The sequence below is a fragment of the Vibrio rarus genome (genome assembly GCF_024347075.1).
Taxonomy (GTDB): domain Bacteria; phylum Pseudomonadota; class Gammaproteobacteria; order Enterobacterales; family Vibrionaceae; genus Vibrio; species Vibrio rarus.
Genome location: NZ_AP024900.1, coordinates 2,075,061 through 2,190,403 on the forward strand (window position 1 = coordinate 2,075,061; position 115,343 = coordinate 2,190,403).

Sequence of the window (115,343 nt, forward strand, 5' to 3'; positions counted from 1 at the left end):
CTAACGTCACACTCCCCAAAAGAGCAGGCAGTTCGCTCTTTTCACCTAAGCGCAATGAGGTTTGCCAATTAAGGGGTAACTGTTGTGGCTCCACCAAATAAATTCGCTGCTGGTAGCGACGCACGCTCACCTTGCCAATGATCAACTTAGGGTTTGCATCCTGTCCCGCTTTAAGCACTTCTTGATACACCAACTTAAGCTGTTTCTGACTGGGCATGGAATAACCACTGCTGGCAAACCAACGTCTGAGTAATCGATGACGAATGGCAGCAGACACCTCACACAGTTTTTGTGCGCATAAACTGTTATCGGCATTTAATGCCTGCTGATAATGCGGTTCGAGCAGCTCATCTAATAACTGCTCTTGTTCAAAACAGAGCTGTGCACTGCGCAGTGCATTGCGCTGTATTTCAGGCCAGCGCGCCGACAAGACAGGTATCACATCATGTCGTAAAAAGTTTCTATCAAACTGCGTGTCTTGGTTGCTTTCATCTTCCACCCACTGCAGTTCATATTGCTGGGCATAGTCCCCTAATTGCTGACGGCGTAAAGATAAAAATGGGCGTACTAGCCAGCCATCAAAAAAGGCCGAACACGCCCCCATAGCGGCCAACCCTTTGGGTCCACTGCCTCGTTTTAATGCTAGTAATAAGGTTTCTAATTGATCGTCAGCATGTTGCGCGGTGAGTAGTAGATCATTTTTGCTTACATGCTTAGCAAGCAATTGATAGCGCGCCTCTCTTGCTTGCGCTTCAAGGCTTTGTTTACTGGTTAAATCTAAGCTGGCGTATTCTACAAAAAATGGAATATCTGTCAGCTCACACCAATATTGGCAACGCTCTGCCCATTGCTGGGCATGTTCACTTAAGCCGTGATGGACATGCACAGCACGTACGTCAATTTGCGGGTTTTGCACCTTAAAGCGCCCTAAGCAATGCAACATCACCCGTGAGTCTAAACCGCCACTTAGCGCAACCACTAACTTTGCATCACTATTTAAGTGGGCATTAACCTCTTGTGTAAAAGTATCAATGACAGGATTCATTGTATTCCTCTGCATACTATTTATACCAATAACGGTTTAATCACTGTGATTGGTACCATCAAAAAAGGCGAGCCTAAGCCCGCCTTTTATCATTTATCTGTTGCCTAGCAAGGGGCTATTAACCGTTAGCAATAACCGTAGCTCATAAGGCGTTGGTAACGACGCTCTAATAGCTCATCGCAGCTCTTACCTTCTAAGGTTTTAAGTTGCGCGATTAGAGTGGCTTTCATGTTTTCGGCTGTTTTTACAGGGTCACTATGTGCGCCACCAAGAGGCTCTGAAACGATTTCATCTATCAAACCCAGCTCTTTTAAGCGTGGCGCGACTAGGCCCATCGCTTCCGCAGCTTGTGGCGCTTTATCTGAATCACGCCATAAAATTGACGCACAACCTTCTGGTGAGATAACAGAATAAGTAGAGTATTCAAGCATATTGACGTAATCACCTACACCAATAGCCAGTGCGCCACCAGAGCCGCCTTCGCCAACCACGTTACAAATAACAGGAACCGTTAAACCCGCCATGGCTTTAAGGTTAGTCGCTATCGCCTCTGATTGACCGCGCTCTTCTGCTCCTACACCTGGGTACGCACCAGCGGTATCAATAAAGGTGATGATTGGCATGTTAAAACGCTCGGCCATTTCCATTAGGCGAAGGGCTTTACGATAGCCTTCTGGCTTTGGCATACCAAAGTTACGCAGAACTTTCTCTTTTGTTTCACGACCTTTTTGATGACCAATCACCATTACAGGGCGACCATCTAAACGTGCCGTACCGCCAACAATCGCTTTGTCATCGGCAAAGGCGCGATCACCGCATAACTCGTCAAATTCTGTGAAGACATTTTCAATGTAGTCATAAGTATATGGACGCTGTGGGTGACGAGCGAGCTGAGCGACCTGCCAAGCACCAAGATCACCAAAGATTTTCTTTTTTAGCTCGATACTCTTCTTTTCAAGAGAGGCGATCTCTTTTTTCAGATCAACGCCATCTCCTCCACCATGTAGGCTCACGTCACGCAGGGCTTCAATTTTAGCTTCAAGCTCTGCAATTGGCTTTTCAAACTCTAGAAAGTTCAAACTCATCTAGCATTCCTTCATTCTTTTGAGCTGAAGACAGGGTGTTCTGCCATCAGTTAAATTCGAGTTCCACCTGGTCGTTACCAAGCAACTGCTTTAAATTGTCAATCAACGTATCACTTGGCGTTACTCGCCATTCCACACCCAAAGAAAGTTTGGCTCTGGCGTCGCTACGTTGATAATAAATGTTGACTGGAATGGTACCAGCGCGATGCGGTTCTAATATTTGACTAAAACGTTCAAAGAACTGCGCATCGATTTGTGACTCTAATATCGAAATACTGAGTCCTGAAGCGTATTTCTCGCGAGCATGGCCAAGATCCATTACCTCGCGCGCCGTCATTTTAAGGCCACCATTGAAATCATCAAAGCTGACCTGTCCGGAAACAACGACAATTCTATCTTTTTCTACCAGTTCTGCATACTTTTCTAACATATCAGAGAATAGCATCACTTCCATACGACCAGAACGATCATCTAAAGTCAAAATACCAATGCGTGTGCCACGCTTTGTGGTCATGACTTTTGCCGCTATAACCAACCCCGCCAGCGTAACGGATTGATCTCGTCGTGTTGGCGTCGCGTTATTCAAACGACAACTGGTGTATTTTGCCAATTCACGCAGATAGAGATTGATAGGGTGACCGGTAAGGTATAAACCTAACGTTTCTCGCTCCCCTTCCAACCAGACTTTCTCTGGCCATGTAGGCACTTGAGCATAAGCCTGCTCAACATCAGAATGGGTATCGGTCAGTACCCCAAACATGTCTGACTGACCAAAGGCTTCCGCTTGGTGATATTGACCGGCGGCCTTAACCGCAGCATCCACCGAAGCCATCATAGCGGCTCGGTGCGGACCAAGGCGATCTAGCGCTCCCGCCTGAATGAGCTTTTCAATCACGCGCTTGTTGCATTTTTTAAGATCAATTCGCGCACAAAAGTCAAAGAGATCTTTAAAGTGCCCCTCTTTAGTACGCGCTTCAATAATACTTTCAATAGGGCCTTCACCCACCCCCTTGATGGCACCAATGCCATAAACAATCGCGCCAGTATCATCAACATTAAAGCGATACAAACCTGAGTTTACATCCGGTGGTAACAGTTTTAGCCCCATACGGATACACTCGTCAACTAGGCCAACCACCTTCTCAGTGTTATCCATATCGGCGGTCATTACGGCTGCCATAAACTCTGCAGGGTAATGGGTTTTAAGCCATAAGGTTTGATAAGAAACTAAGGCGTAGGCCGCTGAGTGCGATTTGTTAAAACCGTAACCGGCAAATTTTTCTACCAAGTCGAAGATTTTCATCGACAACTCGCCATCCACACCGTTGTTTTCCGCCCCTTCTTTAAAGATAGAGCGCTGTTTCTCCATCTCTTCCGGTTTTTTCTTACCCATGGCACGACGCAGCATATCCGCGCCGCCTAAGGTATAACCTGCCAAAATCTGGGCAATTTGCATTACCTGTTCTTGGTAAAGAATGATGCCGTAGGTAGGATCGAGCGTTTCTTTAAGTGACTCGTGTTGCCAAGTTTCGTCTGGATAGGAGATGGCTTCTCGGCCATGTTTACGGTCAATAAAGTTATCTACCATCCCCGACTGCAAGGGGCCGGGGCGAAACAGAGCAACCAAAGCGATGATATCTTCGAAGCAATCGGGTTGCAGACGCTTAATCAAGTCTTTCATGCCGCGAGATTCGAGCTGGAATACCGCCGTCGTTTCTGAGTTTTGTAGCACTCTAAATGAGGCGTCATCCTTTAAGGGGATCGACTCGATTCGTACTGGTGCCTCACCGTTTTTTTCTAAACGCGGGTTAATTAAGCCCAGCGCCCAGTCAATAATGGTTAAGGTACGTAGCCCTAAGAAGTCAAATTTAACTAAGCCTGCGGTTTCTACATCATTCTTGTCAAATTGCGTTACAGGGAAGTGCCCTTCCGCATCCGCATAAATAGGGGCAAAGTCAGTAATCGTGGTGGGGGAAATAACAACACCACCGGCGTGCTTACCCGCATTACGAGTACAACCTTCAAGAATGCGGCACATGTCGATGAGATCTTTCACTTCGTCATCGGCACTGTATAACTCACCCAATTGCGGCTCAGCATCAAAGGCTTTGCTTAAGGTCATACCCGGATCGGGTGGCACCAACTTAGAAATGCGATCAACAAAGCCGTATGGATGACCAAGTACCCGCCCCACATCTCGAATGACCGCTTTAGCCGCCATAGTACCAAAGGTAATGATCTGCGATACCGCATCACGGCCATACAATTCGGCCACATGATCAATTACTTGATCCCGTTTATCCATGCAAAAGTCGATATCAAAATCGGGCATAGAGACACGTTCTGGGTTCAAGAATCGCTCAAACAGTAAATCGTATTCTAAAGGATCAAGATCGGTGATTTTTAATGCGTAAGCGACTAATGAGCCCGCACCTGAACCACGACCCGGCCCTACTGGAATGTCATTATCTTTAGACCATTGGATAAATTCCATTACAATCAAGAAGTAACCAGGGAACCCCATTTGGTTTACCACTTTCAATTCTATCTGTAAGCGTTCGTCATATTCAGGGCGTTTTTGTTCACGGACCACCGGATCGGGAAATAGAAACTCAAGGCGCTCTTCCAGACCCTCTTCGGATTTATGTACCAAAAATTCATCAATGGACATATCCCCTGTTGGGAAATTCGGTAGGAAATATTCCCCTAAACGCACTGTCACGTTACAACGTTTGGCAATCTCAACGCTATTTTGTAGTGCCTCTGGAATATCAGAGAACAGCTCGCACATCTCCTCTTCAGTACGCAAGTACTGCTGAGCACTGTAATTCTTAGGGCGACGAGGATCTTCAAGGGTAAAACCATCATGGATGGCCACGCGTATTTCGTGGGCGTCAAACTGGTCTTGATTAACAAAAACCACTTCATTGGTGGCTACCACTGGCAAGTCGTATTGCTGCGCACACTCTAACGCAAAGTGCAGGTAGCTTTCTTCATCCACACGGCCAGTGCGAGTCAGTTCAAGATAAAAACGGTCAGCAAAATGCTGTTGGTAAAACGATACGCACTGCTGGGCTAGATCGTGATTCCCCTTTAATAGCGCCTTACCTACTTCACCACTTTTCCCTCCGGAAAGTACAATCAAACCTTCGCTGAGCTCAATGAGCCATTCTTTATCGATAACAGGTTGATGTTGAACATGGCCTCTAAGGTAGGCTTTTGAAATCAGTAGGGTTAGGTTCTTGTAGCCCTGATTATTGGCTGCTAAAACAGTAATGCGAGTGAGCTCATCGGCAAACTCCGCAGACTGCATAGTAAAATCAGCACCGATAATAGGCTTAACCCCAGAGTTATGAGCATTATTATAAAATTTAACCAAGCCGCATAAGTTGGTGAAATCAGTAAGGGCGACCGCTGGCATGCCAAGCTGTGCCACTTTTTTAACTAAAGGTGGCACCTTAGATAAACCGTCCACCATGGAATAGTCACTGTGAACGCGTAAATGTATAAACTTAGGCTCTGTCATAATTACTCTATTATCTGGCTAGTCAATAAGACCTAACGCTCGTTTAACTGGCTTAAAACTTTTTCTGTGTTCGGCAATCACGCCGTGCTCTTCAATAGCGGCAAAGTGCGCTTTAGTTGGGTAACCTTTATGTTTGGCAAAACCAAATTGCGGGTGCATTTTATCAAGCTCAACCATCTCTTCATCACGCACAACTTTAGCAATAATCGAGGCGGCGCTAATTTCGGCCACTCTTAAATCCCCTTTCACAACAGCTAAACCCGGCATGCTAATCGTCGGCACTCGATTACCATCAATCAAAGCAAAATCTGGCTGGATGCGCAAACCTTCGATGGCTCTTGTCATTGCTAGCATAGTCGCGTGTAAAATGTTGAGTTCATCAATCTCATCGGGCGAACAGCGCCCTACCGACCATGCTAATGCTTTTTCCTTAATTTCAGGGAAAAGTGCTAAACGTTTTTTTTCTGACAGTGCTTTAGAGTCCGTTAACCCTTGAATAGGATTATTAGGATCCAGAATCACAGCCGCTGTCACCACATCTCCCACCAATGGGCCACGTCCCACTTCGTCTACTCCGGCAAATAAGCGATAGCCTTGCGGGTATTCAAAGGGCGGGTATTCAATCTTTGCTTTTACCATTTTACTTGCCTATTAATTGCAGTACCGCATTGGCGGCCTGAGTGTCCGCATCGCGTTTAATCCATGCATGCATTTCAGTAAACTTATTGGTCATATAGGAGGTATCTCCATCAATAAGGTTCTGCATGGATTCAAATATCTGCTGCGGATTACACTCTTCCATGATCAATTCGGTGATAAGTTCTTCATCTGCTAGAAGATTAGGCAGACTGTAATATTTATTAAGCATCATTCGCTTAGCGATAAAACCAGAGATTTTATTCACTTTATAGGCGGTAACCATAGGACGGTTAACTAACATGCCTTCTAATACGGCTGTGCCACACGCCAATAGCACATAGTCAGCGGCTGCCATAATATTACGTGCAGAGTTTTCTTCTATGATTTGAAAATCGAGTTCAGGGGCGCTGTGTTGCCAAATTTGTTCAAATTGGGCGCGTCTTGCAGGGTTGACCGCTGATACGATAAAACCAATATCTGGGTACTTTTGCTGTAATAACTTACAGCCTAGAATAAAGTCTTCCGCCATCAATTTGATTTCACCACGGCGACTGCCCGGCAAAACCGCTATCCAGCGTTTGTCTTGTTGTAAAGCAAACCTTTCTCTTGCTTCACTCTTGCTAGAATGCAGAGGTATCGCGTCCGCTAAAGTGTGGCCGATAAATTCACAAGCAACATTGTATTTATCATAAAAGGCTTTTTCAAACGGTAAGAAGGCCAACACTAAATCGGTAGCCGCATCTATTTTGAAAATACGCTTAGGACGCCAAGCCCATACAGACGGGCTGACATAATGAACAGTTTTAAGTCCTGCGTTTTTCAACTCTAACTCAAGGCGTAGGTTAAAGTCTGGCGCATCGATACCGATAAACACATCCGGTTGCCACAGCTTAAAGAATGTAGCTACCTCTTTTTTAATGTGTAAGATTCGACGTAAACGACCTAAGACTTCCACTAGGCCCATTACCGATAGCTCTTCCATATCAAATAACGAACGACAGCCTAAGGCCTGCATTTTAGGTCCAGCAATACCCACAAATTCAGCATCGGGGTAACGCTGTTGGATTCCCTTGATTAGACCTTCACCTAATGTGTCTCCAGACAACTCTCCGACAACAACACCAATACGCAATGGTCGACTCATAAAATGCACTCCATACACAAACAAAAAGATCGCCCTTTACAGCGATCTTTAAAAGAAAAACTAACAGCCTGTACTAGCGAATAATGCCACGAGTAACATTATTATTTAGGTAATCCAAGAACTGCTTAACCGCTGGGTATTCTTCAGCAGACGCTTTCATCTCTTCTTTAGCCTCGTCTAGTGTTAAACCTGAGCGATACAAGGTTTTGAAAGCACGACGAACAGCAAGAATGTCTTGTTTTTCAAAGCCACGACGCTTCATACCTTCAGAGTTAATGCCGATAGGACTGCAGTGGTTACCTTGCGCCATAACAAATGGAGGGATGTCTTGAGCTACGGTTGAGCCACCACCAATAAAGGCGTGAGCACCTAGAGTACAGAACTGATGAACAGGCACTAAAGCGGTTAAGATAACAAAATCTTGCACTTTTACGTGTCCGGCTAAAGTGGCGTTATTACCTAAAATAACGTTATCGCCAATGACGCAATCGTGAGCAATATGTGCATTCACACAAAATAGGTTATCACTACCCACTTGAGTAATGCCTTTGTCCTGAATGGTACCACGGTGCATCTGTACACTCTCACGGATGACATTGCGATCACCCACAACCAGTTGAGTAGCCTCACCATGGTATTTTTTATCTTGGTTTTCTTCGCCTAAAATGGCAAAAGAAAACACGCGGTTTCCATTGCCAATTTTAGTTAAGCCTTTAATCACGACATGAGACATAATCTCATTGTCTTCACCAATTTCCACATCGCCACTGATGTATGTAAACGGTCCCACCGTTGTGTTGGCACCAATTTTTACATTACCTTCAATAACTGCAGTAGGATGAATTTTTGCAGTAGGATCAATCATATTAAAATTCTCGACGAGCACATTTCAGTTCAGCAGAACACACAACTTCACCATCAACTTTGGCAACGCCATTAAACATGGCAATGCCACGGCGGTTTTTCAATAGTTCTACTTCGATAACCATTTGATCACCCGGAGTAACCGGTTTACGAAACTTCGCTTTATCTACACTAGCAAAGTAATACAATTCATTTTCTTTTGGCGCACCAAACGTTTTAAACGCTAGCAAGCCTGTTGCTTGAGCCATAGATTCAAGAATCAACACCCCAGGGAATACAGGTAATTGTGGAAAGTGACCCGTGAACTGAGGCTCATTAAAGGTTACGTTTTTCAAACCAACTAAATATTTGCCTTCTTCGTAATCAGTTACACGATCTAGCAGTAAAAACGGGTAACGATGTGGAAGAAGAGATTGAATCTCCATAATATCCATGGTCTTTTTTTCAGAAGTCAAAGTGTGTTTCCTTTAATGTAACGCTTTAATTTATTTAACAATCATAGACTAAAAAGACCTGCAAATCGCAGGCCTTAATATTTTCTTTAAGAGCCGAGCTTCTTTTCGAGTTCATTTAGTCTATTGAGCATATCTTCAAGTCTGTTTAGACGAGCAACGGATTTACGCCACTCTCTATTTGGCATGGCTGGCATCCCTGAGGAGTAGACGCCTTTCTCAGTGATGCTTTTAAGGATCATTGCACGACCGGAAATCATACTTCCGTCAGCAATTTCTAAATGTCCTGAGATGGCCGCACCGCCACCAATAATACAATATTTGCCTATGTGTGTACTGCCACCCACGACCGTACCACCAGCAATACATGAGCCGTAACTAATATGAACATTGTGACCAATTTGAATTTGATTATCTAAAATCACATTGCTCTCAATAACCGTATCGTCTAAGGCACCGCGATCCACCGTAGTGCTAGCACCAATTTCAACGCGATCGCCCACACGAACCGTCCCTACTTGTGGGATTTTAATCCATTCGCCACGCTCATTAGCGTAGCCAAAACCATCCGCCCCTATTACCGAGCTAGAATGGAAAACGCATCGTTCACCCACTTGTACATGATGATACAAGGTGGCATTGGCCCACAGTTGAGTGCCTGCGCCTACCACGGCATTTTTACCCACATAAGCACCCGCGCCAATGCTAACATTATCACCCAGTACTGCGCCGGATTCTATGGTCGCATTAGGACCTACAGAGACATTCGCCCCTAAAGTGGCGTCGGTGGCAATAAATGCCGATGGAGAAATACCTTGTGCTGGTAATTCTGGCGTATTAAAAGCTTGAGCCACCTTAGCGTAAGCCACATAAGGGTCTGGCACGACAAGTGTATTTCCAGTACAAAGCTCTCGCTCACTCTCTTTTACCATAACCACTGACGCCTTACACTCAGGCAATTGCTTCTTATAGCGAGGATTCGATAAGAAGGTAATTTGCCCTTCTAGTGCTTTATCCATTGCTGCTACTGAAGATACGGTAGCATCAGGGTCACCATATAAGGTGCCACCCGTGATTTGTTCAAGTTGTTTTAGCGTCAGTATTGTCATAATAAATTACTTAAGTTCGTCGATAACTTTTTGTGATAGGTCTAGATCAGGTTTTGCATATTGCAGAGCTTGTGCATCCACAACCAAGTCTACGCCTTCACGTTTTGCTACAGTTTCAACCGCGTTTTGGATAACTTTGAACAGTTTTTGCTGCTCTTCCATTTCACGACGTTTACCGTCACGCTCTAAAGCTTGACCTTTTAATTTGTATTCAGCTTCTAGGCCTGCAACTTCAATTTGCAGTTTACGAATACCGTCATCACCGAGCAAAGCTGCGTCACGACGTGCTTTTTCATGCTTAGTTTTGATTTTGGTTTCAATGGTTTTTAGTTCAGCTTGTTTATCTTTAAATTCGCTCTGCAGTTTTTTAAGCACTTCTTCACGTTGCGGTAATGCTTGGAAGATTTGAGCTGTATTTACATAGGCAACCTTCTGCGCAGCTTCTGCGGCATGAGCAACCAAAGATGTAGATAACACTACAAGACTTAGGCCAGCTGCTTTAATTAATTTTTTCAAAATATATTCCTCAAAGTTTAGAAGGTTCTACCAATTGTGAAGGTGAAGACTTCTTTATCATCACCTTCATAAATTTCTACCGGTGTCGCTAATGAGAACACTAATGGTCCCATCGGTGACATCCATTGTAACGCAGCACCTACCGATGCACGGTAAGCAAATGGGTCTGAGTAATCGTAATAGTATTCAGAACCCGGTAAGTTTTTATCTACGTCGACATTTTTAAATTCAGTATCCCATACACTGGCAATATCAAAGAAAACACTCGTACGAATTTGGTTACGCAAGCTATCGCCAGCAAACGGGGTTGGTACGATTAACTCGATACTACCAAGCATAGTGGCGTTACCACCAGCGGATTCATTGGTCGCTGAATAACATGGGTTATTGCTACCTATGTTACCCGAACAGCCTGATGTATCGTTGTATACGGCTTTTGGACCCGCACTGTTAGAGCCAAAACCACGTAACGTAGTGAAACCGCCCGCATAGAAATTCTCATAAAATGGGAACAAGTTGTCATTGCCACCCGTTTGTCCATAACCATTACCATAACCTAAGCGTCCACGGAGCAACAATGCAAAGGTCTGTTTTTGGTTAAGAGGGAAGTACTGTCTCGCATCATACTGCAGTTTATAGTACTGAGCATCCGAACCCGGCACGGTTACTTTACCCGTTAAGCGTTGATGGTTACCGGATGTCGGGAACACACCTCGGTTTAGATTATTACGCGTCCAAGTCAGAGAAACGTCAAAATCATCCGTATCTAAGGTATTTTCTAAGTCGTTGTAGTTACTGCCTTGTGATTGCAGGAATTTTTCAATCTGCACATACGGGTCTAAGTTCGATAAGCTGTTATGGGTGTAACCAAAGCCCACCTCAAAAAAGTTCAATTCATCAAACGGGAAACCCCAAGTTAACGACCCGCCATAACTTTCATTGGTATAATCGACGATGCCGGCTTCTGACGCTTCAAATTTATTGTAAAAAACTTTACCGCCTAAGCTAACACCATCTAAGTTCCAATACGGATCTCGATACTCTAAACTGATGTTTTTCTGATAATCGTTCATCATGGCATTAATACCAACACGATTACCTGTACCTAAGAAGTTATCTTGCTGTAGGCCAACCTGGAAGCTGATACCTGATTCAGTACCATAGCCCACACCAAAGTTGACACTACCTGAGTTGGCTTCTTTCACTGTGTAAACCACATCCACCTGATCGCTGGTGCCCGGTACGCGCATTGTTTGCACGTCAACCGTTTCAAAGAAACCTAAGCGATTTAAACGTGTTTTACCCGTTTCCAAGTTTTTAGAGTTTAACCAACTGCCTTCCATTTGGCGCATTTCACGGCGCAAAACTTCATCTTTGGTGGTGTTATTGCCGACAAAGCGAATATCACGAACATAGATGCGGTTACCCGCCTCAACGTTAACCACTAAAGAAACCGTATGGTTCTCATCATCAAACTCTGGAATGGTACGAACATTAGGATAAGCGTACCCAGACTCGCCAAGTACGCGTTTAATGGACTCTTCCATTCCGGTTACAGCGGCACCGTTATACACGTCCCCAGCTTTAAATGGGTTCATAGCTTTAAATTCATCGCCTTTACCGATCAACTCACCGCGTACATCCACTTTTTCAACTTTGTACTGCTCCCCTTCATCTAAGAACAGGGAAATATACACGCCCTTCTTATCCGGAGAGATAGCCACTTGACTAGAGTCTACTTTGAACTTCAAATACCCCTGATTAAGGTAGTATGATTTCAATGCTTCTAAGTCACCTGCCAGTACTTGTTTTTGGTACTTTTCGTCGGCCATGAAGTTCCACCATGGCACATCAACGTTAAGTTTAAAGCGAGAAAGCAGTTCACTATCGGTAAATACCGTATTGCCAATAAAGTTAATTTGCTGAATTTTAGCGGACACGCCTTCAGAGAAAACAAATTTAAGATCGGCACGGTTACGAGGAAGAGGAGTAACAACCGCTTGTACTGAAGCGTTGTACTTACCTACACTGTAATAAAAATCTTCAAGACCCTTCTCTATGGTGCTCAATGCAGTACGGTCTAAAGCCTCACCCACACGCACACCTGAAGAGTCTAGGTTTTGTTTTAATTGGTCTTCTTCAATGGCTTTGTTACCAGAGAAAGAGACACTAGCGATAGTTGGGCGCTCTCTAACGCGAACCAATAAAACATTACCATCACGTAATACTTTTACGTCTTCGTAATTTCCAGATTTATACAAAGATTTAATGATGTCAGAGACATCTTTAGTGCCGACATCATCGCCGACACGAACGGGCATTTCAAGTAAGGCTGCACCTAGTGCAACACGCTGAAGGCCTTCAATTTTTATATCTTTGACAACAAAATTTTCTGCACCGTGAGCAACACTACTTCCTAGTAGTAACGCGGTCAGCAGGATACGTTTTAACGACATATCGACTTCTAATTTCCTATAAAAATACGCTGTGAGTCCTTAGAATTACAGACGCATAAAATCGTTTAAAATTGCGATAGACATCAGGGCAAATATGATTGCTCCACCGACGCGGTATCCCATTTCTTGAATTTTTTCAGGGACAGGGCGACGAGTCACGCCTTCCACCGCAAAAAACAACAGATGCCCGCCATCCAATATCGGCAGTGGCATCAAATTGATAATTCCTAAATTAATACTTATTAAGGCTAAGAAGCCAAGAAAATAAGCGAACCCATAATTGGCTGTAGCTCCCGCTCCCTTTGCAATGGAAATAGGACCACTGAGGTTATTTAACCCCACATCGCCGACAACCAGTTTCTTTAACATACTCAATGTTAAAAAGGTCACCTGCTTGGTTTTCTCAACAGCTCGACCAATGGACTCTAACGGACCAAATCTTAAGTCAAGCTTGTACTCTTCAGGCCAGGCATCCACTTTAGGCGATACACCGACAAATCCTGTTGGTCCTTGAGCGGTATCCCTAACTCCTGGAGTTAAGGTCAACGGCATCGTTTGCCCATCACGCTCAATTTCGATAGCTAATGGCTGGTCTGGATTATCGCGAATAATAGAAGCAAAGTCTTGCCACTTGCTCACAGAGTTACCATTCACTGATAAAACGGTATCTCCAACCTTGAGTCCTGCCTTGTGTGCTGCGCCATCTTCCTGTACATGAGCAAAGGTTAAGTGCATTTGTGGCGAATAGGGTCTAAATCCTAATGTTGTCATTGCTGACTCAGTTTCAGGATCAAAGTTCCAGCCATCAAGATCCACGAGCAAGGTGCGCTCTTGGCCTAAATCGTCCGGTGACTGCACCGTCACTGTCATTTGCTTATCGCCAATTCTGGCAATAAGTCCCATATTCACCGATTCCCAATCGGAAGTTTGGACGCCATCAATCGACTTAAGTTCCATTCCTGATTGAAATCCCGCTTGAGCGACATAAGAATTGGGCGTGACTTCACCAATAACAGGCTTAACCGCCGGTACGCCGATTAAAAACACCAGCCAATACGCCACAATCGCAAACAAAAAGTTAGCTAACGGACCTGCGGCAACAATGGCGCTGCGTTGCCATAGGGATTTGTGATCAAACGCTTGATGCTTTTCATGCTCAGCCACATCTTCAACACGACCATCGAGCATTTTTACATAGCCACCCAAAGGGATAACTGAAATAGAGTACTCGGTGCCTGTTTTACCTATTTTTTTCCACAAGGACTTACCAAAGCCAATAGAGAACTTATGGACTTTTACACCACAACGGCGTGCCACCCAAAAGTGGCCGTATTCATGCACTGCAACTAATATGCCCAGAGCAATAACAAATGAAGCAAAATTCCATAAAACTGAAGTCATGTCATCCTTCCTTAACTCAGTTGCTCACGAGCGAGAGAGCGCGCCATTCTATCTAGCTCTATCAAGCTTTCCAAGCTATCCAATTGACTGGCTTGTTCAGTTGCACAAACCTTATCCATTACACGACTATTTACTCGTGCAATATCAGTAAATGCAATACGTCGGTTCAAAAATGCATCTACCGCAATTTCATTAGCTGCATTTAATGCCGTTGTTGCATGTTGTCCACTATAGCAAGCATCGATCGCCAGTTCCAAACACGGATAACGAGCAAAGTCAGGTTTTATGAAGCTAAGCTCACCTATCTCTGTAAAATCAAGGGCTTTAACCCCTGCCGGTACCCGTTCTGGGTAAGCTAACGTTAAAGAAATGGGTGTACACATATCCGGTTCACCTAACTGAGCCAGCGTTGAGCCATCTTGGTACTGCACCATAGAATGAATTACCGACTGTGGATGAATCACAACCTTCAACTGCTCTTTGCTTGCATTAAACAGCCAACGAGCTTCAATATACTCTAGGCCCTTGTTCATCATACTCGCTGAATCCACAGAGATTTTAGGTCCCATAGACCAATTAGGATGTGCAATAGCCTGCTCGGGAGTCACTGAGTGTAAGGATTCGATATCACTGTATCGAAATGGCCCACCGGAACCGGTGAGTAAAATTTTTGATACGCCAGCCGCCTGTAAATCACAGTGACCCAAGTTAGTTTGAATATTGGGCGAAAGGCACTGAAAAATAGCGTTATGTTCACTATCTACTGGCATTAATTGTGCGTTGTATTTTTTAACAGCATCCACAAACAGTTGCCCAGACATAACCAAGGCTTCTTTATTGGCCAGCAACAGACGTTTACCTGCTTTAACGGCGGCCATAGTTGATAATAAGCCGGCGGCACCGACAATCGCCGCCATCACCATATCCACTTCAGGTAAAGAGGCGATGTGACAAAGACTCTCCTCCCCTGCTAATACTTGTGTTTTGCAGCCGGCTGCGCGCAATGCTTGTTGCAATGTCTGTGCGGCGGCTTTATTTGCCATAGCGGCATATTGCGGTTGCCACTGCAAGCACAGAGCAAGCATTTTAGTGTGATTGCTCCCAGCCCCAAGAGCATAAACATTATACCGTTGTGGGTTGTGAGCGATAACGCTTAAAGTGCTGCTACCAATAGAGCCTGTAGCGCCTAAAATAGTGATGTTTTTCATGCTAATTGACCAATCAAGTGCCGTTTACTGCAACATGAAATAAAGAATAGTAAATACCGGAAATGCTGCGGTAAGGCTGTCCACGCGATCAAGTACGCCGCCGTGTCCAGGAATAATATTGCTGCTGTCTTTGATACCTGCGACACGCTTAAACATACTTTCTACTAAATCACCTAATACAGAGATAATTACGGTGATCAGTGTCAGTAGTATCATCAACCAAGGGGTTGAAAATTGCAGTTCAAACCATGTTGCCATGCCCCACCCTACAAGCAATGCCACTATAATACCGCCGATAAGGCCTTCAATGGTTTTATTTGGGCTTACGTGTGGCGCCATTTTATGCTTGCCAAAGTGTCTTCCTGCAAAGTAAGCACCGCTATCGGCCGCCCAGACTAATGCACATACGTACATGACAAGCTTAGCACCATAATAGCTATCGACGTCGACATGCACTGCGCGAAGTGCAACGATACTCCAGAAAAACGGTACTAAGGTCAGTAAACCAAAGAAAAAACGCAATATATCGGAGTCTTTCCATAAGGAAGTGCTTTTAGGGTAAGTAATAGCTAAAGCACTGGCAATGATCCACCAACATGCGCCAATAGCGATCACTATGGATAAACTGCCTGTTATATCGAAATTTGAGATAGTGTTGGACGGTATGAAAGAGAAGGTGCAGAGGAAGCCTGTGAGTAACAAAATCATTTTTGTTGCACGAGGGCCGGATTCAATAAACTGTGTCCATTCCCACAAGCCAATTAAAGTAATGGCACCCAACATTAGCATAAAGCCAACAAATGGCAGTTGGAATACACCCCATATAACCAGAGGGCCGAGGATTAAAGCCGTTATAATACGCTGCTTCAAGGCTGTTTCCTTATTTGTTGTCTATAAGTGCTTTGATCTGTTCCCCAGTACAACCAAATCGACGTTCTCGATTAACGTACCAAGAGATAGCTTCCGCTAAGCTATCTTCATCAAAGTCAGGCCAGTGCTGCTCACAAAAATACATTTCTGCGTAAGCCACTTGCCATAATAAAAAATTACTCAGTCGCGATTCACCACTGGTACGGATCAGAAGATCCACATCGGGTAAGTCCGCAAGGCACACCTGTTGTGAAATCATCTGCTCGGTAATATCGGCAGGATCAATTTCGCCACGTAACGCTTGTTCTGCTATACGTCGAGTCGCTTGTGCAATATCCCATTTACCACCGTAATTGGCGGCCACATTAATCACAAGCCCACTATTATCTTGTGTCAATCGCTCTGCATCTGCGATTTTTTTCTGTAAACGAGAGTTAAAGCCCGCTTTATCGCCAATGATTCTCAGTTTAAGATCATTTTTGTGTAGGCGCTTTACTTCCGTTGATAATAGAGTGATAAACAATTCCATCAGCAAACTGACTTCTTCTTTAGGGCGACGCCAGTTTTCGCTACTAAACGCAAATAAAGTTACGGATTTTATGCCTAACTTTGCCGCAGCCGTTATGGTTTTTCTGACCGCATTGACGCCTCTCTTGTGACCATAAACACGAGGTTTACCATGCGATTTAGCCCAACGGCCATTTCCATCCATAATGATAGCAATGTGCTGAGGAATTGAGCTTGGTGTTATTGATGCATCAGACATAAAGAAGTAAGGAATAATTAACAGGTGGGAGATAATAGCAGAAAAAAACGCTGCACTGTAGGTGCAACGTTTTAAGAATCAGTTGATTGTAAGTTTTTAAACTTCCATCAACTCTTTTTCTTTGGCAGCAAGAACTTCATCAACGTTCTTAACCGCAGCATCAGTCAGCTTCTGAATCTCGTCTTGTGCTTTACGATCTTCATCTTCAGAGATTTCTTTGTCTTTTAGTAGTGCTTTAAAATCACTGTTAGCATCACGACGAATATTACGTACTGCAACGCGAGCACCTTCAGCTTCACCGCGAACGATCTTAACCAGATCTTTACGACGTTCTTCTGTTAGTGGTGGAAGCGGTACACGAATTACCGTACCTGCAGACATAGGGTTTAAACCTAGATCAGATTGAAGAATGGCTTTTTCTACTTTTGGCGCTAGTTCTCTGTCAAATACAGTAATAGCAAGAGTACGAGCATCTTCAGCAACCACGTTAGCCACTTGGTTTAGAGGCGTTGGTGCACCATAGTACTCAACGGATAGACCCGATAGAAGACTTGGGTGTGCACGACCAGTACGCACTTTTGACAGTGTGTTTTTTAGCGCTTCTACGCTTTTTTCCATGCGCTGTTGCGCGTCTTGTTTGATTTCGTTAATCACGATTTCACCTTTGAAATTGTCAAGGTCTAATGACCATCATAAATAGTGCTAGGGCGATTATTCCGCGTTGCTGATCAGTGTACCTTCAGCTTCACCCATTACCACGCGACGCAATGCGCCTGGCTTGTTCATATTAAATACACGAATAGGCATGTTGTGATCACGAGCCAATGTGAATGCGGCTAGATCCATCACTTTAAGTTCTTTATCTAGGACTTCATTGTACGTTAAGTTGCTGTAAAGTTCAGCGTCTGGGTTCGTTGCAGGGTCAGCATTGTATACGCCGTCAACTTTTGTCGCTTTTAATACAAGATCCGCTTCAATTTCGATACCGCGAAGACACGCAGCTGAATCTGTTGTGAAGAATGGGTTACCTGTACCTGCTGAGAAAATAACAACACGGCCATGACGCAATTCGCGAATCGCATCCGCCCAGTTATAGTCGTCACAAACACCTTTTAATTGGATTGCCGACATAACACGTGCATTTACATAAGCTCGGTGCAGTGCATCACGCATAGCCAGGCCATTCATTACTGTTGCTAGCATACCCATGTGATCGCCTACTACGCGGTTCATACCCGCTTCAGCAAGACCTGCACCGCGGAACAGGTTACCACCACCGATAACCACACCCACTTCAACACCTAATTCAACCAACTCTTTTATTTCCTGAGCCATACGCTCAAGAATGGTTGGGTCGATACCAAAACCTTCTGAACCTTGCAGGGCCTCACCACTCAGTTTTAATAGAATACGCTGATATGCTGGTTTAGGATTTGTAGTCATGAAGTATACCTTCTAAAAGAGTTCATTGATTAACAGTTGAGAATAAAGACTTAGTGTTCCCACTTAAGGAATCATATTCCTTAGTTATCTAGGAGTAAATCCCAATTCTTAACGGCTAAATTTATACCTATTCGTAAAAAGACCGCAGCGTTAGCTACGGTCTTTAATATTTCGCTAAGGTTATTAATTAACCTTTTTGAACTGCAGCTACTTCGTCAGCAAAGCTCATTTCAGCTTTCTTCTCGATGCCTTCACCTACTTCTAGGCGAACAAAGTCAGTTACTGTTGCGTTACGTTCTTTAAGAATATCGCCAACAGTTTTCTTTGGTTCCATAACAAATGCTTGACCTGTTAGAGAGATTTCGCCCGTGAATTTCTTCATACGGCCAACAACCATTTTCTCTGCGATTTCAGCAGGTTTGCCTTCGTTCATTGCAATTTCAACTTGAACCGCTTTTTCTTTCTCAACTACATCAGCTGGAACGTCAGAAGGGTTAAGGAAATCTGGACGAGAAGCAGCAACGTGCATTGCAATGTGCTTAAGTGTTTCAGCTTCGCCTTCACCAGCAACAACAACACCAATCTTAGTACCGTGACGGTAAGCAGAAAGAGCAGCACCTTTCACGTATTGTACGCGACGGATGTTGATGTTTTCGCCGATTTTAGCTACTAGAGCAATACGAGTGTCTTCGAATTTTGCTTGTAGTTCTTCAACTGTAGCTTGTGAAGCTAGAGCAGCGTCAGCTACTTCGTCAGCGAAAGCGTTGAAGCTTACATCTTTAGCTACAAAGTCAGTTTGGCAGTTAACTTCAAGAAGAACAGCTACGCCGTTCGCATCTTTAACAATGATTGCGCCTTCAGCAGCTACGTTGCCTGCTTTCTTAGCCGCTTTAGCAGCGCCAGATTTACGCATGTTTTCAATAGCTAGTTCGATGTCGCCGTCTGTTGCAGTCAGCGCTTTCTTACAGTCCATCATACCTGCGCCAGTACGGTCGCGCAGTTCTTTTACTAGAGCAGCAGTTACAGCCATTCTCTAATCCTCAAGTTTGATTCAAAAGGTAAAATTCAGGGGCCTAAATTGGGGCCCCTGATACATACTAGCATTTAGTTTATTACTGATTAATTATCAGCAAATAACTAAATGTGACTTGGAGCCGCTATTATTCAGCTTCTTCTACGAAACCGTCTTTGTCTGCAGCAGTAGCAACGTCTTTGTTACGACCTTCAGTCACAGATAGTGCAACAGCGTTTAGGTAAAGTTGTACCGCGCGGATTGCATCGTCGTTACCAGGGATGATGAAATCAACACCGTCTGGATCAGAGTTAGTATCTACAACAGCGTATACAGGGATACCTAGGTTGTTTGCTTCTTTAACTGCGATGTGCTCGTGATCAGCGTCGATTACGAATAGAGCGTCTGGTAGGCCGCCCATATCTTTGATACCACCAAGAGATTTCTCAAGCTTCTCCATTTCGCGAGTACGCATTAGAGCTTCTTTCTTAGTTAGTTTCTCAAAAGTACCGTCTTGAGCTTGAGATTCAAGTTCTTTTAGACGCTTGATAGACTGACGAACAGTTTTGTAGTTTGTTAGCATACCGCCTAACCAGCGGTTGTTAACGTAGAATTGGTTGCTTGCGATAGCAGCTTCTTTAACAGCTTCAGATGCAGCGCGTTTAGTACCAACGAAAAGAACTTTACCTTTTTTCTCGCCAACTTTAGCAAGCTCAGTTAGAGCTTCGTTGAACATAGGAACCGTTTTTTCTAGGTTGATGATATGTACTTTGTTACGAGCACCAAAGATGAATGGCTTCATTTTTGGGTTCCAGTAACGAGTCTGGTGACCGAAGTGAACACCAGCTTTAAGCATATCGCGCATTGATACAGTTGCCATTTTATAATCCTCTATTGGGGTTAGGCCTCCACATTCCCCATGGTTTCGACTCCCGTTATTTGAACATCAAATAATGAAGCACCCCGAAACATGTGACGAAATGTGTGTGATTTAAGTAATAAGTAAGTGAGATAGATAACCACCTCGCCCTATCTAAAATAGGAAGAAAATGGATTCTATCTCGGCGCGCTTTATACCATATTTATTACAGATTGCGCCAGTAATATCGTGTTTATTTACTGTAAAGGACTAAAGCTGTCTCTTGCCGAGAGTTATTTTCATTTGCGAGTATGCACAGTGTTGTTAGAATAAAGGCAATTGTAGCAAGAGTTAAACTGAGTACAGCATGTCGATAAAAATTAAAACTGAAGCTGAAATCGAAAAAATGCGCGTTGCAGGTAAATTAGCAGCCGACGTTTTAGAGATGATCGCCCCACATGTCAAAGAAGGGGTAACGACGGAGGAGTTAAACACTCTTTGTCACGAATTTACCCTAGAAAATGGCGCTTACTCCGCCCCATTAGATTACCACGGGTTCCCTAAGTCTATCTGTACGTCAATCAACCATATTGTTTGTCACGGCATTCCTGCCAGTGAAGATGAGGTGGGTAGTAACGGACAGAAAAAACCAGCGGTTCTGAAAAACGGCGATATTGTCAATATCGATATCACTGTCATCATCCCAGACGATGCCAATGCCGATCTCAGCACGCGTCCAGAGGGTTATCATGGGGACACATCAAAAATGTTTTTGATTGGTGACGTCGCGCCTGCGGATAAGCGTTTATGCATGGTGGCTCAAGAAGCACTTTATTTAGCGATGAAGCAAGTGAAACCTGGTGCAACTGTGGGTCAAATAGGTACCACTATTGAAAAGTACATCAAAGACAATAATAAAAAGAACCCACGTAATAAGTTCTCTATTGTTAAAGATTTCTGTGGTCATGGTATCGGCAACGAGTTCCATGAAGAGCCTCAAGTCGTGCACTACAAAAACTTTGACCGTCGCGTATTAAAAGAAGGTATGTGCTTTACCATTGAACCTATGATTAACGCGGGTAAATTTGGTTGTACTATCGATGCCAATGACGATTGGACAGTATACACAGGTGATAGCAAAAACTCGGCCCAATGGGAGCACACCATTGTCGTCACCAAAGAGGGTTGTGAAGTTCTGACTCTACGCAGTGAGGAATCCATCCCACGCCTGATGAATAATACCAATCATACTAAATAACGGGGCATTCTAGCCTGTTAAAATACTCGATAACTGCGTTAGAATTTTTGATTGTAGAATCACTACTTATGGAAAAATTCTGCCTTGTTTTCGAGCGTTTTTCCTGCGCTATTTCTGATCACTTACTTAGTGTGATGGTATGACAAGTAAATTGTGCTTTAGGGCCTAGGTAACTAGGCCCTACATAGTAATACCACTCACAACCCAATTACACCCAATATTCCTCAACATTTATCTCATCGATTTGCTCTGGTGCTAAATATTTTTCCGCATAAATGCGATAGATTTCACTGCGCAAAAACAGGCGATACACATCCCTGTCCAAATGTTCATCAAGCACCATAAACTTCATTATTTTCAAAGATTGACTTAAGGTTTTCGCCTTTTTATAAGGCCTATCTGCCGCAGTTAATGCTTCAAATACGTCAGCCAGTGCTAAAATGCGCTCTGGAATGCTCAGCTGCTCTCTGTGCAGTTTTCTTGGGTATCCCGTGCCCTTCATTGTTTCATGGTGGGTGGAGGCATAACGGGGCACTTTAGAGAGTTCTTCAGGAAACGGCATCCTCTCTAACATTTTGATGGTACTTACAATATGCTCATTAATCTTAAACCTATCTTCCACCGTTAGAGTGCCTCGTGCAATACAAAGGTTATACACCTCCCCTCGATTAGCAAGATGGCTTGGGATCTCCATTTTTATTTCAAAACTATCATCAAAGGCGACGTCGTGGGGATGAGGGATCAAGTGCTGGGGTTTATCCGCTAATAACGTTTCTGTCGCAGGGGTGCAAGACGAAACCTTACAATGAGCAAGGTGACGCTCCTCTTCTGGAGATAAGCCTAATTGGTCATCAAGATAACGAGTCCACGTTTTCTGAGCAATTTTTTCGATACGAGATATGGCTTCATCTTCCATCACTTCCCCACCGATGTTGGCGTTAGCAACCTCCGCAAACTCCGCTTTTAACTGCTCAATATTTTGTTGTAACTGAGCATCTTTTTCCGGTTCAAGCTGTGGTGACTGTTGCTGGTAGAAGCTAATAATCTGATCGCGAATCATCACCTCAAAGCGGGTGCGTATTTCGTGAATACGATTATAATTGGCCTCAAGTTTTGAGCCCTTATCGACGATGTGCTCAGGGGTGGTGATCTTGCCACAATCATGCAGCCAGGCGGCAATTCTAAACTCCCTTCTTTGGGCATCATTGGCAAACTCAAAATCTGCAAAAGCGCTGCTTTCTTCCTTCTCAGCTTTTTCGGCCAACATAATGGCAAGGTCGGGAACTCGATTACAATGACCCGCGGTATAAGGGGACTTGTCATCGATAGCCTGGGCAATAAGTTGAATAAAGGAATCCACAAACCCTTGCTGCTGCTTCTGATAGGCGGCGAGCTCTGATGCTGTTGTTTTCACCGAAATCGACAACTCGTCCAGTTCAGTGATACGTGTTGGGACACGACTGACGTCTAGATAACGATGCTGACGAACTTTTTTTGTCTGCTCGATAAGAGCCAAAATAGGATTAATGATGGGATTGGAGAAAATACGCGACAGAGGGATCAATAACAATAATATTGCCGCTGAACCTAAGGTCGCTGCCATCACGTTACTCAGCGCCGCCTTTAACAACGAATCGGCGGGCACGGTGATCCCTAAATACTCTCGCCCTTGATCAAACAAATCTATTTGCTGCACAAAACCAAAGTAACTATCTTCACCCACGTTAAACTTGGTCAACTTGCCTTGTAACTCTTCATCTTTAGCTGCATCAACCAGAAATTTATAGGGGACAACACTTCTCGGACTATCATCGGAAAACCACTTCATATCTAAGAAAAGTCGCTCGTTTGGCGTCAAGCTGCTTACGGCTTGATTAATAATATCGATGAGCTTAGGAGAGAGATTTTTCGCCACTAAGTGAAAAGAGTTCATGGCATGCAACTTGCCGTCTTGGTTGTCTTCTTGTACTGAAATCCCATGTAAAAAGTGTTGATCTATGGTGCTTTTCAAAATCACCGACAAATCCATTACCGCGTCCAACTCACCGCTGTATAAATACTTTAATCCTGAATATAAATCATCAATTTCTACAATTTGTATCTGTGGCTGACTCGCTTTTAGTTCGTTGATGATCGACCAGCCCTTAAGAATTCCCACTCGCTTACCTTGTAGTTGATGCAGGCTATGCACCCCTTTATCCAATGACGCTATGCCAAAGTTAAAATGGGCCAAAGGAACGCTCATCTCACCAAGGGAGCGATTGGTTTTGTTATTGGCCACAGGAGAAAGAATATCAAGATCTCCGTGCTTATAGGATTGCACCAACTCCAACCAACTGTAACCATTAATGAATTTAAACGACATGCCCGTCTTTAATGACACGATTTTCATTATGTCTACAAAGTAGCCTGTTGGCTTGCCAAACACAGCAAAGTCTAACGGTGGCCAATCCGTTTGGTTAGACACTTCTATACTGCCTGAATCGGCAATTAATTTACGTTGCGCTGCAGTTAAAGCCAGCGGGGTGACTTTAGGTAGCACTAAAAAAGCATCATCTTGGGAGGAGGATTTTAAGGAACCCGATTCATCATAAATAAAGAACTGCGCCTTTAAGTTGGTTCTCGCCTGACCTAGGCTCTGTTTCACTTCATGAGAAAGTGAAGACACCACCACGTCAATACCAATCACACTCCCCCATTTGGAGTTTTTAATGCGCGAAGCGTAGGTTTGCCCGTTCAACTGTACATTATGAAATAAATAAGGGTCGGTTTTGTATACATCGACTTTAGCGGCACCAATAAACCAAGGTCGCTTGGTTGCGTCAAATTTACTGATATCGCTCACACTGGTTCGTAAATGAAAGTCGGCGTCATAGAAGGAGGTGGTTTTTTTATTCACTCCATTTTGTTGCTTAACCTCCACCACCACCCAACGGTCGTCAATAGTGGCGGATAACTGCTGGCGCAACAACGGAACGGAGTCTAAGTTAATCAGTTGATAAAAATGCCCATCATCACGAGCCAAATACAGGCTGTAGAACATAGGGCTATCAGCCATTAAATTAACAAACGCATCTCTTGCTATGTGGTTTTCATCAAACTGTTCAAACTCTTGCCCAAGGCCCGACAGCAGTCGAGTCACATTGGTAATAACTTCATCAAACTCTCTAACCTCAGAGCCTATGCTATGGGCAATATTTTGGTATTTATCCAATGCCGTATGCAGCGCTTGTTGCCGACTAAAATAGTATTGCAAGCTAATGGCCACGGTGGCGGTTATGCAAGTGGTGAGGATAAAGAGGCTAATCACCGTAAATTTAATCGAAAAACGCCTTTTCATCTTATCCTCTATCACAATTACACCTTTGTTTAGGTTAGAACAATTTTTTGCAAAGTGTCTGAATATTATGGTTTTTTATAGCGAATAATATTTATGCATTTAAAAAATAATCTTTATCTTGCCATTAACTGCAAAATCAGGAAATATCAAATGTAGCGACCCCAATGCATAAAAGGACTTAGTGCGTGCCAAATATCGATGCTCTCTCACCCACTCAACTCTCCGATGAACAACTCAATATTCAAACTCTTAGGGCACTATTGCAAGATTTTGGTGATCAACAAAAGCGCACCTTCTTTGAGCGCTGTCCCATCACCGAACTTGTCGAACAACGAAGTGATTTTATGGACGCCCTATTGGAACGCCTATGGACATACTTTGGGTTCCATCATGTGGAAGGTTTAAGTCTAGTAGCTGTAGGTGGCTATGGCCGTGGTGAACTGCACCCCCTCTCCGATATCGACATCCTCATTCTCTCTAAACGCACTTTAAAAGAAGAGTGGATTCCCACCATCAGTGAGTTTGTTACTTTATTATGGGATTTAAAACTTGAGGTTGGCCATGCGGTACGCAGCACTAAAGAGTGTATCGAAGTGGGCAAACAAGATTTAACCGTTGCCACTAACCTGCAAGAATCTCGTCTCATTTGTGGTAGTCAAGACGGCTATCAAAGCTTGCGAAATCACATTGATTCTGATGAGTTTTGGCCCAGTGCAGTCTTTTATCAAGCTAAATTAGAAGAGCAAAAAGAGCGACACGCTCGCTACCATGATACAGGGTATAACCTTGAACCCGATATCAAATCTAGCCCAGGCGGATTACGCGACATCCATACTTTAAGTTGGGTAGCAAGACGCCACTTTGGTGCTACATCACTATTGGAAATGAGCCATCATGGCTTTCTTACCGACGCTGAATACAGAGAGTTGCAAGAGTGTCAAAATTTCCTATGGGATATTCGTTTCGCCCTGCACATAGAACTCAAACGTTATGACAACCGCTTATCATTTGCTTATCAAGCCAAAGTGGCAGAAAACCTCGGCTTTACCGGTGAACGCAATCAACCCGTAGAGCGAATGATGAAAGAGTTCTACCGCACCTTACGTCGCATCATCGAACTCAATAAAATGCTACTCAAGATGTTCGACCAAGCTATCCTCAATCAAGGCCGATTACTTCCTGCCGAAATCATTAATGACGATTTTCAACGTCGTGGTCCCCTTATAGAGGCGCGAAAACCTGCACTATTTCAAGCTCGTCCCGATACGATTTTGGACATGCTGATCCACATAGCCAATGACTCCAGTATTACCGGAGTTGCGCCCCCTACTTTGCGTCAGTTGCGTACAGCGAGACGACGCTTAAATCGTTTTCTACATGTTATTCCCGAAGCGCGTGAAAAGTTTATGCTGCTGGTTAAACACCCTAACTGCCTCACTAAAGCATTCAGCTTAATGCATCAGTTAGGAGTGCTGTCGGCCTACTTACCGCAGTGGAGTCATATTGTGGGGCAAATGCAATTTGACCTCTTTCATGTGTACACGGTTGATGAGCACAGTATGCGATTGCTCAAACACATCCACAGTTTTGGCTTTGCTGAAAATAGACAAAAACACCCCATTTGCTGCGAAGTGTTACCTCGCATTCAAAAGCCTGAACTGCTCATCATAGCCGCTATTTTCCACGATATTGGCAAAGGGCGAGGTGGCGACCACTCGGTCATTGGCGAAAGTGAAGCTTACGATTTCTGCATCGAACATGATTTATCTAAACCTGAGGCCAAACTGGTTTCTTGGTTGGTGAGGAATCACTTACTAATGTCAGTTACCGCGCAGAAGCGAGATATACAAGACCCTGATGTTATTACTGAATTTGCTAAAAAAGTGAAAACAGAAGAATACCTTGAGTTTCTTGTTTGCTTAACAGTCGCCGATATTTGTGCCACCAACCCAGAGCTTTGGAACAGCTGGAAACGTTCCCTTCTTGCTGAGCTTTTTTACTCAACGCAACGAGCATTACGTCGCGGTTTAGAACACCCTGTGGATGTAAGAGATAGAATTAGACACAATCAGCAACAAGCCTCTGCGGTATTAAGAAGCCAAGGGTTTACTCCAAGAGAAATTGAAGTGCTTTGGCAGCGCTTTAAAGCCGATTATTTTTTACGTCATACACCACAGCAATTAGCTTGGCACGCACAGGCAATCTTGCATCAAAAAGATCCTAACTCGCCACTCATCCTCATCAACCCTCAGCCCACTCGAGGGGGCACTGAACTATTTGTCTACACCAAAGATCAGCCGGTGTTATTTGCCAGTGTTGTAGCGGAGTTGGATCGCAGAAATTTTAATGTGCATGATGCTCAAGTCATGGTCAGCCGGGATGGGTACATTTTAGATACCTTCATCATATTAGAGCAAAACAACCAACCCTTAGAAGAGTACCGACACCAAAGCATTATTAAGCAACTGCAAAATGTCATCAAAGACGGTCGCTTAACCAAAATTAAAACCCGACGCACCCCACGTAACCTCGTTCACTTTAAGGTTAAAACCCGTACCGAATTTATTGAAACCAAAAATGCCAAACAGACACTGATGGAACTAGTGGCGCTAGACACCCCTGGGCTACTGGCCGCGGTCGGGGCCACCTTTGCCGAACTTGATTTGCATTTACATGCAGCCAAAATCACCACCATAGGTGAACGAGCCGAAGATCTGTTTATTATCACCTCTCCTGAAGGCAATAAACTCGATACTGAACTACAAGAAACCTTGCGCGGTAAACTCATTGAAAACTTATCCGAGCTCGCGCCACATTAAAGTGTGAATGAGTGCAGACTTGTATGGGAATCAACTACCTAACAAACGGATTCCCTGCTAGATTGGCACTGAGTATGGAGAAACTCTCCTATAGCGATTTATTAAACATGTTTATCATATTTGATTACCGAGGTGCCTATGTATCCACACCTAACCGGGTTGGGAATTAACGAACTAGAGCAAATAGAACACTACTCTTTGCGCCAAGAGGCACAAAAAGACGTGCTAAAAATCTACTTTAAAAAGCAAAAAGGCGAGCTGTTTGCAAAAAGTGTTAAGTTTAAATATCCCAGAAAAATCAAAAGTGTATTAATTGATGACGGCAGTGGTCAATATAGAAATAAAACGGAAGTGAATCGAAATTTAACCTTAGTCATTGATGAACTAAACCTGCTAACAAAGCCGATTCAGTCCAAAGATGTTGATCTAAAACAGAAGATTCTGTCCGATCTTCGTCATTTAGAAAAAGTCGTCGCCAGTAAAATAAAAGAAATAGAAGGCGATTTAGAAAAGCTCAAATAAACCTTTTTATTATTAAAGCTCATACATCATGTATGAGCTTTTTAACAAACTAAAATGACCCGCTATTTAGAGGGCGTTCAATATTCTGTGTCAGGCTAATTTTTAAATTTCTAGCACGCTGTCTAAACGCCCTTCAAAATAAATGGCTAACTGGGATAAACAAAGGCTCCAATTATGGATTGGCATTGTCCATTTTTCAGACGCATTCAATATGCCAGCATAAAGTAGCTTCAACAAGCTATTTTCGTTAGGGAACGCGCCCTTTGTTTTAGTCAGCTTTCTAAATTGACGGTGGACGGCCTCAACCGCATTAGTCGTGTAAATCACCTTGCGTATATGCTCTGGATATTTAAAGTAATGCGAGAGATTATTCCACTTTCTGCGCCATGAGTTGATGACCAGTGGGTATATGTCCCCCCACTTGGCTTCTAGTTCATCAAGTGCAAGCTCAGCTGCTTCTTTACTTACCGCTCGATAAACAGGCTTCAAATCCGCCATAAAGGCTTTCTGATTTTTTGAGGCGACATACTTCATGGAATTACGGATTTGGTGGATTACGCACAGCTGGGTTTCTGTTTCTGGGAAGATAGTCGCTATCGCCTCAGGGAAACCTGTTAACCCATCGACACAAGCAATTAAGATATCCTTAACACCACGATTATGCAGGTCGGTCAGCACAGATAACCAATAGTTAGCCCCTTCATTTTCTGATAAATGAAGCCCTAATATTTCTTTCTTACCTTGCATGTTCAACGCTAAAATCGTGTAAACAGCCTTGCTGATATAACGGCCATCCTCTTTGACTTTATAGTGAATAGCATCAAGCCAAACTATTGGATAATGGCTGTCTAAGGGGCGTTGCTGCCAAGCTTTAAGCTCAGGAATAAGCTTATCTGTAACACTATTTATTGTGCCACTTGAGACGTTAATGCCGTACATATCCTCAACGTGTTTATTGATATCTCGGTAGCTCATGCCCATGCTAAACATGGAGAGAATTTTACGGTCTATCTCATCAGTTAATGTTGTTTGCCCCTTTTTAATGAGCTGTGGTTCAAAAGTGCCGTTTCTATCTCTTGGAGCATCGAGTTCAAAGCTACCTGAAGGATGTTTGATTGTTTTTGATGTTTTACCATTCTTGCGGTTAGAGATGGGATCGTTCTCAAGATGCAGCTCTAACTCAGCAGTCAGAGCAGCTTCAGTAAGTTGCTTGATAAGTGGGCCAAGTACACTGTCTTTACCCGTAAGGCTTTTTCCTGCTTGAAGTGCTTTAAGCGCTTGGTCAAAATCAAATGGTTGGGTCATGTGTCACTCCTGTTTTGGATATTCTACTGAAATGACACAGAACTTTGAACGCTACCGCTATTTAGTACAATTGGCGTTAAATGCCGATTGCCATTCAAATTGCTCAATAAGCTGACACCAAGTCTCATCAAAGCGCGCCTGTAATACTAAATGCACTCCAGTAAATGGATGTTCAAACTCCAGAGTTGATGCATGCAAAAGTAAGCGGTCACTAGCAAGGTTCTCTTTGAATAGCCGGTTATGCTTTCCATCACCATGGGTGGTATCCCCAACAATCGGATGACGTAGGTGCTTCATATGACGACGCAATTGATGCTTACGCCCCGTTAATGGTTGCAACTCCATTAAGCAGTAACGAGAAGTAGCAAAGCGCCCTGTAGAATACGGCACCTCCACTTTAGCCAGTGGCTTATAATCGGTTATCGCCTGTTGTGCTTCTTTTTCTTTATTGGCAAATTTATCGGCAATCTTGTCGTATTCCACTTTAAGGGCATAATCCAATCTATCCCCTTCTTCAATCCAACCACGCACAATCGCATGATAGGTTTTTTGCATCTGATGTTCTGCAAACATCGGCATCATTTGTGAAGCCACTTCACTGGATAATGCAAACACCAGCACCCCTGAAGTAGGACGATCTAAGCGGTGTAGCGGAAACACATGTTGACCAATTTGGTCACGCAATGTTTGCATAACAAATTGGGTTTCATGTTTATCGAGCCAAGAGCGGTGCACCAACATTCCCGCAGGTTTATTTACCGCTACTATGTATTCATCTTGAAAAATAATCTCTAGCATTTAACCACACACCTCATCAATTTTTCTTAGCACAGCAATGACCTCATCCCACCGTGAATCTTCAGCACAAGCTTGCTCAAAATAAGGGGCAATAGCAAACCCGGATGGTAAACCTTGTCCTGCACGAATTAAGTCACTCATTTTGGGAATAAAAACCCACTGCAGCCACTGCTCTGGACGCAAGGTATCAATGGCAAAAGGTTGAGTGCTCGCCAATGCCCCTAAGGGGGGGCTATTTTGTTCCCATAAATCGGCTCTATTTAGGGCTCGTTGGGTCAGTAATAGCAATTTTTGTATCTGTTTGGGATCTGTATTCAAGGTATTTCTCATTTGCTCTTGAAATTCGGCGCAAGATTACCATGTTATAGGGAGAGTATGAGCTAATAAGATGCAGGCAAATGGAAAACATTTCAACACTGACCCAAATTTTGAACGACAGTCGCTGTCAATTTAAGGTGCATGACTTAGGTCGTCGTATCGAGCTTATCCCAAATGAGGAATTTGAGAGCATTGAACTGGGAAGACAAGCCTACCCATACCCCATTCAACGCCAAGCTCAATTTGCCATCACTTATTGGAATGAGCAAAAACAACCTTGGATTTGGTTTTTAAAATTTGATCTTGATGAACGCGGCCTTCTTAGCGCCACCGACATTGGCAATTTTATTAAGTTTGTTCTTGAGGCTATGGGCTCAAGGCTACAAAAAGAGCTCAGTGAGGAAGTTCAAGAACAACTGGCAAGCAACCCTTACACTTTTAAACCTAAGGAAGACAAGCTTGCAGTATTTAATAGCCAAGTAAGCGCTGAGCTTGAGTTATCAGCCAGCCAATATTACGCCCACGCCCTAACGTATTTTAATGGCAGCTTAGGCTGGAGCAATTGGCAAACCGTTGGCTTACAAGGCATTACCGACATTTGTGCTCGCTTGAAAGAGCCCGACAACGAGCTGATGGTGAAAAAAAGCCTCTCGCATCTGCCTTCTCAACCACTGTATGGGTTATTAGGTGCCTTAGAACACTGCGATATCAGCGCTTCTTTAGCGAACCGTTTGTATGACCTAGCCCTAGAGCAACTGAACAATCCTGACTGCGATTTATTCCTATTATCCGCATTAGCCCGCGCCCTATCAGGCGATAAAGGCAATAAACTGACGTCACTGATCACCTCCATTCTTTCCGAAAGTAAATACTGTCACCAAGAAGTGTTGATCGCCATTGCAGGCCGTTGCTGGCAACCACTGCAAGACAGTGCACTGGCCGAGCAATTCTTAATTCGCTTAGCAGAAACCAATAATCAAGCCTTGTTCAATCAACTGTTTGCCGACCTTGTTATGCAACCAAAATTGCGCATGGTAATACTGCCTATGTTGCATCAAGCGCCATCACAAAAGTTAGCCAACGCACTGATTAATTTGCAAAAGAATACTAAGGGACAACGTTAGATGGATCACCTGTTTGCCATACTTGGGCTGGTTATTTTTGTGACGTTATTTTGGCAACATAGAAGACAAGCTGAATTTGCTAAAGGGGCCATTCAACGCCATTGCAAACAGTTAGATCTGCAAGTTGTTAGTATCTCATCAGGATCGCACAAAATTCGCTACCCTAATGGTAAATGGGGTTGGCATACGGTGTTTGCTTTTGAGTTCTCGGCATTAGGCGATGATTGCTATCACGGCGAACTGACCATGCAAGGCTTGAGGATGACCCATTTCCACACCCAACCTCATCGCATGTAGCCTGTTATAGGTCCTAGAACATCATTATCGTGACAACTCTTTGTGTGAGGGTGTACTCGCGATAATGATTTCGATAGGATGACCGTAACTCGTTCAATAGAAATCAACACTATGCTCACCAAAGAAGTTACCGACGAACTCAATCAAGTTTTCAAGTCATTAGAAAGTGAAGGCAAAGAACCAACACTGGCGCTAGTGAAAGCTCGCCTTACCAGTAAAGTGCCTATGCCAGCGCTTATTACTGCCATCAAGAACTGGAAAAGCACCAAGCGTGTTCCTAAAATTGAAGTGGCGGTTGATTCAGACAATCCAAACTCAAAAATCGATGCTTTAGAGCAAAAAATTGCGCAATTGACTCTGCGCATCGAAGCACTAGAAGGCAAACAATCATGAAGATTTGGGTCGATGCTGACGCCTGTCCTAAAGTCATTAGAGAGACGCTCATTCGCGCTTCAGAGCGAACCGGCATTGAGTGTATTTTTGTGGCAAACCACCCTATTCCACTACCAAAACGCAACACCATTCGTTTTGTGCAAGTAAGCCAAGGTTTTGATATTGCCGATGATGAAATCGCCCTCAGAGTTGCAGACAATGATTTAGTCATCACCTCTGATATTCCGCTAGCGGATGAAGTCATTACCAAAGGCGGTCAAGCCCTCAGCAGTCGCGGTGAACTCTTTACCAAAGAAAACATCAAAGCACGCCTTAACGTGCGTGACTTTATGGACACCATGCGCTCATCAGGGGTACAAACTGGTGGCCCTGCAGCACTGTCTCAAACCGACAGACGCGACTTTGCTAATGCGCTGGATAAGATATTGGCGCGAGCGCCAAAGCCGAATAACTAACTCGTCGTCATAATAAAGGGCTCAAATGAGCCCTTTATCTGAACAAGTTTACCCGTTATTTAGTACGATTGGATCACTCTTCAGCATCCGCAACCATTGCCATAGCCAGAGCTTCTGCCACTTTAATGCCATCGATACCTGCTGACAAAATGCCACCAGCGTAACCTGCACCTTCACCTGCTGGATAGAAGCCTTTTAGGTTTACACTTTGATAATCTTTACCACGTTTAATGCTAATTGGTGAAGAAGTACGTGTTTCTACTCCTGTTAGCAAGCCGTCTGGTGTAGCAAAGCCTTTGATCTTTTTATCAAAGGCTGGAATCGCTTCTCGGATGGCTTCAATAGCGTAGTCTGGTAACGCTTTAGAAATATCCGTCAACTTAATACCGGGAGTAAATGATGGCTCTACAGTGCCGATAGCACTAGGATCGTTACCTTTTAAGAAATCCCCAATTTTTTGCGCTGGGGCATCGTAGGTTTCGCCGCCCAGTTTAAATGCGCCAGATTCTAATTCACGTTGTAAACGAATCCCTGCTAATGCATCTCCTGGGTAGTCTTGTTCTGGTGATATGCCAACGACAATCGCACTGTTCGCATTACGCTCTGCACGTGAGTATTGGCTCATGCCGTTCGTCACAACGCGACCCTCTTCAGATGTTGCTGCCACTACCGTACCCCCAGGACACATACAGAAGCTATATACAGTACGGCCATTTTTACAGTGATGAACCAATTTGTAATCTGCTGCGCCAAGAATTGGGTTGCCCGCGTTTTTACCAAAGCGCGCTTCATCAATCATGGATTGTTTATGTTCAATGCGAAAGCCCACAGAAAACGGTTTCGCTTCCATGTACACGCCGCGTTCATGCAGCATCTCAAACGTATCACGCGCACTATGACCAACCGCTAACACTACGTAACGCGAGTGAATCGTTTCGCCATTTGACAAAGTAACCCCAGTGAGTTGTCCATCTTGCATGTGTACATCATCCACACGAGTACTAAAGCGAATCTCACCTCCTAGCTCAATGATTTTTGCACGCATTTTTTCAATCATGGTGACCAGTTTAAAAGTGCCAATATGTGGCTTACTAACAAACTTGATTTCCGCCGGCGCACCCGCATCCACAAATTCATTAATTACTTTACGGCTATAATGCTTAGGATCTTTGATCTGACTGTATAGCTTGCCGTCAGAGAAAGTACCTGCGCCACCTTCACCAAACTGCACGTTAGATTCCGGGTTAAGGTTGCGTTTACGCCAAAAACCAAAGGTATCTTTTGTGCGCTCACGTACTTCTTTTCCGCGCTCAACAATAATCGGCTTAAAACCCATTTGCGCTAGGACTAAACCGGCAAACAAACCACAAGGACCAAAACCAATCACCACAGGGCGCTCGGTTAGGTTTGCAGGGGCTTTCGTCACAAACTTATACGCCATATCTGGAGTAGGTTTAACGTGCGGATCGTCACTAAATGCTTCAAGCAATGACGCTTCGTTATCAACCACGACATCCAATGTATAGATCAGCAAGATCTTTGATTTTTTACGAGCATCGTAGCCACGTTTAAAGATATTAAAAGAGAGAATGTCTTCGGCAGTAATGCCCAGTTTTTTCACTATTGCAGCTTGAATGGCTTCTTCTTTATGATCTAAAGGAAGCTTAATTTCGGTTAAACGTATCATACAGATGTCTCGTAGTAGGTGTCATAGCAAGGTGGTCACAATTATCATCACGTAATTGTACGCTCCCGCTCACAATGGCGAGGATTTTACGTGAACTTAGCTAGGCTGTCATATTAATTAACTGCTGAGTTCAATAATTCAACTGCCGTTAGAGTGCTAAACTTACCCTAGATACCTATTGCACCCTCTAAGATTAAATGGATATTTTGCAGCGCAATATTGTATTTTCATCTGGTATCCGTATCATCCCCATCGAAAATAGACTACTGAGAGTTCCCATCATGGCGTTTGTCGTAACTGATAATTGTATAAAATGTAAATACACTGATTGCGTGGCGGTATGCCCTGCGGATGCATTTTATGAAGGGCCTAACTTTATGGTGATAAGCCCTATCGAGTGCATTGATTGTGGGTTGTGTGTCCCAGAATGTGACGCACAAGCGATCTTCCAAGAAGAAGAACTGTCGCCAGATCAAGAAGTCTTCATTCAACTTAATGAAGAGTTAGCCGAAGTGTGGCCAAACATAACCGAGGTAAAGCCAGCACTGGCAGATGCCGATGAGTGGAATGGCGTACCAAACAAACTCTCAATGCTGGAAAAGTAAGGTTAAAAAAGTAGGGTTAAACACATAACGTTAGAAAAATAGCGCCCGCTATTTCTCTAACAGAGTATCTAACAACGCTCATTATTTTGTCGACGGATATTATCTAAGATGATACCGGTTGCCATGGCGACATTCAAAGACTCCGCACCACCAAATGCAGGAATGGTCACTTTATCTGTCACATACTGAGCGGCGGCCTCTCGCACACCGTGAGATTCACTGCCCATCAGCAAGATACCTTCTGCACTAAATGCCTTATGGTGAGTGCTCTCCCCTTGCAAAAAAGCGCCGTATATTGGCAAGTTTGCCTGTTGCAAATAGCTAGGTAAATCTAACTGGCTGACACACACACGGCCAAAACTGCCCATAGTGGCACTGATGGTTTTTGGGTTGTAAGGATCGGCGCAATCTTTGCTGGCCACTATATGCTTAATGCCATACCAATCCGCGACACGAATAATCGTACCTAAATTTCCAGGGTCGGAGACACCATCTAAAGCAATCATCAAACCTTGTGCTTTAGGCACAGCAACGGTTGGGATCTCTACAATAGCAATGGCGGCATTGTTGCTCACTAAGGTACTGGCTTTGGTCAATTCATCAAGGGACGCTTCTACACAATCAAAAGCACTTAATGCTGCGCTGTTTTCAGCCAAAAATTCCGCCGTGGCAAATACCGTTTTTACCACAAGAGAACTGCGACTAAGCTCTACAACGTTTTTTTCACCTTGCACTAAAAATAGACCATGAGCCTTACGTTGTTTCTTTTGCCCTAGTGCCCGAAGAAGTTTAATTTGGTTTTTAGAAATCATTATTTTTCCACTCAATTAGCTCTAAAACCACAAGCAAATTACTTGAGGTGATCCCATGAAATGTTTGAAAGTAATCGACATGAATCGCACTTAAAGTGGAACATATCATGCAAAGGTTCCTCTAATAGCCATTCACCGCCGCACTTAGGACACTTGCGTTGTTTCTCTAACGCTAAGCTTTCGCCACCCACTCTATATAGATAATAGTAAGTTGGGATTGTTGTGATGTATTCAATGCGGCCCCGCAAATCCCAACCACGACGATAAATATCGCTATCAATAGAGGTGAGCTCATGCAATGCGGCATGTTCGGCTTTACACCCTCCTGCCATTTGCAACTCATCACACGCCTGCCATTCGGTTTGCCACTTCACTATCGACTTATGATCGCCATTTAAGGTGGGTGGGTTACGATACAGCGGAATGGGCATAAAAGTGTCACCACTTCTTAATGGCGAACAGGTGTGTACATAGGTGGTATACAAAATCTGCCAGCTCGGCTCACTCTGTGGTGAGGTTTGCTCTGAGTTAAGATCTTGACCCAGTGTACGCACTTTGGGAGATAAGACGCCTGCTTGTGACAGCTTGTTTAACGAAAAACGAACAAAATCAGAGTGATATTTAGGATGCAGACTGTCCTCTTCCGGGCAGACACAACGCAAACTAAAGCTTGCTCCATCCATTGCCAATGGAAATTCGCGACCTAATACTTGGCCATTAAAACGTAGCGCTTCCATAAGGCCATTAATGGCTTTTTCTACTGCGGTGATCGTGGTGTTTTCAAAGCACTCAAACTGCAATTCACACACGAACATGCTAAACCTCGACAGCCAAGTTTTGCAAAAACACCTGAACGTTCTCGCTTAGCACTTCTCGCTTACTGGTACCTAATGTTTCAAGTACCACGTTGCCGGTAATGTTACAGATGGAGATCACATCAAGATCCGAATCAATAGCGGCGATAAATACCGTGGGTTTGATCTTTAAACGGCGCTGAGTCACCAAGTGACCCAGAATGTTTTCTTGCAGACGCACAAAATCTTCATCATTCCATATTTGCAGTAACGTCAATGGTTTTCCTTGCCAACTCATGCTGAGATCGGCACTGTAATGACAACTATAAAACTGCTTAATATCGGAATGTAGCTCAAGCTCAATGCCTTTTTCTACATTTGAAAAATCAGCACATTGCTCTCTTTGTATTGGCTGCCAATACACTTCCCCATCTTGAGTCTCTACGATACAAGGTGAAGCCACTCCCACTAACTGTGAACTGGTAGGCAAAGTGCCGTACTCTTGCTCAAAGGTTTTTAGGTATTGTTGATGAATCGAGTGAAGCGTATTAGCAATAGAATTGGACATATATAACCCTACAAGCGTTCCGTTGATGACATCTAAGTATCTATTCAGTAAAATTCCCCACATTCTACTCTATAACGCAGTGTAAAATGAGCAAATATTCAGACGCAAAAGAGCTAGCCGGCCTAACCCTTGGACAAAAGACGCAATATTCGTCTCAATACGATCCAACACTATTGCAAGCCGTACCAAGAAGTTTAAACCGAGATGATCTACAACTGGGTCAAACTTTGCCATTCAAAGGTCGCGATATTTGGACGCTGTATGAACTTTCTTGGCTCAATAGCAATGGTTTACCTCAAGTTGCCGTTGGTGAGGTTGCTATCCCAGCAGACAGCCCAAACTTAATTGAATCCAAATCCTTTAAGCTCTATCTCAATAGCTACAACCAAACTCAATTTTCTCACTGGGACGAGGTTCAAAAGCAATTAATCTGCGATCTTTCTCAATGTGCTGGGGGTAAGGTCAGTGTGACACTACATAAAGTTCAAGAGTTTAATCAACAACCTATCGTAGATATGCACGGCCATTGCATTGACGATCAAGACATCACGATTCACCAGTATGAATTTAGCGCAGACTATCTAAAAGACAGTGTGAGTGATGATGAAGCCGCGCCTCATGTCAGCGAAATACTGCACAGTCACCTGCTTAAATCAAACTGCCTTATTACCAATCAACCAGACTGGGGCAGTGTTGAAATTCGCTATAGTGGCAAAAAAATCGATCAACAAGCATTATTGCGTTACCTGGTCTCTTTTAGAGAGCATAATGAATTTCATGAACAGTGTGTCGAACGTATTTTTACTGACATTACTCGCTACTGCCAACCTTTGTCGTTGTCTGTTTATGCTCGCTATACCCGTCGTGGCGGATTAGACATCAACCCTTTCCGCACCAGTTTAGATAGCGAGACAGACTCTCCTGACAACACTTTGCGCTTAGCGAGACAATAAATTATGCGTCCTTTACTCAGATTAACTTCCCTATCACTACTGGCACTGTTTAGTATCATTTTAGCGATGCCTACCATGGCCTCGGAAACGCACCCTAATCTGACAAAGGACCTGCTTGATGCAAGACGACTGGTCCATATCACACCGTTACAGTCAAAAAATAAGGCCAAGGCCTACCTCCATTATCACGGCAACAATAGAAGCGAAGAAGACTACTCGGCCAGTGCCATAAAACGTAAAATGACGCCGATAACCAAAGCAACCAATGAAGTGCACGCCCATCAAACAATAGGGATCGCCGATTATCTGCTAGGGAACTACCGCTCTTCTTTGTCGAACATAGATCAAAGTATTAGTATCAGCGCCTCAAATCACCTCAAAGCAAAAGAGTTAGAGTCAAAAATACTTAAAATCAAGCTGTTATGGGGGATGACCAATGATATACGCAAGGTGGACACTTCATTAGCTGAAATAGATCAGACACTTAAATCGTCTAAATTTGAACCCGAAACAAAAGCTTGGCTATCGTATAAACTGAGCTTAGTGCACGCCACCATTGACTCAGACTTAGACAAAAGTGAATCTGCCGAGAAATATTTCCTGAGCGCTAAAAAATACGCCGAAAAATTAAGTACTTACCAAGAAGGCCTGGAAGCCAGCTTACAACTGGGCCAATACTACCTGAAAGTTCACAACCTTAATTCAGCATTAAAAGAGCTTATTGAAAGCTATTGGTTGGCCATAGGTCAAGATAATGCTCGTTATATTGCCCGCGCTAATCACTTGTTGGCCGATCTTTACTTTGAACGACAAATCTACAGCAAAGCTCAAGAACACCTTTCACAAGCGGCAAGCTACTATGGTAACTATGAGCAATCGCCACTGTTTGCCAGCGTGCTGAGAAAGTTAGCGGATGTCTACTTTATTCAAGGTCGCTATAACCTTGCGTTAGTTCATTACTTTAATGTTTTGGATCAAGAGCTTGCAGAAAAAGATGTGGATAAGATCATTGATCTCCGTTTAAAACTAACGGAAACCTACTTAAATTTATATAACTTTACCCTAGCAGAACGCTACCTTAACCGTGCCACTGAGTTACTTAATTATACCGATAACAAAACTCAAAATGTGACAGCGACGCTGCTCACCGCTCAGCTCTACTTTTTAAAAAAACAACCCCAGAAAGCCGAAGACTTAGCCCAGGAAGTCCTGCAGCAGTCCCAAGATATGCACGACCAAGTCATACAACTTAAAACGTTATCTTTGCTATACCGCATCACCAAATCGGTGCACAAGGATAAGGAGTCACTCACCTATCTTGAGAAGTACAACAGGCTTACCGCAATTAACCTCAACCATAAAAATGAACTGTTGAGCCACACCTTTCTCGACCAAGTAAAATCCATAGAGCAATCTATCCATTACAAAGACCAAGTGGAAGAACTCACTGATCTCAGTGTGGAATTTGATAAAACCAAAAAATTCACTCTACTGCTTGGCTTTGCTTGTACTGTGTTGTTTTTCTTACTGGTACTGAACATTCGTCGAGCGGGACGCAAACAAAAACTCATTACTGAGCTAAATCAAGAGCTGTACACTCACCCTCACTCAGGGTTAAAAAACATACGCATGCTCAACCGTAAATTACCAGACTCATTGCATCGTTCTACCTACAATTACGAGCAATGGCGCTTTGGACAGTTAATTGATGAGCCTTTAAATGATCGTCTAAAATTTGCCTTGGTTGATGTGCCTATGTTGGCAGATATCTATACCGAGCATGGCTATAAGGCAGGGCGTACTGAAGAGCGATCTTTTGGCGATCACATTAGAAGCCACCTAATTGAGGGGGCGCGGCTTTACCACCTCTCAGATTGCTCATTTTTATACATAGAACCCAACCCAGGTAAGTTGCATCAACCAGAATTACTGTATAAACAATTTGAAGAGATCATCAGTAGCTTTGAAACGCAATATCAGGTCAAACAAAACTTTGCGGTAAGTATTGCCGACTACCCATTTTTGCCACGAGCCTACACTGTAATTAACGATGAAGATCTTATCGATCTCCTGTTACTAGCCTCAGATATCTGTAACAGTATTGTGCAACTTGAAAATCACAGTCAATGGGTCGCATTTACCGCGATTCCATTAGCTCCTGCGGCGTGCTTCTCGCAAAATGACATACGTCGCTCGAGTTTAAATGCGATTCGCAAGGGTCTCATCAAGGTTCATACATCAGGCACTGAAGACAGTTTAACCACCGTACTCGACAAACTGCCTAGGCACGATGAAGACTCACCATTAATTTCAAGCTAGCTCAGTAATGAGCTAGCATTTAACTTACTAATTTTAATAAGATTATTATTGCAATTACGCACATGATATCTAGTGTTAAAGTATTCAAACTCACTTTAATCACGCATTGTATTTCATGGGTATGATGGACTAGCTCAATAACACTCATCACCATAAATCAGTGATTAGACATCGCTCAGAAAAATACCGAAAAATATAACCTGTGTTTTACGCCATCATTTACTTAGATTAGCATTAGCTCACTATCAGCCAATTATGCTCACATTAGGTTGATGTCATTAATAAGGGGCAACTATGATCACAACAATAAACCCTGTAGGAAGTATGGGGCTTCTTTCTCAACTAGAAGTGGAACGCCTTAAAAAAACCGCTTCAAGTGATATCTATACTCTGTACCGTAACTGTACCCTAGCGGTACTCAATTCAGGCAGTCACACCGATGACAGTGCCAAGTTACTTAAACAATATCAATCCTTTGACGTTAACGTATTAAGTCGAGAACGAGGCATTAAACTCGAACTCAATAACGCTCCTGAACATGCTTTTGTGGACGGTACCATAATTAAAGGTATACAAGAGCACCTGTTCGCTGTCCTTCGAGACATCGTTTTTGTGCACATGAATATGGAGCAAAACGATAAGCTCAATCTCGACAATTCCATTCATGTAACTAACTTAGTGTTTGGTATTTTACGTAATGCGAAAGCCCTTATCCCTGGTATCGACCCAAACTTAGTGGTGTGCTGGGGAGGACATTCCATCAGTGAAGCGGAATATCAATACACTCGCCTTGTAGGGCATGAGTTGGGGCTTAGAGAGCTCAACATTTGTACTGGCTGTGGTCCTGGCGCAATGGAAGGCCCAATGAAAGGGGCAGCCATTGGTCATGCAAAACAAAGACATGCCCAAACCCGTTATATTGGCTTAACCGAACCCTCCATTATCGCCGCAGAGCCGCCAAACCCCATCGTTAACGAACTCATTATCATGCCAGATATAGAGAAACGTTTAGAAGCCTTTGTGCGCATTGCACACGGTATTGTGATATTTCCTGGTGGCCCAGGTACAGCGGAAGAACTGCTGTATGCTCTTGGCATCATGATGCACCCTAAAAACCAAGATCAGCCTCTGCCCATCGTATTAACTGGGCCAAAAGAGAGCGAGGATTATTTCTTATCCATTGACCACTTTATTCGTGACACCTTAGGTGAAGAAGCGCAGAAGTACTATGACATTGTTATCGATGATCCAGCAAAAGCGGCGCGCATCATTAAACAGGCCATGCCCGCGGTAAAACAGCACCGTAAAGTCAATGAAGATGCCTATAGCTACAACTGGTCGTTACATATCGAACCGGATTTTCAGGTACCTTTCAACCCCACCCATGAGAACATGCACAATCTAGATCTGCACATGGATCAGCCAGCGGAAAAACTGGCAGCGAACCTACGCAAAGCCTTTTCTGGTGTTGTTGCTGGTAATGTAAAAGCGGAAGGGATTGCTGAAATTGAAAAGAAAGGACCTTTTATCATTGATGGCGATAAAGAACTCATGAAAAAAATGGATACTTTGCTCAATGATTTCGTAACACAGCAAAGAATGAAACTGCCTGGCTCGGAATACATCCCTTGCTATCGAGTTCAAACCTCAGATTAATCTCCTTAAACGGTTGCATGAGTTTTCGATAGCATTCGTTTTCGATAGCATTCTTTTTCTATACAATGGGGCTACGGCCCCGTTTTTTATTTTATGTTATGTCTATACACTTAGTTATCATTGACGCTCTCAACCTCATTCGCAGAGTGCACTCTGCACAGCCCGATGAAACGGATATCCAACGTACAATAGAAACCACCACCCGTACCCTAAAACGCATTCTCAATGAATCAGAGCCCAGCCATATCATTGCGGTTTTTGATCATCAACAGCAAATGCGCGGCTGGCGTGAGCAACGTTTTCCACAATACAAACAAAACCGCAAACCTATGCCAGAGGCGCTTGCATTAGGTTTAGACTCCATTCAGCAAGCTTGGTGGGATTTAGGCATTGATTCTCTGCTCTCTGAAGGGGATGAAGCCGATGATTTAGTGGCGACTCTAGCCGTAAAATTGGCCAATCAGCAACACCAAGTGACGATCATTTCTACCGATAAAGGCTACTGCCAATTACTCTCCCCCACCTTACGCATACGCGATTATTTCCAACATCGCTGGCTAGATAACAGCTTTGTAGAAAAAGAGTTTGCGGTGCAGATATCGCAACTGCCCGATTATTGGGGACTGACGGGGATCAGTGGCACTGGGCTAAGTGGCGTACCAGGAATTGGCCCTAAAGCGGCCAGAGAAATACTGGCACAAAACATAGGCTTAGAAGAGGCTTTTGCTAACCAAGAGTTGCCAGAAAAGTATAAGAAAAAAATCACAGGCCAAGAAGAGCACGCTTTGCTATGCCGCGAGCTCGCCTCTTTAAAAACCGACTTAGAGTTAGGCTTTAACCTGCAAGATCTTCGTTGGTCTCAGCCAGCCTCTTAATGTTAATGCGTGGGGTTCTGCTAGAGCATAAGCCCTAGCAGAAAGGTTCCACAAAACAAACTACCAACCTAAGTTAGTATGTGCTTGCACATGCACCGTAATTTCTTCTCTATCATGATAAAGATGTTTAGCTTGTAAGGTGAATTTAATGCCATTTTCTTTCAAGAACACCTTCAAGTTTTCAATATCTTGCAGCACTTCATCATAACGTCCTTTCATTGGCAGTTTTAAGTTGAAGATGGCTTCTTTACACCAACCTTGGATCAACCACTCTCCCATTAACTGAGCCACTCGAGAAGGCTTTTCAATCATGTCACACACCAGCCAAGTCACATTTTTACGTGGTGGTTCAAACTTAAAACCATCGGCTTGATGATGCTTCACTTGGCCTGTATCCATTAGGCTTTGCGCCATCATGCCGTTATCAATTGCGTGCACAAACATAGAACGCTTAACTAACTGATAAGTCCAACCGCCAGGACAGGCGCCCAAGTCCACCGCCCACATGCCTGAAGAGAGTCTTTCATCCCATTCATTTTTAGGGATAAAGACATGGAACGCTTCTTCTAACTTTAATGTGGAACGACTAGGCGCATCCGCTGGGAATTTTAGACGAGGGATCCCCATAAAGAACTGAGAGTTATTACTTGGGTACGAGTAACCCACATAACACTTACCCGGCTCCACAAAGCACAAATGCATTACGGGTTTTTTTAGGTTGTCTTTTTTATACAACAAGCCTTTACCACGCATGGCTTGACGCAAAGGAACGGTAAATTTACGACAGAATTTCAATAGCTCTTTGGCTTCATTGGTATCTGGCGTCTCTACTCGTAAATCCCCACACGTTGGCACTGTTTTCTCAGCCAGAGCTTCAAGAATTGGTGATATACGATCAGCAACAGGAAGCTCTTCCAGAGCGGCGGCAACCGCAAACATTTGGCGCGCAAAAATAAGGGTTTTAAAATCAATTTCACGCACTAATCGATCCGCATCCCCTGCACTGTAACACTCAAATAAAACATAACCACTGTTACGCTTTACACGGGGAAAGCCAAACACTTCAAGATTGTTCGCTTTGTCTTGAATCTCACCCGCACAGTCTTTCTCAAAGCCCGCACGACAATACAAAATAACCTGTTTCAAGTTAAACCTCGTTTCAATATGCTGAATAGATGCATTCAACACGCGACGCGTATCGCGTCAAAAATAATAAAAACTAGCCTATGGAAGGCACGCCTTCGCTTGCCGCTATATTGAGCATCCAATCTCTAAATGTCGCAATACGCCCTACATCCGCTTGTTTTTCATGACAAACCACATAGAAAGCGTTTTTACTCACTAACACTTCATCAAATGGACTAATTAAACGCCCCGCCTCTATTTCTGGTTGAGCCAGAACATTATTACCTAACGCTATGCCTTGTCCGTGAGCGGCCGCCTGCAACACCATAGTCGAGTGACTAAAGATAGGCCCGTAATTGACATTGATGTTATCCACATCATGCTGACGAACAAACTGCTTCCAATCTTTACGCGAAGTATCATGCAGCAAAGTGTGTTGCGAGAGATCTTTTAAGGAGTTAAGGGGTTTATCACCATCGAGTAAACGAGGGGCGCAAACGGGTATCAAATACTCTTGATACAATTTATCCGCACGCAAACCAGACCAATTACCACGCCCATAATAGATAGCAACATCAACATCATCACTTAATGAGCCTTCATCCATGTCCACCGCTTTGATTCGTACATCAATATCCGGCTCTTGTGCGTTAAAATCAGCCAGTCGTGGCACCAACCATTGAATAGCAAAACTCGGTTGCAAGCTAATGGTTAACGAGCCCTTCTCACTGCGTTCCAGTACTTTATCCGTAGCCTCTGACAGTGAGGTGAAAATATCTTTAATATCAAGAAAGTAACTTTGCCCTTCTTCGGTCAGCAACAAAGAACGATTGCGTCTTCTAAATAACTTTAAGCCTAAATACTCTTCAAGCGCTTTCACTTGATGACTTACCGCAGCTTGAGTAACAAATAGCTCTTCTGCCGCTCGGGTAAAACTTAAGTGCCGTGCGGCTGCCTCAAAAACCTTCAATGATTTTAGTGGGGGTAATCGTCTTGCCATTAGCTCTCAACTAGCATTAGTTTTTCTCATGTGAAACATTATAAATTGTCCATTGCTCTACAGCCAGAGAAAATCTATATTTCGTGTCACGCGTTAGGGTCTAAACGGCATGCCTTTGGCATGGATCCTATATGCTGTGTTGTGTTTATACGCTCTTTTTGAGCAAGGTAGCTTCTACCAATGCTTGGGTAATATACCGAAGCATAGTTCCAATTTAATGAACTTGTCTGTCATTTTACACCGCTCTTTTGAGCGGTGTTTTTTTATGTCTAAACAAAAAGAAGGCCGGTATCAAGCACCTTGATACCGGCCAATGTCTATTCGACTTAATGAGCTTAAGGGCGATACACTTTAACGTTATTAAAGCCTTGCTCCTGTAGATACAACGCCTGCAAACGGCTCATGACGCCACGTTCGCAATACAATAAGTATGTTTTAGACTGATCTAAATCACCAAACTTGGTGGCTAACTTATAGAAAGGAATATGCTCAATATCGACATTATCTATCTCTAAAGGACGCTCGTCTTCTTCATCTGGACTGCGAATATCAAGAACAACCGCATGCTCTTGTATGGCCGTAACCTGCTCCACTTCGGGTGCTTGTTCTAGGCTTTCTTTTTCAATATCTCGAATGTCCATAATTCGAGCTTCTTTCACTACGCGCTCTAGCACAGAGAAATCAAATTTTTCCTCTTCGGCTTCCAGTTTCCCTTTCACGGCTTTCACGGTAGGTTTACGCGAAATAACACCACAATATTCTGGCATTATTTTTGCGAAATCTTCCGTACCAATACTGCGAGAAAGGTCAATGATGTCTTCTTTATCCCAGTTAATCAACGGACGTAAAATCAAGGTATCCGTCACACCATCAATATGGCGTAAGTTAGTTAATGTTTGGCTTGAAACCTGACCTAATGCTTCCCCTGTTACCAAAGCTTCAATTTTAAAGCGTTCAGCAATCATACCACCAGCACGCATAAACATACGCTTGAGCACCACGCCCATTTGCCCGTCTTCAACGTTTTCCAAAATCTCGGCAACCACAGGTTCAAAGTCCACGGCGATAAATTTAACTTTGGCGGACGAACCGTATTTATTCCACAAGAAATGAGACACTTGCTTCACGCCAATTTCGTGCGCAGGGCCACCTAAATTGAAAAAGCAGAAGTGGGTTTTTGAGCCACGTTTAATATGTAGGTAGCTTGAGACACCAGAATCAAAACCACCAGAGATCAAACTGAGTACGTCTTCTTGAGTTCCAAGAGGGAAGCCACCTAAACCTTTATGGCGAGCCAATACTTGGTTTAGTTTTTCGTTGGCAACTTCAATATTCACCGTCACTTCTGGACGAGTCAATTTAACCTTAGCACTTGCCACGGCTTGGTTGAGACCGCCACCCACATAACGCTCAAGATCGATAGAAGAAAAGTCATGCTTACCACGACGCTTAGCACGAACTGAGAAGGTTTTACCTTCAATACGCTCACGACTCAACTCAAGCACTTGCTCGTAGATGTCGTGCATATCGGTAAACTCGGTTTGTTTCACTTCTAAAGAGTGATGAATACCTGGAGTTTGCGTCAGGATCTCTAATACTTCTTGATAGTACTGGTAGCTCTCTGCAGAAACCTCAATATGATCCCTACGATTGAATACCGCCACAGATTCCGTGCGACGTTGGATAATGATCCTTAAATTGCACTCCAAAATGCGAGTAAAGCGCTTTCTCACTGATTCGCTTTTTACAAAAATTTCTGGATGTGGCTTTACGATAAACTTCATAGGTAACTTCACTTCTAATGCGTCAATGACTTGAGTCTAGCCCAACTGATCCCGTCAACGGAGTCGTTAACTTATTTTAGTTAACTCACCTAAATGATTAAGGTTAATTGAGGGCGACGAATTATATACTGATTTTAAGCAGAGTAAAAATAAAACAACATGTCATGCTGTGCATTTATCTGCCGATAAACGAACTAAAATTAGTGATATAGGAGGGTTTTTGACAGCTGAAAATTGACCAAAACCGTTACCTGAGTTACCTTTCCCAGATCCTAGCGCAGAAAAGAATGAATATGGCGACCAAAAAACCAGAAAACATGAGTTTTGAAGAGTCTCTTAGCGAGCTCGACAGCATAGTCAATCAACTTGAACAAGGGGATCTAGAGCTAGATTCTGCATTGAAAAGTTTTGAACGTGGCATTGCTCTTGCTCGCGCAGGTCAATCCAAGCTAGACCAAGCAGAACAGCGTGTTTCAATTTTGATGGACAATCAAGTTGAAGCGACTCCACAAGATTTTAACTTTGACTCTGGCGATGACCCATTTTAAGCAACAACTCGAACACTACCAAAAACGAAATAACCAGCAATTAGAAATTTGGTTAGACTCCTTACACCTGCAAAATAACGCCCTAATTCAAGCCATGCGCTATGGGCTATTATTAGGTGGTAAGCGAGCTCGACCGTTTCTGGTGTACGCCACAGGCTCTATTTTTGGTCTAAGTAATGAACAACTAGATACACCGGCCTCAGCTATTGAGTGTATACATGCTTACTCTTTGATTCATGACGATCTGCCAGCAATGGACGATGATGAATTGCGCCGTGGCCAAGCCACTTGCCATATTGAATTTGATGAAGCTACCGCCATTCTTGCCGGTGATGCACTGCAAACACTGGCGTTTACCATTTTAGCGGAAGGGACATTGGCCTCTCAGGCTGAAAACTTTCGTATAAAGATGGTACAAGGTTTAGCCCATGCATCTGGTGCATCTGGCATGTGCTTAGGGCAGTCTTTAGACTTAGAAGCAGAAAATCGTCAAGTCACACTAGAAGAGTTAAAGCTCATTCATCGTAACAAGACGGGGGCCTTGATAAAGTCAGCCATCCAGCTTGGAGCTTATGCAGCAGGGGAAATTGGCATAAAACAACTGCCGCGTCTCAATGCATTTGCTGATAAGATAGGGCTCGCTTTTCAAGTTCAAGATGACATTTTGGACATTACTAGTGATACTGAAACCCTAGGTAAGCCTCAAGGCTCTGATATCGCCTTGAATAAATCCACTTACCCATCGCTTCTTGGACTTAAAGGTGCGCAAGACAAAGCCGCACTGTTGTTAGAACAAGCCTTACTCGAATTAAAAGGCATTCCATACAACACTGAACTACTGGAGCAATTTGCTCGCTACGTAGTTGAAAGAAAAAACTAATTTATTCACTTATCAGCGCGAAAACTTATGACACTTGATATATCAAAATACCCTACATTGGCATTAGCCAACACGCCTGATGAGTTGCGCTCTCTGCCTAAAGAGACGCTCCCAACACTTTGTGACGAGTTACGAACCTACCTTTTAAAAAGCGTCAGTAAGTCCAGTGGCCATTTAGCCTCAGGGCTAGGTACAGTGGAACTTACGGTTGCCTTGCACTACGTCTATCAAACTCCTTATGATCAACTTTTATGGGACGTCGGGCATCAAGCATACCCACATAAAATACTCACCGGCCGCCGCGAGCAAATGTCCACCATTCGTCAAAAAGATGGACTGCACCCTTTTCCTTGGCGCGGCGAAAGTGAATACGATGTACTCTCTGTTGGGCACTCATCAACCTCAATAAGTGCAGCCCTTGGTATTGCCATCGGTGCAGAAAAAGAAGCCAAAGGCCGCAAAGTGGTCAGCGTTATTGGTGATGGTGCCATTACCGCAGGTATGGCCTTTGAAGCTATGAACCATGCAGGTGATATCCACCCTGACATGTTGGTTGTGCTAAACGACAACGAAATGTCCATTTCTGAAAACGTTGGCGCGCTCAACAATCACCTAGCTCAAGTATTATCCGGCAGCTTATATACCTCCATTCGTGAAGGGGGCAAAAAAGTATTATCTGGCGTGCCACCCATTAAAGAGTTGGTAAGACGTACAGAAGAACACCTAAAAGGCATGGTCGTTCCCGGTACTATGTTTGAAGAGCTCGGTTTCAACTATATTGGTCCTGTGGATGGTCACGATGTCCTTGAATTAGTCAAAACTTTAAAGAATATGCGCCACTTAAAAGGGCCGCAATTTCTGCATATTATGACGAAGAAAGGCAAAGGCTATGAGCCAGCAGAAAAAGATCCTATTGGCTACCACGGCGTACCTAAGTTTGATCCTGCGGTCAGTTCACTTCCTAAAAGCAAGGGCAGCAAACCGACCTTCTCCAAAGTGTTTGGTGATTTCCTTTGTGATATGGCCGCCCAAGACCCTAAATTAATGGCGGTGACCCCTGCTATGCGTGAAGGCTCTGGTATGGTTCGCTTTTCAAAAGAGTATCCAAAACAGTACTTTGATGTTGCCATTGCAGAGCAACATGCCGTTACTTTAGCCACAGGTTTAGCCATTTCAGGAAATAAACCCATTGTGGCGATCTACTCAACCTTCCTACAGCGTGGTTACGATCAATTGATCCATGATGTCGCTATCATGAACCTTCCTGTGATGTTTGCTATCGATCGCGCCGGTCTTGTTGGTGCCGATGGACAAACTCACCAAGGGGCTTTCGATCTGAGCTTTATGCGTTGTATTCCTAATATGACTATCATGGCTCCTAGCGATGAAAACGAATGTCGACAAATGCTTTACACTGGCCACCAGCATCAAGGCCCAAGCGCCGTTCGTTACCCTAGAGGTAGCGGTGTAGGGGCCAATATTGCAGCAAGCTTTACTGAGTTAGAAATAGGTAAAGGGCGCATTGTTCGCCAAGGAAGCAGTAAAGTGGCGATATTAAGTTTTGGTACTTTCCTTGAGAATGCCATGCAAGCCGCTGAGCAACTGGATGCCACCGTCGCTGATATGCGCTTTGTTAAGCCTCTTGATGAAGCCCTTATTCAGCAACTCGCCAACGAACACGATGTGCTGGTCACCATTGAAGAAAATGTCATTGCCGGGGGCGCAGGAAGTGGCGTCGTTGAATATTTAATGTCACAAAAGATAATCAAACCAGTATTAAACCTTGGTCTTCCGGATTACTTTGTGGCGCAAGGTACTCAACAGGAAATGCATGTTGAATTGAAATTGGACGCGCAAGGCATCCAAGGTCAAATTGAAAGCTATTTAAGCTTATAACGGATTTGGGGGCCCTGACAGGGCCCCAGAAATTCACCCTAAAACCAACCTAATACTGCGCCAAGTGCCGCTAAACATACACCAGCCATCACACCTGCGACAATATCATCAATCATAATACCTAGGCCGCCGTGCACTTGCTTATCTAGGTAGCTAATGGGCCATGGTTTAACCATATCGAAGAAACGAAACAAAACAAAACCGGCTATCAACCAGTGCCAATCATTCACTGGGAGGTTAAAAATGGGCACCACTAACATCGTAATCCAAAAACCGGCAAATTCGTCCCATACAATAGAGCCATGGTCGTGCACGCCCATATCCTTAGACGTCACACCACAAATTTTAATGCCGATAATACAGCTTAATAACACCGCCACAGAATACACAATAAGGGGTAATTGAACTAAGGCTAAATAGAGCGGAATAGAGGCCAATGTCCCCATAGTGCCGGGAATAATAGGAGAAAGGCCACTACCAAAACCTGTCGCAAATAAATGCCAAGGGTTGTCTAACGAAATCTTATCAAGGGGATTACTCATGGGGATCTCTAAATGATTATATTAAAGGGGAATTAAGTGCGGAAATGATCAAAACCCGCAACGTCTTTTTCTATTAATTGGTTATTGCGCAGTAGTTGCAAAGTGTCAGATTCGATGATCTCTCCCACCTCGGTAAGGAGAATACCAAGCTCTGCTGCTTGTTGTTGCACAGACTCTAGCAGATGTTGGGGTAAGGTAAAACAAAGCTCGTACTCTTCGCCACTTTTCAGTGCGTACTGTTGAGCCGTCTCTTTGTCTAAGCAATATTCTATCAGCTCTTGAGACACAGGAAGCTTATCAAGAGCTAACCTAGCGCCCACCTTAGAGCGGTGCATTATATGTTGTATATCCGAAACCAAACCATCAGAAATATCAATGCAACTGCTGGCTTTACCTCGTAGCATCATCCCTAATCTAATTCGAGACTCAGCGCAGTAATGGCGCGCCTCTAACGTTGCCGCATGAGCAAGAAGACGTTTGTGAGGTTCAAGAATCACTTCAAGGCCAGCATGACTATCACCTAGCTGTCCACTCACTAAGATTTTATCCCCCTCACGAGCTCCAGAACGTAACAGAGCCTCACCTTGAGGAATAAAGCCATGAACGGTCAAGGTAATGCTTAAAGGGCCTCGTGTTGTGTCTCCGCCTATCAATTGCAGGTTATGGGCGTCGGCAAGTGGAAAAAATCCCTCACAAAATTGCTGTAGCCATTTTTCATCGGGTTTAGGTAGCGAGATCGCCATCGATACCCAAGCAGGCTCTGCGCCCATAGCCGCCAAGTCGCTAATATTTGAAGCCAATGCTTTATGCCCTACCCATTTAGGGTCGGCGCTTTGTAAAAAGTGAGTGCCCGCCACAAGGGAGTCGGTACTCACGGCTATTTGGCTGCCAGCCGGGGATAGCAATAACGCGCAATCATCTCCTTGAGAAAGCGCGACATCATTGCGCTTGAGTTTCTGATTGGCAAAATACTTACTAATGAGTTCGAACTCTCCGGCCACAATGACTCCATTTGCGTTTGGGGAATAGACAAAAAAGGCCAGCAGATGCTGACCTTTATTACTATAAGATGTTAAATAATCCGTTACGACTATTTTTTAGCTTTACACTTATTTTTTAGCTTTACGCAATGACGGTGCGGCTTTATCAAGCACACCATTAACAAATTTGTAGCTGTCTTCTGCAGCAAACACTTTTGCCAATTCAATCGCTTCGTTAATCACCACTTTATGAGGAACGTCTTCGCGACGAGTCATCTCATAAATAGCAAGACGAAGAAGCGCGAGCTCCATCATATCTAAGTCTTGCATTGGACGAGATAAGAAAGGGCGTAGCTTGCTGTCAAGCTCTTGGTGAGACAGTGCAACACCAGTCAACAGATCACGGAAGTATGCTACATCTGTTTCTTGTTCGTTCAACGCTGGCTCGTCAGCTTGGGTTTCTTCTTCCCCGTACTTTCCAGCGGACAAAAACTGTTCTTCTACAGTAGCGATATTTTCTTTAGTGATCTGCCAAGAATATATAGCTTGTAGAGCAAATTGACGTGCATTACGACGTGCGACTGGTTTCACACTGGCCCCCATTAGGAATCGATTTCAGAAAGAACGTTGATCATTTCAAGCGCGCTTAGTGCAGCTTCTGCACCTTTGTTACCGGCTTTGGTTCCAGCACGCTCAATAGCTTGATCAATGGTATCAACGGTCAACACACCAAATGCAACGGGTAGACTGTACTCCAAAGACACTTGTGCTAGACCTTTATTACACTCACTACAAACATAGTCAAAGTGTGGCGTACCGCCACGAATAACTGAGCCTAACGATACAATCGCATCGTACTTCTCAGTGCGAGCAACACGTTGAGCAACAAGCGGCAATTCAACTGCGCCTGGGCAACGTACTACTGTGATATTGTCTTCTGCAACTTGTCCATGTCGCTTTAAGGTATCGATAGCACCAGACAATAAACTTTCGTTAATAAAGCTATTAAAACGCGAAATTACGATAGCAATTTTAGCGTTTGGTGCCGGAAATCCACCTTCGATGACTTTCATATGTTTTCCTTCAACTGTCTCATGAGTGAGAACCGCCGGATTCTAGCACAATTATGTGACTAGGATCTAATATCATTTCAGCTAATTCTCTAGTTATTGATGAAACGAGCTACTACAGTAGCCCGTCACGATTTATTTGTTATTCGCACACATACTCTACAACGTCTAAACCAAAGCCCGACAAAGAGTGATAACGTTTGTTGCTTGATGACATTAGTTTCATCTTGCTCACGCCCATATCGGCCAGAATTTGTGAGCCCACACCCACACGGCGTGATGTGCCTTGCTTCTTAGCCATCGTTGGCGCTTCGCCTTTATCTTGTTGCTCAAAAGCTTTTAGCTTATTGATACGTTGTTCGCTGGTCTCTTCATTACCAAGAACTACAAGAACCCCCCCCTCTTCACCAATACGCTGCATCGCTTTATCTAAAGACCAGCTACGATCCGAATCACGGTTTGAGTGCAATAGATCGGTAAATGTATCTTGTAGATGCACTCGAACTAAACACGCTTTTTCAGACACTTCACCCTTACGCAAAGCATAGTGAACTTGGTTATCAATGGTGTCGCGGTAGGTCACCATATCAAAATCGCCAAATTCAGTTGGCATCTTACATTCAGCCACACGTTCAATGGTGGTTTCTGTATTGTTGCGATACTCAATTAAGTCCGCAATCGTACCTAGCTTAACGCCGTGTTTTTCTGCAAAAATCTCAAGATCTGGACGACGGGCCATTTCCCCATCATCCTTTAGGATCTCAACAATAACAGAAGCAGGCTCACAGCCAGCAAGACGCGCTAAATCACAGCCCGCTTCAGTGTGCCCTGCGCGAGTAAGTACCCCACCATCTTGCGCCGATAGAGGGAAGATATGACCCGGTTGAACAAGATCAGCTGCTTTAGCATCTGCCGCAACCGCCGCTTGCACAGTCACAGCACGATCAGCGGCAGAGATACCTGTTGTCACCCCTTCCGCTGCTTCAATAGAAACAGTAAATGCGGTTGAAAATTGCGCATTATTATCTTGTACCATAGGTGGCAGACCTAGGCGAGCACAGCGCTCTTGTGTCATGGTTAGACAGATGAGACCGCGCCCATAAGTGGCCATAAAGTTTACCGCTTCCGGAGTAATATGTTCTGCCGCCATGATTAGGTCGCCTTCGTTTTCACGATCCTCATCATCCATTAGGATAACCATCTTACCTAAGCGAATATCTTCAATAATTTCTTGTGGTGAGCTGATAGGCATGTTTGATTCCTTAGTTAAGTGTCTGTCGCACGCGTCGAATAACGCCTATGCAAAGCCATTTTGTTGTAAAAATTCCATCGTCATTGGTGTGGAATTTTGCTGTTGTTCTGAGCCCATGCCTAGCAATCGCTCCATATAGCGAGCCAAAACATCGACTTCAAGGTTAACTTTTCTTCCTACGCTAAACGCATCAATGATCGTTTGCTCTGCGGTATGAGGAACAATGGTTAGTTTAAACGCATTTTTTCGCAAGTCGTTGATCGTTAGGCTGATGCCATCAACTGTAATGGAGCCTTTTTGCGCCACATAACGCTCTAATTCACTCGGCAGTTCCACCCAATACTCAACGGCACGACCAACGGGCACTCTCTCAATGATAGTGCCTACACCATCAACATGTCCGGAAACGATATGCCCACCAAAACGAGTGGTCGGTAACATGGCTTTTTCCAAATTCACCTTGTCCCCCACTTGGTAGTGAGCAAAGCCTGTTTTAGTCAATGTTTCTACCGATAAATCTGCCGTAAATGAGCGGTGGTCAAAACGCACTACAGTTAAACAAATACCATTAGTGGCAATACTGTCACCGAGTTTGACATCCGACATGTCCAAAAGCCCAGTGTCCACCGTTATGGAGATATCTTCCCCTTTATTGGTAATAGCATCTAGTGTACCAACGGCTTCAACGATACCGGTAAACATAGTTATTCCTACTCTATTTTGATTGCTTAAATGTTGCTACCAGCTTTATATCTGGCCCTACCTGAGTGAGCTGTTCCACATTCAACTCAATGGCCTGATCCATATCGGTCAACCCAAGAAGGTTAACTAAGCCTCGTCCATCCGTGCCCATAATTTTAGGCGCTAAATAGACAATGAGTTCATCCACAAGGCCTTGTTCGATAAAACTGGCGGCTAAGGTTGCACCGGCTTCTACCCAGATATGGTTAATATTGTGTTGCGAGGCTAGGTTTGCAAGTAGCTCGGGTAAATCAATACCATCTTTTGTTGTTCTCGTTTGCGGCGTGACGTTATCCGTAATCACCAACACTTCGCCATCGGCACTAAACAGTCGCATGTCAGCAGTAAGGTGACGCTGACGATCCAGAATCACCCGTAACGGTTGTCTCACCTCTCCTTGCGGATAAGCTTGCTGATGATCAGCTGATAGCTCAGTAACACGCACATTTAAAGAGGCACTATCATCAATAACGGTTTTTGATGTGGACAAAATAGCCCCTGATTGCGCACGATAAAGCTGAACATCCGCCCGTGCCTGAGGGCTAGTGATCCACTGACTTTTGCCATTACTTAGGGCTGTTTTACCATCTAAACTGGCTGCCATTTTTAACTGAACCCAAGGTAAGCCAGTACGCATTTTCTTTAAAAATGGGCGATTAATGCGTTCGGCCTCTGGCTCTAACAAGCCCACCAATACTTCAATACCCGCCTCTCGTAACATGGCGATACCCTTACCGCCCACTTGAGGGTTAGGATCTTGCATGGCACAGATAACACGAGCCACACCTGCCTTAATTAGCCCTTCGGCACAAGGGGGAGTGCGCCCATAATGAGAGCAAGGCTCAAGAGTCACATAAGCGGTCGCCCCCCTTGCCTTATCACCGGCCATGCGCAAAGCATGCACTTCCGCATGCGGACCACCGGCGCGAATATGATACCCCTCACCAACAATCGTTTGTTGTTGTGTAATCACACAACCAACGTTAGGGTTTGGGTGAGTAGTAAATCGACCCTTTTCAGCCAATTTAATCGCTTTCGCCATCATCTGATGGTCAAATAAAGAAAAGTGCATTTAAACTACTCTTTTGCTGTGGGTTTTATGGGGGCAGTTGAGGATAAAAATCAATCTTCCAGTTTAGCGATCTCTTCGCCAAACTCTCTAATATCTTCAAAACTGCGATACACAGAGGCAAAGCGGATATAAGCGACCTTATCTAACTCTTTAAGTTGTTCCATGACTAGATTACCAATCATGTCACTGGACACTTCACGTTCGCCTGTGGCGCGCAATTTCGAGTTAATAATACTCATAGATAACTCAACAGCATCGGCACTAACCGGACGCTTTTCTAAGGCGCGATGCAAACCATTTGCTAATTTATCTTCATTGAAAGGTTCACGGTTACCGTTTGATTTAATGACCTTAGGCATCACCAACTCAGCCGTTTCAAACGTGGTGAAACGTTCCTTACAAGCAAGGCATTGGCGACGACGACGCACTTGATGCCCGTCAGCAACCAATCTTGAATCGATAACTTTGGTCTCATTTTCTGAACAAAATGGGCAATGCATACAAGCTCCATGATTACGGTTTAATTTTACACCCGCAAGGTTACAATATTTAGTCAGTGTAACGGATTTACCTATTGGATTCGAGGATGTTCCTTAAAGGGATAACTTCAAAAAAGGGCTCTGTGATAGAGCCCTCATTCTTTTCGACGACTGAATAGACAAAATTATAATAACTTTGAATTTCATGTTCTTACTTTAGGTTTGTAACAAATACTAAGGGCGAGCTAAATAATCCCCCTTGCCTACCCATTTGTAGCTGGTGAGTTCCTCTAATCCCATCGGTCCGCGCGCATGCAATTTTTGAGTGGACACGGCCACTTCAGCCCCTAATCCAAATTGCGCGCCGTCGGTAAACCTTGTAGATGCATTCACGTATACAGCGGCAGAGCCGGCAGCATTAATAAAGCGTTCTGCGTTAGTAAGATCATTGGTCATAATCGCATCTGAATGGCTGGCATTATGATCACGCATATGTTTAATAGCGCCCTCTACGTCATCAACCACTTTAACCCCAAGCGTGAACGCTAACCATTCTGTATCAAAGTCACCTTGCTCTGCAGCTCGGACGTTATCTGCATCGCTAAAATAAACTAAAGCAGAGGCATCTGCGACAAACTCAACTTTCCCGTTCAGCTGCTTGGCTAATTTAGTGATAAATTCCTCGGCTACAGCTTGGTGTACTAGCAGAGTATCGAGTGAGTTACACGCTGATGGACGTTGCACTTTTGAGTTTTCAACCACAGTTAATGAGCGTGCCATATCAGCACTTTCATCGACGAAGATATGAGAAATACCAAAACCACCAATGATGACAGGTATGGTGCTGTTCTCTTTACACATTTTATGTAAGCCCGCTCCACCTCGAGGAATAATCATGTCGACGTATTCATCCAGTTTCAACAGTTTAGACACCAACTCACGGTCAGGCTTATCGATATATTGAACCGAAGCTGCGGGTAATCCTGCTTGCTGTAACGCAGTTTGAATAACCTTAACCAGTGCCATATTGGAGTGGAAAGTCTCTCTGCCACCACGCAAGATACTCCCGTTGCCCGTTTTTAAACATAAAGAGGCAATATCTATGGTGACATTAGGTCTGGCTTCATAAATTACGCCAACCACACCTAATGGCACGCGACGGCGAGATAAAGCTAAACCATTTTCTAAGACGCGACTATCCAGTTCACTACCAATAGGATCGCTCAGTTTGATGACGTTACGCACGTCATCGGCAATAGCAGCCAATCTGGCTTCCGTTAATAACAGGCGATCTAACAGAGCTTCGCTCATGCCCGCATCTCGACCCTTTTGAATATCAATAGCATTGGCATCGAGAATGGTCTGCGATTGCTTCAATAACTCATCAGCCATAATAGCCAACGCCTGATTTTTAGTTGCTGTTGTGCTGGTCGCTAGAGCAAAAGACGCTTGTTTTGCACGCTGGCCAAGTTGAATTAAATCCACTGTGTTCATCCTCAAAAAATTTCGTTGATTAATACCCGTCACTGTAAATAACGGCTCATTGACTGTGATGGGCCTTAATCCTGCATCATGACTAAATCATCGCGGTGTATCACTTCTGAGCCATAATCATGCCCTAACACCTCGCCGATTGCCTTACTATGCATCCCTTTAATTTGTGTTAAATCGTCACTGGAGTAACGCACTAATCCCTTAGCTACAAGTTGTCCAGATTGAGTCACAATACGTGCCACCTCACCACGAGCAAAGTGACCATTTACGCCAACAACCCCTTTAGCAAGAAGGCTACTACCTTTACTTTGTAAGGCATTGACGGCACCATCATCAATGGTAACGTCACCTGACGCAGCAGGGCCGGCTAAGATCCAGCGTTTACGATTCTCTAAAGAGCCAGCAATTGGCCAAAAGCGCGTTCCACAGGGTGATGAAGAGACACTCTCTAAAATCACATTTTTTGCACTGCCCGCGGCTATGATCACTTCAATACCGGCACGTCTAGCAATATCTGCGGCTTGCAATTTCGTTGCCATACCACCCGTACCTAAAGTGGTACCACTGCCACCAGCAATTTTACGTAATGTTTTGTCAATGGTGGTCACTTCACGAATCAGCTCAGCCTTAGGGTTATTTCTTGGGTCCGCTGTAAATAAACCCGGTTGATCCGTTAAAAGAAGCAGTTTGTCTGCACCACAGAGTATCCCCACTAAAGCAGACAAGTTGTCATTGTCTCCCACTTTAATTTCCGTGATCGAAACAGCATCATTCTCATTAACGACAGGAATAATGTGGTGCGCGATTAACGCATTCATCGTATCTCTAGCGTTCAGGAAACGCTCTCTGTCTTCTAAATCCGCTCGGGTTAGTAACATCTGACCAATTTTAAGGTCATATATGGCAAAGAGGGATTCCCACACTTGAATAAGGTGTGACTGACCCACCGCGGCTAGGAGTTGTTTGGTTGCCATCGATTTGACAAGATTTGGATGACCTAGTTGCTCGCGCCCTGCAGCAATGGCACCTGATGAAACAAGAACAAGGTTGTACCCTTGTTTCTTCAATTCTGCGCACTGACGTACAAGTTCTACCATATGAGCGCGATTAAGAAACTGAGATCCTCCAGTTAACACGCTGGTGCCGAGTTTCACTACAACAGTCTTAGCTTGCATTCGTTACTCATTGATTCTTGATAAATAATGGTCTTTTTTAACAAGCTCAGCTCAGTTGCACAAGTAAAAAAGCAAAAAGGCACCTAAAGGCGCCTTTAATGGTTTTATTGCTATGCCATTTATTCGCTATGCAATCGCCTCAGAGTCATCGTGCAGTGCAAATTCAAAAGCAAACTGTTCACTCAGTTGAGCTTGAATCTTTGATTGAAACACAGATTGCGTGCGCTTTACTTCCGCAGCGGCCGTACTAGGCACTTTTTCATCGACCCAAATGCCCGATGCATTATATTTACCATGATGGAAACGTGCGATACAGACTGTCCCTTCATCTTGCTTTTCAAGCTCCATCCACCATCCCCAAAACTCACGACACTCTGGAGATTTGCTATCATCCACACACACGGACAAGCAATCAAACAAAAATAGATTCGGTTGGCACTCTGCTTCACGTAAATAAGGGCCGATAGCTTTAAGCTTTGAGATCATTCGATGATAAGTAGGCTGCTTTCCTGACATAATAACTCCCTTTATTATTTTGCAACGTAAGCCAATCAACATTTATTGTTAATCAATAGTTACACAAGCAGTACTTATCATGCCATTAATTTAACATACGTGTCACGACTTTAATTCTTCTAACAGCCAGTCCACCGCTAAATCTAACGATTTTTGATAGCCAGAGCTCAAATTTTTCGATGGCACTTTCACCGCTCTGCCCACTTTACTTGACATTGCAATCAGCTGATTATCGCTATGCGGTGCAATTACGTCCCCCTCTAAAGAGATGGCTAGAATAGGCACGCTGGTTTTTCTTGAGGCCAATAAGCCTTGTGTTTTTAGCGACCATGCCGACATTTGCCCCGCCAAACTCGATATATCAATGGGCAATTTACCTAATCGAGAGCCCAACACATCAAAATACATTTTTGGCATCTTATTAAGCTTATCAGGGGAAGATAAAATATCATGAACTGGCGCGCCAATGGCGACACAGGCTTTAATGCGCGTTTGCTCTAAAAAGCTAAGGCGTACCAAAGCGTTACCGCCGAAACGAAACCCTAGCAAGCCCACATTCCAATGATCAATAAAAGGGACTTGTGGTAAATAATCGATCACCGCTTGATGCAGGCAACAGGAGTCTTCCGACAATGTCCAATTACTGCTTTTGCCCACAGACGGCATATCTATGGTCAACATAGCAAATTCATTAGGGGCCAAATGATCAAGGAACAGCTTCCACATATCCGTTTGCACGCTATCTAAACCAGCACAGACTACCACTACCGGCAGCGGGCGCTCAGTGTGGGGTAAATGCAAGTTCGCTTGAATGGTTTTGCCTTTATAAGGAATGTTCAGTTGCTTAAACACATACTGACTGACATTTGATGCTTCTTCGTAAGCTTTATTGGCCAACACATGCGCCTGTAAAGAGAGATTATCCCCTTTGATGTGAGGATAAGCTGCAATACTAAAATACAAACTGGCTTTGTATAAAGCTAGAGCAGCCTCCTCACCTTTTAATTCAGTGGCGCGCCTTTGATGCACCATACCGGCTTGAGTCCACTCATAAGCCCAGTTTCCGGAGTGAAACCCCATCACAGTATCCAACCATTCATCCTTAGTTCGAGAATGTTTAGACGATGATATACGAGCTAAAACCTCTTCTTGTTCTATGGGATCAGCCCCTTGCCAAATCCACTGCAAGCGACGCAAGTTTCGATACCATGAGCTCTGAGGCTTGTCTTCTAAAACACTTAAGCTACTTGGCATATACGGCGTCAAACTGGACGTCTCTTTTGCTTGATGGTGTTTGGCAAAGAGTTTCTCTGAAAGGTTTTTATTGGTGTCATCAATCATAATAAGGCGCTCTGTGAATTAAACTCATGCTAAAGCATAAACAAAAAATGCCTCTAAAATAGAGGCATTTCAAATGAATATTATTTACGAAATACCGTAAATAATACCAATCACACTAAGTAAGTGCTCAGAAATAGCGCAGGAAAAACCCTCTAAAACAAGGCAGGATTTTTCGATAAGTAGTTATTCTACAATCAAAAATTCTAACGCCGTTATCGAGTATTTTAACAAGCTATAATGACCCGTTATTTAGTACGATGGGTATAAGTCTGTTGACCAACTATTTACGCTTGCGATTAACCGGCTCAACAAAAGTAAGCTGCATATCCCAAGGTTGTTCGATCCAAGTTTCTTGCTCAATATCGACCACATAGTCATCCAGCAATTCAACACCAGAAGGTTTGGCACATACTGCAATTAATTTAGCTTTAGGGTACATTTTACGTAACTGACGTGCAGTTTCACCGCTATCGACTAAATCTTCAACAATCAGGAAGCCTTCTCCATCACCCTCAGGGGCCTTAAGAATGCTCATATCACGCTGGTGATCGTGGTCATAGCTTGAGATACAAATAGTATCTACATAACGAATCCCTAGTTCACGAGCAAGAATAGCTGCGGGTACTAAACCACCGCGGCTTACACCCCAAATCCCTTTCCACTGTTCGGCTGGCATTTGACGCCTAGCAAGTTCGCGACAGTTGGTTTGCATTTCATCCCAAGTGATGATGTATTTTTTTGGCATAACTGGAAAACCTATTTAAGACAATATTAAGCGGCTAGAATATATTTCAAAATAAATATAGCAGACATCACCCAAACACTGAGAGAAACCTCGCGACCCTTACCACTCAATAATTTTATTGCTGCGTAAGAAATAAAGCCTAAGCTAATGCCCTCTGCAATAGAGAAAGTTAATGGCATTAATAAGCAAGTGACCACTACTGGTGCTGCCTCTGAAATGTCACTCCAGTCGATATTAACCAAACCAGATAACATTAAGATAGCGACATAAAATAACGCACCCGCTGTAGCGTATGCCGGAATCATACCCGCTAATGGTGAAAACAGCAAAGCCAATAAGAAAAGTACGCCAACCGTTACCGCAGTCAGGCCTGTACGGCCACCAGCGGCAACACCGGCTGTAGATTCAACATAAGAAGTGGTATTTGAAGTACCAAGCAAAGCACCAACAGATGTTGCAGTAGAATCGGCAAGTAACGCCTTGTTTAAACGAGGTAATTTACCATCTTCTGTCATTAGATTCGCTTTTGAAGCTACACCAACAAGTGTGCCCGCAGTATCAAATAGATCGACAAATAAGAAGGCAAAGATGACCGAGATCATGCCAACCTCAAACACACCTGCAAAATCTAGTTGCATAAATGTAGGCGCGATACTTGGCGGTGTCGCGATAATCCCGTGGTATTGCACGTCACCCAAAAGCAAGCCTAAAACCGTAACGGCTAAAATAGCAATCATCACAGCGCCGCGTACCCCACGGTGCACTAAACCAATGGTAATAAAGAAGCCAATCGCACCGAGTACAGCATGCAAACCGGTAATATCTCCCAATGAAACCAAAGTGCCTGGGTGACCAACAACAATACCAGCATTCTTTAGTCCGATAAATGCTAGGAAAAGGCCAATACCTGCAGAAATACCTGTACGTAGTGACATAGGAATTGAGTTAATGATCCATTCACGAATGCGTAATAGACTCAGTAGAACAAACAAGATACCAGAGACAAAGACTGCCGCTAAAGCCACTTGCCAAGTGTAACCCATTCCTAATACAACACCGTAAGTGAAGAAGGCATTAAGTCCCATACCTGGTGCTTGAGCAATAGGGTAGTTAGCGTATAGGCCCATGACCATACAACCAATTGCAGCGGCTAAACATGTCGCGACAAAAACAGCGCCATGATCCATGCCTGTTGCAGATAGCATTGTTGGGTTAACGAAAATAATATAAGCCATTGTCAGGAAGGTCGTAATACCTGCAATGATTTCAGTGCGAACCGTCGTTCCATGTTCACGTAGTTTGAATAGCTTCTCCAGCATTCTCAATCCCTAAAAATATGTAAAAGTAAACGTTTGCGTAATAAAATAGGCGAGAATTATAGTGAGTTATAGAGTTAAATGCCATCTGTTTTACTTATAAAGTACACCACCCCAACATGAGTAACATTAACCCACACAACAAAAACAATTAAGCCCTTGTTATATAAAGACCCAATATGAGCATTATCGTGTATTGGATTCTATTATTCTCGCTATTTCACCATGCTATTGTTGATGGTTTCTTATTATTTGTTATTGGAAATAAGAGCCAACTTGCCTATAAAAATGCCATTTGAAACATAATTGATGGTAATACCAATCACAGTAATTAAGTGGTCAGAAATAGCGCAGGAAAAACACTTGAGAACAAGGCGCTATTTTTGATAAGTAGTTGTTCTACATTCAAAAATTGCAACGCCGTTATCATGTGTTTTAACAAGCTAGAATGGTCAGTTAATTACTACGATTGGTATAATACCAGCCACGGCCAGAAATCGTACAGGAACAACACGAAAATAGTTCATCATTTTACCCAGACGAAAAAAAAGCCGCTCCAGATGGGCGGCTTATGAAATCAGTAATTAATTTCTAAAAATATCAGGGTGAACCGAAGTTCGATCACATGCTTAAAATCCTAATCTAAGGATTGAAACTCTACATTTAAAATATATCAACCAAAAGGGCAACACATTGAAATGTAGAATTCAAAGTTAACCAATTGAAAAACAAATGATTTACACTTTAATTTCAGCATTGATGTAGACAATAATGAGCGGGGTGGCTCATAGAAGGGGTATCTACATCGAGGCTTTATATTAGCGATAGTGTAATTTAATTACAAGTATTTTCTTAACTTCCATTAAATAAATTCAAATCTGCCTAATTATGCGCCTTTTTTGGTAATTTAATTTCACCTGCGAAATAAATGTTCTATCTTTCGCCATATAAAACGCATTGCCTATAGTGAATCGTTGGATATTTAAACAGTGTAGCATTGTTACAATATTGACTTCATCTGTCCAAGACCCCCTCAGAATGATATCCTGCCAAGTATCAGCCATTCGATTCAAAATCAATGCATCACCGTCTAATTACAGTAGTTAATCTTTATTCACTACTGCTGTTACCCATGAAGGAGCATCACCATGTCGCAGTTTCTCAACCAAATCAGCCAGCTATCAAATAACCCAATTTGGCCATTCTTTGCCAACATTTGTTCTATCCCTCACCCATCAAAACACGAACAAGCCTTATCTGATCACATAGTGACTTGGGCCAAAGAGCAAGGGCTTTCAGTAAAAGCCGATGCGGCAGGTAACTTGTTTCTAAAAAAACCGGCTACAGCAGGAATGGAAAACAAAAAAGGGGTAGTACTGCAAGCTCATATCGATATGGTGCCGCAGAAAAATGAAGATACCGACCACGACTTTACTCAAGATCCAATTCGCCCATATATTGATGGTGAGTGGGTAACAGCCACTGGCACCACACTGGGTGCTGACAATGGTATCGGCATGGCATCATGCCTTGCCGTACTGGCGGCAAAAGATATTGAACATGGTCCAATTGAAGTGTTGCTTACTATTGATGAAGAAGCAGGTATGACAGGGGCATTCGCCCTGCAACCAGGCTGGCTTGAAGGTGATATTCTGCTTAATACGGATTCAGAGCAGGAAGGTGAAGTCTACATGGGTTGCGCTGGAGGCATTGACTCAAGCCTAGATTTTGCCATTGTTCGTGAAGCTATCCCTGAAGGGTTCGTCACTAAAAAACTGCTGTTAAAAGGACTAAAAGGTGGCCACTCAGGTTGTGATATTCATACCGGTCGCGGCAATGCCAATAAACTGATGGCACGCTTTTTAGCGAACTACGCCCAGCAACTTGAGTTGAAATTAATTGATTTCAATGGCGGAAGTCTGCGCAATGCTATCCCTCGTGAAGCAGCCGCCACTGTCGCCCTTCCTTCTCACAACCTAGACAAACTGCAACAGTTGTACACAGAATTTACAACCACCCTACAACAGGAATTAGCAGCAATAGAAACCACGCTGGTTACTTTTATCGAACAGAGCGACGCTCCATTTGATGCGTTCTCACAACAGAGTCAGCAAGCATTTGTAGCCGCACTCAATGCCTGTCCAAATGGGGTGATCCGTATGAGTGACGCCATTGAAGGTGTCGTGGAAACCTCGCTAAACCTTGGGGTAATCACCACAGAGCAAGATAAAGTTACCGTTCTATGCCTCATTCGCTCCCTTATTGATTCAGGACGTCGCCAAGTGGAAAGTATGCTCACTTCTGTGGCAACCCTCTCTGGTGCAAGCATTGAATTCTCTGGAGCATACCCTGGCTGGAAACCGGATGCTGACTCAGAAATTATGGCCGTATTCCGTGATATGTACCAAGAAGTGTATGGCCATAAGCCTAACATCATGGTTATTCACGCTGGCCTAGAGTGTGGCTTGTTTAAAAAACCTTACCCTAATATGGATATGGTCTCGTTTGGTCCTACTATCAAATTCCCCCACTCTCCAGATGAGAAAGTGAAAATTGACACTGTTGACCTGTATTGGGAACAAATGGTTAATCTACTCAAGCATATCCCTAACAAGGCTTAAGCCGTCACCTAACGTAAAAAGCCGAGCATACTGTGATGCTCGGCTTTTTTGTTATTCGATACTTTTAAACTTTCGTTACAGCAAGATCTTCAAGTTGCGAAAGAGTGGTTTCCGATACGAGTTCACCGTTGTAGTAATAACTCACTTTCTCACCATCACGAACTCCCATAATCAGCGCTTTATCACCATTGTTATAAGTGACATTCATTTGCACTGTATTCGCATCAATGGCTTCAAAAGTAGATGACTCTACCTGACGCATTGAAATCGGGTCTAGGGGCGCTTCGGTAAGTGAAGGGTCTAAGTCTTTATTCATGTTATACATAGTTTCAACTTTTGAGTCGAAGATATGCGGTTTACCATTAATTGGGTTTTTTCCGGCCCAAAATTCAATGGAGTTAAAAATCAACGTATCCACAGCAACAGAAAGTGCATACACAGGGGCAAGAAGCATATTCACACCACCACGAGCATAGCGGTTATCTACCACTTCCAAGTTAAACTTCATTACATATCCCGTCACCGCATTACTACCAATACACCCAGTTAGTGACGCTGTAAGAACTGCCAGACCTACTGCTTTTAAGCCAAATTTCTTCATTTTCATGTACCCTTCCCTGTTTTAATTAACTAGCCTATGCCTTTTTAAAGTAGTCAACTTTCAAGCATTTACCATTTAAAAGTACATTTTTTTACACTTTCCCATGCCTTGTTCAAATTTATCACTCATTCATTGCATCAGCGGCCTAAAAAGCACAGCCCCCTCTTTTATCACCCATAAAAAAAGCGACCTAAAAAGGTCGCTTCTAGATTTCAATATAACGCTAGCTATGAATTAGCCAATATTCTTACGAACATTGCGGAACATTCTCATCCATGCAGAATCTTCACCCCAAGACTCAGGAGCCCAAGAGTTAGCAACCGTTCTAAATACACGCTCAGGGTGAGGCATCATAATTGTTACCTTACCATCAGCGGTTGTTAGACCTGTAATCGCGTTTGGTGAACCGTTCGGGTTGTTCGGGTATTGCGAAGTCGCATTACCTAGGTTGTCTACATAACGCAGTGCAACCGTACCAGAATTTTCAATCGCATTTAGGTGAGCAGTATCTTTCACTTCTACGCGGCCTTCACCGTGAGAAACCGCGATAGGCATACGAGAACCCGCCATACCATCAAAGAATACAGAATCAGACTTCTGAACTTCAACCAAGCTAAAGCGAGCTTCAAAACGCTCTGATTCGTTGCGAACAAAGCGAGGCCATAGGTCAGCACCAGGAATCAGCTCTTTTAGGTTTGATAGCATTTGACAGCCGTTACACACACCTAGAGAGAAGGTATCTTCACGGTTAAAGAAGCTTTCAAATTGGTCACGAGCTTGAGCATTGAAAAGGACAGACTTAGCCCAACCTTCACCCGCACCCAGTACGTCACCGTAAGAGAAGCCACCACAAGCCACAAGACCTTGGTACTCTTCTAGTACCGCTTTACCGGTTAAGATGTCGCTCATGTGGATATCCACAGAATCAAAACCTGCGCGGTCAAAGGCGGCGGCCATTTCTACGTGAGAGTTCACACCTTGCTCACGCAAAATAGCCATCTTAGGTTTCACGCCTGTTGCGATATATGGCGCTGCTACGTCTTCATTGACATCAAAGGTAAGCTCAACATTCAAGCCAGGGTCTGAGTTGTTTTTCTTCGCTGCAAACTCTTGGTCTGCACAAGCTGGGTTATCACGCAGTGCTTGCATCTTATGCGTAGTTTCAGCCCAGATAGTACGAAGCTCTGTACGAGAGCGCTGTACCACAGCATTACCGTTAGCAAAGATTTCAACGCTATCGGTTGCTTCGACAGTACCGATAACATGCGAACAAGCTTCTAGGCCATGTTCAGCAAGTACTGAACGCACTAGGTCAAGGTCGTCATTGCTAACCTGAACCACTGCGCCTAACTCTTCGTTAAATAGTACCGCTAGAGTATCTTCACCAAGCTCAGAGATATCCGCTTTCACGCCACAGTGACCCGCAAATGCCATTTCAGCCAGCGTTACCAATAAACCGCCATCGCCTTTATCGTGGTAAGCCACAAGCTTGTCATCACGAACTAGCGTTTGCATAGCATTAAAGAAGCCTTTTAGCTGCTCTGCGTTGTCAACATCTGCAGGCTTATCACCTAATTGTTTGTAAACTTGGGCAAGGGCTGTTGCGCCCATGCGGTTTTTACCGTTACCAAGATCAACCAATACTAGGCTTGATTCACCTTTATCAGTGCGAAGCTGAGGAGTTACAGTCTTACGAACATCTTCCACACGACCAAACGCAGTGATAACCAATGAAAGTGGAGAAGTCACTTCTTTGTCTTCGCCGTTTTCGTTCCATTTAGTCTTCATAGACATGGAATCTTTACCAACAGGGATCGTTAGACCCAGTGCAGGACAAAGCTCTTCACCTACCGCTTTAACCGCTTCGTAAAGACCTGCGTCTTCACCTGGGTGACCGGCTGGAGACATCCAGTTAGCCGAAAGCTTAATACGTTTAATATCGCCGATATCAGAACAGGCAATGTTTGTGAGTGACTCACCCACAGCTAGACGCGCAGAAGCGCCAAAGTCTAGAAGTGCAACCGGAGTACGCTCACCCATAGACATAGACTCGCCATGGTAAGAGTCGTAACTTGCTGCTGTTACTGCACAGTTCGCTACAGGTACCTGCCAAGGGCCAACCATTTGGTCACGAGCAACTAAGCCCGTTACACTGCGGTCACCAATGGTGATAAGGAAGGTTTTCTCAGCAACGGTTGGTAAACGAAGAACGCGATCAACGGCTTCGTTCAGTTCAATACCTTCACGATCAATTGCAGGACTATCCACTTTTAATGTTTTCACATCGCGGAACATCTTAGGTGTCTTACCTAACAATACGTCCATTGGCATATCAATTGGCGTGTTGTCGAAGTGAGAATCTTCTAGAGTCAGTTGACGCTCTTCGGTAGCAATACCCACCACCGCGTACGGTGCACGTTCACGCTTACAAATCGCATCAAAAGTGGCCATATGTTCATCAGCCACAGCCATTACGTAACGCTCTTGAGATTCGTTACACCAGATAGCCAGTGGGCTCATGCCCGGCTCATCGTTAGGCACGTCACGCAGTTGGAATTTACCACCACGTTCGCCATCATCAACCAATTCAGGGAGTGCGTTAGAGATACCACCTGCACCCACATCGTGAATGAATGCAATTGGGTTATCGTCACCTAACTGCCAACAGCCATCGATCACTTCCTGACAACGACGTTCCATCTCTGGGTTTTCACGCTGTACTGAAGCAAAATCGAGATCTTCTGCTGATTGACCAGACGCCATAGAAGATGCCGCGCCGCCACCAAGACCGATGTTCATCGCAGGACCGCCAAGAACAATCAGTTTAGCGCCAACTGGGATTTCTTTCTTCTGTACGTGCTCATCACGAATATTACCCATACCACCAGCAATCATGATTGGCTTGTGGTAACCACGGATTTCTTCACCGGCGTGAGAGGTCACTTTTTCTTCGTAAGTACGGAAGTAACCTAGAAGGTTTGGACGACCAAATTCGTTGTTGAATGCCGCGCCGCCTAGCGGGCCTTCAGTCATAATATCCAACGCTGTTACAATGCGACCTGGCTTACCAAAGTCGGTTTCCCATGGTTGTTCAAAACCAGGAATACGTAGGTTGGACGTGGTAAAGCCCACTAAACCTGCTTTTGGCTTACCGCCGATACCTGTTGCGCCTTCATCACGGATTTCACCGCCAGAACCGGTAGAAGCACCAGGCCAAGGAGAAATAGCCGTTGGGTGGTTATGCGTCTCTACCTTCATCAAGATGTGTGCATCTTCATGGTTGTAAGAGTACTGACGAGTTTCAGGATTAGGGAAGAAACGACCCACTTTAGAACCTTCCATTACCGCAGCATTATCTTTATAAGCAGACAATACGTGGTCAGGAGTCACTTCCATGGTGTTCTTGATCATTTTGAACAAAGACTTGTCTTGAGCGACGCCATCGATTGTCCAATCTGCATTAAAGATTTTGTGACGACAGTGCTCTGAGTTTGCTTGAGCAAACATCATCAGTTCGATGTCATTTGGATTACGGCCTAGCGTATTAAAGCTATCGACAAGGTAATCGATTTCATCTTCTGCTAACGCCAGACCTAAAGTGATGTTCGCTTCAGCAAGGGCTTTACGGCCACCTGTAAGCACATCAACAACGGTATGTGGCGCAGGTTCTGCAACCGTAAACAAAGCGGAAGCTTGGTCCATTTCATTGAAAACCACTTCCATCATGCGGTCATGAATCAATGCTTTTACTGCTTTCAGTTGCGCTTCATCTAGCTGAGTCGATGTTTCAACATAATAAGCGGTACCACGCTCTAAGCGTTTAACTGTGTTCAATCCACAGTTATGAGCAATGTCAGTAGACTTAGATGACCATGGGGAGATAGTACCTGGACGAGGCGTCACAAGCAGCAAAGTGCCTTGGGGTTCATGTTCTTCGATTGTTGGACCATAAGTAAGCAGTTTTTCAAGCTTATCAGTCTCTGAGGCATCGAGCTCTGCACTCACATCTGCAAAATGCATAAACTCAGCATAAATACCGGTTACTGGCAGGTCTTGTTCACGACAAAGTTCTAGTAATTTTTGTACACGAAACTCAGAAAGAGCTGGGGAACCACGCAAAATTCTCATGTGCTTAGGTCTCTTTGATGATGGATTAAAGATAATATTCAAATAAAAACAATCACTTAAAGCATTAAATTGCTATTATTTCAATATTAACCCTGTTGATTCGGGCGTATTATAAAGCAATTCTTTTTGTGAAGTAACACAAAAAGCAACCGTTTGCGCAAATTTTTGCGTCACACGCCCTCAGCAGAAATGATAAGCGAGTTTTTTTTGTTGCAAGTAACATTCATCAATCCCTAGGACTGTTTCACTTCCCCAGTGATAAGCGGTTTGATATAAAGGACTATTATTCAGGTTCATTTCTCTTTGTTATTGGAGTTGCCCAACACTATGCGCACGTCAGTGTTCACTAAATTTTATACATTGGCTTTATCGCTAGTGGCCTTATTGTTGATAAGTGGCTGTCAATATGACAGCAACAGCAAAAGTGAGCTACAACAAATAAAAGAACGAGGCGTATTGCGTGTCGGGACTCTTAACAACCAACTTTCTTATTATATTGGTCCTGATGGCCCAACGGGTATGGAGTACGACTTAGCGTCTAAATTTGCCAAAGAGCTTGGCGTTCGCTTAGAAATTAAACCCGCATACCGCCTTTCAGAGCTTTTCCCTGCTCTAAAAAATGGTGAAATCGATATTGTAGCGGCCGGTTTAACTCAAGCACCTAATCGCGTAAAAGCCTTTCGTGCCGGTCCTGCCTATTACTATGTAAGCCAACAAGTTGTGTACAAAAAAGGCACATGGCGACCACGTAATTTACAGCAGTTAATCCAAAGTAATCAGTCCATTACTGTCGTTAAAGGCACTCACTTTGAGCACACTTTACAACAACTGGCCAAAAAGCATCCCGATCTCAAGTATCAAATCACCGACGATTACGATATTAACGATTTGCTAAAGCAAGTGTCCACGGGGGAGCGACTCTTTACCGTAGCGGACTCCATAGAGCTCTCACTCACACAACGTATTTATCCCAATATTGCTTTAGCGTTTGAATTGACGGAAGACCAACCGACCTCATGGTATTTGCGTCGTGACATTGATGAAAGCCTGTACGCATTAGTGGTGGAATTTTTTGGCAATATTCATCAAGATGGTCAATTACATCTTATTGAAGAAAAATATTTTGGGCACATAGCGGAATTTGACTATGTGGATACTCGTGCATTTGTGCGGGCATTAGACAGTAAACTGCCCAAATGGGAGACCCTATTCCAAAAGTATGCTGAAGAGTTTGATTGGCGCTTAGTGGCCGCTCTTGCCTACCAAGAATCTCACTGGAACCCAAAAGCCAAATCCCCTACCGGTGTACGCGGCATGATGATGCTAACCTTACCTACCGCAAGAAGCGTCGGCGTGACCAATCGTCTTGACCCTGAACAATCCATACGCGGTGGAGTGGAATACCTTAGAAAAATTGTCAATCGTATTCCTGATAGTATCAATCAACATGAAAAAATTTGGTTTGCACTTGCTTCCTATAATCTAGGTTATGGGCATGTAATGGACGCTAGAAGAATCGCCAAAGCGCAAGGAGCGAATCCGGATCTTTGGAGCGATGTAAAAACTCGACTCCCGCTACTGCGTAAAAAAGGCTATTACGAATACACTCGATATGGTTTTGCACGCGGTGACGAAGCGCTTAATTATGTAGAAAGCATTCGCCGTTACTATCAAAGTATTATCGGTCACATAGATCAACGAGATCACGATGTTCTGGATACTGGAACGGACGATCTAATGGTGATCAGCGCTCCTGATGATGGTATAGAGAAAACGCCGTCGAACAAAGGGACAACAACACAGCAAGCCCCTAAACAAACATCAAAACAATAGTTGAGTTAGCTCACAAATAAACGGAGTGCAGGCATCCGCTTGCATAATTTTGCGATCTATCTCCTTTGCTTAGGTTCATATAATAGTAACAATCATCCTCTATATATAAGTAATGCAAACTAAAACAACGTCATTATTCATCCAGTTTGCATCTACGAAGTTCATAGGAGATTGTTCGTTGAAACTAAAAAGAAAGCTATCGAAAAAATTATCAAATAGCACTGTTTCTGCTAACCGTCGTAAGCGTATGCTAGCCAACAACAAGAAAAAAATTCTTTGGCGAAATCGCTCTTACGTAACGTTAGAGTTATAGTAAAACCTCAAAGCAAACATTTGATCGTATGCCATTGAATGTTTGCCTAATCCCCCTTCTGTTGCTGTTCTCTTTGTAAACGTTTTAATTCTTTTTGCTCTTTTCTGCGTCGCTTAAAAAATGCCTGCAACTGCTCTCGACACTCTTTTTCTAACAGCCCCGACTCAATAATGGCGTAATGATATGCCGCTTGGCTGGAAAACAGATCCAATACCGTGCCTGCCGCTCCTGCTTTAAGATCTGCTGCGCCAAACACAATGCGTTTCACTCGGCTATGCAATAAGGCACCCGCACACATGGGGCACGGCTCTAAGGTGACATACAAGGTAGTATCTAATAGACGATAGTTTTGCAAAGTATCGCCGGCTTGTCTTAATACCTGAACCTCTGCATGGGCGGTGGCATCATGTGCACCGATACAACGATTCCATCCCTTAGCAATCACTTTATTGTCTTTAACTAACACAGCACCAACAGGGACCTCCCCCTCAAGCTCGGCATTATGAGCAAGCTCAATAGCTTGTCGCATAAAATACACATCTTGCTCAGAAAAAGAATGGGATAGGGTTTCACTCATAATTATGCCTGTGGGTTGTCTTTGCTGAAAATGTACCTTGCGCGAGATGCTCGCTCAAGAACTCAATGGCCATTTTTACCTTGGGGGATAAATGCCGGTTTTGTGGGTAGAGCGCCCAAATGGGCTCTTTGTCACTGCGATACTCTTTCAGTATCTCAACCAAATTTTGCTTTTCTAAGTGAGAAGTCACGTAAAAATCGGGTAATTGCACCACCCCGTAACCTTGTATCGCCGCTTCCGTTAGAACATTACCACTATTGCAGCGAAAGGCTCCTTTAACGGTTAAATTCAGCTTCTTATTGTTCTCCGTAAAACGCCATGTAGCCGAAGACCCGAGTAGACAATCATACCCCACCAACTGTGATGGATGTGAGGGTTGCCCATACTTGTTTAGAAATGTAGGGCTCACACAAACATACTGCTGACGCTCTGTCAGTTTTTTAGCAATTAAAGAAGAATCGGGAAGCTCACCAATGCGAATCGCAATATCAAACTTATCCGCAATCAAATCCAAACGCCGATTGCTTAATTGCAGATCGAGTTCCAACTGAGGGTAGTGACGAGCAAACTGCATCAATAGTGGCGCAATCACGGTTTCCCCGTAAGTGGTTGGGGCTGTGATTCTCAACCGGCCTATGGGTGACGAGTGCACTTGAGTGGCTTCTCTTTCCGCTTCAGCCAACCCGTCCAGTAACATTCGGCAGTGCTGAGCATAACCTAAGCCAATTTCCGTCACCGACACTCTACGTGTCGTGCGTTGCACCAATTTCAAGCCAAGACGAGACTCTAAAGCCGATAGCTTACGGCTTACTTGCGCCACAGAGGTATCTAAATGCTGTGCCGCTTTAGTAAAGCTGCCACTATCCACCACCGCAATAAACTCTTCAATGCCTTCCCATCGACTCATTATTACACTCACGTAAAAGTAATTTACTAAAAGGCTAGTTTATCATCGTAATGGAAACAATATAATCACTGGCATAGACTAATATTTAAATTAACTGTTTCGCCAATAGGAAATCACCATGACTGAACAATTTATCAAATCACGTGCTGCTGTTGCTTGGGGACCAAATCAACCACTTAAAATGGAAGAAGTGGATGTGATGCTGCCTAAAAAAGGCGAAGTGCTGGTTAAAATTATTGCCACAGGGGTTTGTCACACCGATGCATTCACTTTATCGGGTGACGATCCTGAAGGTATCTTCCCATCGATTTTAGGCCATGAAGGGGGCGGTATCGTAGAAATGGTAGGCGAAGGCGTTACCAGTGTCTCTATTGGCGATCATGTCATCCCACTTTATACCGCTGAATGTGGCGAATGTAAGTTCTGTAAATCAGGTAAAACAAACCTTTGCCAAGCGGTTCGTGAAACTCAAGGTAAAGGTCTGATGCCCGATGGCACTACACGTTTCTATAAAGATGGTCAGCCTATTTATCACTACATGGGCTGCTCTACTTTCTCTGAGTACACAGTTTTACCTGAGATCTCTCTGGCTAAAGTCAACAAAGAGGCACCTCTAGAAGAAGTCTGCTTGTTAGGCTGTGGGGTAACTACGGGGATGGGCGCTGTGTTAAATACAGCAAAAGTAGAAAAAGGCGATAACGTCGCTATCTTTGGCCTTGGTGGTATTGGCTTGTCAGCCATCATTGGTGCGAAAATGGCCGGAGCCAACCGCATCATAGGTGTTGATATTAATGAAAGTAAGTTTGAACTCGCAAAACAGTTAGGTGCAACAGACTGCATCAACCCAAAAGACTACGATAAGCCTATTCAAGACGTGATCGTCGAAATGACTGACGGTGGTGTTGAATACTCATTTGAATGTATCGGTAATGTCGATGTAATGCGTTCAGCCCTTGAGTGTTGCCATAAAGGATGGGGAGAATCTGTCATTATAGGTGTTGCTGGTGCAGGACAAGAGATCTCAACACGTCCATTCCAGTTAGTTACTGGTCGCGTATGGCGTGGCAGTGCCTTTGGTGGCGTTAAAGGTCGCTCTGAACTGCCTGAGATTGTAGAGCGTTATATGGCTGGAGAGTTCGGCCTACAAGACTTTATCACCCACACTATGGGCCTTGAGGACATCAACGAAGCCTTTGATCTTATGCACCGAGGTGAAAGTATTCGAACCGTTATCCATTTCGATAAATAACAGTGGTAATAGTGGCGCGGTCAAAGATGCAGCGCCACTTTTTTATTTTGGGAATCCTTTATGAGCTTCAATAAAATCAGTGAAACTAAAGTCTTTGGTGGCTTACATCAACGATTTACTCATCAATCTACCACCACGCAATGTGAGATGACTTTTGCTATATTCCTCCCCCCTCAAGCAACCCAACAATCGGTACCTGTTCTTTATTGGCTCTCAGGGCTAACCTGCACCGACGAAAATTTTATGCAAAAAGCGGGGGCCTTTCGTAAGGCAGCGGAATTAGGTATCGCTATCGTGGCTCCCGATACAAGCCCTAGAGGTGATGCTGTACCCGATGACAATGACAACGCTTATGACTTCGGCCTAGGTGCGGGGTTTTACTTAAATGCCACGCAGACACCTTGGAAAACACACTATCAAATGTACTCCTATGTGGTCGATGAATTGCCCGATTTAATAGAAGCGCAGTTTCCTGTCACTAATAGAAAGGCCATTTCTGGGCACAGTATGGGCGGTCACGGAGCCTTAACTATTGGTTTAAAGAATCAAGACAAATACCAATCAATCTCTGCATTTAGCCCTATTACCAACCCTACCGAGTGCCCTTGGGGCATTAAAGCTTTATCAAATTACTTAGGGAATGACCCAGCGCTATGGCAGAAGTACGATGCTTGTAAGCTGTTGGCTAAACATGGCTGTCAATTGCCTATTCTTATTGACCAAGGCGAGGCCGATGGCTTCTTAGAAGAGCAACTTAAACCAAACCATCTCATTGATGTGGCAGCGCAACAGCAACTCGATTTTGAGCTTCGTATGCAAGCGGGCTATGATCATAGCTACTTCTTCATCTCAAGTTTTATCGATGACCATCTCGCGTTTCACGCAAAGCATCTATAAACCACGTTCTTAGAAACAACAAAGCTCGCCAAAATTGGCGAGCTTTTCTTTTATTAATACGTCACTTACATTGTGTAAGTGTAAGGCGCTTGAATACCTAGAGGGATACCTAGAGCCCAGTAAGCTAGCAAGAAGATAGTCCAACCAATCAGCATAGCGATTGAGAATGGCATCATTAGAGAAGCGAGAGTACCGATACCAGTATTTTTAACGTAGCGCTGGCAGTACACCACAACCAGAGGGAAGAACACCATAAGTGGTGAGATGATGTTAGATACAGAATCCCCCACACGGTAGGCCGCTTGAGATAGCTCAGGAGAGATACCCACCGCCATTAGCATAGGTACTAGGATAGGACCAATCAAGGCCCACTTAGCCGATGCAGAACCGACCAAAAGGTTAACCATCGCTGTCAGTAGAATCATACCAACCACCGTTGCTTCACCGGGTAGGTTCATCGCTTTCAGACCTTCAGCGCCGTACAACGCTAGCATAGTACCAATGTTTGATTGACCAAATGCCACTAGGAACTGAGCACAGAAAAATGACATTACCATGTAAGCACCCATAGTGTTCATGGTGTCAGACATAGACTTGATGACGTCGTTGCTGCTAGAGAACTTACCTACCACACGGCCATATACGATGCCCGGAATGATGAATAGGATGAAGATTAAAGGAACAATTGACTGCATGATAGGCGCTGAGAATGCGGTGATCTCACCTTCAGGAGAACGCAATGCTGAATTCTCTGGCATGATGGCAAATACCAGCAGTGCAATACCTGCAATCATAGACCAACCCGCGTACTTAAATGCTTTCGCTTCTAGCTCAGTCATAGAGCCAAGATCCGGCGCTTGTTCTGCGTCTTCATCCACTTTAGTGGTTGCATCTAGGCGAGGCTCAATGATGCGCTCAGTAACAAACCAACCAATAGCCACAATTAACACTGAAGATAATCCAGTGAAATAGATGTTGGCCAGTGGATTCACAATGTACTCAGGGTCGAGAACGTTTGCCGCCGTTTGCGTGAAACCCGCCAGAAGCGGATCGATACCAGAAGGAATAAAGTTTGCAGAGAAACCGCCAGATACACCGGCAAATGCTGCTGCAATACCAGCAAGAGGGTGACGCCCCGCCGCGTGGAAGATGATACCACCTAGCGGAATAACCAATACATAGCCCGCATCTGCTGCTGTGTGTGACACGATAGCAACAAGGATCAACATTGGAGTAAGCAGTTTCGCTGGCGTGAAGCTCAGCATCTTCTTTAGGCCTGTAGTAATAAAGCCCGAAGAGTCGGCAACACCGACACCTAGCATGGCCACTAGAACGATGCCTAGAGGTGCGAAACCGGTAAAGGTTGTTACCATGTTAGCCAGAAAATGTGCCAACGCATCACCGGTTAAAAGGTTTGTAATCTCAAGAGGATCACCGGTGCGTGGATTAATGAGGTCGAACGAGACATTAGACAGTAGGGCTGAAAATACCCACACTATAATTAATGCCCAGAAGAATAAAATGGCGGGATCAGGGATCTTGTTACCTGCTTTTTCAATCAGGTTCAAGAAGCGATCCATACCACTTGGTTTAGGAGTAGCTGTGCTTGCTATATCATTGCTCATTGGATTACCGCTCTGTGACTTTTGCAAAAATGTAAAATGAAAAGATCTTGGTTTTATTTTTATTAGGGTGCATATTTTACCCAAACAACCACTCAAAAACAGAATCTTAGTTTACCAAATGAGTCATCAAACTCTTATTTTGCATAACAGCAACCAAACAAAAACAATTTAAATACAAAACTGAAAATAAAACGATCGCCACACGCAACCACTTGCTTATTTTTACCCTTAAACTATGACAATATTCAGAGCTATGCACTTTCTATTCATTCCCTATACCACAGCAACAAGACATTAACATTTCACTTATTAAAAACCACCCAGGTTTTAATTGATAATTGCTGTTGCTCACCCCATGGATCGCTCCAAGATGCAGATAGCATAATTTGACGCCCCTTTACTCCCTGCGATGACACAGTATCACTATGCAAAACTGTGAGCGAAAATGGCAACGACGCTGCGGGCCAATGGGATTCAAGATCGGTGCCTGTCAGCGCCTTAACTCTTGCTTTCTCTAACTGGTTTTCCATATGCGCCAGCACCTGCACCCTTTGCGTCGCTAAATGCGTTTCCCTTTGTAGGTACACCCCCCCTTCAATAAGAAACAAAGAAAACAACGCCACTAATGCTGTCGCGACTAACACCTCGAGCATCGAACTGCCTTTATGCCCTTTATTATGCTTACTAGAAGTCACGCCAACTCCCCTGCAACCAACTGCGTTTAGCAAACTTAAATCGAGATGCCATCAAATATTGGCTATTTTCCATAACACTTACCCCTCCCTGTTTTACCTCCATCATGGTTGGGGTTTGTAATAATAATCCTCCTTCAATTCTAAGGTTGCCACCAATCGTCAGTGTCCCTTGCTTCTGCCATACCGCCACAATGCCGTATAACGTGTTACTGCCAGAGAGCTCAATGTCTGGCCCGACGAACAACAAATTCAACGCAGTGGACTGTGAAGCGACAGCCAGTTGATCCCAATAATAGTCACTGATAGAACAAGACCCAGTGATGACGATATCGGTATAGGATTGTTGCACTTGGGCCAACAACTCACTGCCACACATTGACGCCTCTGACAGCAACAACTCACTCCCCCACCTCAAACGCAGTTGCTCACTATCCGCATAATCATAAAAAGTCATCAGCGCCGAAGGCACTATCGTTATTGACGAGCCAAGTACGGCGCTGGGCAGTGGTTGATTGCTAATGATGGCGGCGTTATTTTCCTGCTTACCCAGTTGCATTATGGTGCTTGTGGCTATGCTTTTATAAGAACCGTTATTAGCTATAGCGGTGCTACTCCAATGACTTGCGGTGTCAGCTTGCACCTGCAGTTTTATTTGATTGACCTGAGGCTGTTGTTCAATGGTTATCTGCAGGTTTTGTTCGATTAAACACTCTGCACTTTCTGACAACTGTAGTGAGGTAAGGTGCAAAGCCGTACAGTGAATAGCCGACTCCAGTTGCCAATCCAAATAGACCCTTTTTATTTGTAATTGCGCTTGCCAACGAATTGCGTCTGTCACGTAGCGAGCGTTTTCTAGCATCACAAAGCCTAAAATAAATAATGTGCTCAATACCATAAGCAGTACAAACCCATTATGGTGCTTCATTAGCGTCTTCCTCATCTGATAAAGACAATAATGAATTGCGGGAGGCACTATATACCCCTTGCTGCTGTGGCTGAGCTCCTTTTATTGCCAGCGCATAATCCACTCGCAACACTCCGTGAATAGCAGGATGGGTCGCAATAATAAATTCACTCATAGAAAACAGCTTATCGTTCAACATAGAGTAATTGATATTGCCGGCACAGGTATCGGCAATGGGCGCCAGTTCTATGCTGGCATCGCGACAATATTTCAATTTAGCTTGGGTGGCATCACGCCAAATAAACACGCGGCGATACCCTTCAACGTCATCCTTATAACCTATACCCAGTTGCGACGCCTGCGTATAGAGAGAAGAAGATTGGGCATAACCTGAACGCCTTATCTCACCGCGTAGATAATTGCTCAGGTACTGGCTTTCAATAAACAGTTGCGCTTGTTCGATTAGTTTGGAGAGGAGTTGTTGCTGGTGTACGAGCAAAGTGGACGTTGAGAGTAATAATACACTAGAGATGCCAAGGCTCATCAGCACTTCAAGTAAGGTTTGCCCCGTTTCATTATAAGGCTTTAACATGCTGGATAACCATAAGTCACCGCAGTGGCTGAGCACACACGCATCCTACCGGTTATATCATGATAAATCACTTTGATAACCACTTGATCTTGTAGGCTAAGGCTAATGTTTCCATTGCCATAGGGTCTTCCCGTGACCCCACTAAAACGCAATGAAGTGAAGGTGGTGCTAATGGCGACACCCGTGACTTGCACAGGATTAACCCCTCCTTTAAAGATGGTTTGCTGAGTGCGAGGAGAGTTATCTAAATGAATAGCAAATAACCCATTCTCAGATGAGGTATCTGCATGTAACCACAGATCTTTTTTTAGGCCATAAGCCGTATCCCTGGCGGTGGTGAGTAGGGCATAAATTTGCGCAGTGGATTGCTTTATTTTTAGGTTATTCAGCTGCTCAGTAATGACCAGCAATGCCATGTGTCCTGTCATACCTAGCACCACACAACATACCAGTAATTCCATCAGAGAAAAGCCATGGGTTGTCATCTTCATCTGCCAAGATTAGATCACAAAAACGCGCCATATTTCAGCAAAACGGCACTCTACGAGGCACCGCTCACAACACCCTACTTTCTACCATACATAAAAAAGGCCAACACAAGGTTGGCCTTCAATCAGTCATTTTTTAAAGAGTGGTTAGCTAGTAAGATCATCAAAGAACTTTTTAACACCATCAAAGAAGCCTTCAGATTTTGGCTTGTGTTTATTGGCTGCATCGCCACCACAAGAATCTTCAAACTCTTTTAGTAACTCTTTTTGACGCGAGTTGAGTTTAACGGGTGTTTCTACTACCAACTTAACGATCAAGTCCCCTTGCGCACCGCCGCGAACCCCTTTCACACCCTTGCCACGCATACGGAACATGCGTCCAGTTTGAGTTTCTGGTGGAACTTTTAGGCTTACTCGTCCATCAAGTGTTGGTACTTCTACTTCACCACCTAAGGCGGCCATAGCAAAACTCACAGGGACTTCACAGTATAAGTTACTGCCATCACGTTCAAAAATATGATGCTCTTTCACATGCACTTGCACATAAAGATCTCCAGCAGGAGCGCCGTGCTCTCCCGCTTCCCCTTCACCCGATAAACGAATACGATCGCCCGTATCTACACCGGCTGGGATTTTAACATTGAGAGACTTCGTTTTATGTTTGCGTCCTTCCCCATGACAAGCGCCACAAGGATCTTTAATGATTTTGCCTTTACCATGACATGTTGGACAAGCTTGCTGAACAGCAAAGAAACCTTGACGCATTTGTACTTGGCCATGACCGTGACAAGTGCCACAAGTTTGCGCAGAAGAGCCTTTCTTCGCACCAGAGCCATCACACACATCACAACTCACAAGAGTAGGGACTTGGATCTCTTTTGAGCAACCACGAACCGCTTCTTCTAAAGTCAATTCCATGTTGTAACGTAGGTCTGAGCCTCGTTGAGCGCGCTGCTGACCACCCCCACGACGACCACCACCAAAAATATCACCAAACACATCACCGAAGATATCACCGAAGTCAGCACCGCCACCGCCGCCAAAGCCGCCGCCGCCCATGCCACCTTGTTCAAAAGCGGCATGGCCGTATTGATCATAGGCTGCACGTTTTTGAGAGTCGGTTAAAACCTCATACGCTTCCTTCACCTCTTTGAACTTCTCAGCCGCGCCTTCATCACCCTGATTTCTATCTGGGTGGAATTTCATTGCGAGGCGTTTATAGGCTTTTTTGATATCACGTTCAGAAGCGTCTCGGCCTACACCTAGTACTTCATAAAGATCACGTTTAGACATGTGTTTCGTCACCAATTTGTTTACTGCAAGCGGTCACACCGCTTCATATTTATATCGATATAGATGGAGGTTCTAGGGACTAAAAATATCATCTATAGCGACAGCTGTATCGACAAACATACGGGCGTTTAGGTTGCCCAAAACGCCCGTAACTATCAGATTAGAAAAGTATTTTCCTAAACTAAAGCGGGTTTATTCAATTAAAAGAGCCTAGTAGATAGGCTCCTTCTTTATAAATTCACACGCTAGAGTAACGGGAAATTATTTCTTATCGTCTTTCACTTCTTCGAACTCAGCATCAACAACGTCGTCGTCTTTAGCTTGCTCTTGACCCGCATCAGCACCTTGTGCTTGCTGAGCTTGAGCTTGCTGTTGAGCGATTTCCATTAGTTTTTGAGCTGCAGTCATAAGTGCTTGAACTTTAGCGTCAATCGCTTCTTTGTCGTCACCAGACTTCACTTCTTCTAGTTCAGTGATAGCCGCTTCAATCTTAGTTTTCTCGTCCGCTGGAAGAGCGTCACCCGCTTCTTCGATTTGCTTACGAGTACCGTGGATCATTTGGTCCGCTTGGTTACGAGTAGTCACTAACTCTTCGAACTTTTTGTCCGCTTCTTTGTTAGCTTCTGCTTCTTGTACCATTTTCTCGATATCTTCGTCGCTTAGGCCACCAGAAGCTTGGATAGTAATCTTTTGCTCTTTACCAGTGTTCTTGTCTTTAGCAGACACGTTTAGGATACCATCAGCATCAAGGTCTAAAGTCACTTCAATTTGAGGCATGCCACGAGGTGCAGCTTGAATACCTTCCAAGTTAAATTGACCTAGAGACTTGTTGTAAGTCGCTTGTTTACGCTCACCTTGAAGCACGTGAATTGTTACTGCGCTTTGGTTGTCTTCTGCTGTTGAGAACACTTGATTTGCTTTCGTTGGAATCGTTGTGTTTTTCTCGATTAGCTTAGTCATCACGCCACCCATAGTCTCAATACCTAGAGACAATGGAGTTACGTCAAGTAGAAGTACGTCAGTTACGTCGCCCGCAAGAACACCACCTTGAACTGCAGCACCCATAGCCACTGCTTCATCAGGGTTAACGTCTTTACGAGGTTCTTTACCAAAGAATTCAGTTACTTTAGCTTGAACCATAGGCATACGAGTTTGACCACCAACAAGAATAACGTCAGTGATTTCGCCTACAGATAGGTCAGCATCTGCTAGAGCAACTTTAAGTGGCTCAAGAGAACGTTGTACTAGGTCTTCAACTAGAGATTCTAGTTTGGCACGAGTCACTTTAACGTTCATGTGCTTAGGACCTGTAGCATCTGCAGTAACGTAAGGTAGGTTTACGTCAGTTTGAGTAGTAGAAGAAAGCTCAATTTTCGCTTTTTCTGCTGCTTCTTTAACACGTTGCATAGCGAGTGGATCGTGCTTAAGGTCAATACCTTGATCTTTTTTGAACTCTTCAACCAAGTAGTTGATCATGCGAGTATCAAAGTCTTCACCACCAAGGTGAGTGTCACCATTAGTTGCTAGAACTTCAAACGTTTTTTCGCCTTCAACTTCATCAATTTCGATGATAGAAATATCAAAAGTACCACCACCAAGGTCATACACAGCGATAGTGCGATCGCCGCCAGACTTGTCTAGGCCGTATGCAAGAGCTGCAGCTGTTGGTTCGTTGATGATGCGTTTAACATCAAGACCTGCAATGCGACCTGCATCTTTAGTTGCTTGACGTTGTGAATCATTGAAGTAAGCAGGAACTGTAACCACAGCGCCAGTCACTTCTTCACCAAGGAAGTCTTCTGCAGTCTTCTTCATTTTCTTAAGAATTTCAGCAGATACTTGAGGAGCAGCCATTTTTTGGCCTTTCGCTTCTACCCATGCATCACCGTTGTCAGCCTTAACAATTTTGTAAGGCATGATTTCGATATCACGCTGAACTTCTTCGTCTTCAAAACGACGACCAATCAAACGTTTGATTGCAAATAGTGTATTTTCTGGGTTTGTTACTGCTTGACGTTTAGCAGGTTGGCCAACCAAAGTTTCGCCATCAGTGTAAGCAACAACAGAAGCTGTTGTGCGTTCGCCTTCTGCGTTTTCAATTACACGTGGTGCGTCACCGTCTAAAACTGAAACGCATGAGTTAGTTGTACCTAAATCAATACCAATGATTTTACCCATCAGACTATCTCCAAAAATTTAATTATTTGTTTCTCTATACCCCATAAGTGGGGGATGCTTGGCTTAGTTTCAACCCTAAGCCATAAATTTGTTTGAAGCAGTTAGCTTATGTTTAATTGCTCTGCACCATAGATAGGGTCTCTATTTTTTGTTTCAAGAGTTACGCAGAAAAAAAATAAAAAAAGAGGCTGAAAACAGCCTCTTTTCGCTAACTTTGTTCAATTTAAGCTTATTTAGCAACCATAACCATCGCTGGGCGAACAACACGGCCATTAAGTTCATAGCCTTTTTGCAATACCACAGTTACGGTATTAGCCTCGTGATCAGGGCTTTCAACCATAGATACAGCGTTATGCAGTTCAGGGTTAAATGCTTCGCCCTCTGGATTGATTTCTTTCAAGCCATTTTTAGACACCACATCAATAAATGATTTATGCGTCATTTCAATGCCTTCAAGAATTGGCTTAATCACTTCGCTTTCGGTATCAGCCGCTTGCATAGCACGCTCTAAATTGTCGATAACTGGCAATAGTTCTTCTGCAAACTTATTAATGGCAAACTTACGTGCTTTCGACATTTCTTGCTCTGTACGACGACGCATGTTTTCAACTTCAGCTTTAGCACGAATAACAGTGTCGTGTTGTTCCTTTAGACGCATCTCAGTTTGAAGTAACGCAGCTTCAAGTTGAGCCACTTTTGACTCTTCTACTTCTTCAGCTGTTTCTTCGTTCCATTCGATATCACCCTCATCGCCAATTATTTCGGCATCGTCAACAACTTGCTCAGCTTCATTAGTCGCTTGTGCCAACTCTTCTTCATTAATTTTATTTTCTTTATCGCTCATGATATCTCCGGTGCGAGTACGCATATTTCTGAAAGTGCTATTATTTTGATAGAAATACACCCACAAAAAATTAGCATCTGAATTCAACTTGCCTTTATTATGGGGATCATCGTTTCTGAATCAAGCCTAACCAAATAATTTGGGACTAAAATGAGCCAGCATTTCTCTACAATCGCTATTTTGGGTAAACCTCGCGACATAAACGCCATCCAGACTCACTTTGAGATCTACCATTGGCTTGCCAATAAAGGCTACCGCATTTTTATTGATGATAGACTTCAAGACCTCATGCCCGAGCTTGATCCCAATATTTTTGGCAGCCTAATGCAAATTGGCCAAAATGCCGATCTCGCCATTGTGGTGGGAGGCGATGGCAACATGTTAGGAGCAGCACGTGTTCTGTCACGCTTTGACATTTCAGTTATTGGTGTCAACAAAGGCAACCTTGGCTTTTTAACCGATTTAGACCCTGACGATTTCAAAACCCCGTTAGAAGAAGTGCTTTGTGGCCAATACATAAAAGAGCAACGTTTTCTGTTGGAGACAGAAGTACACCGCCACGGCTTAGTAAAAAGCAAAAATGCGGCCCTAAACGAAGCAGTACTTCACCCAGGGAAAGTGGCGCATATGATTGAGTTTGAAGTGTATATCGACGACTCTTTTGCCTTCTCACAACGCTCAGATGGACTCATAGTCTCTACCCCTACCGGTTCTACCGCCTATTCACTCTCTGGTGGTGGCCCTATTCTTTCACCAAGTTTGAACACTATTTCACTTGTACCTATGTTCCCTCACACCCTATCTAGCCGCCCATTAGTTGTAGACGGTAATCGCCGTATAAAACTGGTCCTTGCCCCAGATAACAGAGGCACACAAGAAGTCAGTTGCGATGGTCAAATATCACTCCCCGTTGAACCCGGTGACGAAATACATATTTTTAGAAGCAACAATGTATTGCAGTTAATTCACCCTAAAGACTATAGCTACTACCATGTTTTACGAGAAAAATTAGGTTGGTCTAGTAAACTTTTTTAGGCCAGCACACAAAATTTAGCAAAAAAATAAGTCAGCGCCTTTACTGTATGTAAAACCAGTATATACTGTTTCTATACACAGTACTTTTATTCTATGGATTTCGCTATGCTTGCTTATCTTAGTGTTAATAATTTTGCCATCGTAAAGTCACTACAAATTGAACTTCAACCGGGTATGACCACCATCACGGGTGAAACTGGAGCAGGTAAATCGATCGCCATTGATGCTCTGAGCCTATGCCTCGGCCATCGCTCTGACTCCAGCATGGTGCGCCAAGGGGAAAGTAAGGTTGACCTGTGCGCCAGTTTTGTCATTGAAGATAATATCAGCACCCAACGCTGGCTAGAAGATAACGAATTAGCCGATGGTGAAGAGTGTATTCTTCGCCGAATTATTGGTAAAGATGGTCGTTCCCGCGCTTTTATTAATGGCAACCCTGTCCCTGTATCTCAACTGAAAAGCCTAGGGCAAACACTGGTCAGCATTCATGGTCAGCACGCTCATCATCAACTGTTAAAAAAAGAGTATCAACTCACTCTTTTAGACCAATATGCTGGTCATCAAAGTTTACTGAATAATGTTCAAACCCATTATCAAGCATGGCGTCAGGCCGACAATACCTTGAAGCAAACCATACAAAACGGCCAACAAAATCAAGCTCAAAAACAACTACTAGAATACCAAATTAAAGAATTAGACGAGCTTGCCTTACTGGAAAACGAATTTAGCGCACTTGAAGAAGAACACAAAAAACTCTCAAATAGCGGAGAGTTACTGTCTCTTACTCAACAAAGTCTCGATGTAATTAATGACAATGATGACATTAATGCCATCGCTTTACTGCACAATGCCATTGCTCAAACCCAACAATTGGCTGAATTAGACCGCAGCTTTTGCGACATCAACCAAATGCTCAATGACGCGCTAATTCAAATGGAAGAGGCAAGCAGCGAGCTAAGAAACTACCTAGAGTCCATAGATATGGATCCTATGCGTATGCAAATGGTCGAAGAACGCTATTCTAAAGTGATGTCACTGGCTAAAAAACACATGGTTTCACCTGAAAACCTGTATCAGCACCATCAAGATTTAGCCAAACAAATTGAGTTATTAGACTGTTCAGACGAACGCATCCAACAGTTACAAGAAAAAGTAGACAAGGCATTAACTAAGTATTTAAAAAGCTCAGAGAAACTAAGCAAATCTCGTGCACGCTACGCTAAAGAGTTGAATAAGCTCATTTCGCAGAGTATGCATCGACTCAGCATGGAAAAAGCTCAATTTAGTATCAATATCAATAATGACCCTAAATTCGCCTCTCCCCTTGGCACTGACGACATCGACTACCTGGTTTCAGCAAACCCCGGTCAACCTTTACAACCACTGGCTAAAGTGGCCTCTGGTGGTGAGTTATCTCGTATTTCATTAGCTATTCAAGTGATTACCGCGCAAAAAGTAGAAACACCAAGCCTTATATTTGATGAGGTTGATGTGGGGATTAGTGGACCTACTGCCGCTGTAGTTGGACAAATGCTGAGAAAACTGGGCGAAAGCACACAAATTCTCTGTGTGACGCATTTACCTCAAGTGGCAGGCAGTGGTCACCAACAAATGTTTGTCTCTAAAAAAACCAACGCCGGAACCACTGAAACGCAAATGTTCACCTTAAATGAAACACAACGCATTGAAGAACTAGCGCGACTTTTAGGTGGCAGTGAAATCACCTCTTCAACCTTAGCTAATGCTAAAGAACTCATGGCAGCCTAAGTGAACTCATCACAAATTTGACTGTCTATAGCCTAGAAAGTGGGGAAATGTCATGTTTTGCAGTATCAAAGGCAAGCAATCCTAACTCTCATCGCTGTTTCTCTATACAAGCAGGCTTAGCTTGTTTATTATTTGCCGAGTTTTATTTAGAAGTTAAAGATCTGATTATATGCAGTTTAAAAAGTGGTTAATAACAATCCCATTGGCACTCTCTATGCTCACCGGCTGTTCTCTCTTAGAAAGACTGGTGTACCGTATCGATATTAGTCAAGGGAACTTTGTCGAACAATCTGCAGTAGATCAGCTTCGTATTGGCATGTCTAAAGAGCAAGTTCGCTACGTATTAGGCTCCCCTATGCTTATCGAAAATGGCAAACCGAACAAATGGTATTACATCTACCACTTCACTAAAGGCCACGAAGACCCAATACAGAAAAACCTGTTTGTATTCTTTGGTGGGGACAATCGCTTAGAGCGTATTGAAGGTGATTTCAGTGCTTCGGCAGACTTCAACCAAGCGATTCAATAGTGACAGATTGCTGACACCTTAATCAATACGATAATAAAAAAGGAGCAGATTTATATGCTCCTTTTTTATTTGAGTGCAACTTTTAACTAAACTTCGTCACATGCTTTATGCCAATCACACTAAGTAAGTGATCAGAAATAGCACAGGAAAAATGCTCGAAAACAAGGTGGCATTTTTCCATAAGCAGTTGTTTTACATTCAAAAATTGCAACACCGTTATCAAGTGTTTTAACCAGCTAGAATCATCCGTTAATTACTACGATGGTATGACTAGCTAGGTGAATAGGTTACTTACTACGATTAGCATTCGCTGCTTGTTCTGCACGCTTACGTCTAATTTCTTTAGGATCGGCAAGCAGTGGTCGATAAATTTCAATTCGATCATTATCTCTCACCAAGCCATCCAACTTAACATTGCGACTAAATACCCCAACCTTGTTTATCGCTAGATCTATTTCAGGAAACAAGGTTAATAGGCCTGATTGCTCAATAATTTGCTCAACAGTAAGCTCTTTATTAACAACTAATGACACCACACGCTGATCATTTGGCAGCGCGTAAACCACTTCAACATGAATCATATCAGAATCAATACTCATAACTTGGGTACACCTGCTTTGCTCGCTGGGTAAAGGCGTTGATCATATTAGACGTTAATTCGTTAAATACTTTACCAAAAGCCATCTCAATCATACGGCTAGAAAACTCAAACTCTAACTTTAACTCTACCTTACATGCACATTCATCTAGGGGGGTAAAAAACCATCCACCTTGTAAACGTTTGAAAGGCCCATCGACTAAATTCATTTCTATAGCGCGACCAACACGTAATACGTTATTGGTGGTAAAGGTTTTTTTTATCCCCGCTTTTGCCACATCCACGGAGGCCAGCATACTCGTCTCATCAACTTTATGTACCTTAGAACCTGAGCACCCTGGCAAAAACTCTGGATAACGTGCGACATCGTTGACCAAATTGAACATTTGTTCAGCGCTAAACGATACCAATGCTGAACGGGTCACCTGCGGCATAACTACTCCTCACCTACTAAATCGCAAATTTTACTGAGCTTTACCTTAAACCGAGTAAAAACTAGTTCCCTATAATAAGGCAATACGTATAATGAGGCCATTATGGCAAAGAAAAAATCAAAAACCAAAGCGACTAGTAATACTATTGCGCTAAATAAAAAAGCCCGTCACGAGTACTTTATCGAAGACGAGCTTGAAGCTGGCCTAGAGCTCCAAGGTTGGGAGGTAAAATCTCTACGTCAGGGTAAAGCAAATATCGCCGAGAGCTACGTCTACATTAGAGATGGCGAAGCCTTTATCAGTGGTATGAGCATTATACCGTTAAACCAAGCATCGACACATATCGTAGCTAACCCTACTCGTGTGCGTAAGCTTCTGCTTTCGCGTAAAGAGTTGGATAACCTATTTGGTAGTATTAACCGCGATGGCATGACCCTAACAGCACTATCTCTGTACTGGTCACGTTCGTGGGTAAAAATAAAAATCGGTGTCTCTAAGGGTAAAAAATTGCACGATAAACGTACCGATCTTAAAGATAAAGACTGGGCTCGAGATAAAGCGCGAGTTATGAAGAGTAAATTGCGTTAATATTGAGCATACAGTTAGCATGGTGCTAGACAGTGCACACTTTTCTGGTACTATGCAAGAACACTTGGGGCTGATCTAGGATTCGACGAGAATTCTGAAGTCTGAGGTGCATGCCGTGGGGCGGTTGGCCACGTAAAAAGCCGCAAAAAAATAGTCGCAAACGACGAAAACTACGCACTAGCAGCTTAATAACCTGCTGAGAGCCTCTTTGCCCTAGCTTCCGCTTGTAAGACGGGGAATAACAAAGAGTCAAACCCAAACTAGCTAGATCGGATTCTCCCGCCTGAGAGATGAAGTTCGAAATTTAATTCAGGATAGTCATTTACTAGCGTGTCGGTTCGCAGGTACTTGGTGAATTTAAAGATCGACTAAGCATGTAGTACCAATGATGAATGATTTTCGGACGCGGGTTCAACTCCCGCCAGCTCCACCAAATCAAAGTAAAGGGACGTCTCAGGACGTCCCTTTTTCTTATCTAAGCCCTTGTAAAACAAGCAACTTCACAGTTTTCTTTTCTCATAGAGTCTCACCGAGTACCACCCCATAACACCTAAAGGATTACCCATTTTATACCAATTACATTAATTTTATGATCTAATGATTCATGTTTAAGGAGTGCCTATGAATCATGATTTTCAACGTCTAATCAATGCCACATCTAATGCTAGACTTAGAGTTCGTTATCTTGCTATTTCCCATTTTATTGATGGAAAAAACCGCACTGAGATCGCTCTCTACCTCAAGGTTAGTAGGGTGAGTGTGAATAAATGGGTTAAAGCTTATCTAGATGATGGGCTTGAAGGACTTCAAGAAAAACCACACTCAGGAAGACCTCACCGCCTAACTGAAGAGCAAAGACTGCAGCTTAAAAATCATGTTACAGACCACGCTATTAACGCTAGTGGAGGTCGCCTACAAGCAAAAGACATTGGCCTCTATATAGAAAGTAATTTTGGAATAAAGTACCAACAATCAGGTGTTTATCGGCTACTACATGAAATAGGTTTAAGCTGGATTACGACTCGGTCTAAGCATCCGAAACAATCAATTGAAGCCCAAGAAGCTTTTAAAAAAATTCCAAATCGAAACGATCCTTAAGATCCCTGGGCATATCCACTTAAAAGAAGTACTTGTTTGGTTTCAAGATGAAGCTAGATTTGGTCAACGCAATACCACAACCAAGATTTGGGCAGAAAAAGGGACTCGACCTAGAGCCGTTCAGCAGCAGCAATTCGAGTACGCTTATTTGTTTGGAGCCGTTTGTATCAATACGGGCGAAGCTGAAGCTATTGTTTCACCGCTAAGCAATATGGAGGTAATGACGAAGCACCTTGAATTAATCTCGACTGCGACCCCTACAGGCAAACATTCCGTGGTTATTATGGATCAAGCAAGCTGGCATCAAACATATTTAGCCAATCATTTTAAAAACATCACGATAATCCATATTCCGCCATACTCACCAGAATTAAACCCGATAGAGCAAGTTTGGCAATGGCTTCGACAGTACAAGCTAGCGAATAGGTGTTTTGAAAACTATAACGATATAGTGAACTCAGTATGTAGCGCTTGGAATAGTTTTTGTGAAGATAAACGCAGGGTCCAATCTCTCTGTTTTAGAGATTGGACTCAATTGATAAATTAATTAATGGAATTGGTATTATTACCCAAAAATTAAATCTATACTGATTTTAAAGTTTGGGTAACCTTTGTGCTGTTACCTCCCCATAAATAGAAGGTGCGGCCGAATGGCGATGAGAAAAGACACATACTACAAAAACCTCTCCCTAACTAATGAACAGTCAGAGCTAGTCATATGCGATGGCGATAATCTGTATTTTCGTAGTGGATTAACAGATTTGGCCACATAGCTAGAGTTTGGCCAGAAAGAAAAGTATGTCAGACGCTGTCATTGCTACGTAATTTTGATAAGGTATTGAAGCGCTGCCATAGCATGGCGTGGTCTAGTGACTTGGCCGTTTCATTGCTACGTGATTTTGATAAGGTATTGAAGCTCTTTGGGAACGTCTGCGGCGTAATGCTCTCTTCTGGTTTCATTGCTACGTGATTTTGATAAGGTATTGAAGCCTGAAAGCGCGCGGATACATCGTTAATGCCGTTAAGTTTCATTGCTACGTGATTTTGATAAGGTATTGAAGCAAACTTGAATCCGACAACATGACTCGTGCGCTAGGGTTTCATTGCTACGTGATTTTGATAAGGTATTGAAGCTTAGGTGCTGACCTCCCACGCTGTCGGACACGTAGTTTCATTGCTACGTGATTTTGATAAGGTATTGAAGCATATTCTCGTGAGTTATAGTGATTGCATAGAACGTTTCATTGCTACGTGATTTTGATAAGGTATTGAAGCCCCAGCGGCATGTAACTTACCTTTACCCTGCAAGTTTCATTGCTACGTGATTTTGATAAGGTATTGAAGCAAAAAAGGCAATAGTTATCATTAGACGGTTCTTGCAGTTTCATTGCTACGTGATTTTGATAAGGTATTGAAGCAGAGAAAAGTCTCGTTTTACGCTCTGCCTTTCGGCGGTTTCATTGCTACGTGATTTTGATAAGGTATTGAAGCAAGCTAGAGCAACGGCAAGCAAAACAGCACCAAAGTTTCATTGCTACGTGATTTTGATAAGGTATTGAAGCTAAACCAAAAACAGTAATAACACTAGGAAACGTCAGTTTCATTGCTACGTGATTTTGATAAGGTATTGAAGCTGCCAACGACCATCTAACCATTCATCGTATTCACCGTTTCATTGCTACGTGATTTTGATAAGGTATTGAAGCACAATAGATCAATGGTGGCTGTCTGTGTCTCGCTGTGGTTTCATTGCTACGTGATTTTGATAAGGTATTGAAGCCTAAGAACAAAAATTCATGGCTTGAGGATGCTTGAGTTTCATTGCTACGTGATTTTGATAAGGTATTGAAGCCTACTACAGAAACCCCCATGGTAACTACTGTGGGGCTCTATCCTGGTAATCATTTTTTCGAAAACAAACCTGTGAGCAAAATCACTGTCTTTTTTTCGAAAAAGGATTATTGTGAACTCATCAAAATTACGATGCAATGAAATCATCTAAAATCAAGATTGATTACCCCTCTGCGCTAGCATGGGTGACTTTATTCTCTGTCATTACAGAAATTTATGTATTCACACTGCCCACATTGAGCCTGTGATGCACTGCTGTCTGGCATTATCTGCGTTTTTTGCATTAATTCAATATGCTTAATTGCATTTGATAAGGTTATTTTTAGCTCCTCTTTTATCTCTACTCTATGAACTTTTCCCTTTAATTCATAAGAAATAAAGCCACTTTTAAGACCAATATCATATTGTTCTTCAATCATCACCGCATAAGCAACCATTTGTAATATCTGTCCACGAGTGGGTTTGGTGCAAGTTAGTTTAAATTCAATAACCAGCGCCTCTTCTGGTAAAAAAATCACCGCATCCGCCAAGCCGTGAATCCCCCACTTAACGGACCTTAGCTTTACATCAAACTCGATCTTAGCACTATTAAGATCATACCTTTTCAAAGTTCGTGACTGACTTAGTTGCTGCTCACGCACATGATAGTCAATCCCTTGTTTAACCCAAAGAGGGCTTGGTACTTTGAGCCCAAGAATGTATTGAAAATAGACAATTCGAGGGCAAAAGCAGTACTGACGAAATAAACTGGAGGGGATACTCATAATACCTCGAAACTGGTGGGCGGTTGAAAATCGTTCTCTTGATACCCTAATCCATACTTGCCAATCACACTGCCTAGCTTTGCTCTGACCAAAAAGGCTTTATCACTCTCTTTATCAAGTTTTTTGAACAAACGGTACACCGCTCTCTCTTCCGCTTTATTGAGAAACCCCCAAAATACCGACTTTTGTATTGGCTCTAATCCAACGTCTTTAAGTTGTTCAAATAGCTTCTTACGTTGCTTATTATTTTCAACGTCATAGGCGACTAATACTTCATACCTAAGCGATTTACTCATCACTACCTCAACAGAGATCACCAGCGGAAAATATAGGGTTTGTATTTTTTTTCACCATAGAAAGCACCAGACAGGCGATAGATCTGACGCTGTAAAATGGTTTCAAGTTTGAGCTTTTTCCCTTGATAAGGGTAATGCGTAGCAAAAGTTTTATGGATAGAAGCAATCAACTGTTTCTTGATTTTCGGCGTCAGTCCACCTGACTTTTGCAACTTATCGGCTATCTTGATCACATTTCTATCGACAACCCACGCTCGGTACACTTCCATAATATCTAGTACCAATGAAGGCTTCCCGGCCCTTTGTGTATGCAATACACCTTGATATATTTCTAAGCCAGAGTTAATCAAACAGTGCCAAACATAAGAGCTTAAAATGTGATAACCATAGTTTAAAGCAGAGTTAATGGGATCGGTTGCACCTCTACCCATTCGACCGCTAAAGCTATCAGGGAAAAGGTTGGCCTCGTATAATGTTTTCCAATACATAGCCGCACCACTGCCTTCGTAACCAAGCAATACTTCACGCCAGTCATCATACTTTTCAATCTTAATCTTTTGCACTTTGGCGATATGGGTTTTGAGGTTCGACGCTGCTAATTGACAGGCATGAGACTGATTATGTTTCTTTTTGTACTTGGCAAAGTAGTTAAGGATCACTCGTTGGTTTTTGAGCTTCCCAACCACCAAGTTTTGAGCTAATTTTTTCGCTTCATCACTCCCTAAAAACTTAAACTGCCGCTCTCGTACTTTACTTACCGCATGGAGCTGCCCACCACTAACGCAAGCCAGTGTGTGTGAGAAAGGATCAAGTACAAAGAGCTTAATCCCCCTCATGGCGCACTGAACGATAACATTACTTGATAAGCTAACACCCTTTTTAGTGATCGTAACGGTCTTGATTCGACTTAATGGATACTCAGCAACAAGCACCCCATCCTCTTTAATAGTTAGGCGTTCACTGGTTACACCAACAAATTGACCGTAATCACAAACCGTTATGTGTTTCATCGTACTACTGGTGTACCATTTTGGTAGGCTTGTTTCATAACCTTGTTCGAGCTTTCTACAATGTACTCCAACGTAATGATCTCACCCAAGTTAACAATAAATAGATTTGAGCGTGGCTTTCCCAGCAATTCGCCAAACTTATCCAACCACTCTCTTGGCTTCGCTAGCTTCAATTCTGCTGATAATTTACTCCAATGATCTAACCCTTCAGTATCTTGCAACATTGGGACTACTAACTCATTGAATTCTTGATAACCAATATCAACAGCAACTCTGAAGCGTGATTTAGAATTAGTAGACAAATAGACCGACTTACATACATTCTCTCGAATCCCTTCTAGGTCTATTTCGCGCCATGCATTAAATGGCTCAAGCAGTTCACGTTGTGCATATCGATTACCTACTGGCGTCAATTTATTGCTTTGCTCTATCTGTCTAATAGGAACTGAACCGTCTTCAGAAAAGTTAATCACTCCATTATCATGCGAAAAACCGCTTGCGCCTAAGCCTTCAACTGCAAACAATTGCCAAATATCCGTTCCATCAGCGTTTTTACGGCGGGCTCTATACGCACCAGAGGCTTTACTAATGCGTGGTAAAGACCACTGCTTTCTTATCCCTTTATGTGAGCGAGTATTTAACTTCGTTTGAGGGAACACTTCTTGAATCAATGCATTAAATTCAACATCATCAAAGGGTTGCTTTGAGCCTTGATTGGTTTGAATAAATGTCATTTGAGATAATTTTTGCCAGTGTGCCATCCCTGGATAGTGCAACGATTTTTTTGAAACTTTCTTACTCTTACTATTCAAATATGATGATTTAGGCTCAAACTTAATCGTAAAGTGCTTCGCATTAGTTAGATCGACAGCTTTTGCATACATCTTCTTCATATCATCGTAAATTGCAGTACGAAGATTGGTCTTTTGAGTGGTGTAGTACAGTGCTCCTAGCAAGTCAGCGGCCAATAGTTCACTCTCTGAGCATGACTGTTTTGCCACTTTTTCCAACAACTCAAAAGCACAACTTTTGTTTACGCTAAACGCTTTAAACCCCTTACCAACTGTTTGTTGGATTTGGTTTAAATCCTTCTTAGCCTTATTCAAATATGGGAACAATGCTTGCCACCAAATCTGAGGGGCTTCAGCATCAAGCAACCATGACACATTATTGGTATTAAAGCCGATACCTAACTTATCTTGCATCACGATGAGTGGCATAAAGTGTTCCGAATACAAACCATCTTTAAACAATTGTTTACTGCTAATTGAATCCTTTTCATACTTCAATTTCGACTCGATGCGTACTACTTTTGCGTTATCAGGGATAAGTTTTTTAAGCCAATCACTTCCCTCTAAACCGGCCGTTTGTAAAATATCTCTTGTATGTGGTTGCTTCAACGCCTGTGCCATGACCATTGCTGCATCTATCATATGGCTAGCAACGGGTTGTAGCTTTTTCTTTTCGTACTCTGGATGCGCTGTACTTAATAGGTCACGCTCTTGGGATGCCAAATCAGCTTGAATATAAGCAACATCAAAGCTGATTTGATTCACATTATACAACTGCTTGATCTTTTGCATGATCAATTTTGCTAAGAAAGCCTGCGTGCCATTTACCCTAGTCTTGTTTGACTGATGCAAGAGTCGCATTAATTCTGTACGTAATGATTCAACAAATAAGCCATGACGAATTGAACGTTGAATTTCTGGCTCTAGTTTATCAAAACCAATGATATCTTGACCAAGCACTCCTTGGCAGTTTGCAATGATTATCTCTTCAATCGCTTGCCTGTCATGATGACCAAACTGCTTATGGAGATAGCTATCATGCAAGTCTGACAAAGAGTAGTAACTGCGATCTTTCAAACTATTGCCTTGCGTTGAGCAGTAAATTAGGTTTGCTTCATGATTGAACACTCCTTTATTTCTCCCACGTGATTCAGCTCTTGAGATGATATGGTCTATCTCACCACCAAGACTTAAAGCTGTTCCCGTATAAGGGCAGATTCCTTTTGAAGCTTGTTTGATACGATCTGTTTTTTCTAACCATTGCCCCTCTTCTTTCTCTGCTCTTTTGGCACTGTCTTGGCTTTTTTTCGAGTTTTTCTTGATGCTATGAAGATCCGCCGTAAAGTTAAAACGGTTCTCTTCTAAGATAATGGGAATAGTGATTGTTTGACCCACAGATTCGGCAGGCAGCTGTTCAATCTTCGCCAAAGCAATTTTGTAAGCCTGCTTGTCCATCAATCTAGCTAGCAAGCCATCAAATGGTCTGGTTGTGTCCGCAGGAAGCCTTAATGCAAAAGCCCCCTCTTGAGATCTTCCTCTATAATCAGTACCTTGATGAATAGTCGAACGCCATTGATTCTCTTTAGTACACGCACGACAGTTTTTACTAAACCCTTTTTGGTCTTGTTCTAGCAAATTATAAAGCTTCGCTAGGTCAAAAATATTATTGAACCGTTGGGCTGAAATACCTAATCTGTTCGCAATGAGCTCTGCAACTTTACTTGTTGCTTCATCAAGTTCTAGTAGCTTTTTATCCTCAACTTTTTTCTTATTCTCTTTGAGCCAACGGTTTTGCTTCATTTTATGATTGAAGGCGTTTCCGTACTCTTTCTGGCAATCGGCTGCAAATTTACACCAACCTTTAACACCACGTTTACCCACTCTTGGGTTTTCTCGCCACAAATTATTGAGCACCACCACCTTTTCATCATCGACTTCGCAGCTTAGCGCTCCAGAGATAAGTTCATTGAGTTGATTCGCTTTATGTGGCGGCTTGGTATTACAGACAGACAACAGATTATCAGCTGAACTAAACCACAAAGCACTGCGTGAGGCATTAGTTTCTTGATAAAAGGTCTGAACGAATTGAACAAAAGCATCAAATTGACCATTAAGGAGTCTTGCTAGTCTATCTTTTGCTCGAGTAACAAATTCACCATACTCTTTATCTTTCCCAACCCATGCTCGCAGTTGGAATGGATCATGCAAAGCACTTAGCTCTAAACACCTTTGAAGTGCTTGTGCCCACTGTTGCTCATTTTTAATCGACGACAAATCAAGTCCAGAACCAATATCTATTCCATGATTTTCAATCTCTTCTACAAGCTTAGGAACAATGGCTGTCCACCGAGGTAGATATTTTTCATTTTTCATTATCTGTGCTGTAATCAGCAAACTCTGACATTTTGGTGGTCTACGGTTGTTTTGATCCTCAAAAGCAGGGATAGAAATCTCTGGAGTCACCGTTTCAAATAGATCAATAATCGACTTATCACGATACGAAAATAGTGTGATTTGATTCTGCTTATCAATCGAGTCTTTCTTACAGTGCATAGCAGAGATATTACGATAAAAGACCTTATGCAGTTTTTGCGGATACCACTTATCACTAGACTGCATATCTTCATCATTAAAATAGCGACGCAAGACTCTTAACTGTAGATTGCTGACATGACCAACTAGGTTGGCAAACGCCTCTATTTTGTGCCCATTATTAGTTAAAAGCTCTCTTATACATTGATAGTCATGATGAATTAAAAGATCTTGACGAATGTTTTCAAGGTACTTTCCTCGAATTTTGTGGCCATCCTGCTCTGCTTTAATGAAGGTATCTATCGCATTTTTAAATGCTTCAAACGCCTCACTTAACGTCGCTTTGTCTTCTTTGTAATCGCCGTGTAAGTTCTTCTTAAAATCCGCTTTTGTCAGTTTATACTCTGGAATATTCTTGAATGCCTTTGCTGATTCAACCGTAACCGTAATTGATTGAAATACCTCAAACAAATTAGTGTTGAGTGGAATACTCGCAATAAAAGATTCAGCGAAAGGGTTACTAGAGGTTCGTGCTAACAGTGCTTCATCGACATCTTCAGAAAGATAGGTAAAACCTCGGCGATTTAACAAGCTATTGATTGCTTCAACCTGCAACTTAGTCAATAAGGATTGAGGCAGTTGGTAGTGTTTTTCTAGAATCAGCCAAAGAAGACGCTTTGCCATTTTTCGACGTTTAGCGGCTCTAGTTTGATGCCTTCTAGCGGTTCTCTCTGCTTGAGAGTATTGGATATTGTCGGTATGCATTACTACCGAGCCAGACTTGACCGCTTGCTCCAATGCTTCACCAGCTTGATATTGGGTTAAGTAAACACCTGTATATTTTGAGCCCATATCAAGCACAATAGGAGAAATTAATGTCATCTTAGTCAACTGATTTATAAGGATAATAGAGTTAATATACCCATCTCAGGCAGGTATCTCCTAGACAAGCTTCACATTATTCGTGACTCTGATGTGTTGGACGTACCTCCGTTTTAGAGTAAGGCTTATATCCTTGTAATGATCCAGTTTTTTGGAGACTTTCTAAGCGTTCTACCACCACAATATCCTGTTACTTTTCCTTACATCTCATCGAGTTATCACTGAAATTAAAATGTAAGCAATAAGGTCTCCTTGAGCGAACGTTTCAATATCAACTCACTCTCGTGTTTATAACGACGAGTTAAAATGCATAGGCAAGTCAATGGACCAAAAATTACAATCTAAATTATCAATTAGCCTTTTATCACTGCGAATAGGCATCTTTATCGTGTTCTTGTTCTGGGGACTAGATAAAATTTTAGTGCCTGAACATGCAGTCAGAGTGCTATCCGGTTTTTATGGCATAAAAATTTCTGAGAGTGCGGCAATCGCGCTTGGTGTGGCACAAATGGTGTTCTTGGGGACATTCTTGTTGGGTATGTGGAAGAAGATAACCTATGGCGCTATTTTTCTTTTGCACGCAAGCTCAACTTTATCATCGTTTGCTAAATATCTTGACCCATTCAGTAACTTACTCTTTTTCGCAGCCTGGCCGATGCTAGCCGCGTGTTTTGTTCTTTATATACTGCGTGACTATGATACTTACGTCATCGGGAAGAAATAAAAGCTCAATGCTGATATAAGTGATTAATCTAAAAAAGAGCCGCGCTTTATAGTGCGGTTCTTTGTATGGAAGGCTAACGATATATAGGTTGAGAGCGCTCGACACTGTAGCGACAAGTAATGCGCACTCTCACGCATAAGCATTACTTGCTAGATAACGAGGTCGAATGTCGCCAGTCTAAAGTTTATCGTAGCGGGCTAAGTTTAAGAAAAATACAAATCGAGCAAGTATCTAGCCAAGGTTTTTTATTCAACCTGACACTGTTTAATGTATCCCCCTTTGAAGCCTTATATACTCATCAAAGCGCCTATTTACATTGACATCTTATATGACAAATCCCAGCATACATTGGCTTTACTCTCAATTTTTCGTCTAATGAAATTCCACATAAAATGCATTAATAATGAAATAGAACATCCATTTATTTGAAGTTGGTTGTATGCTGCCACTTTAAAATGTGATCTAGTTGTCATATCTCAGCTTATGTGCTTTTTTTCAGCAATCGTACACCTACTATGTATGACAATAATACATACAAAAGGTCAGATTATGAAACAAGGTCTCATACTTGCTAGCTCACTTTTACTTGCATTTCCAACTTTAGCTAATGTTGCCAACAATGGGGTTTCTCACCCTGTTCCGGCTGATAATTTCAACATGCAAAACTGGAAAATCACCATTCCATCAGACATCAATAAAGACGGTAAAATTGATGAGATTGAAGGTGTGGCAATGATGAGCTACTCACATTCAGACTTTTTCCACTTGGATAAAGACGGCAATCTAGTATTTGAAGTGCATAATAAAGCGATTACAACTAAGAACTCTAAGAACGCACGTTCTGAGCTTCGTCAAATGCCTCGTGGCGCTAACTTCGATAATATCCTAACTGACTCTAAATTGAACCAATGGGCTCTTTCTAGCCACCCTCATGCTGATCAATACAGCGGCATTGGCGGAACTCTAGAAGGTACTGTAAAAGTTAACCATGTTTCAATGCATTCTAAATTCCCTGAAAAATACCCTGCATACTCTGTTGTTGTAGGTCAAATTCACTCGAAGAAACATAACTCTCAAATTAAAGCTAAAACAGGCTACGGCTACGGTAACGAGCCACTGAAGATTTTTTATAAAAAATTCCCAAATCAAAAGTACGGTTCAGTATTTTGGAACTACGAGCGTAACCTAGCGAAAAAAGATCCAAACCGTATTGATATTGCGCACCCTGTATGGGGTAACACTTGGGAAAATCCAGCCGATCCTGGTAAAGCTGGTATCGCACTTGGTGAAGAGTTCAGCTATAAAGTAGAAGTTAAGGGCACTATGATGCATCTAACTTTCACAACCGCTCGACACGATACCGTGAAATACGATATTGACCTAAGCAAAGGCATTGATGATAAAGATAATGTCCATGGTTATGCAGAAGATGACTTCTACTTTAAAGCGGGTGCATACGGTCAATGTAGCGTAAGTGAAACTCACCCTGTTTGGGGTACAGGTTGTGCAGGTACTGGTGACTTCGCTATCGATAAGAAAAATGGCGACTACAACAGCGTAACCTTCTCTGCTTTGAAACTTAACGGTAAGTAATCACATTAATCAATATTAACGATTAAACCAATTACTCCACAATAAGGCTCTTCACATTGTTTATGTGAAGAGCCTTTTTTCTGGGCTAATCTCAAGCAATCTGCCCATGCTCTCTGACACATTTCATGCCTTTATCTATTCATCCTTATTAAGTAGTCCATATCCATACAAATAAAAACCAAGTGTGTGATTTATTTTTAAAACGGCTTTTCATTTTACTTGATTGAACTGTTTATTTTGGTTAAGGTTACTTCATGAACAGCGACGCATCGTAGCTCAAACGTGATGACACAAAGGAAAAAAATATGACTCTCAATGCATTTGATATCAAAAATAAAGTAGCAATAGTGACGGGCTGTGACACAGGACTGGGACAAGGCATGGCTTTAGCTCTTGCCAATGCAGGTTGTGATATTGTCGGAGTTAATATCGTTGAACCTAGTGAAACAATCCAGAAGATAGAAGCAACAGGACGCAAGTTCATTGATATTCGCGCAAACTTAATGAAACTAGATGATATTCCTACAATCATTGAACGTGCTGTGAGCGAGTTTGGTCGTATCGATATTTTGGTGAACAATGCAGGTATCATTCGTCGCAATGATGCGATTGATTTTACAGAGCAAGACTGGGACGACGTTATGGACATTAACATCAAGTCCGTGTTCTTCATGTCTCAAGCGGTGGCAAAACAATTTATTGCTCAAGGTGAAGGCGGCAAAATTATTAATGTCGCCTCTATGCTCTCTTTCCAAGGCGGTATACGTGTTCCTTCTTACACCGCCTCTAAAAGTGGTGTCATGGGTGTCACTCGTTTAATGGCAAATGAATGGGCAAGCCATAACATCAATGTTAACGCTATTGCACCAGGATATATGGCTACCAACAATACAGCTGCTCTACGTGCTGACGAGTCGCGTAACGCTGCTATTATTGAGCGTATTCCTGCTGGGCGCTGGGGCACTCCTGAAGATTTGGCTGGCCCATGTGTGTTCCTTGCTTCAAGTGCTTCAGATTACATCAATGGCTATACCATTGCCGTTGATGGTGGCTGGTTATCTCGCTAATCAATCAGCCAAAAGTGGGGAAGTAACGTTTGTTTTAAATTGGGCTCAGTTGCAAAAATAAACACTAGGGTTTAAGTAAAAACATCCAGCTTAAAATTTTGGCATGTTTATACATATCAAAGCTGTCAATCTCAAGTTTTCAGCATGGCTTTAGGGGAGCTAAAAGCTGGATGTTGTTTACTTTTTGCAGTGAGATCAACGCAGTGAACAAGTGTTTTCACCCGCAAAGCTAATCAACAACTGATACCATCACACTAAGTCAGTGATCAGAAATAGCGCAGGAAAAATGCTCAAAAACAAGGCAGAATTTTCGATAAGTCGTTATTCTACAATCAAAAATTGTAACGCAGTTATCGAGTATTTTAACAAGCTAAAATGACCCGTTATTTAGTACGATTGGAGTTATAACGCTAGATACCAAAGAGGCCATCAGTAAAAACTGATGGCCTCTTTGCTTTCCATAAAAAAGAGCCTGCACATGGCAAGCTCTGAAACTATGAGGAAGAATTGAACGTTAATCCAAGGCAAATATCCATTGATACCTTTTTCAATCCTTTAGCCCTCACAGCGAATCAAGATGCTAGCCCCCACTAAACATCTTGATATGCTCATCGGCATAAGAGTTATGCCACTTAGCCAATATTATTGGTCAAGGTTTAATTTGTAGAAGCTCACTTGTGCGTAGTCGCCGGCTTTAAGACCTTTGTTGGTACACTTGGTTGAGCCAGTATTACATTGGTTGTAGTTACCCGCTTTAAAGTACAAGTAGTCATTTGCATAACCTTGGTCGTATTTGTCGCCATCTACGTGACCTTTAGCAAGGTTAATATCGAAGGTTTTAACTTCTTTGTTTGCAGCGCCAGGGTTTTTAACGAATGTTAGGTGCATGATGTCACCTGTAACATTAATGTCGTAAGAGAAAATTTCTCCTAGTTTAATGCCGTCTGTAGGTTCTGCTGCGCCTTGACGTAAACCACTTTGACCAAATACATCAGTGCTGATGTCGTGACGGAATTTATACTCATCACCTTTAGCGTTGGTTTCGTAGTTCCAGTAAACAGAGCCGTACTCGTGTCCTGGAAGTTTGCGGTATACAATTTTTAGAGGTTCGTTATGAGAAGCGTGAATTTGACCAATCACAGTCGCAAATGCGCCGTTTTTCTTGTAATCACCACTAGTACTTACCCAATCGACAGCTAATGTAGCGCTCATATGACCGCCAATCGCACCATATTTTTCAGCATCTTTTGTTGAAGCAATAGTGAAGTTGTTTTTTGGTGTCGCGTAGTCATCGGCCAGCATAGCGCGAAGCTCACTACGTGCATTTTTAGAGTTAGGTGTGGTCATCGCTTTGTTTGGCGCGGTGAACACCATTGCACCTGTGACAGGATCTGTGTAGAACCACTCAGGATCAGAGAATGGAGCAGATTTGTCGTTCAACATTGACTTGTAAATTTCCATTACTTTGCCAGCGCGTTCTGCTTTGTCATCATCTCGTGGAGTGTTTAATTTAAACTTAGACAAGTCAAAGTTCTGCGCAGGAACTTTAGTCACATCTAAATTATATTGAGCGGCAAGAGTCGAGTCTTTTTTAGCTAATTGATTTGATGTTACATCAGTCGAAGATGCTGTTGAGCAGCCTGCTAAACCAGTAACTAGAGCAGAAATAACAACTGCTGCAATCTTGTTCTTTGTATGCATATTAACCTCAAGTAATTTCTTTGGGGTTGATAGAGAAAACATCTCTTCAACTAACGAGGGAATGGTGCACTAATATGATAATACAAAATATGAACACGGTCACGGTTCGCAATATTTGAACTCATGTGAACCTGTATTATACATTCCATTTTTAGAAAGAACAAAGCCAGCAACAAGTGCTGGCTTTAGTTTATATAAGGGTTCACGCTAGATTGGCGCTTCCTTTTGTTTGTTCTTTTTTAGCTTCATCGTCGAGTAAACAGAGAATACAGCGAGCAATATAAAGGCCAATGCAATCGGCCTTTCATACAAAAACGACCATGAATTGTCATACATAAGCAAAGCTTTACGTAGGTTAGTTTCCGCCATAGGTCCTAAGATAATCGCTAACAATATAGGCGATGATGGGATGTCTAACTTGCTTAATACAAAGCCTAAAATCCCAAAGCTAATGGCAATACCTACATCAAACATCGAGTTATTGATCGCATAAGCCCCTACTACCGACAAGAAAATAATGATAGGGATCATTAACAGCTTAGGCACTTCGATAATGCGGCAGAAAAAGCGAATCCCCACTAAACCCACAATCAACATAACTATGTTCGCCACCAGCATAGAACTAAAGACGCCGTATACCACTTCAGGATTTTGCGCAAACAGCAATGGTCCTGGTGTTAAGCCTTGTACGATCAAAGCCCCCAATAGTACTGCAGCCACCGCATCCCCAGGAACCCCTAAAGTTAATAGAGGCACTAATGAGCCGCCCGTTACTCCATTGTTGCCAGCTTCAGCTGCAGCTAAGCCACGCACCGAACCTTTACCAAACTCGTCAGGATTCTTTGAAGAACGCTTAGCTTCGTTGTAACACACAAATGCAGATATATCCGCCCCAGCCCCAGGAACAGAGCCTATTGTTGTTCCCATTAGGCCACTCTTAATCGCGGTGGGCATCATCTCTTTTAAATCTTTTTTGCTCAGCAACTTGTGATCAAACTTAGCCACCTTTGCTTGCTTTTCTTTAAGTATTTTTTCAATTTGATTAATGGCTTCCGACAAGGCAAATAAACCAATTAAAACAGGAATGACATTAATACCGCTATAAAGATCCATCACCCCAAAAGTGAAGCGTGGCACACTACTAATGGGATCTAAACCGACCGTAGAAACAAGCAAACCTATAGTACCGGCCAGCAAACCTTTTAAAATGTTTTGTGCTGATACACTGGCAATGATGGTCAAGCCAAACAGAGCCAGCGCAAAATATTCAGGAGCATTAAAGCGTAAAGCAAAGTTGGCTAATAACGGTGCGATGGCAATCAATACCATGGTACTAATAAGCCCACCGACAAATGAAGCAATAGCGGAAATACTCAGTGCCCTTGCCGCTTGCCCTTTTGCGGCCAGCGTATGACCATCAAGAACCGTTGCCGCCGAAGCGGGAGTCCCCGGAGTCTTTAACAAAATGGCCGCTATCGACCCTCCGTAAATGCCACCAATATAAACACCAATTAACATAACCAACGCGGCTGTTGGTTCCATACCAAAAGTAAATGGTAAAAGGATCGCCACCCCCATAGTGGCCGTTAAACCAGGCAGTGCTCCCAGTACGATACCCCCTACGACACCAAAGATCAGAATAGGTAAAACAGCAGGACTGAATGCGGTCAGTAAGCCATTTAATAAATGCTCTATCATACCGCCTCCTTAATAAAATAAACCTTCAGGAAGGGCGATATAAAACACCTCCCCAAACAAATAATAAACGCCGAATACAAACACCCAAGCCACTAGATAAAAAAGTGGCTTCTTTACCTTAAACAGCAATAAATAAATCGTAAACGCCAACAAACTTGCCAGTAGGTAGCCAATGAGGTGGATCAACAGCGCATAACCCATTAAGAAAGCAATGCCAAATACGGCCATTTTAGTGAAAATAGCTGGCTGCTGTTCTTTGTCTATGGATTTAATTTTGTGCTGCACTAACAAAGCGATACAAAGCAAAATTTGCGCAATAGCAATGGCGGTAGGAAAAAACTTGGCATCCACACTCGCATCACTAAAGCGAGGCTCGGCAAACTGTCCTATAAGAACCAAAATAACGGCGCTAAGGGCAATGATCAGGGATGGGAATACAATATTTCTATTAATCATAATGCTACCCTTTAAAGCTGAACTTCAAAGAAAAAGGGAGCTCGACATGCGAACTCCCTTATTAAAGATTAGTTGATTAGTACACCAAGATTTTTAGTGTCTTGCTCAACAAAGTGAGTGAACTCTTGTGCATTCAGGTTGTGAATCGTCATGGCACCTTTTTGCATGAACTCTTTAAATTCAGCAGAGGCCATAGCTTCATCAAACGCTTTACCTAACGTTTCGATAACGGCATCTGGGGTATTCTTCGGAGCACCAATACCACGCCAAGTTCCCGTTACCACATCAACCCCTTGCTCTTTTAGCGTTGGGACTTCAGGTAAAAACGCAATACGCTCTTCAGACATAACACCTAGCGCTTTTAATTGACCAGAACGTAGCTGAGCAATGGCTTCTCCTGGTGTAACCATAGTGACGTCAGTGTGTTTACCAAGTACTGCAGGAATCGCTTCAGATGCACCATTGTATGGGATGGCATTCAGCTTAATGCCTTGATCTTTTTCAAGAGCCATTAAGTAAAAATTTGGGGCTGCAGTAGAGGCAAACTTCACTACACCCTCCCCTTTCTTCGCTTCAGCGATGAGATCATTAATGGTGTTATATGGGCTATCAGCGGATACCAGAACTACGGCTGGATCAAGGTTAACCATACGGATTAATTTAAAGTCACTCGCATCGTGTTGCATCAACCCCATTTGTGGTAAAGATGCAATCTCACGAGTGACGACCGTTAGCGTGTAACCATCGGCACGTTGCTGAGCGCCAAAACTCATACCAACAGCACCTGCGCCACCCGTGCGATTCATGACGGCTATGTTCTGTCCCAGAATATCTTTTGCTGAATTCGCCAAAGTACGACCTACAGCATCAGTACCACCACCGGCACCAAAAGGGACGACTAAACGGATGTTTTTACTTGGGTAATCCGCAGCAATTGATGTTGCCGAGACCATGATGCCTGCGGCAACAAGAAGAGATTTAAGAAGTTTACTCATGTGAATTCCTTTTATTTCAGTTTTTATTAGTTTCTTATCGTTTGTGTAGGGTTATTGATTTTATTGGTTTGATATTCGGCCATGCACAGTTGTTCTATTGCCAAGGCAATCCAACTGCTAATTAGCATGTCGTACCATTGCTCAACACCACTGCAAGCCACCACTACGTCCCCATAGACAAAAGAGCCATAGAAAAGTAGATCGTCTTCCGTTAGTGATGCTGTGTGCATTGTTTGATTGGTGATGTTAGCTTGTGAACTGCGCCATGCCTGCTTCGCTTTTTTTCGAGCAAACTCATCAAAAGGAATAGTCCATTGCTGTGGGTTTCCTAAAGAGCTTTCAAGCAAAATCGCTTCTGAAAATGAAGACTCCCATGGCTTCACTCGTGGGTCCATCACCACAATATGTAACTCTTGGCGATTGGTTCTTTCAAATAATCGTTCAATTGCCGGTTTTACAAGTTCAATAGCATCTTGGGCTATTTCTGCATGGCTTTTCATTGTCCAACCTCTGTAATAGACAGTCCGTTACTGCATGAACTAACTATATTGTATGACCTGAACTAGTTGCATATCAAGAAGGGGCAAATGGAATACAGATCACTACCCAAGATGTTAAATAATGTAATGGATCGGAATTTTAAGCAGATATGTGAATTTTTATATGATGCAAGTCACAGCGAGTAAGAGAGTAAAAGTGTGACTTACAATGGATTAATTGCGCCGGTTAACAAAATAAAATGTCTTATTAATCATTTTATTTAAAAAGTGATAGATACATCCATCTAAAATGATCAATGCATCCATCACAATTCACAGAGGAGATAGGATAAACCGATGAGAAAGGGGTTTTGCCCTATATTTTAAGCGGTCTTAATTACGTATTTTGCTTTCATTTTCAGAGCTACATGGACTAAAGCAATCAACACAGGAACCTCAATTAATGGCCCTATAACCCCAGCAAAGGCCTGATCTGAGTTAATACCAAATACAGCAATAGAAACAGCAATCGCTAATTCAAAATTATTCCCTGTCGCGGTATAAGCAATAGATGCGTTTTTGTCATAAGGAATTCCCAAGCGTTTTCCTATGTAAAAGCTGGCAAAAAACATGCACACAAAGTAGATAGTTAACGGTATCGCAATACGTATAACATCCATAGGTAACTCAACAATGACTTCCCCTTTAAGGCTAAACATCAACACTATGGTGGCCAGTAAAGCGATCAGTGTTATAGGCGAGATGCGCGGAATATACACTTGGTTATACCATTGTTCGCCTTTTATAGAGATCAACAGCTTTCGCCCTACAAACCCAGCCAAAAATGGAATACCTAGATAGATAAATACACTTTGTGCGATCTCCCCCATAGAAATGTCGACCACCATTCCTGTATAGCCAAATATCGGAGGAAGTACACTAATAAATAGCCATGCCATAAAGCTGTAAGTCACAATTTGAAAGGCGCTATTTAACGCCACTAAAGCGGCGCCATATTCTTTATTACCACCGCCAATGTCATTCCAAACAAGCACCATTGCGATACAACGAGCCAGTCCAATAAGAATGATACCTACCATGTATCCTGGGTGATCACCAAGAAACGTTACAGCTAATACAAACATTAAAATTGGACCTACAATCCAATTCATGATTAAGGAAAGCTTAATCGCTTTCTTGTCTTGCATCACTTTACCAAGCAAGCTGTAGTCCACTTTAGCTAAGGGTGGATACATCATTAAAATCAAGCCTATGGCAAGTAATACATTGGTGCTACCTACTGACATTGCCTCATTCATCTGCGCTACTTCGGGAAACAAAACACCAATAGCGACCCCTAAGGCCATGGCTAAAAATATCCATAGAGTCAAAAATCTATCTAGAAAGCCCAGTTTAGGGTGTGGATTCTGTACTGTTGTCATCATCATTTACTCTCAAGTTACGCACTTAAATCGCAATTCGTCGAAAGACGATTAATTAAGTGTTAATACATTCATGTTCAAGGCATATATTGATACGGGTATAACCTCTAAAAAAGGTGATTAAAGAGCTGTTGCAGTCTTTTTATCCCTTGCATTTCTATGCGATAACAAACTTTAGGCGGTTTAGGTTCACTTCGAATCAAGCCTGCTTCTCGTAATATTCTCAAATGCTCAGAAACGGTAGATTGCGCTAAACCTAACTGCCCGACTAAGTCCCCATTCAAACACCCTCCCTGAGTCTCTAAGTCAAGTAACACTTTTAAGATCCTGACACGCGCGGGATGGGCTATCGCTTTGGCTTGTGCGGCGAGTTCTTGCTCGTATTTCACGTCTTCTAGAGAAATACTCGCCATGTTACATGTTCGGCTTTGACAGTCTGTCATTAATTATATTTCGATAATCGTAGAATAACGATAAGTGTACGCTTATACCCTAATTTATGCAAGATACGAGCGCCATTTCATAACCCATTGAATAGCATCAGTAACCTGTAGCATTTGTTCACAGTTCAATGATGGATATTTATTGAACTGAACTCATAAATAGAGCAAAATATGATCATCAGAAAAATTGATACTAAGTTTTCATTTATGGAGGTTGCATGTTTAAGTTTTCATTGAAACAAATAGCTGTATTCGATGCGGTTGCAAGCTATGAAAGTGTCAGTATTGCAGCTAAAAAGCTCTCTATGACGCAATCCGCTGTAAGCATGTCTCTCTCTCAATTAGAGTCCGTATTAGACCGCCCTTTATTTAACCGCCAAGGTAACCGACTAGTGCTAAGTCATTGGGGACATTGGTTAAGACCTAGAGCTAAGCGTTTATTGCAAGAAGGGCAGCAAATAGAATTAGGTCTTCACGCCCAGCACCTAATCAGTGGCACATTGAGCTTGTGCTCTAGCCAAACAGCCGCCAAACATTTAGTACCTTCACTCATCAGTAAAATTGATAACGATTTCCCTGAAATGCGCATAAACATGACCATTGAAAACACTGAGAATGTCATTGAAGCACTTCTAAATTACGATTGTGACTTGGGGATAATTGAAGGTAAAAATACCGATGGCCGTCTACAACAGGAACACTGGTTAGATGATGATCTGGTGGTTATCGCCTCACCTAATCACCCTTTCTCTCAATATAAACAAGTCACCCTTGCGCAACTTGAACAAGCAAAATGGGTATTACGCGAACCTGGGGCTGGTACACGTCGTATATTTGATGGGGCTATTCATGGGCTGATTGACAATATCAAGGTGTGGAAAGAGTATGAAAGTATTCGTGTCATCAAGGCTCTAGTTACCAATGGTAGCTACTTAGGCTGTGTGCCTTATCTGGATGTATTGCCAGAGCTGGAAAGTAATAAGCTTGTGGTATTGCCTACTCCACAACTTAACATGCAACGAGAGATCTCGTTTATTTGGCGAAATGATAGTGGTGAGTCTCCACTACGAGAGTGCATGCTATCTGAAGCACGACGATTAACCAAGGGACAATCTTTCAAGCCACGCAAGGATGGGATCCCTGCGTGACCTAAAAACTTAGTTGTGTTTTTTAATAGGGCGTCACCTGCCCTGTCGGCTGTTACTTATAACTAAGCAACAGACAGATCTTTCTTTTCCTGAGTTTGTGGCTGATTAAAATTAGCAACAAACTGTGCAATCGCATCGCGATTTAAAAGACCTACATATTTACCATTAAATACAACAGGATAAGCACTTGGCATCTTGCTGGCCGCTTTTGCTAAACGCTCGCTAAATGACAACGCTTGCCCCCCCATGAAGAAACCACCTTGATTCACTGGATACAGCGTCTCTTGATCTACAATCATCGGCTCTAATGCCGCTAAAATACTTTGCTCTGGAGACAAGGTACAAACCGGAGTTTGCATGTAATCTTTCACTGACACTACTGCATCCATGTCAAAGTCTTGACCCCACATAGCACGTAAAAGATCTTGCTGTGAGATAAAGCCTTGAACCTGATGATCATCGCTGAGTACAGCCGCTCCAGCTTGATTGTTATCAATCAATAACTTAAGTGCTGATTTGCAGTTTAACTCCTCAGAGAAAGTGATTTGATCGTCTGATGCAAGATCCGCAACTCGTAAACGCTTCATTTGTTCTAACATGGCATGCTCCAATGAATCTAAAGATGAAAAATTAATATCTGAATTTTTTATAGGGTAAATGGATGTCGTCGAGCTTTGTTTAGGTTCTATGCTCCAATAAGCAAGACCAACCAACACAGCACCACCAAAAATGTTCCCTAACGTCACCGGAATTAAATTCGCAGTGATAAATTGTTTTATATTGAGTAGGTGTAGATGAATACCTGCGTCCGTAGCTGCGCTAAGCATATGAGTATCAGCCGTTGCCTTAATGGCGATCCCTAAAGGAACCATAAACATATTGGCAATACTGTGCTCAAAGCCTGAGCTAACAAACATGGCGACAGGTAGCAGCACAAGAAAGGCTTTGCTGGCACTCTCTTTACTACTGAAGCTCATCCAAATACCCAGGCAAACCAATAGGTTACACATCACACCTAATGAGAATGCCTGCCACCAAGAGTGCTCAAGCTTATGAGCTGAAATACTCAGAGCATTCAGCCCCCAGTTGCCGTGATCAAGAATGTGCATCTTGGCCATCATAATGAAAGCAAGGGTTAACATGGCACCGATAAAATTCCCGGCATACACACGCCCCCAACATACTAACAACTGTTTTGTCGTCACCCTTTTTTGAGCCCAAGCAACAGAGCTCAATACCGTACTGGTGAATAACTCACCGCCACACACAACAACCAGCATTAAGCCTAGGCTGAAGGCAAGACCACCAACAAAGCGAGTCATTCCCCACCCGTTGTTATGAGTCCCAGTCGTCACAGTGATATAGAAGACGAATGCTAAGGCGATAAACGCTCCAGCAAACACAGCTAAACCAAAAGACTGTTTAAATGATTTAAGTACTTTTTGATGCCCATAGTCTGCAGCTTGCATAGTCAACGTTAGCTTCGCTTTTGACGAACTAATATCAACCAATTCAGGACTTGGGCGTTTTAATGGCATATTTTCCTCCTTTATCTTGGATGACACTGACTTAAAGTAAGTAAGCCATCCGCTGTAATCGAATGCTCTCTGTTGAAAGCCCATTTAGATTACGAGAAGATTTAAAGAAAAAATATCTAGTAGTTTTGAAGGTGATCGTGAGGAAAGCTGATGATAGGAATCGCGTTGCATTGAACCCCCTCACCCACATCAATTATAAGCAAGAGGTTGAATAGTAGTATAAGAAAAAATGACTGCCGTTATTTGAGTGTATAAAAGCCTGAGTAAATTCGTGTTGCCGTTGTAAACCAACACATTGCGCCAAATATATAGGCAATTTCAGCAAAGTAATTAGGCAATAGACACATCAAAATAAAGCAGCTAATGGTTTCTGTGCCCTCAGTGAGACCACTCATGTAGTAAAGTGACTTGTGCTTATACACTGGGTTGTCAATGCCCCGCTTTCCTGCCATTACAGCAAAAGCGAGAAAACTACTTCCTGTGCCAATAAAGGCAAATATCAGAAAAGCACCCGCTATCGCATTTAACTCAGGGTTAGCTAAGACAAAACCAAATGGCACCATAGAGTAAAATAGGAAGTCGAGGCTGATATCCAAAAACCCCCCGGCATCAGTAATTCCTTGTCTGCGCGCCAGCGCCCCATCTAAACCATCAAAAATACGATTAAGAACAATAAATATCAGCGCTGCAATGTAGTGCTCTAGCAGTAACATTGGTAAAGCAACGCACCCTAAAAGAAAGCCACACAATGTGGTTTGGTTTGCTGTAACCCCTAAGCGTTCCAAAACCTTAGCCCCTTGAGCTAGAGGCCAACGAATCACCTTAATACTAAAACTATCAAGCATCACCGCGCTCCCATGGCCAATTCAATACCCGGCTATTATTTGGGATATCTTGCTCATCATGCGTCACCATTAACGCAGGAATGTTAGCAACTTGCAGTTGTTCAAATACCCAATCACGAAACTGACTGCGAAGTTGCCTATCTAATTTACTAAATGGCTCATCCAGTAAAGCGACTTCTGGTTGCGCCAGCAACATTCGAGTTAAACTAATGCGTGCTCTTTGACCGCCAGATAATTGTTCTGGATAAGCCTGTGCCAGTTGGCTTAATGATATTTCTTGTAAAGCTTGTATGGCTTGCGCTTTCCTATGTTTACCTTTAATTGTATTAGGCAGAGCAAAAGCCAGATTTTGCCAAACACAAAGATGCGGAAACAAAAGATCATCTTGAAATAAAATGCCAACACGGCGCTCATGAGCCGGAATGGTATGCAAAGCACGTTCATTTAACTCAACCTGACCTTGGTAGGTAAACTCTGCCGATAAATGGCCTGCGATCACATCTAATAATGTTGATTTACCACAACCACTGGGTCCCATTAGTGAGACCACTTCACCAGGATGAATCGCTATATTCAACTCATCAAATAGCATTGTTCCATCACATTTACTCACAGTGAGATTTTTAAGACACAGACTCATCAGACTGCAACCTCTTATAATTTATACGACGACGCCGTGTTTGCACTCGGCTACCTAATATGGCGATAAAGAAAAAGACCAAAGGAAGTAACGCTTGCCATAGGGCATAAATAGCCGTCACTCGGCGGTCAAAGCCACTGGATAATGCAACGGCTTCGGTGGTCAAGGTAGAGATCCGCCCTGCCCCTAATATTAATGTGGGTAAATACTGGGATAAACTCACACTGATCCCCACCGCCCAAGCAAATAAAATAGCGGGGAAAAGTTGCACTCCCTTCACTTTAATAAATACCCTTAATGGCGTTTTACCTAAACTGAGCGCCACTCGACTGAGTGCTTCGTTATAGCTTCGCCATGGTCCATCCATCGCCAAATAAACAAATGGAAATGCAAAGAACATATGTGCCCAGCACACCCACAACCAATGTGCGTTACCACCGATAAATAACGTCGTAACTTGCAGACCAAATAAAATAGACAATTGTGGGATCAGCATAGGGATGGCAATGATGTATCCTGGCACTTGCCAGCGATAACGAATACGATATTCATGGGCAATTAAAGCTAATACAACAGCAATGCTGGCAGAGACTAACGCTAAACTGAGGCTTTGTTCTATCGTTGAGACAATCGATGACCACTCATATTGCCAAAACTGTAGCGAGTAACGACTTGGGATAAGCTGAGGAAAGCGCCAACGTTGCGCAATACTCCATAATAACATTAAGGGTAGCATCACCGCTGTCAGCAATAGCATTGCACTAAACACACTTTTGCCCGGTAACGCACATCCTCGTCTGCCCGCAACCTGCCAAGAGGTTATTTTTTTAGTCAATAACCACTCTATAACCCTAGCGAATAAAATAATGAAGCCGGCGATCACAAACAGCACAATCGCACCGGCTGATGCCCGAGGAAGTAAAGAAAGATCCGGCTCATTAAACCATTGCCATACTAATACAGCGAAGGTGGGAGGATTCGTCGGACCAACAATAAGAGCCACATCCACCACAGATAAGCTATACGCTAATACAGCCAACATAGGAAAACGAAGCTTAATCAACCATGGCGTAAAAATACATTTCCACCATCCATGAGCACGACTGTAGCCCATAGAGGCTGAGATTTTTTGCGTTTTATCGATATTAAGTTGTCTTAATATCGGGATACTCATCAACAATAAAAACGGCACTTCTTTTATTGCCAACATGACAATCAACCCCAGAGCATTAGGGTCATGAATGAGGAAGGCCAATTGATGTGCCGAAGCTTGGTTAAGATCATAGCCAAATACAGCATGAAATAAACGCACCCCAAGCCCTGTAGGGTCAAATAAAAAAGCAAAGCCAATAGCAAACGCCACGTGTGGCACCGATAACAATGGCGACAAGGACCACTCAATTTT

Annotated in this window: 101 protein-coding genes, 1 other RNA gene and 1 CRISPR repeat array (2 of these 103 cut by a window edge); of the genes, 30 read left to right on the top strand and 72 right to left on the bottom strand. The window is 43.2% G+C overall.

Annotation, left to right across the window (positions count from 1 at the left end; all coding sequences use genetic code 11):
• From tilS to rpsB, 18 genes are all read right to left on the bottom strand, one after another.
• Positions 1–1,045: the 5' portion of a tRNA lysidine(34) synthetase TilS gene (gene tilS, locus OCU56_RS09445; protein WP_261872985.1), read on the bottom strand. The gene continues 290 nt to the left of window position 1, outside the view; 1,045 of the gene's 1,335 nt are visible here — the first part of the coding sequence; its start codon is at positions 1,043–1,045; its stop codon lies off the left edge, out of view.
• 125 nt (positions 1,046–1,170) lie between these two features.
• Positions 1,171–2,130, bottom strand: a complete 960-nt coding sequence (accA, locus tag OCU56_RS09450; RefSeq protein WP_261872986.1) for an acetyl-CoA carboxylase carboxyl transferase subunit alpha — start codon at positions 2,128–2,130, stop codon at positions 1,171–1,173.
• 46 nt (positions 2,131–2,176) lie between these two features.
• A complete protein-coding gene (gene dnaE / locus OCU56_RS09455) occupies positions 2,177–5,656 on the bottom strand; it encodes a DNA polymerase III subunit alpha (protein ID WP_261872987.1) in 3,480 nt (1,159 codons plus the stop codon).
• Between the two features lie 18 nt (positions 5,657–5,674).
• Positions 5,675–6,295 (bottom strand): ribonuclease HII, encoded by a 621-nt coding sequence (gene rnhB / locus OCU56_RS09460; RefSeq protein ID WP_261872988.1) that lies wholly within the window; start codon positions 6,293–6,295, stop codon positions 5,675–5,677.
• Position 6,296: 1 nt separating this feature from the next.
• Entirely contained in the window at positions 6,297–7,439 is a 1,143-nt protein-coding gene (gene lpxB / locus OCU56_RS09465; RefSeq protein ID WP_261872989.1) for a lipid-A-disaccharide synthase, read from the bottom strand.
• Positions 7,440–7,512: 73 nt separating this feature from the next.
• On the bottom strand, positions 7,513–8,304 hold the full coding sequence (gene lpxA, locus OCU56_RS09470; RefSeq protein ID WP_261872990.1) for an acyl-ACP--UDP-N-acetylglucosamine O-acyltransferase: 792 nt from the start codon (positions 8,302–8,304) through the stop codon (positions 7,513–7,515).
• Between the two features lies 1 nt (position 8,305).
• Positions 8,306–8,737: a 3-hydroxyacyl-ACP dehydratase FabZ gene (gene fabZ, locus OCU56_RS09475; RefSeq protein WP_261874801.1), complete on the bottom strand. Its 432-nt coding sequence runs from the start codon at positions 8,735–8,737 to the stop codon at positions 8,306–8,308.
• A gap of 107 nt (positions 8,738–8,844) precedes the next feature.
• Positions 8,845–9,864, bottom strand: coding sequence for a UDP-3-O-(3-hydroxymyristoyl)glucosamine N-acyltransferase (gene lpxD / locus OCU56_RS09480; protein ID WP_261872991.1), 1,020 nt, complete (start codon positions 9,862–9,864; stop codon positions 8,845–8,847).
• A 6-nt stretch (positions 9,865–9,870) separates the two neighbouring features.
• Positions 9,871–10,380, bottom strand: a complete 510-nt coding sequence (locus OCU56_RS09485; protein WP_261872992.1) for an OmpH family outer membrane protein — start codon at positions 10,378–10,380, stop codon at positions 9,871–9,873.
• Positions 10,381–10,397: 17 nt separating this feature from the next.
• Complete coding sequence (gene bamA, locus OCU56_RS09490) at positions 10,398–12,836, bottom strand: outer membrane protein assembly factor BamA (RefSeq protein ID WP_261872993.1); 2,439 nt, start codon at positions 12,834–12,836, stop codon at positions 10,398–10,400.
• 45 nt (positions 12,837–12,881) lie between these two features.
• Positions 12,882–14,237 (bottom strand): sigma E protease regulator RseP, encoded by a 1,356-nt coding sequence (rseP, locus tag OCU56_RS09495; RefSeq protein WP_261872994.1) that lies wholly within the window; start codon positions 14,235–14,237, stop codon positions 12,882–12,884.
• Between the two features lie 11 nt (positions 14,238–14,248).
• Positions 14,249–15,445, bottom strand: a complete 1,197-nt coding sequence (ispC, locus tag OCU56_RS09500; protein WP_261872995.1) for a 1-deoxy-D-xylulose-5-phosphate reductoisomerase — start codon at positions 15,443–15,445, stop codon at positions 14,249–14,251.
• A 24-nt stretch (positions 15,446–15,469) separates the two neighbouring features.
• Complete coding sequence (locus tag OCU56_RS09505; protein ID WP_261872996.1) at positions 15,470–16,315, bottom strand: phosphatidate cytidylyltransferase; 846 nt, start codon at positions 16,313–16,315, stop codon at positions 15,470–15,472.
• A 10-nt stretch (positions 16,316–16,325) separates the two neighbouring features.
• Entirely contained in the window at positions 16,326–17,081 is a 756-nt protein-coding gene (locus tag OCU56_RS09510) for an isoprenyl transferase (protein WP_261872997.1), read from the bottom strand.
• 96 nt (positions 17,082–17,177) lie between these two features.
• Positions 17,178–17,735 carry a ribosome recycling factor gene (gene frr, locus OCU56_RS09515; protein WP_261872998.1) on the bottom strand — a complete coding sequence of 186 codons (558 nt, stop codon included), beginning with the start codon at positions 17,733–17,735 and terminating at the stop codon, positions 17,178–17,180.
• A 57-nt stretch (positions 17,736–17,792) separates the two neighbouring features.
• Complete coding sequence (gene pyrH, locus OCU56_RS09520) at positions 17,793–18,524, bottom strand: UMP kinase (protein ID WP_261872999.1); 732 nt, start codon at positions 18,522–18,524, stop codon at positions 17,793–17,795.
• Between the two features lie 187 nt (positions 18,525–18,711).
• A complete protein-coding gene (gene tsf, locus OCU56_RS09525; protein WP_261873000.1) occupies positions 18,712–19,554 on the bottom strand; it encodes a translation elongation factor Ts in 843 nt (280 codons plus the stop codon).
• Positions 19,555–19,684: 130 nt separating this feature from the next.
• A complete protein-coding gene (rpsB, locus tag OCU56_RS09530) occupies positions 19,685–20,416 on the bottom strand; it encodes a 30S ribosomal protein S2 (RefSeq protein WP_261873001.1) in 732 nt (243 codons plus the stop codon).
• A gap of 346 nt (positions 20,417–20,762) precedes the next feature.
• On the opposite strand from rpsB, the gene map reads away from it, so the two are divergent.
• Positions 20,763–21,653, top strand: coding sequence for a type I methionyl aminopeptidase (gene map / locus OCU56_RS09535; protein ID WP_261873002.1), 891 nt, complete (start codon positions 20,763–20,765; stop codon positions 21,651–21,653).
• A 208-nt stretch (positions 21,654–21,861) separates the two neighbouring features.
• On the opposite strand, the gene OCU56_RS09540 is transcribed toward map, so the two are convergent.
• Positions 21,862–24,993: an HD domain-containing phosphohydrolase gene (locus OCU56_RS09540; protein WP_261873003.1), complete on the bottom strand. Its 3,132-nt coding sequence runs from the start codon at positions 24,991–24,993 to the stop codon at positions 21,862–21,864.
• 194 nt (positions 24,994–25,187) lie between these two features.
• Here OCU56_RS09540 and glnD point away from each other — a divergent pair, with 194 nt between their 5' ends.
• Together glnD and OCU56_RS09550 are read left to right on the top strand one after the other, a co-directional pair.
• The gene (glnD, locus tag OCU56_RS09545) at positions 25,188–27,812 is read left to right on the top strand and encodes a bifunctional uridylyltransferase/uridylyl-removing protein GlnD (protein WP_261874802.1); all 2,625 of its coding nucleotides are present in this window, start codon (positions 25,188–25,190) and stop codon (positions 27,810–27,812) included.
• A gap of 138 nt (positions 27,813–27,950) precedes the next feature.
• Positions 27,951–28,334 carry a DUF3461 family protein gene (locus OCU56_RS09550; protein ID WP_261873004.1) on the top strand — a complete coding sequence of 128 codons (384 nt, stop codon included), beginning with the start codon at positions 27,951–27,953 and terminating at the stop codon, positions 28,332–28,334.
• Between the two features lie 102 nt (positions 28,335–28,436).
• On the opposite strand, the gene OCU56_RS09555 is transcribed toward OCU56_RS09550, so the two are convergent.
• The 3 genes from OCU56_RS09555 to OCU56_RS09565 are packed head-to-tail and all read right to left on the bottom strand — an operon-like array spanning position 28,437 to position 30,755.
• The gene (locus OCU56_RS09555; protein ID WP_261873005.1) at positions 28,437–29,639 is read right to left on the bottom strand and encodes an IS256 family transposase; all 1,203 of its coding nucleotides are present in this window, start codon (positions 29,637–29,639) and stop codon (positions 28,437–28,439) included.
• A 57-nt stretch (positions 29,640–29,696) separates the two neighbouring features.
• A complete protein-coding gene (gene truC / locus OCU56_RS09560; RefSeq protein ID WP_261873006.1) occupies positions 29,697–30,437 on the bottom strand; it encodes a tRNA pseudouridine(65) synthase TruC in 741 nt (246 codons plus the stop codon).
• Entirely contained in the window at positions 30,438–30,755 is a 318-nt protein-coding gene (locus OCU56_RS09565; protein ID WP_261873007.1) for a YqcC family protein, read from the bottom strand.
• 80 nt (positions 30,756–30,835) lie between these two features.
• On the opposite strand from OCU56_RS09565, the gene OCU56_RS09570 reads away from it, so the two are divergent.
• The 4 genes from OCU56_RS09570 to OCU56_RS09585 all read left to right on the top strand — a co-directional run bounded on the left by OCU56_RS09570 (position 30,836) and on the right by OCU56_RS09585 (position 33,024).
• Positions 30,836–31,879: a DUF3549 family protein gene (locus OCU56_RS09570; protein ID WP_261873008.1), complete on the top strand. Its 1,044-nt coding sequence runs from the start codon at positions 30,836–30,838 to the stop codon at positions 31,877–31,879.
• A complete protein-coding gene (locus OCU56_RS09575) occupies positions 31,880–32,176 on the top strand; it encodes a DUF3301 domain-containing protein (protein WP_261873009.1) in 297 nt (98 codons plus the stop codon). It begins immediately after the preceding gene.
• A gap of 111 nt (positions 32,177–32,287) precedes the next feature.
• Positions 32,288–32,569 (top strand): hypothetical protein, encoded by a 282-nt coding sequence (locus OCU56_RS09580; RefSeq protein ID WP_261874803.1) that lies wholly within the window; start codon positions 32,288–32,290, stop codon positions 32,567–32,569.
• Positions 32,566–33,024, top strand: coding sequence for a YaiI/YqxD family protein (locus OCU56_RS09585; protein ID WP_261873010.1), 459 nt, complete (start codon positions 32,566–32,568; stop codon positions 33,022–33,024). Before OCU56_RS09580 ends, OCU56_RS09585 begins: the two co-directional genes overlap by 4 nt.
• A 73-nt stretch (positions 33,025–33,097) precedes the next feature.
• Here the strand turns inward: OCU56_RS09585 and OCU56_RS09590 are convergent, their stop codons facing one another.
• Positions 33,098–34,711 (bottom strand): NAD(P)/FAD-dependent oxidoreductase, encoded by a 1,614-nt coding sequence (locus OCU56_RS09590; protein WP_261873011.1) that lies wholly within the window; start codon positions 34,709–34,711, stop codon positions 33,098–33,100.
• Positions 34,712–34,992: 281 nt separating this feature from the next.
• On the opposite strand from OCU56_RS09590, the gene fdxA reads away from it, so the two are divergent.
• The gene (gene fdxA, locus OCU56_RS09595) at positions 34,993–35,316 is read left to right on the top strand and encodes a ferredoxin FdxA (protein ID WP_261874804.1); all 324 of its coding nucleotides are present in this window, start codon (positions 34,993–34,995) and stop codon (positions 35,314–35,316) included.
• Between the two features lie 68 nt (positions 35,317–35,384).
• Here the strand turns inward: fdxA and OCU56_RS09600 are convergent, their stop codons facing one another.
• The 3 genes from OCU56_RS09600 to syd are packed head-to-tail and all read right to left on the bottom strand — an operon-like array spanning position 35,385 to position 37,490.
• Positions 35,385–36,128: an RNA methyltransferase gene (locus OCU56_RS09600; RefSeq protein WP_261873012.1), complete on the bottom strand. Its 744-nt coding sequence runs from the start codon at positions 36,126–36,128 to the stop codon at positions 35,385–35,387.
• Between the two features lie 38 nt (positions 36,129–36,166).
• Positions 36,167–36,943 (bottom strand): Zn-ribbon-containing protein, encoded by a 777-nt coding sequence (locus OCU56_RS09605; RefSeq protein WP_261873013.1) that lies wholly within the window; start codon positions 36,941–36,943, stop codon positions 36,167–36,169.
• Position 36,944: 1 nt separating this feature from the next.
• The gene (gene syd, locus OCU56_RS09610) at positions 36,945–37,490 is read right to left on the bottom strand and encodes a SecY-interacting protein (protein ID WP_261873014.1); all 546 of its coding nucleotides are present in this window, start codon (positions 37,488–37,490) and stop codon (positions 36,945–36,947) included.
• A gap of 86 nt (positions 37,491–37,576) precedes the next feature.
• Here syd and queF point away from each other — a divergent pair, with 86 nt between their 5' ends.
• The 4 genes from queF (at position 37,577) to xni (ending at position 43,293) form a co-directional block, all read left to right on the top strand.
• Positions 37,577–38,443: an NADPH-dependent 7-cyano-7-deazaguanine reductase QueF gene (gene queF, locus OCU56_RS09615; RefSeq protein ID WP_261873015.1), complete on the top strand. Its 867-nt coding sequence runs from the start codon at positions 37,577–37,579 to the stop codon at positions 38,441–38,443.
• Between the two features lie 3 nt (positions 38,444–38,446).
• Positions 38,447–40,762 carry a tetratricopeptide repeat protein gene (locus tag OCU56_RS09620; protein ID WP_261873016.1) on the top strand — a complete coding sequence of 772 codons (2,316 nt, stop codon included), beginning with the start codon at positions 38,447–38,449 and terminating at the stop codon, positions 40,760–40,762.
• Positions 40,763–41,056: 294 nt separating this feature from the next.
• Complete coding sequence (gene ppnN, locus OCU56_RS09625; RefSeq protein ID WP_261873017.1) at positions 41,057–42,418, top strand: nucleotide 5'-monophosphate nucleosidase PpnN; 1,362 nt, start codon at positions 41,057–41,059, stop codon at positions 42,416–42,418.
• 98 nt (positions 42,419–42,516) lie between these two features.
• A complete protein-coding gene (xni, locus tag OCU56_RS09630; protein ID WP_261873018.1) occupies positions 42,517–43,293 on the top strand; it encodes a flap endonuclease Xni in 777 nt (258 codons plus the stop codon).
• 60 nt (positions 43,294–43,353) lie between these two features.
• On the opposite strand, the gene rlmM is transcribed toward xni, so the two are convergent.
• The 3 genes from rlmM to thiI form a co-directional block, all read right to left on the bottom strand.
• Positions 43,354–44,439 carry a 23S rRNA (cytidine(2498)-2'-O)-methyltransferase RlmM gene (gene rlmM / locus OCU56_RS09635; protein ID WP_261873019.1) on the bottom strand — a complete coding sequence of 362 codons (1,086 nt, stop codon included), beginning with the start codon at positions 44,437–44,439 and terminating at the stop codon, positions 43,354–43,356.
• A gap of 73 nt (positions 44,440–44,512) precedes the next feature.
• Positions 44,513–45,418 (bottom strand): transcriptional regulator GcvA, encoded by a 906-nt coding sequence (locus tag OCU56_RS09640; protein ID WP_261873020.1) that lies wholly within the window; start codon positions 45,416–45,418, stop codon positions 44,513–44,515.
• Between the two features lie 335 nt (positions 45,419–45,753).
• Positions 45,754–47,202 (bottom strand): tRNA uracil 4-sulfurtransferase ThiI, encoded by a 1,449-nt coding sequence (gene thiI / locus OCU56_RS09645; RefSeq protein WP_261873021.1) that lies wholly within the window; start codon positions 47,200–47,202, stop codon positions 45,754–45,756.
• Positions 47,203–47,495: 293 nt separating this feature from the next.
• Here thiI and xseB point away from each other — a divergent pair, with 293 nt between their 5' ends.
• The 3 genes from xseB to dxs are packed head-to-tail and all read left to right on the top strand — an operon-like array spanning position 47,496 to position 50,526.
• Positions 47,496–47,750, top strand: a complete 255-nt coding sequence (gene xseB / locus OCU56_RS09650; protein WP_261873022.1) for an exodeoxyribonuclease VII small subunit — start codon at positions 47,496–47,498, stop codon at positions 47,748–47,750.
• Positions 47,737–48,630, top strand: coding sequence for a (2E,6E)-farnesyl diphosphate synthase (gene ispA / locus OCU56_RS09655; protein ID WP_261873023.1), 894 nt, complete (start codon positions 47,737–47,739; stop codon positions 48,628–48,630). The genes xseB and ispA overlap by 14 nt, the downstream gene beginning before the upstream one ends.
• A 27-nt stretch (positions 48,631–48,657) precedes the next feature.
• Complete coding sequence (gene dxs, locus OCU56_RS09660; protein ID WP_261873024.1) at positions 48,658–50,526, top strand: 1-deoxy-D-xylulose-5-phosphate synthase; 1,869 nt, start codon at positions 48,658–48,660, stop codon at positions 50,524–50,526.
• A 38-nt stretch (positions 50,527–50,564) separates the two neighbouring features.
• Here dxs and pgpA read toward each other — a convergent pair whose 3' ends face one another.
• The 14 genes from pgpA to OCU56_RS09730 all read right to left on the bottom strand — a co-directional run bounded on the left by pgpA (position 50,565) and on the right by OCU56_RS09730 (position 63,252).
• Positions 50,565–51,068 (bottom strand): phosphatidylglycerophosphatase A, encoded by a 504-nt coding sequence (gene pgpA, locus OCU56_RS09665; RefSeq protein WP_261873025.1) that lies wholly within the window; start codon positions 51,066–51,068, stop codon positions 50,565–50,567.
• A 32-nt stretch (positions 51,069–51,100) separates the two neighbouring features.
• Positions 51,101–52,069, bottom strand: coding sequence for a thiamine-phosphate kinase (gene thiL, locus OCU56_RS09670; RefSeq protein WP_261873026.1), 969 nt, complete (start codon positions 52,067–52,069; stop codon positions 51,101–51,103).
• Positions 52,070–52,177: 108 nt separating this feature from the next.
• Complete coding sequence (nusB, locus tag OCU56_RS09675) at positions 52,178–52,651, bottom strand: transcription antitermination factor NusB (RefSeq protein ID WP_261873027.1); 474 nt, start codon at positions 52,649–52,651, stop codon at positions 52,178–52,180.
• Positions 52,651–53,121, bottom strand: coding sequence for a 6,7-dimethyl-8-ribityllumazine synthase (gene ribH / locus OCU56_RS09680; RefSeq protein WP_261873028.1), 471 nt, complete (start codon positions 53,119–53,121; stop codon positions 52,651–52,653). Before ribH ends, nusB begins: the two co-directional genes overlap by 1 nt.
• A 139-nt stretch (positions 53,122–53,260) precedes the next feature.
• A complete protein-coding gene (gene ribBA / locus OCU56_RS09685; RefSeq protein ID WP_261873029.1) occupies positions 53,261–54,370 on the bottom strand; it encodes a bifunctional 3,4-dihydroxy-2-butanone-4-phosphate synthase/GTP cyclohydrolase II in 1,110 nt (369 codons plus the stop codon).
• Between the two features lie 45 nt (positions 54,371–54,415).
• The gene (locus OCU56_RS09690) at positions 54,416–55,072 is read right to left on the bottom strand and encodes a riboflavin synthase (protein ID WP_261873030.1); all 657 of its coding nucleotides are present in this window, start codon (positions 55,070–55,072) and stop codon (positions 54,416–54,418) included.
• 13 nt (positions 55,073–55,085) lie between these two features.
• A complete protein-coding gene (ribD, locus tag OCU56_RS09695; RefSeq protein WP_261873031.1) occupies positions 55,086–56,183 on the bottom strand; it encodes a bifunctional diaminohydroxyphosphoribosylaminopyrimidine deaminase/5-amino-6-(5-phosphoribosylamino)uracil reductase RibD in 1,098 nt (365 codons plus the stop codon).
• 50 nt (positions 56,184–56,233) lie between these two features.
• On the bottom strand, positions 56,234–56,683 hold the full coding sequence (nrdR, locus tag OCU56_RS09700) for a transcriptional regulator NrdR (protein ID WP_261873032.1): 450 nt from the start codon (positions 56,681–56,683) through the stop codon (positions 56,234–56,236).
• A gap of 213 nt (positions 56,684–56,896) precedes the next feature.
• Positions 56,897–58,147 (bottom strand): glutamate-5-semialdehyde dehydrogenase, encoded by a 1,251-nt coding sequence (locus tag OCU56_RS09705; protein WP_261873033.1) that lies wholly within the window; start codon positions 58,145–58,147, stop codon positions 56,897–56,899.
• Positions 58,148–58,221: 74 nt separating this feature from the next.
• On the bottom strand, positions 58,222–59,331 hold the full coding sequence (gene proB, locus OCU56_RS09710; protein WP_261873034.1) for a glutamate 5-kinase: 1,110 nt from the start codon (positions 59,329–59,331) through the stop codon (positions 58,222–58,224).
• A 126-nt stretch (positions 59,332–59,457) separates the two neighbouring features.
• Positions 59,458–59,847, bottom strand: a complete 390-nt coding sequence (crl, locus tag OCU56_RS09715; RefSeq protein ID WP_261873035.1) for a sigma factor-binding protein Crl — start codon at positions 59,845–59,847, stop codon at positions 59,458–59,460.
• A 102-nt stretch (positions 59,848–59,949) separates the two neighbouring features.
• Complete coding sequence (gene frsA, locus OCU56_RS09720; RefSeq protein ID WP_261873036.1) at positions 59,950–61,188, bottom strand: esterase FrsA; 1,239 nt, start codon at positions 61,186–61,188, stop codon at positions 59,950–59,952.
• 280 nt (positions 61,189–61,468) lie between these two features.
• The gene (gene gpt, locus OCU56_RS09725) at positions 61,469–61,933 is read right to left on the bottom strand and encodes a xanthine phosphoribosyltransferase (RefSeq protein WP_261873037.1); all 465 of its coding nucleotides are present in this window, start codon (positions 61,931–61,933) and stop codon (positions 61,469–61,471) included.
• A gap of 26 nt (positions 61,934–61,959) precedes the next feature.
• A complete protein-coding gene (locus tag OCU56_RS09730) occupies positions 61,960–63,252 on the bottom strand; it encodes an NCS2 family permease (RefSeq protein WP_261873038.1) in 1,293 nt (430 codons plus the stop codon).
• Between the two features lie 1,145 nt (positions 63,253–64,397).
• Here OCU56_RS09730 and OCU56_RS09735 point away from each other — a divergent pair.
• Positions 64,398–65,870, top strand: coding sequence for an aminoacyl-histidine dipeptidase (locus tag OCU56_RS09735; RefSeq protein ID WP_261873039.1), 1,473 nt, complete (start codon positions 64,398–64,400; stop codon positions 65,868–65,870).
• Positions 65,871–65,934: 64 nt separating this feature from the next.
• Here the strand turns inward: OCU56_RS09735 and OCU56_RS09740 are convergent, their stop codons facing one another.
• Both OCU56_RS09740 and purL read right to left on the bottom strand, forming a co-directional pair.
• Complete coding sequence (locus OCU56_RS09740) at positions 65,935–66,471, bottom strand: DUF3332 domain-containing protein (RefSeq protein WP_261874805.1); 537 nt, start codon at positions 66,469–66,471, stop codon at positions 65,935–65,937.
• 234 nt (positions 66,472–66,705) lie between these two features.
• The gene (gene purL / locus OCU56_RS09745; RefSeq protein ID WP_261873040.1) at positions 66,706–70,599 is read right to left on the bottom strand and encodes a phosphoribosylformylglycinamidine synthase; all 3,894 of its coding nucleotides are present in this window, start codon (positions 70,597–70,599) and stop codon (positions 66,706–66,708) included.
• A 327-nt stretch (positions 70,600–70,926) separates the two neighbouring features.
• Between purL and mltF the strand changes: the two genes are divergently transcribed.
• Positions 70,927–72,432 carry a membrane-bound lytic murein transglycosylase MltF gene (gene mltF, locus OCU56_RS09750; protein WP_261873041.1) on the top strand — a complete coding sequence of 502 codons (1,506 nt, stop codon included), beginning with the start codon at positions 70,927–70,929 and terminating at the stop codon, positions 72,430–72,432.
• A gap of 178 nt (positions 72,433–72,610) precedes the next feature.
• Positions 72,611–72,745 carry a hypothetical protein gene (locus OCU56_RS09755; protein WP_261873042.1) on the top strand — a complete coding sequence of 45 codons (135 nt, stop codon included), beginning with the start codon at positions 72,611–72,613 and terminating at the stop codon, positions 72,743–72,745.
• A gap of 46 nt (positions 72,746–72,791) precedes the next feature.
• Here OCU56_RS09755 and tadA read toward each other — a convergent pair whose 3' ends face one another.
• Together tadA and OCU56_RS09765 are read right to left on the bottom strand one after the other, a co-directional pair.
• Positions 72,792–73,322, bottom strand: a complete 531-nt coding sequence (tadA, locus tag OCU56_RS09760; protein ID WP_261873043.1) for a tRNA adenosine(34) deaminase TadA — start codon at positions 73,320–73,322, stop codon at positions 72,792–72,794.
• Entirely contained in the window at positions 73,315–74,229 is a 915-nt protein-coding gene (locus tag OCU56_RS09765) for a LysR substrate-binding domain-containing protein (protein WP_261873044.1), read from the bottom strand. Before OCU56_RS09765 ends, tadA begins: the two co-directional genes overlap by 8 nt.
• A 118-nt stretch (positions 74,230–74,347) precedes the next feature.
• Here OCU56_RS09765 and OCU56_RS09770 point away from each other — a divergent pair, with 118 nt between their 5' ends.
• Both OCU56_RS09770 and fghA read left to right on the top strand, forming a co-directional pair.
• Positions 74,348–75,478 (top strand): S-(hydroxymethyl)glutathione dehydrogenase/class III alcohol dehydrogenase, encoded by a 1,131-nt coding sequence (locus tag OCU56_RS09770; protein WP_261873045.1) that lies wholly within the window; start codon positions 74,348–74,350, stop codon positions 75,476–75,478.
• A gap of 60 nt (positions 75,479–75,538) precedes the next feature.
• Entirely contained in the window at positions 75,539–76,375 is an 837-nt protein-coding gene (gene fghA, locus OCU56_RS09775; protein WP_261873046.1) for an S-formylglutathione hydrolase, read from the top strand.
• A 65-nt stretch (positions 76,376–76,440) separates the two neighbouring features.
• On the opposite strand, the gene OCU56_RS09780 is transcribed toward fghA, so the two are convergent.
• The 8 genes from OCU56_RS09780 to grpE form a co-directional block, all read right to left on the bottom strand.
• Positions 76,441–78,000, bottom strand: a complete 1,560-nt coding sequence (locus tag OCU56_RS09780; protein ID WP_261873047.1) for an AbgT family transporter — start codon at positions 77,998–78,000, stop codon at positions 76,441–76,443.
• 302 nt (positions 78,001–78,302) lie between these two features.
• A complete protein-coding gene (locus OCU56_RS09785) occupies positions 78,303–78,695 on the bottom strand; it encodes a type IV pilus modification PilV family protein (protein ID WP_261873048.1) in 393 nt (130 codons plus the stop codon).
• Positions 78,685–79,620 (bottom strand): hypothetical protein, encoded by a 936-nt coding sequence (locus OCU56_RS09790; protein WP_261873049.1) that lies wholly within the window; start codon positions 79,618–79,620, stop codon positions 78,685–78,687. Before OCU56_RS09790 ends, OCU56_RS09785 begins: the two co-directional genes overlap by 11 nt.
• Entirely contained in the window at positions 79,607–80,191 is a 585-nt protein-coding gene (locus tag OCU56_RS09795; protein WP_261873050.1) for a hypothetical protein, read from the bottom strand. Before OCU56_RS09795 ends, OCU56_RS09790 begins: the two co-directional genes overlap by 14 nt.
• Positions 80,185–80,676, bottom strand: a complete 492-nt coding sequence (locus OCU56_RS09800; RefSeq protein ID WP_261873051.1) for a hypothetical protein — start codon at positions 80,674–80,676, stop codon at positions 80,185–80,187. The genes OCU56_RS09795 and OCU56_RS09800 overlap by 7 nt, the downstream gene beginning before the upstream one ends.
• A 150-nt stretch (positions 80,677–80,826) precedes the next feature.
• On the bottom strand, positions 80,827–81,972 hold the full coding sequence (gene dnaJ, locus OCU56_RS09805) for a molecular chaperone DnaJ (RefSeq protein WP_261873052.1): 1,146 nt from the start codon (positions 81,970–81,972) through the stop codon (positions 80,827–80,829).
• Positions 81,973–82,233: 261 nt separating this feature from the next.
• A complete protein-coding gene (dnaK, locus tag OCU56_RS09810; protein WP_261873053.1) occupies positions 82,234–84,150 on the bottom strand; it encodes a molecular chaperone DnaK in 1,917 nt (638 codons plus the stop codon).
• 229 nt (positions 84,151–84,379) lie between these two features.
• On the bottom strand, positions 84,380–84,994 hold the full coding sequence (gene grpE, locus OCU56_RS09815) for a nucleotide exchange factor GrpE (protein ID WP_261873054.1): 615 nt from the start codon (positions 84,992–84,994) through the stop codon (positions 84,380–84,382).
• 150 nt (positions 84,995–85,144) lie between these two features.
• Between grpE and nadK the strand changes: the two genes are divergently transcribed.
• From nadK to OCU56_RS09830, 3 genes are all read left to right on the top strand, one after another.
• Entirely contained in the window at positions 85,145–86,029 is an 885-nt protein-coding gene (gene nadK, locus OCU56_RS09820) for an NAD(+) kinase (RefSeq protein ID WP_261873055.1), read from the top strand.
• 105 nt (positions 86,030–86,134) lie between these two features.
• Positions 86,135–87,796 carry a DNA repair protein RecN gene (gene recN, locus OCU56_RS09825; RefSeq protein ID WP_261873056.1) on the top strand — a complete coding sequence of 554 codons (1,662 nt, stop codon included), beginning with the start codon at positions 86,135–86,137 and terminating at the stop codon, positions 87,794–87,796.
• Between the two features lie 169 nt (positions 87,797–87,965).
• Complete coding sequence (locus OCU56_RS09830; protein ID WP_261873057.1) at positions 87,966–88,325, top strand: outer membrane protein assembly factor BamE; 360 nt, start codon at positions 87,966–87,968, stop codon at positions 88,323–88,325.
• A 287-nt stretch (positions 88,326–88,612) separates the two neighbouring features.
• On the opposite strand, the gene OCU56_RS09835 is transcribed toward OCU56_RS09830, so the two are convergent.
• Both OCU56_RS09835 and OCU56_RS09840 read right to left on the bottom strand, forming a co-directional pair.
• On the bottom strand, positions 88,613–88,924 hold the full coding sequence (locus OCU56_RS09835; RefSeq protein ID WP_261873058.1) for an RnfH family protein: 312 nt from the start codon (positions 88,922–88,924) through the stop codon (positions 88,613–88,615).
• A complete protein-coding gene (locus OCU56_RS09840; RefSeq protein ID WP_261873059.1) occupies positions 88,914–89,357 on the bottom strand; it encodes a type II toxin-antitoxin system RatA family toxin in 444 nt (147 codons plus the stop codon). The genes OCU56_RS09835 and OCU56_RS09840 overlap by 11 nt, the downstream gene beginning before the upstream one ends.
• Before the next feature lie 102 nt (positions 89,358–89,459).
• On the opposite strand from OCU56_RS09840, the gene smpB reads away from it, so the two are divergent.
• From smpB to OCU56_RS09855, 3 genes are all read left to right on the top strand, one after another.
• Positions 89,460–89,945 (top strand): SsrA-binding protein SmpB, encoded by a 486-nt coding sequence (gene smpB / locus OCU56_RS09845; protein ID WP_261873060.1) that lies wholly within the window; start codon positions 89,460–89,462, stop codon positions 89,943–89,945.
• A 66-nt stretch (positions 89,946–90,011) separates the two neighbouring features.
• Positions 90,012–90,378: a transfer-messenger RNA gene (ssrA, locus tag OCU56_RS09850) on the top strand.
• A gap of 188 nt (positions 90,379–90,566) precedes the next feature.
• Positions 90,567–91,590, top strand: a protein-coding gene (locus OCU56_RS09855; RefSeq protein WP_261873061.1) for an IS630 family transposase whose coding sequence is annotated in 2 segments (ribosomal slippage) — positions 90,567–91,013 and positions 91,015–91,590 — 1,023 coding nt in all. Because the reading frame shifts where the segments join, the coding sequence is not laid out codon by codon here.
• A 261-nt stretch (positions 91,591–91,851) separates the two neighbouring features.
• Positions 91,852–92,895: direct repeats of the CRISPR family, unit length 37 nt; unit sequence GTTTCATTGCTACGTGATTTTGATAAGGTATTGAAGC.
• Between the two features lie 190 nt (positions 92,896–93,085).
• Here the strand turns inward: OCU56_RS09855 and cas4 are convergent.
• From cas4 to cas9, 4 genes are read right to left on the bottom strand one after another with little or no spacing between them, the layout of a single operon-like run.
• The gene (cas4, locus tag OCU56_RS09860; protein ID WP_261873062.1) at positions 93,086–93,658 is read right to left on the bottom strand and encodes a CRISPR-associated protein Cas4; all 573 of its coding nucleotides are present in this window, start codon (positions 93,656–93,658) and stop codon (positions 93,086–93,088) included.
• Positions 93,655–93,954, bottom strand: a complete 300-nt coding sequence (gene cas2 / locus OCU56_RS09865) for a CRISPR-associated endonuclease Cas2 (protein WP_261873063.1) — start codon at positions 93,952–93,954, stop codon at positions 93,655–93,657. The genes cas4 and cas2 overlap by 4 nt, the downstream gene beginning before the upstream one ends.
• 17 nt (positions 93,955–93,971) lie before the next feature.
• Complete coding sequence (gene cas1, locus OCU56_RS09870) at positions 93,972–94,964, bottom strand: CRISPR-associated endonuclease Cas1 (protein ID WP_261873064.1); 993 nt, start codon at positions 94,962–94,964, stop codon at positions 93,972–93,974.
• A complete protein-coding gene (gene cas9 / locus OCU56_RS09875) occupies positions 94,961–99,169 on the bottom strand; it encodes a type II-B CRISPR-associated RNA-guided endonuclease Cas9/Csx12 (RefSeq protein ID WP_261873065.1) in 4,209 nt (1,402 codons plus the stop codon). Before cas9 ends, cas1 begins: the two co-directional genes overlap by 4 nt.
• A gap of 322 nt (positions 99,170–99,491) precedes the next feature.
• On the opposite strand from cas9, the gene OCU56_RS09880 reads away from it, so the two are divergent.
• From OCU56_RS09880 to kduD, 3 genes are all read left to right on the top strand, one after another.
• On the top strand, positions 99,492–99,893 hold the full coding sequence (locus OCU56_RS09880; RefSeq protein WP_261873066.1) for a hypothetical protein: 402 nt from the start codon (positions 99,492–99,494) through the stop codon (positions 99,891–99,893).
• 549 nt (positions 99,894–100,442) lie between these two features.
• Entirely contained in the window at positions 100,443–101,486 is a 1,044-nt protein-coding gene (locus tag OCU56_RS09885; protein ID WP_261873067.1) for a polysaccharide lyase family 7 protein, read from the top strand.
• Between the two features lie 305 nt (positions 101,487–101,791).
• Entirely contained in the window at positions 101,792–102,553 is a 762-nt protein-coding gene (kduD, locus tag OCU56_RS09890) for a 2-dehydro-3-deoxy-D-gluconate 5-dehydrogenase KduD (RefSeq protein WP_261873068.1), read from the top strand.
• 642 nt (positions 102,554–103,195) lie between these two features.
• Here the strand turns inward: kduD and OCU56_RS09895 are convergent.
• The 7 genes from OCU56_RS09895 to OCU56_RS09925 all read right to left on the bottom strand — a co-directional run bounded on the left by OCU56_RS09895 (position 103,196) and on the right by OCU56_RS09925 (position 109,767).
• Positions 103,196–104,254: a polysaccharide lyase family 7 protein gene (locus OCU56_RS09895; protein WP_261873069.1), complete on the bottom strand. Its 1,059-nt coding sequence runs from the start codon at positions 104,252–104,254 to the stop codon at positions 103,196–103,198.
• A 207-nt stretch (positions 104,255–104,461) separates the two neighbouring features.
• Positions 104,462–105,952, bottom strand: a complete 1,491-nt coding sequence (locus OCU56_RS09900; protein WP_261873070.1) for a tripartite tricarboxylate transporter permease — start codon at positions 105,950–105,952, stop codon at positions 104,462–104,464.
• 9 nt (positions 105,953–105,961) lie between these two features.
• Positions 105,962–106,408: a tripartite tricarboxylate transporter TctB family protein gene (locus OCU56_RS09905; RefSeq protein ID WP_261873071.1), complete on the bottom strand. Its 447-nt coding sequence runs from the start codon at positions 106,406–106,408 to the stop codon at positions 105,962–105,964.
• Positions 106,409–106,476: 68 nt separating this feature from the next.
• Positions 106,477–107,403, bottom strand: a complete 927-nt coding sequence (locus OCU56_RS09910; protein ID WP_261873072.1) for a tripartite tricarboxylate transporter substrate binding protein — start codon at positions 107,401–107,403, stop codon at positions 106,477–106,479.
• Positions 107,404–107,429: 26 nt separating this feature from the next.
• The gene (locus OCU56_RS09915) at positions 107,430–107,903 is read right to left on the bottom strand and encodes a hypothetical protein (RefSeq protein ID WP_261873073.1); all 474 of its coding nucleotides are present in this window, start codon (positions 107,901–107,903) and stop codon (positions 107,430–107,432) included.
• Between the two features lie 362 nt (positions 107,904–108,265).
• Positions 108,266–109,324, bottom strand: a complete 1,059-nt coding sequence (arsB, locus tag OCU56_RS09920; RefSeq protein ID WP_261874806.1) for an ACR3 family arsenite efflux transporter — start codon at positions 109,322–109,324, stop codon at positions 108,266–108,268.
• A gap of 107 nt (positions 109,325–109,431) precedes the next feature.
• On the bottom strand, positions 109,432–109,767 hold the full coding sequence (locus OCU56_RS09925) for an ArsR/SmtB family transcription factor (protein WP_261873074.1): 336 nt from the start codon (positions 109,765–109,767) through the stop codon (positions 109,432–109,434).
• A gap of 218 nt (positions 109,768–109,985) precedes the next feature.
• On the opposite strand from OCU56_RS09925, the gene OCU56_RS09930 reads away from it, so the two are divergent.
• Complete coding sequence (locus tag OCU56_RS09930; protein ID WP_261873075.1) at positions 109,986–110,915, top strand: LysR family transcriptional regulator; 930 nt, start codon at positions 109,986–109,988, stop codon at positions 110,913–110,915.
• Between the two features lie 62 nt (positions 110,916–110,977).
• Here the strand turns inward: OCU56_RS09930 and focA are convergent, their stop codons facing one another.
• The 4 genes from focA to OCU56_RS09950 form a co-directional block, all read right to left on the bottom strand.
• Complete coding sequence (gene focA, locus OCU56_RS09935) at positions 110,978–112,453, bottom strand: formate transporter FocA (protein WP_261873076.1); 1,476 nt, start codon at positions 112,451–112,453, stop codon at positions 110,978–110,980.
• Between the two features lie 239 nt (positions 112,454–112,692).
• Positions 112,693–113,298, bottom strand: a complete 606-nt coding sequence (locus OCU56_RS09940) for a CDP-alcohol phosphatidyltransferase family protein (protein ID WP_261873077.1) — start codon at positions 113,296–113,298, stop codon at positions 112,693–112,695.
• Positions 113,291–113,938, bottom strand: a complete 648-nt coding sequence (locus OCU56_RS09945; protein ID WP_261873078.1) for an ATP-binding cassette domain-containing protein — start codon at positions 113,936–113,938, stop codon at positions 113,291–113,293. Before OCU56_RS09945 ends, OCU56_RS09940 begins: the two co-directional genes overlap by 8 nt.
• Positions 113,922–115,343: the 3' portion of an ABC transporter permease gene (locus OCU56_RS09950; protein WP_261873079.1), read on the bottom strand. 270 nt of this gene lie beyond the right edge of the window; the window shows 1,422 of its 1,692 coding nt (coding positions 271–1,692); its start codon lies beyond the right edge, outside the window; its stop codon occupies positions 113,922–113,924. Before OCU56_RS09950 ends, OCU56_RS09945 begins: the two co-directional genes overlap by 17 nt.

Excerpts from the sequence above, each read along its gene's own strand:
- accA (WP_261872986.1), bottom strand. The coding sequence starts at position 2,130 with ATGAGTTTGAACTTTCTAGAGTTTGAAAAGCCAATTGCAGAGCTTGAA.
- dnaE (WP_261872987.1), bottom strand. The coding sequence starts at position 5,656 with ATGACAGAGCCTAAGTTTATACATTTACGCGTTCACAGTGACTATTCC.
- rnhB (WP_261872988.1), bottom strand. The coding sequence starts at position 6,295 with ATGGTAAAAGCAAAGATTGAATACCCGCCCTTTGAATACCCGCAAGGC.
- lpxB (WP_261872989.1), bottom strand. The coding sequence starts at position 7,439 with ATGAGTCGACCATTGCGTATTGGTGTTGTTGTCGGAGAGTTGTCTGGA.
- lpxA (WP_261872990.1), bottom strand. The coding sequence starts at position 8,304 with ATGATTGATCCTACTGCAAAAATTCATCCTACTGCAGTTATTGAAGGT.
- fabZ (WP_261874801.1), bottom strand. The coding sequence starts at position 8,737 with ATGGATATTATGGAGATTCAATCTCTTCTTCCACATCGTTACCCGTTT.
- lpxD (WP_261872991.1), bottom strand. The coding sequence starts at position 9,864 with ATGACAATACTGACGCTAAAACAACTTGAACAAATCACGGGTGGCACC.
- bamA (WP_261872993.1), bottom strand. The coding sequence starts at position 12,836 with ATGTCGTTAAAACGTATCCTGCTGACCGCGTTACTACTAGGAAGTAGT.
- rseP (WP_261872994.1), bottom strand. The coding sequence starts at position 14,237 with ATGACTTCAGTTTTATGGAATTTTGCTTCATTTGTTATTGCTCTGGGC.
- ispC (WP_261872995.1), bottom strand. The coding sequence starts at position 15,445 with ATGAAAAACATCACTATTTTAGGCGCTACAGGCTCTATTGGTAGCAGC.
- OCU56_RS09510 (WP_261872997.1), bottom strand. The coding sequence starts at position 17,081 with ATGTCTGATGCATCAATAACACCAAGCTCAATTCCTCAGCACATTGCT.
- pyrH (WP_261872999.1), bottom strand. The coding sequence starts at position 18,524 with ATGACTACAAATCCTAAACCAGCATATCAGCGTATTCTATTAAAACTG.
- tsf (WP_261873000.1), bottom strand. The coding sequence starts at position 19,554 with ATGGCTGTAACTGCTGCTCTAGTAAAAGAACTGCGCGACCGTACTGGC.
- rpsB (WP_261873001.1), bottom strand. The coding sequence starts at position 20,416 with ATGGCAACTGTATCAATGCGCGATATGCTTAAAGCTGGTGTTCACTTC.
- map (WP_261873002.1), top strand. The coding sequence starts at position 20,763 with ATGTCGATAAAAATTAAAACTGAAGCTGAAATCGAAAAAATGCGCGTT.
- OCU56_RS09540 (WP_261873003.1), bottom strand. The coding sequence starts at position 24,993 with ATGAAAAGGCGTTTTTCGATTAAATTTACGGTGATTAGCCTCTTTATC.
- OCU56_RS09550 (WP_261873004.1), top strand. The coding sequence starts at position 27,951 with ATGTATCCACACCTAACCGGGTTGGGAATTAACGAACTAGAGCAAATA.
- OCU56_RS09555 (WP_261873005.1), bottom strand. The coding sequence starts at position 29,639 with ATGACCCAACCATTTGATTTTGACCAAGCGCTTAAAGCACTTCAAGCA.
- truC (WP_261873006.1), bottom strand. The coding sequence starts at position 30,437 with ATGCTAGAGATTATTTTTCAAGATGAATACATAGTAGCGGTAAATAAA.
- OCU56_RS09570 (WP_261873008.1), top strand. The coding sequence starts at position 30,836 with ATGGAAAACATTTCAACACTGACCCAAATTTTGAACGACAGTCGCTGT.
- OCU56_RS09575 (WP_261873009.1), top strand. The coding sequence starts at position 31,880 with ATGGATCACCTGTTTGCCATACTTGGGCTGGTTATTTTTGTGACGTTA.
- OCU56_RS09580 (WP_261874803.1), top strand. The coding sequence starts at position 32,288 with ATGCTCACCAAAGAAGTTACCGACGAACTCAATCAAGTTTTCAAGTCA.
- OCU56_RS09585 (WP_261873010.1), top strand. The coding sequence starts at position 32,566 with ATGAAGATTTGGGTCGATGCTGACGCCTGTCCTAAAGTCATTAGAGAG.
- OCU56_RS09590 (WP_261873011.1), bottom strand. The coding sequence starts at position 34,711 with ATGATACGTTTAACCGAAATTAAGCTTCCTTTAGATCATAAAGAAGAA.
- fdxA (WP_261874804.1), top strand. The coding sequence starts at position 34,993 with ATGGCGTTTGTCGTAACTGATAATTGTATAAAATGTAAATACACTGAT.
- OCU56_RS09600 (WP_261873012.1), bottom strand. The coding sequence starts at position 36,128 with ATGATTTCTAAAAACCAAATTAAACTTCTTCGGGCACTAGGGCAAAAG.
- OCU56_RS09605 (WP_261873013.1), bottom strand. The coding sequence starts at position 36,943 with ATGTTCGTGTGTGAATTGCAGTTTGAGTGCTTTGAAAACACCACGATC.
- syd (WP_261873014.1), bottom strand. The coding sequence starts at position 37,490 with ATGTCCAATTCTATTGCTAATACGCTTCACTCGATTCATCAACAATAC.
- queF (WP_261873015.1), top strand. The coding sequence starts at position 37,577 with ATGAGCAAATATTCAGACGCAAAAGAGCTAGCCGGCCTAACCCTTGGA.
- OCU56_RS09620 (WP_261873016.1), top strand. The coding sequence starts at position 38,447 with ATGCGTCCTTTACTCAGATTAACTTCCCTATCACTACTGGCACTGTTT.
- ppnN (WP_261873017.1), top strand. The coding sequence starts at position 41,057 with ATGATCACAACAATAAACCCTGTAGGAAGTATGGGGCTTCTTTCTCAA.
- xni (WP_261873018.1), top strand. The coding sequence starts at position 42,517 with ATGTCTATACACTTAGTTATCATTGACGCTCTCAACCTCATTCGCAGA.
- OCU56_RS09640 (WP_261873020.1), bottom strand. The coding sequence starts at position 45,418 with ATGGCAAGACGATTACCCCCACTAAAATCATTGAAGGTTTTTGAGGCA.
- thiI (WP_261873021.1), bottom strand. The coding sequence starts at position 47,202 with ATGAAGTTTATCGTAAAGCCACATCCAGAAATTTTTGTAAAAAGCGAA.
- xseB (WP_261873022.1), top strand. The coding sequence starts at position 47,496 with ATGGCGACCAAAAAACCAGAAAACATGAGTTTTGAAGAGTCTCTTAGC.
- ispA (WP_261873023.1), top strand. The coding sequence starts at position 47,737 with ATGACCCATTTTAAGCAACAACTCGAACACTACCAAAAACGAAATAAC.
- dxs (WP_261873024.1), top strand. The coding sequence starts at position 48,658 with ATGACACTTGATATATCAAAATACCCTACATTGGCATTAGCCAACACG.
- pgpA (WP_261873025.1), bottom strand. The coding sequence starts at position 51,068 with ATGAGTAATCCCCTTGATAAGATTTCGTTAGACAACCCTTGGCATTTA.
- nusB (WP_261873027.1), bottom strand. The coding sequence starts at position 52,651 with ATGGGGGCCAGTGTGAAACCAGTCGCACGTCGTAATGCACGTCAATTT.
- ribH (WP_261873028.1), bottom strand. The coding sequence starts at position 53,121 with ATGAAAGTCATCGAAGGTGGATTTCCGGCACCAAACGCTAAAATTGCT.
- ribBA (WP_261873029.1), bottom strand. The coding sequence starts at position 54,370 with ATGCCTATCAGCTCACCACAAGAAATTATTGAAGATATTCGCTTAGGT.
- OCU56_RS09690 (WP_261873030.1), bottom strand. The coding sequence starts at position 55,072 with ATGTTTACCGGTATCGTTGAAGCCGTTGGTACACTAGATGCTATTACC.
- ribD (WP_261873031.1), bottom strand. The coding sequence starts at position 56,183 with ATGCACTTTTCTTTATTTGACCATCAGATGATGGCGAAAGCGATTAAA.
- nrdR (WP_261873032.1), bottom strand. The coding sequence starts at position 56,683 with ATGCATTGCCCATTTTGTTCAGAAAATGAGACCAAAGTTATCGATTCA.
- proB (WP_261873034.1), bottom strand. The coding sequence starts at position 59,331 with ATGCAAGCTAAGACTGTTGTAGTGAAACTCGGCACCAGCGTGTTAACT.
- crl (WP_261873035.1), bottom strand. The coding sequence starts at position 59,847 with ATGTCAGGAAAGCAGCCTACTTATCATCGAATGATCTCAAAGCTTAAA.
- frsA (WP_261873036.1), bottom strand. The coding sequence starts at position 61,188 with ATGATTGATGACACCAATAAAAACCTTTCAGAGAAACTCTTTGCCAAA.
- gpt (WP_261873037.1), bottom strand. The coding sequence starts at position 61,933 with ATGCCAAAAAAATACATCATCACTTGGGATGAAATGCAAACCAACTGT.
- OCU56_RS09730 (WP_261873038.1), bottom strand. The coding sequence starts at position 63,252 with ATGCTGGAGAAGCTATTCAAACTACGTGAACATGGAACGACGGTTCGC.
- OCU56_RS09735 (WP_261873039.1), top strand. The coding sequence starts at position 64,398 with ATGTCGCAGTTTCTCAACCAAATCAGCCAGCTATCAAATAACCCAATT.
- OCU56_RS09740 (WP_261874805.1), bottom strand. The coding sequence starts at position 66,471 with ATGAAGAAATTTGGCTTAAAAGCAGTAGGTCTGGCAGTTCTTACAGCG.
- purL (WP_261873040.1), bottom strand. The coding sequence starts at position 70,599 with ATGAGAATTTTGCGTGGTTCCCCAGCTCTTTCTGAGTTTCGTGTACAA.
- mltF (WP_261873041.1), top strand. The coding sequence starts at position 70,927 with ATGCGCACGTCAGTGTTCACTAAATTTTATACATTGGCTTTATCGCTA.
- tadA (WP_261873043.1), bottom strand. The coding sequence starts at position 73,322 with ATGAGTGAAACCCTATCCCATTCTTTTTCTGAGCAAGATGTGTATTTT.
- OCU56_RS09765 (WP_261873044.1), bottom strand. The coding sequence starts at position 74,229 with ATGAGTCGATGGGAAGGCATTGAAGAGTTTATTGCGGTGGTGGATAGT.
- OCU56_RS09770 (WP_261873045.1), top strand. The coding sequence starts at position 74,348 with ATGACTGAACAATTTATCAAATCACGTGCTGCTGTTGCTTGGGGACCA.
- fghA (WP_261873046.1), top strand. The coding sequence starts at position 75,539 with ATGAGCTTCAATAAAATCAGTGAAACTAAAGTCTTTGGTGGCTTACAT.
- OCU56_RS09780 (WP_261873047.1), bottom strand. The coding sequence starts at position 78,000 with ATGAGCAATGATATAGCAAGCACAGCTACTCCTAAACCAAGTGGTATG.
- OCU56_RS09790 (WP_261873049.1), bottom strand. The coding sequence starts at position 79,620 with ATGAAGCACCATAATGGGTTTGTACTGCTTATGGTATTGAGCACATTA.
- OCU56_RS09795 (WP_261873050.1), bottom strand. The coding sequence starts at position 80,191 with ATGTTAAAGCCTTATAATGAAACGGGGCAAACCTTACTTGAAGTGCTG.
- OCU56_RS09800 (WP_261873051.1), bottom strand. The coding sequence starts at position 80,676 with ATGACAACCCATGGCTTTTCTCTGATGGAATTACTGGTATGTTGTGTG.
- dnaJ (WP_261873052.1), bottom strand. The coding sequence starts at position 81,972 with ATGTCTAAACGTGATCTTTATGAAGTACTAGGTGTAGGCCGAGACGCT.
- dnaK (WP_261873053.1), bottom strand. The coding sequence starts at position 84,150 with ATGGGTAAAATCATTGGTATTGATTTAGGTACAACTAACTCATGCGTT.
- grpE (WP_261873054.1), bottom strand. The coding sequence starts at position 84,994 with ATGAGCGATAAAGAAAATAAAATTAATGAAGAAGAGTTGGCACAAGCG.
- nadK (WP_261873055.1), top strand. The coding sequence starts at position 85,145 with ATGAGCCAGCATTTCTCTACAATCGCTATTTTGGGTAAACCTCGCGAC.
- recN (WP_261873056.1), top strand. The coding sequence starts at position 86,135 with ATGCTTGCTTATCTTAGTGTTAATAATTTTGCCATCGTAAAGTCACTA.
- OCU56_RS09830 (WP_261873057.1), top strand. The coding sequence starts at position 87,966 with ATGCAGTTTAAAAAGTGGTTAATAACAATCCCATTGGCACTCTCTATG.
- OCU56_RS09835 (WP_261873058.1), bottom strand. The coding sequence starts at position 88,924 with ATGAGTATTGATTCTGATATGATTCATGTTGAAGTGGTTTACGCGCTG.
- OCU56_RS09840 (WP_261873059.1), bottom strand. The coding sequence starts at position 89,357 with ATGCCGCAGGTGACCCGTTCAGCATTGGTATCGTTTAGCGCTGAACAA.
- smpB (WP_261873060.1), top strand. The coding sequence starts at position 89,460 with ATGGCAAAGAAAAAATCAAAAACCAAAGCGACTAGTAATACTATTGCG.
- cas4 (WP_261873062.1), bottom strand. The coding sequence starts at position 93,658 with ATGAGTATCCCCTCCAGTTTATTTCGTCAGTACTGCTTTTGCCCTCGA.
- cas2 (WP_261873063.1), bottom strand. The coding sequence starts at position 93,954 with ATGAGTAAATCGCTTAGGTATGAAGTATTAGTCGCCTATGACGTTGAA.
- cas1 (WP_261873064.1), bottom strand. The coding sequence starts at position 94,964 with ATGAAACACATAACGGTTTGTGATTACGGTCAATTTGTTGGTGTAACC.
- cas9 (WP_261873065.1), bottom strand. The coding sequence starts at position 99,169 with ATGACATTAATTTCTCCTATTGTGCTTGATATGGGCTCAAAATATACA.
- OCU56_RS09880 (WP_261873066.1), top strand. The coding sequence starts at position 99,492 with ATGGACCAAAAATTACAATCTAAATTATCAATTAGCCTTTTATCACTG.
- OCU56_RS09885 (WP_261873067.1), top strand. The coding sequence starts at position 100,443 with ATGAAACAAGGTCTCATACTTGCTAGCTCACTTTTACTTGCATTTCCA.
- kduD (WP_261873068.1), top strand. The coding sequence starts at position 101,792 with ATGACTCTCAATGCATTTGATATCAAAAATAAAGTAGCAATAGTGACG.
- OCU56_RS09895 (WP_261873069.1), bottom strand. The coding sequence starts at position 104,254 with ATGCATACAAAGAACAAGATTGCAGCAGTTGTTATTTCTGCTCTAGTT.
- OCU56_RS09900 (WP_261873070.1), bottom strand. The coding sequence starts at position 105,952 with ATGATAGAGCATTTATTAAATGGCTTACTGACCGCATTCAGTCCTGCT.
- OCU56_RS09905 (WP_261873071.1), bottom strand. The coding sequence starts at position 106,408 with ATGATTAATAGAAATATTGTATTCCCATCCCTGATCATTGCCCTTAGC.
- OCU56_RS09910 (WP_261873072.1), bottom strand. The coding sequence starts at position 107,403 with ATGAGTAAACTTCTTAAATCTCTTCTTGTTGCCGCAGGCATCATGGTC.
- OCU56_RS09915 (WP_261873073.1), bottom strand. The coding sequence starts at position 107,903 with ATGAAAAGCCATGCAGAAATAGCCCAAGATGCTATTGAACTTGTAAAA.
- arsB (WP_261874806.1), bottom strand. The coding sequence starts at position 109,324 with ATGACAACAGTACAGAATCCACACCCTAAACTGGGCTTTCTAGATAGA.
- OCU56_RS09925 (WP_261873074.1), bottom strand. The coding sequence starts at position 109,767 with ATGACAGACTGTCAAAGCCGAACATGTAACATGGCGAGTATTTCTCTA.
- OCU56_RS09930 (WP_261873075.1), top strand. The coding sequence starts at position 109,986 with ATGTTTAAGTTTTCATTGAAACAAATAGCTGTATTCGATGCGGTTGCA.
- focA (WP_261873076.1), bottom strand. The coding sequence starts at position 112,453 with ATGCCATTAAAACGCCCAAGTCCTGAATTGGTTGATATTAGTTCGTCA.
- OCU56_RS09940 (WP_261873077.1), bottom strand. The coding sequence starts at position 113,298 with ATGCTTGATAGTTTTAGTATTAAGGTGATTCGTTGGCCTCTAGCTCAA.
- OCU56_RS09945 (WP_261873078.1), bottom strand. The coding sequence starts at position 113,938 with ATGAGTCTGTGTCTTAAAAATCTCACTGTGAGTAAATGTGATGGAACA.